The following is a 112,316-nucleotide window of genomic DNA, read 5'->3' as shown; positions in this document are numbered from 1 at the left end:
GCCAACCGGCGCGCCTTTTGGTCGTTGTGGCTGTTTCTGGCGCTGTTCGTGGCCTCGCTCTTTGCCGAGCTGATCGCGAACGACAAACCGATGCTGGTCAGCTATCGCGGCGAGTTGTTCGTGCCGGCATACAAGTTTTATCCCGAAACGGCCTTTGGTGGCGATTTCCGCACCGAGGCGATCTATCGCGACGAGGCGGTGCAATGCCTGATCGTCACGGGCGGGCGCGAGGAGTGCTGGGACGACCCCGAAACCTATATGACCGAGGCCCAGACCAAAGGCACGGTCGAGGGCGAGCCGATCGAGAAAGGCTGGATGATCTGGCCGCCGATCCCCTACCACTACCGCACGATCAACAACGTCGGCACTGCGCCCTCGGCGCCCGATGGCAAGCACTGGCTGGGCACGGACGATACCGCGCGCGATGTGACGGCGCGGGTGATCTATGGCTTCCGGACATCGATCCTGTTCACACTGATCGTGACGACGGTAGCTTCGCTCATTGGTGTCACAGCAGGTGCTGTGCAGGGCTATTTCGGGGGGCGCGTCGATATGATCTTCCAGCGCTTGCTGGAGATCTGGGGCTCGACCCCCTCGCTTTACGTCATCATCATCCTGTTTGCGATTTTGGGCCGCAGCTTCTGGTTGCTGGTGTTTGTGGCCATCCTTTTCGGCTGGCCTGCGCTGACAGGCGTCGTGCGGGCCGAGTTCCTGCGCGCGCGCAACTTCGAATATGTCCGGGCCGCGCGGGCGCTTGGCGTGTCGGACCGCGTGATCATGTTCCGCCATATCCTGCCCAACGCGATGGTGGCGACGCTGACGATGCTGCCCTTCGTGATTACCGGCACGATCTCGATGCTGGCCTCGCTTGATTACCTTGGCTACGGGCTGCCCTCGTCGGCGCCTTCGCTCGGCGAACTGGCGCTTCAGGGCAAGCAGCATCTGCAGGCGCCGTGGCTGGCGTTCACGGCATTCTTCACATTCGCGACGATGCTCTCGCTTCTGGTTTTTATCTTCGAGGGTGTCCGCGACGCCTTTGACCCGCGAAAGGTGTTCAAATGAGCGCGGTTCTCGAATTTGAAAACCTGTCCGTGTCGTTCCGTCAGGACGGCAAGACCCACAGGGCCGTGAAGGGCGTGTCCTTCGCTGTGGCTAAGGGCGAGACCGTCGCGCTGGTCGGCGAAAGCGGGTCGGGCAAATCGGTGACGGCGCTGTCGTCGGTGGCGTTGCTTGGGCCGAATGCGCGGATCGAAGGCTCGGTGCGCTATGAGGGCCGCGAGATGGTCGGTGCCCCCGAGGCGGACCTGCGCGCGGTGCGCGGCAATGACATCAGCTTCATCTTCCAAGAGCCGATGACATCGCTGAACCCTTTGCACACGATCGAACGCCAGATCGGTGAAAGCCTTGATCTGCACCAGGGCGTCAAAGGCCCAGAGGCCCGCGCGCGGATCATTGAATTGCTGGACAAGGTCGGCATCCAGAACCCCGAAACCCGCCTGGCCGACTATCCGCACCAGCTTTCGGGCGGGCAGCGCCAGCGGGTGATGATTGCGATGGCGCTGGCGAACGGGCCAGAGCTGCTGGTCGCGGATGAACCGACCACGGCGCTGGACGTGACAATTCAGGCGCAAATCCTTGATTTGCTGGCTGATCTAAAGCGCTCGGAAGGGATGTCGCTTTTGTTCATCAGTCACGATCTGGGGGTGGTGCGGCGCATCGCGGACCGGGTCTGTGTGATGCGGAACGGCGAGATTGTAGAACAAGGCCGGACCGAGGACATCTTCGCCAACCCGCAGCATGACTACACGAAAAAGCTGCTTGCAGCCGAGCCGACTGGGCAGGCTGACCCCGTGCCGGAAGGTGCCGAAACGCTGGTAGAAACCCGCGATCTGCGCGTCTGGTTCCCGATCCAGCGCGGGCTTTTGCGCCGCACGGTCGGGCATGTGAAGGCGGTGAATGGCGCGACGATTTCGGTGCGCGCGGGCGAGACGCTGGGGATCGTGGGCGAAAGCGGCTCGGGCAAGACGACGCTCGCGCTGGCGATCATGCGGCTGATCCAGAGCGAGGGGCCGATCAGCTATCAAGGCCAGGATATTTCCGGCTGGAAAGCGCGCGAGCTGCGCCGCCTGCGCCGCGATATGCAGATCGTCTTTCAGGATCCGTTCGGTTCTCTCAGCCCGCGGATGTCGGTTGAACAGATCATCGCCGAGGGGCTATCGGTGCATGGGGTCGAGCCGGGCCGCAACACGCGCGAGATGGTGGCCGAGATCATGACGGAGGTCGGCCTCGACCCTGCCACGATGGAGCGTTACCCGCACGAGTTTTCCGGCGGTCAGCGCCAGCGCATCGCCATTGCCCGCGCGATGATCCTGCGCCCCAAGGTCGTGGTTCTGGACGAACCGACCTCGGCCTTGGATATGACGGTGCAGGTGCAGATCGTCGACCTTCTGCGCACGCTCCAGCGGCGCTACGGGTTGGCCTATCTGTTCATCAGCCATGATTTGCGCGTGGTGCGCGCGCTGGCCCATAAGGTCATGGTGATGCAGCGCGGTGATGTGGTCGAGGCGGGGAGCGCCGCGCAGGTTTTTGATGCGCCCGCGACCGAGTATACCCGCACGCTGATCGCGGCGGCTTTGGGCAAGTAGCGTGGTTTGCGTATGAAAATCCTGTTCGTTCACCAGAATTTCCCCGGTCAGTTTCCGCATCTGGCCCCGGCGCTGGAGCGGCGCGGACATCAGGTTCTGGCGCTGACCGCAGAGACCAACAACCGCCCCTCGCCGGTCAAGGTGGTGAAATACCGCAAACCTGCCGAGGTAAAACTCAGCTCGCCCCTGACCCGTATGTATGCCGACATGTCCGAGCGGGGACTTAAGGCGGTGCTGGCGGCGCGGCAACTGCGGGAGACGCACGGGTTTGTGCCCGATGTGATCTTCGGTCATTCCGGCTGGGGCGAGACGCTGTTCCTGAAAGAGGTCTGGCCCGAGGCGCGGCTTTTGGTCTATGCGGAGCTGATGTATCAGACCTCGGGTCTTGATACCGATTTCGACCCCGAGTTCCAGCAGACCACGCTGGAGGGGCGCATTTCGACCACAGCGCGCTCTGCGCATCTGATCCAGTCGATGGTGCAGGCCGATGCGGCGCTGTCCCCGACCGAGTTTCAGGCAGCGACTTTCCAGCCCGAGCTGCGCGCCAAGATCACCGTCTGCCATGACGGGATCGACACCGAGCGCGTGCGCCCCGACCCGCAGGCGCGCCTTGAAATCCCCGAAACCGCGCTTGCGCTCCGTCCGGGCGATGAGGTGCTGACCTTCGTTAATCGCTCGCTTGAACCTTATCGTGGTTATCACAGCTTCATGCGCGCCTTGCCTGATGTGCTGGCGGCGCGCCCCAAAGCGCATGTGGTGATCGTGGGCGACGAGGGGCAAAGCTATGGCGCCGCTCCCAAAGACGGCAAAAGCTGGAAGCGCCGGTTCCTCGACGAGGTTTCGGACCGGCTGGACCTGAGCCGCGTGCATTTTCTGGGGCGCGTGCCCTACGCGACCTATCTGTCGCTGTTGCAGGTCTCGCGCTGTCATTGCTACCTGACCTATCCCTTTGTCCTGAGCTGGTCGCTGATGGAGTCGATGGCGGCGGGCTGTATGGTGGTGGCCTCGGATACCGCGCCGGTGCGCGAGGTGATCGAGAACGGCAAGAACGGGCGGCTGGTGGGGTTCTTCGACATCAAGGCGCTGTCAGGCGCGCTGATCGAGGCGTTGGCGAACCCTGCTGCGGGGGCGGAAATGCGCGCTGCCGCGCGGCGCACGATCGTCGATAAATACGACCTGCACGGCGTTTGCCTGCCGCGTCTGATCGAATTCGTGGAGCGGGCGGGGCGGGGGTAGGCACGTCCCGCCTTTTGGCAATCTGCGGATGCTCGCCCGAAACAGGCGGGAACAGGCCTTTGATCAGTAGCGGCGCGCGGATGCAGACGCGGTCCCGTCGGGGAGTTCCGCCCGCGCACGTCCGGCCCCTTCGATCAGCAGCGAGACATCGTTGATGCCGGCCACGATCCGGTAGCCAAGACGCTCCAGATCTGCCCAGTCTCGTCCCGCGCCGCGCACGGTAGCCAAAGGTTTGCCGTGGCGCGCGGCGGTCTCTTCGATGCGGGCGAGAAGGGCTTGCACCTCGGGGTGCTCCATGCGCTCCAGATGCCCCGCCGAGGCTGCAAGATCGTTCGGGCCAAGGAATATCATGTCGATCCCCTCGACTTCGGCGATGGCGTCAAGGTTTTCGACTGCCTCGACATGCTCGCATTGCACCATGATGCACAGCTCTTTATGGGCGTCTTCGCGGGCATAATCGGGCCGCGCGCCCCAGTCGGACGCGCGCACGATCGGCGCGGCATAGCCCCTGTGCCCGCGCGAGGGGTAGCGGAAGGCACTTGCCACGCGACGGGCCTGCTCGGGCGTGTTCACCATCGGCACGATGAACGAGCGGAAGCCCCGATCCAGCGCGCGTTTGATCATCGTGTCGGAATCGTCAGGCAGACGCAGGATCACCTCGCCGCCCGCGTGCTCGGCCGCGCGCAGGATAGCGACCCAGTCCTCCAGGTCACCTCGGCCATGCTCGCCATCGACGACAAGCACAGGCCAGCCGTGGCGCACAAGGATTTCCGCAATATCGGGGTTGCCCAGTTCGACCCATGCGGCGGGGATCATGCCCCCCTTCGCCAGACGGGATTTGATCGGGTTTGTCATACGTCACCTGTGGGAAAGCCGTTTGTCTTGCCAGAGCGTGAAGAGCACGATCTGCCCGTTCCTTTGGCGTGTACATATAGTCGAGAAAACGGGGCTTCAGAAGCCCGATTCCGTCCATGCCGCCAAAGTCGCGCGACGCAAAGGCAGGCGGGGCTATCCGTGTGAACCAAAGGCCGGACACGAAACCGCTTGTGGAAAATGGTTGCGGAGATCTGCACATGACCGCCATTTAGTTTTCGTCGGTTGTCAGTGTGCTTCGGCCCAGCTTGGGCCTGTTCCCGCGTCGACCGTCAGCGGCACCGAAAGCTTGAGCGCAGGCTCTGCGGCGCCTTCCATAACTTGCCTTGCGGCCGCGATCAGGGCGTCTTCGGCCCCTGCTTCAACCTCGAAAATCAGTTCGTCATGGACCTGCAAAAGCATCGTCGCGGGCAGATCGCGGATGGCGTCCGGCATCCGCACCATCGCGCGGCGGATGATGTCGGCGGCAGCGCCCTGAATCGGTGCGTTGATTGCCGCGCGTTTGGCAAAGCCCGCGCCCGGCCCCTTGGCGTTGATCTCGGGGGTGTGGATGCGGCGGCCAAAGATGGTTTCGACATAGCCGTGCTCTTTGGCGAAGGCGACAGTGTCGTCCATATAGGTTTTGATGCCGGGGAAGCGCTCGAAATAGCGGTCGATGAAGCCCTGCGCCTCGGCGCGCGGGATGCGCAGGTTGCGCGCAAGGCCGAAGCCCGAAATGCCGTAGATGACGCCGAAGTTGATCGCCTTGGCCTGCCGCCGGATCGAGGGGTCCATGCCTTCGACGGGAACGCCGAACATTTCGGAGGCGGTCATCGCGTGAATGTCGATGCCGTCGCGGAAGGCTTGTTTCAGCGCAGGAATATCCGCGACATGGGCGAGGATGCGCAGCTCGATCTGGCTATAGTCGAGCGAGACGATGGTCTTGCCTGCCTCGGCGACAAAGGCCTCGCGGATGCGGCGGCCTTCCTCGGACCGCACGGGGATATTTTGCAGGTTCGGATCGGTCGAGGCAAGCCGCCCGGTATTCGCCCCCGAGATGACATAGGACGTATGCACGCGGCCCGTTTCCGGGTTCACATGGGTCTGGAGCGCATCCGTATAGGTCGATTTCAGCTTGGCAATCTGGCGCCAGTCCAGCACCAGCCCCGCAAGGCGCGCGGCCGCCTCGTTTTCGGACGCCGAGACATCCTCAAGCACATCCGCGCCCGTGCCATAGGCGCCGGTCTTGCCCTTTTTGCCGCCTTCCGCGCCCATCACTTCGAACAGGATTTCGCCCAGTTGCTTGGGCGAGGCGACGTTGAAGGGCTGGCCCGCGACCTCTTGAATTTCGGCCTCCAGCCCCGCCATCTTTTGCGCAAAGCTGTTCGACATGCGCGACAGCACCGAGGCGTCGACCTTAACGCCCGCCATCTCCATATCGGCCAGCACCGGGACAAGCGGGCGTTCCTCGGTTTCATAGATCGTGGTGGCCTGCGCCTGATGAAGCTGCGGCTTGAAGATTTCCCACAATCTAAGCGTAATATCGGCGTCTTCGGCGGCATAAACCGAGGCTTTTTCAACATCGACCTTGTCAAAGGTAATTTGCGCCTTGCCCGAGCCGATCAGTTCTTTGATCGGGATCGGCTGGTGGTTGAGATAGCGATCCGACAGCGCGTCCATCCCGTGCCCGTGCAGCCCCGAATGCATCGCATAGGACAGTAGCATCGTGTCGTCGATGGGCGAAACGCGGATGCCGTGGCGGGCGAAAATCTTGAAGTCATACTTCATGTTCTGACCGATTTTCAGGATGCTGTCGTCTTCAAGCACGGGCTTGAGAAGGGCGAGCGCCTGATCCAGCGGCATCTGGTCCGGCTGGGGCGCCGAGCCGCCGAACAGGTCGTCGCCACCCGAGGTGTGGCCAAGCGGGAGATAGGCGGCGCGGCCCGCCGTGATACACAGCGAAACGCCGACCAGTTCGGCCCGCATTTCGTCAAGCGAAGTCGTTTCCGTGTCGACCGCCACGCGACCCTTGGCGCGGGCCTCGGCCAGCCATGCGGCCAGCGTTTCCGCGTCGCGGATGGTGACATAGCCATCGGTGCTGATTGCCGGTTGTTCGATCGCCGCGACAGGGGCAGCCTCTGGTGCGGCCTCGATCGCGGGGGCAGGGGGCATCTCGGCGCCGAACTTGTCGGCCACGCGCTTGGTCAGCGTGCGGAACTCCATCGCGTTCAGAAAGCCCATCAAGACCTGCGGGTCCGGCTCTTTGACCTCCAGATCATCGAGCGTAAAGCCCAAAGGCGTGTTCTGGTCGAGCGTGACCAGACGCTTCGACATGAGGATCTGCTCGGCATTGTCGATCAGCGTCTGGCGGCGCTTGGGCTGTTTGATCTCGTCGGCGCGGGCGAGCAGCGTTTCCAGATCGCCGAACTCGTTGATCAAGAGCGCCGCCGTCTTCACACCGATCCCGGGCGCGCCCGGAACGTTATCGACCGAGTCGCCCGCCAGCGCCTGCACGTCGATCACGCGCTCGGGCCGGACGCCGAATTTCTCTTCGACCTCGTCGGGACCGATCTGGCGGTTCTTCATCGCGTCGAACATCTCGACGCCGCCACCGACAAGCTGCATCAGGTCCTTGTCGGACGAGATGATCGTAACGCGCCCGCCTGCCTCGCGCGCCTGACGGGCAAGGGTGGCGATAATGTCGTCGGCCTCATAGCCCTCCAGCTCTTCGCAGGCGATGTTGAAGGCGCGCGTCGCCTCGCGGGTCAGGGGCATCTGCGGGCGCAGGTCTTCGGGCATGGCCTCGCGGTTGGCCTTGTAGAGATCGTAGATTTCATTGCGGAAGGTCATGCTGCCCTTGTCGAAAATCACCGCCGCGTGGGTCGGCGTGTCGGGGCCAGAGGCATCCTCGATATGCTTGAACAGCATGTTGCAAAAGCCCGACACAGCGCCAATCGGCAGCCCGTCGGATTTGCGCGTCAGCGGTGGCAGCGCGTGATAGGCGCGGAAAATATAGGCCGATCCGTCGATCAGATGCAGGTGACAGCCTTTTCCGAATGCCATGAGCGGCCCTCCTATACGCGCGTGTTCGCCCCGTTCTGCCACAGGGGGGCGGAAACGAAAAGGCGGCCCCGCAAGGCCGCCCTGTCAATCGCCGGTTTTACCCGCGATCAGTGGTCATCATGCGCATGTGCGCGGTCGATGATGAATTTCTTGTCGCAATACGAGCACTCAACCTCGCCCGAGTCTTTCGGGATCGACAGCCAGACGCGCGGATGGCCAAGCGCCCCTTCGCCGCCGTCACAGGCGACTTTCCATTTCGTGACGATTTCCGTTTCGGGGGCGGTGGCGGTCATTGCTGGCTCCGTTTATGGTCTGGGTGCGGGCGTGGCCCTTGTTAGCTGCGCATACTAGTCAAAGAACGGGGCTGGGCAAGATGGAACGGCAGGCAATAGAGATTGAAAATCTGCGCAAGACTTATGCGGCGCGGGGCCGGATGGGTCCGAAAGAGGCGCTCAAGGGGGTGGACCTGTCGATTCCGGCTGGCTCGATCTTTGGTCTTCTGGGGCCGAACGGGGCTGGGAAATCCACGCTGATTAATATTCTGGCGGGGTTGGTGCGCAAAACCGACGGCAAGGTGACGATCTGGGGCTTTGATCAGGATACGAACCCGCGCCATGCGCGCGCCTCGATTGGGGTGATGCCGCAAGAGCTGAACATGGACCCGTTTTTCAGCCCCCGGGCCGCGCTAGAGGTGCAGGCAGGGCTGTATGGTGTGCCTGCCTCCGAGCGCTGGACCGACGAGATTCTGGAACTGGTGGGCCTGACCGAGCAGGCCGAGGCCTATGCGCGCAACCTTTCGGGCGGGATGAAGCGGCGGCTTTTGCTGGCCAAGGCGCTGGTGCATCGCCCGCAGGTTCTGGTGCTGGACGAACCGACAGCCGGCGTCGATATCGAGCTGCGCAATATGCTGTGGGAAAATGTGCGGCGGCTGAACGAAGAGGGGATGACGATCATCCTGACGACGCATTACCTCGAAGAGGCCGAGGCGATGTGTGACGAGATCGCAATCATCAACCGTGGCGACCTGATCGTGCGCGATTCCACGCCCAACCTGCTGGCGCGGATGGATCGCAAGGCGCTGGTGGTCGAGCCCGAGGCGCCGCCGACAGACGCGATTGCGCTGCCCGAAGGGGTGGCGCTTGAAACCCGCGCCGACGGGCGGTTGGCGTTTACCTATTCGCGCGGGAAAACCTCGCCCGAGGCGGTGCTGGATGCGATCCGCGCGGGGGGCATACGCATTCGCGACGTGGCGACCGAGCAGCCGGGGCTGGAAGAGGTCTTCGTCGAACTGACCTCGGATCGGAAGCGGGCATAAGATGGGCGAGTATGATGACTGGATTGGCCGCGAGAGGGTTGTCGAAGACCGCCTGACGCCGCGCCTTGTCGAGGAGCTGCGCGTGACGCTTGGGCCGTTGGTCGCGCCGGGGGCCGTTCCGGTCGGTGCGCAGTGGTGCCTGGCGCCCGATATGCTACCCGCAAGCGAGCTGGGCCGCGATGGTCACCCGCGCCCCGGCATCTATACGCCGCAGCTTCCGTTGCCGCGCCGGATGTGGGCGGGGGGCTTGCTGGAGTTCGCGACGCCTTTTGAGGTGGATGATCTGGTGACGCGCCGCACGCGGATTGCGGATGTGCAGTTCAAGCAGGGGCGCTCGGGGCCCTTGGGGTTTGTCGCGGTCGAGCACCGCTACGAGGCGGGCGGCGTTTTGCGCCTGAGCGAGCGTCACGACATCGTTTATCGCGAAGATCCGGTGCCGGGGCAGGCGGCCTCCCCGCCGCAGGCTGCGCCGTGGGAGGTGCTGAAATCGTGGCGCGTGACGCCTGATCCGACGATGCTGTTTCGCTATTCCGCGATCAGTTTCAACGGCCACCGCATCCACTACGACCAGCCCTATGCGACGGGCGTCGAGGGGTATGACGGGCTGGTCGTGCATGGGCCGTTGCAATCGGTCTGGATGCAGAACCTTGCCGCCGATCTTATGGGCGCTTTGCCCGCGCGGTTCAGCTATCGCGGGCTGTCGCCGCTGACCGTCGGCCATGAGGTCGCCATCGAGGCGCGCGCGGCCGAGGCGGGGCTTGCGCTGCGTGTCCGGCGGCTCTCAGACAATGTTGTGACCATGCAGGCCGAGGCGGTTTAGTCGAACTCGACCACCTGCCGGATCGCTACCCCCTGATCAAGCCGGTGCATCGCGGCGTTGATCTCGGGCAGGCGCAGGCGGTGGGTCAGCATTTTCTCGACCGGCAGTTTTCCCTGAGCGTGCAGGGACAGCATCCGCGGCAAATCGCGCTGCGGCACGCATGAGCCGATATAGCTGCCCTTGAGCGAGCGCTCCTCGGCCACGAGTTTCAGCGCGTTCAACGGCAGGCGCTCGGTCGGGTGGGGCAGGCCCGCAGTTACGGTCATGCCGCCGCGGCATGTGACCTCGAAGGCGGTTTCCAGTGCACGGACCGAGCCCGCCAGCTCGATCGCGTAATCCACCCCGCCACCGGTTAGATCTCGCACGGCCTCGATGGTGTTGGCGTCCGCCTTGACACAGCAGGTCGCGCCCATGTCCAGCGCGGTTTGCATCTTGGCCTCGAACGGGTCGATGGCGATCACTTCGCCCGCGCCAGCCGCGATCGCGCCCAGAACCGCAGACAGGCCCACGCCGCCAAGCCCCACAACCGCGACTTTTGAACCGGGCCGGATTTGGGCTGTGTTGAACACGGCCCCCGCGCCGGTCAGCATCGCGCAGGAAAAGAGCGCCGAGATATGCGGCGGGATGTCAGCCTCGACCTTGACCAGTGTCGGGCGGGCAACAACCGCATGGGTCGCAAAGGCCGAAACGCCGATATGGTGGTGGACCGGCGCGCCATCCATCGAGAGGCGCCGATGCCCCGTCATCAACTCGCCTACGCCGTGATGCGCGGCTGCACGGGTGCAAAGCGCGGGGCGCCCCTCGGCGCAGGGCGTGCAGGTGCCGCAGCCGGGCGCAAAGATACAGATGACGTGATCGCCCACCGCCAGATCGGTGACACCCGCGCCCAAAGCCTCGACAAAGCCTGAGGCCTCGTGCCCCAGAACCATCGGCACGGGGCGGGGCCGCGTGCCATTGATCACCGACAGGTCCGAGTGGCACACGCCCGCGGCGGCGATGCGGATCAGCACCTCGCCCGGACCCGGGGGCGCAAGATCGACCTGCCGCACGGTCAGGGCTTGGGCTTTTTCGAAATCCTTTTCGATGCCGCCACGTTCCAGCACGGCTGCGGTGATTTTCATGGCTTTCTCCCCTTTGCTCCCTGCGTCAAGCTTACGCATGGGAAGTAGTCCGCGCCTAGCGGAGCCAAACCCCCGTGACGCAACGTAAAAGCCCGGCGCCTTGCGGGGCCGGGCTTTTGGGATAATCGGTGTGGCGCCAGATCAGATAGCCGAGCTATGCCCTGCTTTTGACAGGTCATAAGCGTCGAAATGACGCGCGATCATGCGGGTCAGCGGGCGGCCCTTTTCGGGGATTTCAAGGCCATCGGCGGTCACGCGCACGCAATCCTCGAACGCATCTGCGCAAGAGGTGAACATCTGCGCCAACTCAACCGGATCGGCGCCGAAATCACGCACGAGTTCATCCGTGCGGACCGCAAAATCGCACATCAATGCCTCGATCAGGCGCGAGCGCATCTTGTCATCTTCGCTGAACACATGGCCCTTCGAGGTCGAGAACTGCCCCTGACGAATGGCGCCGGTATGGGCGCCGGTCGAGGGGTTGTTCTGCGTATAGCCTTGCGGGAAGCGCGAGATGGAGCTTGCGCCCATCCCCACGAGCGCCTCGGCCAGATCGTCGGTGTAGCCTTGGAAGTTGCGCCGCAGCTTGCCCGCTTTTTGTGCGGTCGCCAGACCATCGGTCGGCAGGGCGAAGTGGTCGATGCCGATCTCGTCATAGCCATCCGCCACGAACAGCTTGCGCGCCGTGTCGAACAGTTCCAGCCGTTCTTGCGGGGTTGGCAGGTGGTCGGAGGGGATCAGCGTTTGCCGCCGCGCCATCCATGGCACATGCGCATATCCGTAAAGCGCCACGCGGTCGGGCGAGAGCGACAGAAGCTTCTGCACCGATTCCGAAATCCGGCGGTTGTCCTGATAGGGCAGGCCATAAAGAATATCGGCGTTCAGGCTTTGCACGCCGCGTTCGCGGATCATGTCGACGGCTTTTTTCGTGACCTCATAGCTTTGGTCGCGGCCGATGACCTCTTGGATCTGCGGGTCGAAATCCTGCACTCCGATAGAAGCACGGTTCAGCCCGGATTCCGCCAGCGCATCCATGCGCGCGTCGTCGATCTCGTTCGGGTCGATCTCGACCGAAAACTCGGCGCCTTCGCCCATCGGCACGGCCTCGAACACGGCGCCCGCCACACGGCGCATCATGTCGGCGGGCATCAGTGTTGGCGTGCCGCCGCCCCAGTGCAGCCGCGAGAGCGTTACCCCCGGCGCCAGACGCTTTTTCAGCATCTTGAGCTCCGCCAGAAGCGTCTCGGAGTAAGCGCGCACCGGATCGTCCGATTGCGTGCCCTGCGTGCGACATGCGCAGAACCAGCACAACCGGCGGCAGAAGGGCACATGCATGTAAAGGGAAATGCTTGCCCCGGCTGGAATCGCCTCGATCCATTGTTCGAAGTGCGATGCGCCCACTTCCGACGAGAAGTGGGGCGCGGTGGGGTAGCTCGTGTAGCGGGGGACCCGTGCGTCGAATAGACCGAGCCGAGTCAGTTGCGAATCCTGTTCCATGCGGGTATCTTTAGCGATAAGACGCGCAACAGCATTTGACTCATATCAAGAAAGCTCCGCATGGCATGTGAAGACATGGACATGGCGCCATTGCATTGCAATGACTGCCCTATCCGGCACCGTGCCGTCTGTGCACGGTGCGAAGGTGACGAGTTGGAGCGCCTTGAAGAGATCAAATACTATCGATCTTTTGAGGCAGGCCAGACGGTAATCTGGGCGGGGGACCGCATGGATTTCGTTGGCTCCGTCGTGACCGGGATCGCCACTTTGACGCAGACGCTGGAAGACGGGCGCACGCAGATGGTGGGGCTTTTGCTGCCCTCCGATTTCGTCGGGCGACCGGGGCGGATGACCGCTGCCTATAACGTCACTGCCACCACCGATATTCTGATGTGCTGCTTTCGCAAGAAGCCCTTCGAAGAGGTGATGTATAAAACGCCCCATATCGCGCAGCGCCTGTTGCAGATGACGCTGGACGAGCTGGACGCAGCGCGCGAATGGATGCTGCTTCTGGGGCGCAAGACAGCGCGGGAAAAGATCGCCTCGCTTCTGTCGATTGTTGCGCGCCGCGATGCTTCGATCAAGATGCTTGAGGCCACGGGCCAGATGGCTTTCGACCTGCCGCTGACGCGCGAGGCAATGGCCGATTATCTGGGGCTGACGCTGGAGACAGTGTCGCGGCAGATCTCGGCGCTCAAGCGCGACGGGGTGATCCGGCTGGAAGGCAAGCGCCATGTGACGGTGCCCGATATGGACCGGCTTCTGCTGGAGGCGGGCGACGACTCGGACGGCGGTTTCCTGGCCTGACACTGCCCAGACGCAAAGAAAACGGCGCTCGGATCGGGCGCCGTTTTGCATTTTGTCGAAGGGGTTAGTGCGCCATCAGCACCGGCACTTCGGCCTTTTCCAACATGCTGCGCGTCGCGCCCCCCAGAATGGCCTCGCGGAAGCGCGAGTGGCCATAGGCACCCATCACGACCATATCTGCCTTGGAATCGCGCACATGGCGGTTCAGCACATCGGACACGCGCGGCAGGGTTTTCGCCAGCACCGAAACCTCTGCATGAACGCCGTGGCGGGCAAGCATCTGGCTGAGCGCGCCACCCGGGTCCGAGCGTTCGGGGCCATGCGCAGGCGGGTCGATGATGGTGATGTCAACCGTTTCGGCGGCTTTCAGCTGCGGCAAGGCCTTGCGGATCGCGTTCATCGCTTCGGCGGACTGGTTCCAGGCGACGACAATGCGGCTGGCGACGGTGGGGGAGGTGTAGCCGTCGGGAACGATGAGAACCGGCACCTGACCCTCAAAGAGGGCGGCTTCGACCACGGCTTCGGCCTCGGGGCCGCGCCCTTCGCCGTAAGGAATGCCTGCGATCACGACATCGGCAAACCGCGCGCGCAGCCCGACCGCCGGTGCAATGGCGCCGATCTGCGCGACGATGGATTCAACGCTCCAGCGCACATCCTCGGGGGCGAGGCGGTCCTTTAGCGCCGCCTCCAGCTTTTGTGCATCTTCCTGCGCACGATCCATCGTCTCTTGCTGCACAAAGGCCGTGGCGCCAGCGTAATAATATCCGGTCTGCGTGCGATCCACGCCCATGCACAGAACGTCCAGATGCGCGTCCTCGCGCCGGGCCAGCGAAACCGCCGCCTCGATCTGGGATTGCGCGGCCTTCGCGTCCGTCACAATCGTTAGAATTGTCTTATAAGCCATAATGGCCTCCCTCCGCGTGTGGGTTTCCCCAATATCCTAGAGGCACATTATCTTAGGCAGAAGCGCGCCACTTTGACGCGGATCAAGCCGGAGCTTTATGATAAAATAACCGGCACAAGTGGTCAGATGCCTGTTTTACAATGGCGGTGCGACGAAAGAGCGCAGTCTGAACGCGAGGATTTGATGCAGATCAATGCGTAGGGCATACCCCCGGACCACAAGGGCTTTAGTCGAAAAACCCGGCTCGGATTCCGATTCTCCGGAATGCGGGAGGGGAAACAGACAAGACGAAGGGACGCACATTATGTGGGATTATTTCAAGTTGATCGCGCTCGCCGCGGTGGCGGTGCTGGCCGCTATCGCTGCTAGTTACGCGCGCGATCTTCCGTATGCGGTGAACGCCGTCGAGGTCATGCTGGCTGCGGCGATCGCGTTCATCTGGGTGCTGCGCACCATGGGGTCGGCTCCGGCTCCGCAAAACGAATATAACGACGGCGTCATCCGCGCCGGCGTGATTGCTACCACCCTGTGGGGCGTGGTCGGCTTTCTGGTTGCGGTTATCATCGCGTTCCAGCTTGCCTTCCCGGCGCTGAACCTCGAGTTCGCCCAAGGGTATCTGAACTTCGGCAAGCTGCGCCCGCTGCACACCTCGGCGGTTATCTTCGCCTTTGGTGGCAACGCGCTGATCGCTTCGTCGTTCTATGTTGTGCAGCGCACCTCGGCCGCGCGCCTCTTCGGTGGCACCGGGCTGCCGTGGTTCGTGTTCTGGGGCTATCAGCTGATGATCGTGCTTGCCGCGACCGGCTATATCCTTGGTGCGACCCAGTCGAAAGAATACGCAGAGCCGGAATGGTATGTCGACCTGTGGCTGACCATCGTCTGGGTTGCTTATCTGCTCGTGTTCCTCGGCACGGTGCTCAAGCGCAAAGAACCCCACATCTATGTGGCAAACTGGTTCTACCTGTCGTTCATCGTGACCATCGCGATGCTGCACCTTCTGAACAACCTCGCTATTCCGGTGTCGGTCTTCGGCTCGAAATCGGTTCAGGTGTTCGCGGGTGTGCAGGACGCAATGACCCAATGGTGGTATGGCCACAACGCTGTGGGCTTCTTCCTGACCTCGGGCTTCCTGGGCATGATGTATTACTTCGTTCCGAAGCAGGCAGAGCGCCCCGTCTACTCGTATAAGCTGTCGATCGTGCACTTCTGGGCGCTGATCTTCATCTACATCTGGGCAGGTCCGCACCACCTGCACTACACCGCCTTGCCGCAATGGGCTTCGACCCTTGGCATGGTGATGTCGATCATCCTGTGGATGCCGTCCTGGGGTGGCATGATCAACGGCCTGATGACGCTTTCGGGCGCATGGGACAAGCTGCGCACCGACCCGATCATCCGTATGATGGTGGTGTCGATCGGCTTCTACGGCATGTCGACCTTCGAAGGTCCGATGATGTCGATCCGCGCGGTGAACTCGCTGTCGCACTACACCGACTGGACCATTGGTCACGTCCACTCCGGCGCTCTTGGCTGGAACGGCATGATCACCTTCGGCGCGCTCTACTACCTTGTGCCGCGTCTGTGGGCGCGTGAGCGTCTCTACTCGCTCAAGCTGGTGAGCTGGCACTTCTGGCTCGCAACCATCGGTATCGTGCTCTACGCCGCCTCGATGTGGGTGACGGGGATCATGGAAGGCCTGATGTGGCGCGAAGTCGACAGCCAGGGCTTCCTTGTGAACGCCTTTGCCGACACCGTGGCCGCCAAGTTCCCGATGTATGTGGTCCGTGGTCTGGGTGGTGTGCTCTACCTCGGTGGCGCGATCATCATGACCTACAACCTCTGGGCAACGGTCGCCCGTCAGCCGCGCGTTGCGTCGGCGTCGGTTGCCGCTGTTCCGGCTGAATAAGGAGGGGCTGAAAGATGGCACTTATCGACAAACATGCCGTTCTTGAAAAGAACGCGACGCTCCTTCTGATCTTCTCCTTCCTCGTCGTCACCATCGGCGGCATCGTAGAGATCGCACCGCTCTTCTATCTCGACAACACGATCGAGAAAGTCGAAGGGATGCGCCCCTACACGCCGCTCGAACTGACGGGTCGGGACGTATACATCCGCGAGGGCTGCTATGTCTGCCACTCGCAGATGATCCGCCCGATGCGCGACGAGGTGGAACGCTATGGTCACTACTCGCTCGCAGCCGAGTCGATGTATGACCACCCGTTCCAGTGGGGCTCCAAGCGGACCGGGCCGGATCTGGCCCGCGTCGGCAACCGCTACTCGGATGCGTGGCACGTGGATCACCTGAACAACCCGCAATCGGTCGTGCCGGAATCGGTGATGCCGAAATACGGGTTCCTGCTGAACCGCGAAATCGACGCCAAGTATATCGAGGACCGGCTCAGCACCGACGCTTTGGTCGGTGTGCCCTACAGCTCGGAGATGATCGCAGCCGCTAAGGAAGACTTCTTCGCACAAGTCGATCCCGAAGCGGATACCGATGGGCTCTTCGAGCGCTATGACGAGAAGGTCAACGTCCGTAACTTTGACGGTCAGACGGCTGTCACCGAAATGGACGCCCTTGTCGCCTATCTCCAGGTTCTCGGGACGATGGTCGATTTCTCGACCTTCGCGACCGAGGAAGCCGTGGCAAGTCGCTAAGGAGGACAGGGGATGGACTATCATATCCTAAGGGAATTCGCGGATAGCTGGGCAATGCTTCTGATCTTCGCGCTGTTTATCGGCGTGGTGGCGTGGGCATTCCGTCCGGGGTCGCGCAAGACCCATGAAGATACGGCGAATATCCCCTTCCGTCACGATGACAAACCCGCCAGTCCCTTCGACGATCCTGCGGCAACGCAGGATCGCCAGGGATGACGGCGCCACGTTGTAAGGAGGCGTGGACGAAATGAGCAAAAAACCGATCCAAAAGCAGGAAGTCGATACCACCGGTCACGAGTGGGACGGCATTTCCGAATTCAACAACCCGCTGCCCAAGTGGTGGCTCTATACCTTCTATGTCTGCATCATCTGGGGCATCGGCTATTCGGTCGCCTATCCGGCATGGCCGCTGATCAACGGCAATACGGCAGGGATGCTGGGCGACAGCCAGCGCGGGAACGTGATGGCCGAAATCCAGCGCTTCGACGACATGAATAAGCCGATCGAAGAGAAGCTTGCCGCTGTTGAACTGACCGACATCGCGTCGGACCCGGAGCTGGCCAACTACACCCAGAACGCGGGTGCCGCAGTATTCCGCACCTGGTGTGCGCAGTGCCACGGTGCCGGTGCTGGCGGTCAGCAGAAGCTCGGTTATCCGAACCTGCTTGACCAGGACTGGCTCTGGGGCGGCTCGATCGAGGATATTCACACCACGGTTTCCCACGGGATCCGTAACGCGACTGACCCCGATGACGAAGCCCGCTACTCGCAGATGCCGGCCTTCGGCAAGGACGAGCTGCTTGAACCCGAGCAGATCGACCAGGTCGTGCAATTTGTCCGCAAGCTCTCGGGGCAAGAGGCTGATGCCGCTCTGTCCGGTGAAGGCGAAGTGGTTTTCGCAGACAACTGCGCAAGCTGCCACGCCGAGGATGGCACGGGTGACCGCGCACAGGGTGCGCCGAACCTGACCGACGCCATCTGGCTTTATGGTGGCGACGTTGCGACCCTCACCGAGACGGTGACGAATGCCCGCTTCGGCGAAATGCCGAACTGGAACACGCGTCTGTCCGAAGCTGAAATCCGCGCTGTGTCCGCTTATGTGCACGGCCTGGGTGGCGGCGAATAACCAGATATTCGGGGGGCTTCGGCCCCTCGGGTAGCACCGGCGCCCCGTCCTGTTCGCGCGTTTCCTGGGGGCGCCGGTGTCTTTTTGCCCGGGGCGAGCGGGCAAAACCGATAAAAGGCATATGTCTGCCGAATCTTTAACTGCGAATACGCGCCCCAGGCAATCCCCCAAGTTTTGCGCAGAGAGTTGGCTTGGTGTCGCAAACGCAGAAAAATCCAGATAAATCAGGATGCTGCGACTGGAATAAAATGTGCATTGGAAATCTGCCTTTTTGACGCATGTCAAAGTTATTTCCGCCAGTGCATATCAAAAGTGAGCCAAACCCTGATAACAGCCATACGGAGAGAGTCGTGAACTCCACCGAACAAGCCGATCCGCCCCCCCTTTATGTTGCCCGCGAGCCAGTCTTCCCGAAACGGGTGAAAGGTGAGTTCCGCACGCTGAAATGGGTGTTGATGGCGCTGATGCTGGGCATCTACTACCTGACCCCCATTCTTCGCTGGGATCGTGGCCCTGCGCTGCCCGATCAGGCCGTGCTGCTTGATCTGGCGAACCGCCGCTTCTTCTTTTTCATGATCGAGATATGGCCGCACGAATTCTATTTCGTTGCGGGGCTTCTGATTATGGCGGGGCTTGGCCTGTTCCTGTTCACCTCGGCTGCGGGGCGGGTGTGGTGCGGTTATGCCTGCCCGCAAACGGTCTGGACCGATCTTTTTATCCTTGTCGAGCGTTGGGTCGAGGGCGACCGCAACGCCCGCATCCGTCTGCTGCGGCAGAACTGGAACTTCGAGAAATTCCGCAAACGGATCACGAAATGGGTGCTGTGGCTGCTCATCGCGGTGGCGACGGGCGGTGCGTGGGTGTTCTACTTCACCGATGCGCCGACGCTGGCAAAGGCTCTGCTGACGGGCACGGCCCATCCGGTTGCTTATACCACGATCGCGGTGATGACGCTGACGACTTTTGGTTTCGGTGGCTTCGCACGCGAGCAGATCTGCATCTACGCTTGCCCGTGGCCGCGTATTCAGGCTGCGATGATCGACGAGGACACGCTGACCATCGTCTACCGCGAATGGCGGGGCGAGCCGCGCGGCAAGCTGAAAAAAGGTCAACCGATCACCGCCGATCAGGGGGATTGCATCGACTGTAACGCCTGTTTCGCGGTCTGCCCGATGGGGATCGACATCCGTGACGGCCAGCAACTTGAATGCATCACCTGCGGCCTGTGCATCGACGCCTGCAACGAGATGATGGACAAGGTCGGCAAGCCGCGTGGCCTGATCGGCTATATGGCGCTGAAGGACGAGAACGAAGAGCGCGCCGGAGGCCACCCGCGCAACGTCTGGAAACACATCTTCCGCCCGCGCACGCTGCTGTATTTCACGCTTTGGGCGGGGATCGGTGTCGGGCTTGTGGTCGCGCTGTTCATGCGCTCGCCCATCGACTTCAACGTGACGCCGAACCGCGATCCGCTTTATGTGATCCAGGGCGACGGCACGGTGCGCAACATCTATACGCTGCGGCTGCGCAACAAGGCGGGGGATGACACCACCTTCCGCGTGTCGATTGTCGGGGCAGATGGCAAGCCGGTTGACGGGTTGGGCGTGGTGCTGGAAGGGCAGGACGCGAATACCGTGACCGTGCAGCCCGATTTCACGCTCTCGCAGCGCCTTTATCTTGAGGCCGCGCCGGGGACGGATCTGGCAACCGGTGACCGGACCAACCTGACGCTCTGGATCGAGGATGTCGGCTCGACCGACCGCGCCTCGGCAGGGACCGTGTTCAACGGCACCAGTAACAACTAAGTCAGAATGCGTCCGGGGCTGCGTGAAGGCGTGGCCCCGGTCTTTTCCTGTTCCGCACGAAGGGCTATGAACAGGGCGGTTTCACGAAAGGGTGCTTTATGGCCAAGGAACTAACGGGCAAGCATGTGCTGATGATCACGGTTGGCGCGTTCAGCGTGATTATCGCGGTCAATATCTTTATGGCCTATAGCGCGATTGGCACGTTCCCGGGCCTTGAGGTCGAGAATTCCTACGTCGCCTCGCAGAGCTTCGACAAGGATCGCGCCGCGCAAGAGGCGCTTGGCTGGAGCGCCGAGCCGGTCTACGAAAACGGCACGCTCTCGCTGGTGATGCGCGACGCGGCGGGGCTGCCCGCGCCGGTGTCGGACCTGACCGCGCTTGTCGGGCGCACGACCTACGCGGGGGAAGATATTTCGCCCGAATTCCTGTATAAGGGCGGCGTCTTTGTGGCGCCGGTCGATCTTGCTCCGGGGGCGTGGCTGATCCATCTGGAGGCCAAGGCCGCCGATGGCACGGTGTTCCGCAAACGTATGGATCTGTTCATCGAGGGTTAACCGATGGCGCTAAGCTCGGAGATTGAGGGCACGACTGTGATCGCTGACGAGGAACACGTCAGCGCGTCTGCCTGTCCGGCCTGCCTTGCCGCTCCTTCGGCCGAGCAGATGGCGCGCTCGGGCGACATCAAGGGCGCGCGGGTGATGCTGTCGCTGCCCACGGCGCATTGCGCGGTTTGCATTTCCGATGTTGAACGCGAGTTGCACCGCCAGCCGGGTGTGCGGTCTGCGCGGGTGAACCTGACGCTAAAGCGGGTGTCTGTTGATGCCGATGCGGGTGTCGAGGCCGCGCCCCTGATCGCGGCGCTCGATCGCATCGGCTATGAGGCGCACGAGCTGGACCCGAGCCTTCTGTCCGCCACCGAGACCGACAAGCGCGGGCGCGATCTGTTAATGCGGATCGGCGTCGCGGGCTTTGCGATGATGAATATCATGCTCCTGTCGATCTCGGTCTGGTCGGGGGCCGAGGCGGCAACGCGCGATATGTTCCACTGGATTTCGGGCGCGATTGCAATTCCGACGGTGCTGTTTTCCGCGCAGCCGTTCTTTGCCAGCGCATGGACCTCGCTTCGGGCGCGGCGTCTTGGGATGGATGTGCCGATCTCTCTGGCGATCATTCTGGCGACCGGAATTTCGCTTTACGAGACCTCGCAATCGGGGCGTCACGCCTATTTCGATGCTGCCGTGATGCTGACTTTCTTTCTGCTGGTCGGGCGTTATCTGGACTACCGCACGCGCGCGACCGCGCGCTCCGCCGCCGAGGAACTGGCCGCGCTTGAGGTGCCGCGCGCGGCGCGTCTGGCGGTAGACGGGACCGAGGAAACCGTGCCTGTGGCAGAGCTTCGTGTGGGGGATCTGATCCGCGTGCGGCCGGGCGGGCGCGTTCCGGCAGATGGCGCGATTACCGAAGGCACCTCCGAGACGGATCGCTCTTTGCTGACGGGTGAAAGCCTGCCGGTTTTTGTTGGCCCCGGCGCGCTCCTGTCGGCGGGCGAAGTGAACCTGACGGGCCCGCTGGTTCTGCGTGTCAGCGCAGCTGGCAAGGATAGCTCGCTGCACCAGATGGCCGATCTGGTGGCGGCCGCCGAATCCGCGAAAACGAAATATACCTCTCTGGCCGAACGCGCCGCGCGCGCCTACGCGCCGGTGGTGCATATTCTGGCCTTTGCCTCCTTCGTGGGCTGGGTCTGGATCACGGGGGGCGATGTGCGCCACGCGGCCAATATCGCGGCGGCGGTGCTGATTATCACCTGCCCCTGTGCGCTTGGGCTGGCGGTGCCTGCGGTGGTGACGTCGGCCTCGGGGCGGCTGTTCCGCAAGGGGCTTTTGATCAAGGATGGCACCGCGCTGGAGCGTCTGGCCGAGGTGGATACGGTTGTATTCGACAAAACCGGCACGCTGACGATGGGCGCGCCCAAACCCGAAAATCTGGGCGACCTGAGCGCGGAGCAGCTTGTGATTGCCGCCGCTCTTGCGGGGGCTTCCGCGCATCCGCTGGCCAGGGCGCTGGCCGAGGGCGCGCAGGCGATGGGCGTGCAGCCCGCTCCGCTGGAGGCGCTGCGCGAGGTGCCGGGCTTCGGCGTCGAGGGGCTGGCCAACGGGCAGGTGGTGCGCCTTGGCCGCGCCGATTGGATCGGGGCCGAAGCTGGCGCGAGCACCGCAACCCATCTGCGTATCGGTGACGCCGCGCCGGTGTCGATTGTCTTTGCCGACAACCTGCGTCCGGGGGCCGAAGACATGGTCGCGGATCTGGCACGTCAGGGTGTCGCCCTCTGGCTGGTGTCTGGCGATGTGGAGCCTGTGGTCGCCGATCTGGCTGCGCGGCTTGGGATCGCGAAATTCAAGGCGGGTGTTCTGCCGCATGAAAAGGCCGCGCTGGTGCAAGAGCTGTCCGCCACTGGCAGCCGCGTTCTGATGGTGGGCGACGGGCTGAACGACACCGCAGCCCTTGCAGGCGCGCATGTGTCGATCTCTCCGGCCAGTGCGCTGGATGCGGCGCGCACGGCCTCGGATATTGTGCTTCTGGGGGCCGATCTGGCGCCCATTGCGGACGCCGCGCGCATCTCGCGTCAGGCACGCAAACGGATCAAAGAGAACTTTGCGATCTCGATCCTCTATAACTGCGTCGCGGTGCCGATCGCGCTGGTTGGGCTGGCAACACCCTTGGGGGCCGCGATTGCCATGTCGGCCTCTTCGATCACCGTTTCGCTCAACTCGCTGCGTTTGAAATAGGAGGCGCGCTTGGAGATTCTGACCATTCTCATTCCGGTGTCGCTGCTGCTTGGCGGGGTCGGGCTGGTCGCGTTTTTCTGGGCGGTGCGGAACCGCCAGTTCGACGATCCGAAGGGCGACGCCTCGCGGATTTTGTCCTCGGATTATGATGACCGCCCGAAAGCGGACTGACGCGGGCTTTCACAAATGCGACCCGACTAGCAAAAAGCCGCGCTGGATAGCGCGGCTTTCTTGCAGTTATCGAACCTTGAGGGAGGAGTCAGGGTCCGATCACTTCACATTTTTTCGACCGCGCCGAGAGGCGCGCGCAGGCCAGATCGGCCATATCGCGCGACATGCCGACGAAGGTCGCTTCAAATCCTGCCTTGCGTTTGGCGACCTTGCGAAGCGCCTCGCCCAGGGAGTCCGTTTCCATCAGGGCGATCGTCAGAAGCGCGCGCTCGGCCGCGAAATTCGAATTATAAAGCCCGAGGCTGACGCCAAAGCCGCGCCCGCCGGAACTGGATGCCCGTGCGACCACGGTGCCTTTGCGCTGCGGTGCGGGTGCGGGCGAGAGCGAGGCCAGAATGACCTTGTCGTTGCGCTGTGTGGCTTGCGTTGTCAGTGCCAGCGTTTCGGGTTGCGCCGTCGTTATCTGGGCAAATTCCGGCTCCAGATCGGCATCCCCCTCGGAGAGCATCTCGTCTTCGATCACCGCAGAGGCCAGCGTCAGCGTTTCGGGCTGCGGCGGGGTGGTTTGTTCAAAGGTATCCTTCGGCACTTCGGCGACCACAATCGTGGCGGGTTCGTCGGGCGCAGCCGCGACAATGCTGCCCGGGCGGGCCATCGGGAAGGGGCTTTGCGCCAACCCGCCGGCTGATGCGAGCACTACGGGTGGTGTGACAGTCACATCTTCAGCCACCGCCTGCGCGAGCTTTTGCGCCTGCGTGTCTGCCTGTGCGGCCGCCAGAGCCAGTGCAATTGCGTCCGCGTCATGCGACGGAACCGCGGGGCGGGGCATCGGGAAGGGCGAGGTCTTGACCAGCCCCGACACGCGGACAGTCTGGGGGGCGGCCGAGGCTTCGGCCAGCAGCATCGGAGCCTCCGCCGGACGGTTCACGGGTGCCTTTTTCGGCGCGCGCGAGAAGCCCATGTCCAGAAGCTCGGCCATCTTGGCGTTGCGCTGCGCGGTCGAGGTGCCACCGAAAACCGTGGCGATGATCCGCTTCTCTCCGCGCTTGGCCGAGGCCGTCAGGTTGAAGCCCGCCGCGACGGTATAGCCGGTCTTGATGCCATCCGCGCCTTCATAGGCGCTCAGGAAGCGACGGTTCGTATTGTACACTTTTGCCAGCCCTGCATCGGCGGTTTTGCGCGAGAAAATGTTGTAATACTGAGGGAAGTCGTAAAACAGGTGCCGCCCGAGAAGGGTCATGTCGCGCGCGGTCGACAGGTGCCCCGCACGGGTCAGGCCGTTTGCGTTGCGGAAGGTCGTGTTCTTCATACCAAGCGCTTTGGCCGTGCGGTTCATGCGCGCCGCAAACGAGGCTTCGTCGCCCGAGATCGCATCCCCTAGAGCCGCGGCAGCGTCATTGGCCGATTTGACTGCTGCTGCACGGATCAGGTAGCGGACGGCGATTTTCTGCCCCGGTTTCAGGCCAAGGCGCGAAGGCGGCTGACCGGCGGCGTTTTTCGACACGGTAACCATCTTGTCGAGGCTCAGTTCTCCGCGCTCGATCGCCTGAAACGCAATGTAGAGCGTCATCATCTTGGTCAGGGACGCCGGATGCAGGCGCGTATCCGCGTTCTTCGAATACAGGATTTCGCCCGATCGCATATCCATCACCAGCGCCGCATAGGGCGCTGCTTTCGCCGCGATGGGGGCGAAAATCAGGGATAGCGCAAAAAGCCCATAACGGACCCAGCTCCACAGCGTGGTCACGGTTCTTGCCATTGTAACTGCCTCTCGCCCCGATTGGTTTTTGAAGAGTATGGGGCTTATTAGAACCACGATAACACGCACGGGCCGTGGTGAAAATGGTTAAGTTTCAATGTTCTGTGGTGCGACTTTCGCGCATCGGATACGGGCGGGGCGCAAAATGTTGTGGGTGGAGAATCAGATGTATTCCATATCTATGACTTTTGATTCATCGCGCACCAAAGGGTTAGCGGATTTCCGCGATCAATGCGGTCAGGCCGGACAGGTCGGGAAGCCGCCGGAAGCGCGGGTTGTCTTCGGGCGCATCGGCATGTTCCAGCGCCCAAGTCAGGTCGTGGGGCACATGCACGCCCCAGCCTCCCGCGGCAATCATCGGGATCACATCGGATTTGAGCGAGTTCCCCACCATCAGCCCTTCGTCCGCGCCGGTTCCGTGGCGGGCAAAGATGCGCGCATAGACCTCTGGCGCCTTGTCCGAGACGATCTCGACCGCGTCGAACAGGTCGCCAAGACCCGATTGCGCCAGTTTGCGCTCTTGATCCAGCAAGTCCCCCTTTGTCACCAGCATGATACGGAAATCTCCAGACAAAGCCTGAACGGTGGCGCGGGCCTCGGGCAAGAGTTCGATCGGATGCGAGAGCATCTCGCGCCCGGCCTCCATGATCTCCGCGATGACGCTGCCGGGAACGCGGCCTTCGCTCACCTCGATCGCGGTTTCGATCATCGAGAGCGTGAAACCCTTCACGCCGAAACCGTAATGCCCGACATTGCGCCGCTCGGCGGCCAGAAGCCGCTCTGCCAGATGGTCCGAACCCGCATGAGCGCGCATCAGATTGGTAAAGCGCTCTTGCGTCAGGGCAAAGAACCGCTCGTTATGCCAAAGCGTGTCATCCGCATCGAAACCGATCGTCGTCAGTGCCATTTTGCGCCTCCGTTTGTGCCGGTAAAATGGACAATGCGCAGGGTCTTGGCAACGTCGCTTCGACGTCAGGGTTTTCATAGGGCGCGTAACTCTTATATTGCCTCTCTCAGGATGAACCGATTCCAAGGACTTCGCGTGACCGAGCCGCTTCGCATGATGGGGGATGACGGGGATGATGCCACTGGCGTCGCGACCAAGACCCGTGCCAGAACGCAGCGCCCGCCTATGTATAAGGTGATGCTGCTCAATGACGACTATACGCCGATGGAATTTGTCGTTCATGTGCTAGAGCGGTTTTTTGCGATGAACCATGCGCAAGCCTTCGAGATCATGCTGACCGTGCATAAAAAGGGGTTGGCCGTTGTGGGCGTGTTTTCCTACGAGATTGCCGAAACCAAGGTTGCTCAGGTGATGGATGCGGCGCGCCGCCAACAGCACCCGCTGCAATGCACGATGGAAAAGGAGTGAGGCGCAAGCGCCCGTCCCACCATGTCCCACCCGCGTTTGTCCCTTGTGCTTGATGCACCCGATGCGCTGCCGCCCGAGGGGCGGATTGCGTTGTTTCGTCCGCGTGCCGAGACCGATCTGAGCGATTTGCCGCGCGACCGCGTGCAGGCGGTGCAGGGCTTCAAGCCCGATCACGATGCTTTGGCAGCGCGCGGCCTGTCGGTGTCGCCCGCGCCCGAGGGCAGCTATGCGGCGGCAGTTGTTTTCGTGCCACGCGCCAAGGCAGAGGCCCGCGCGCTTCTGGCCGAGGCCTGCCGCCATGTGACCGCTGGCGGGGTGATCTGGGTCGATGGCGGGAAAACCGACGGGATCGACTCGCTCTATAAGGATCTGCGCAAGCTGGTTCCGGTCTCGGCGGCGACCGCCAAGGCGCATGGCAAGATTTTCTCGTTCCTGGCTGACCCCGAGGCGTTGACGCAATGGGAGGCCACGCCGATCACGCCTGCCGAGGGGTTCACGACCCTTCCCGGCGTATTCTCGGCCGAAGAGGTGGATGAAGGCTCGGCCCTTCTGGCGGCCTGTCTGCCAGCGCATTTGCCCGCCCGTATGGCCGATCTGGGCGCGGGGTGGGGCTGGTTGTCCGCGCAGGTTCTGGCGCGTGAGGGCGTCGAAAGCCTTGATCTGGTCGAGGCCGAGCATTCCGCGCTGGAATGTTCGAAAATGAACATTTCAGACCCGCGCGCCACCCATATCTGGGCCGATGCGACCGCGTTCATGCCTGAAAACCGATATTCTGGCATCGTGATGAACCCGCCGTTCCATACCTCGCGCGAAGCAACGCCGGGGCTGGGGCAGGCGTTTATCCGTGCCGCCGCGAAGATGTTGTCACTGTCAGGCACGCTCTGGCTCGTGTTCAATCGTCATCTCCCCTATGACGAGGTGTTGCAGGCGAGCTTTCACGAGGTCGAGGACATCGTGCCTCCTTCGGGGGTCTCGACGCGGTTTCGTATCGTGCGGGGGCATCGCCCCGTTGCCGGCGGGCAGAAATCCGCCACCAGTTCCGCACCGCGACGCGTTGTCGCGCGTAAACGCCGATAGGCGCAGCTAAGCTGTGCGTTCCCAACCGACCGGAGACTGCCCATGACGCTTTCGATTACCGGAAAAACCGCGATTGTGACGGGGGCCGCGCATGGCATCGGCCTTGCGATTGCGCGCCATTTCGTCGAGCGCGGCGCGCAGGTCATGTTCGCTGACATCGACGAGGCCCGCCTTGTGGATGAACTGGGCGAAGAGGCAAAATCGGATGGCCCCGTGCGCTATTTCGCGGGCGATCTGTGCCAGAAACTGACGGTGAAGAACCTGCTTTCGGCCACGGTCGATGCGTTTGAGCGGATCGACATTCTGGTGAATGCCGCGCGCTGCGTGCAGGTCTCGGACCCGCTGGACCCGTCGCAAACGGTGCTCGACGATATGTTGCAGATCAACATGAAAGGCGCGCTGCGCCTGTCGCAGATGACCGCGAACCGGATGATCAAACAGGCCGAGGACGAGGGCCGCGAAGAGGGCGAGATCGGCTGTATCGTCAATGTCGGCTCGTCGCCCGCGGCGGCCACACAGCCGGGCCTTCTGGCCTATTCCATTGCCTCGGCCGCACATGAACAGATGACGCGTGGCCTGGCTGTCGCGCTGGCGCCGCAGCGCATCCGCGTGAACGGGGTGGCTTTTGCCTCGGTCATGAGCGCGTCTTTGCAATCGCTTCTGCGCGAGAATGGCGACTGGCGCGAGGACATTCTCGCCGCGACGCCGATGGGCCGCATTGCACCCGCAATCGAGCTGGCCGAAACGGTGCAATATCTGGCTTCCTCCGGCGCCGGTTTCGTGACAGGGCAGATCATCGCGGTCGATGGTGGACGGAGCCTGCGCGGCCCGGTCAATCTGCCGCTTTTGTAACTACTCGGGGTAGGCGGTCTTGCAGACCTCGATCGCCCTTTCGGCCGCCGCCAGCAGCACTTTGCGCTTGGCGACCAACCCGTCGCGTTTGCGCTTTTCCGCCGCCGGATCAATGGCGACCTTACGCTCGTGCGTCACAACATGGTCCTGCCAGCACATGCGCGCCTTGCGCACCACATCACCGTTTTTGCGGGTAATCTCGTCATAGCCACAGACCTCCCATTGGGGGATCGTGGTCTCGTAGGTCTCGATGGCATAGCCCCGCGCGAGATTGGCCTCGACCTCGGACAAAAGCGACTGGACGGTGCGCAGCTCGCTGGTCTCGCGCCGGATACATTGCTCTTGCGGCGTGCCGCAGGCAGCGAGAAGGGCCAAAAGCCCGAGGCCGAAAATCCGTTGCATGGGAAACCCCTTACCGTTTGGCGCAGATATTAACCTGCGCCAGAGCAAAGGTAAATCGGGGCCAGCGCGCAAAACCTGTTCAGAACGGCGCGCCCGCCTGCTATCAAGCGCAAAAAGGGAGAGAGCGCATGACCACCACCGACCCGTTCGACGAACGTAAAGCCCGCGCCAGCCAATGGTTTTCCGATCTGCGCGACCGGATCGTCGCCAGTTTCGAGGCGCTGGAGGACAGCCAGACTACCGGCCCCCATGCGGGGCTTCCGGCGGGCCGGTTCGAGGTCACGCCGACGGTGCGCACAGGCCCGAATGGCGAAGATAACGGCGGCGGCAAGATGAGCGTGTTGCGCGGCGGGCGCGTGTTTGAAAAGGTCGGCGTGAATATCTCGACCGTCTGGGGCACCTTGGCCCCGCGGGCGCAGGCCGCGATGGCCGCGCGCGGCGTGCCGGGGATGGAGGATGACCCGCGCTTCTGGGCGAGCGGCATCAGCCTTGTCGCGCATATGCAAAACCCGCATACGCCCGCAGTTCACATGAATACGCGGATGTTCTGGACGCCGGGTGCGTGGTGGTTCGGGGGTGGTGCAGACCTTAATCCTTGCATCGAATATGCCGAGGATACCGCGCAGTTCCACGATGTGTTGCGCGGCGCCTGCGATGCCCATGACCCGACCTATTACCCGCGCTTCAAGGCGTGGGCGGACGAGTATTTCTTTGTCCCGCATCGGGGCCGCGCGCGCGGTGTCGGCGGGATTTTCTACGACGATCTGAACACCGACAACTGGGAGGCCGATTTCGCCTTCACCCGTTCGGTGGGCGAGGCGTTTCTGCCCGCCTTCGTCCCCGTGACCGAGCGTCGCCGCGATACCCCCTGGTCCGAGGCCGACCGCGAAACGCAGTTCATCCATCGCGGCCTCTATGCCGAATATAATCTGGTCTATGATCGCGGCACCAAGTTCGGGCTGGAGACCGGCCATAACGCGGATGCGGTGCTGATGAGCCTGCCGCCGATTGCAAAATGGCCGTAATATTCGGGGGTTAAGCTGGAAGAACGTCTGATCGCCTTTGCGCTTGCCTCGTTTCTGATCGAGCTGACGCCGGGGCCGAATATGGCCTATCTGGCCGTTGTCGCCGCGACCGAGGGGCGGCGGCGCGGGTTTTCCGCCGTGGCGGGCGTGGCGTTGGGGCTGTCGATTGTGGGGCTGCTGGCGGCGCTTGGGTTGACCGCTTTGGTGGCGGGGTCGGCGCTGGCCTATCAGGGGCTGCGCTGGCTCGGGGTCGGGTATCTGTTGTGGCTTGCCTATGACGGGTGGCGCGGTGCCGACGGGGTGGCCTCACTGGCGACGGACAGCGCTTCGAACTGGCGCCATTTCAAGCGCGGGCTGATCACCAACTTGCTGAACCCCAAAGCGGCGGCATTTTATATGGCGGTGCTGCCGACGTTCCTTGGTGCCACCGAAAGCTTGCGCGAAACGCTTTTGTTTTCCGCTGTTTATGTGGCGGTCGCGACCGGTATCCATGCCGCGATTGTGGCGATGGCGGGGGCGGCGCGGGCAATCTTTGAAAACCCGACGAGCGAGCGGATTTTGCGCCGCGTGCTGTCTGTCGGGCTGGCGGCAATCGCGGTTTGGTTCGCGGTGAAAACGGCGCAATGAAAAAGGGGCCGCGTGGCCCCTTTCCTTATCCCTTGCGGATCGTCTCCAGCATCAGATGCACATTTTCTGGATCAGCGTCGGGAGTGATCCCGTGCCCGAGGTTGAAGATATGCGGGCCGTTCCTGAACGCCTCGACGACGTGGCGGGTCGCGTCAATCAGCTCTTGCCCACCCGTCACCATATGGCGCGGGTCAAGGTTGCCCTGCACGCAGCCCGCGCTCTGCACATTCGTGGCCGCCCACTCGGGGCTGACCGAATTGTCGATCGCCACGCAATCGGCGCCGGTTTTCGCATGGAAGCCGATGTATTTGTCGCCAGCCTCACGCGGGAAGGCGATGACCGGCAGGCCGGGGAAGCGCGCTTTCATCTCCGAAATGATGCGCTTTGCAGGCGCAACGGCGAAATCCTCGAAATCCTGCTCTTTCAGGCTGCCGGCCCACGAGTCGAAAATCTTGACGACCTCGGCCCCGGCTTCGACCTGTTTCGACAGATATTCGATGGTCGATTCCGTCAGCAGGTCGATGATGCCCTGAAACGTCGCGCGGTCCGCAGACTTGAGCGCATGTGCCGGACCCTGGTCCTTGGTGCCGCGACCGGCGATCATATAGGTCGCAACCGTCCACGGCGCGCCCGCGAACCCGATCAGCGTGGTTTCCTTCGGCAACTCGCGCGAGAGGATGCGCATGGTCTCGTAAACCGGCGCAAGGTGGTCGTGGATGTCGTCCTTGCCCTTAAGCGCGCGCAACCCGTCGGGGCCGGAGATCGTGGACAGGCGCGGGCCTTCGCCCGTCTCAAACCACAGTTCCGCCCCAAGCGCTTGCGGCAGTAGCAGGATGTCGGCAAACAGAATCGCCGCATCGAACCCGTAGCGGCGGATCGGTTGCAACGTCACCTCGGCGGCGAGATCCGAATTATAGCACAGCGACAGAAAGTCGCCCGCCTCGGCGCGGGTCGCGCGGTATTCGGGCAGGTAACGCCCCGCCTGACGCATCATCCACACGGGCGGTGTGGGCAGAACTTCGCCTTTCAAGGCTCGCAGGATGGTCTTTTCGGTCATGGCGCTTCTCCTTGTTAGCCCCCTTGAATTTGTCCTGCGGCGCAATGTCAAGCGCGAGGGCGCTTGCGCGGGCCTTTTGACGCGGATACCAAGGCGACATGGAACAGATGCCCAACGCCCAATCGCCCCTGAAAATCGGAACGCGCGGTTCGCCGCTCGCGCTGGCTCAGGCTTACGAAACCCGCTCGCGCCTGATGGCGGCCCACGGCCTGCCCGAGGATGCCTTCGAGATCGTCGTCATCAAGACGACCGGAGATGACCGCGCGCTGATCGACGCGGACAAGCCGCTGAAAGAGCTTGGCGGCAAGGGGCTGTTCACCAAAGAGATCGAAGAGGCCATGCTGGATGGCCGGATCGACATCGCGGTGCACTCGATGAAGGATATGCCGGTCAAGCAACCCGAGGGGCTGCTCCTGGACTGCTATCTGCCGCGCGAAGATACCCGCGATGCATTCGTCAGCTTTGACTACGCCTCGATTTCCGATCTGCCCGAGGGCGCGGTGATCGGCTCGTCGTCCCTGCGGCGTCGCGCGCAGCTTGCCTATCGCCGCCCCGATCTGAAAATGGTCGAGTTCCGCGGCAATGTGCAGACGCGGATGAAAAAGCTGGAAGATAAGGTCGCGACCGCCACCTTCCTTGCGATGGCTGGCCTGAACCGTCTGGGCATGTCGCAGGTCGCGCGGTCCGCGATCGAGCCCGAGGAAATGCTGCCCGCCGTGGCGCAGGGCTGCATCGGGATCGAACGGCGCGCGGCTGATGCGCAGGCCGAGGCGCTGCTGGCCGCGATCCACAATGCCGACGCAGGCCACCGTCTGGCGGCCGAGCGCAGCTATCTGGCGACGCTGGATGGCTCGTGCGAAACGCCGATTGCGGGGCTGGCCGTGCTTGAGGGCGATCAGATCTGGCTGCGCGGCGAAGTGCTGCGGCCCGATGGGTCGGACGCGCTCTTCGAAGAGGGACGCGCGGCGATTTCGGATGCAGCCGAGCTTGGCGCCGATATTGCGCGTAAACTTCTGGCGCGCGCACCCAAGGACTTTTTCGACTGGCGCTAAGCCGTTGATTGAAAATGCTATGCGCCCTGCGAGCCTCGCGGGGCGCGCGCGCTTCGCTGCCTTTGGGGGGCATATGGAACTTCTGGACCGTCTGCGCGGGCTGATTGGCCCCGAGCATGTGTTGACCGGCGCCGATACGGCGGGGTTTGGGCAGGAATGGACGGGGCATTACCATTGGTCGCCTTTGGCGGTGTTGCGGCCCGCCTCGACGGCCGAGGTTTCGGCGGTTCTGGCGCTGGCGCATGAGACCGGAACGCCCGTGGTGCCCGTTGGCGGGAACACGGGGCTGAACGGCGGCACGATGGCGGAAGGCGCGCTGATGTTGTCGCTGTCGCGGCTGAACCGTCTGCGCAGTTTTAATGCCGAAACGCGGACGGTTGTCGCTGAGGCGGGCGTCATTCTGGAAACCCTGCACAGCCGCGCGGCCGAGGCGGGGTTGGCTTTTCCGCTGACCTTCGGGGCCAAAGGCTCTGCGATGGTCGGGGGCTTTTTGTCGACCAATGCAGGTGGCTCGAACGTGGTGCGCTATGGCTCGGCGCGGGCGCTGTGCCTTGGGCTCGAGGTCGTGCTGGCCGACGGGCGGGTGATGGACCTGATGACCGAGCTGCACAAGGACAACACCGGCTATGATCTGCGCGACCTGATGATCGGGGCCGAAGGAACCTTGGGCGTGATAACGGCGGCGGTGCTGCGCATGGTGCCTGCGCCCTCGGCCTATGCAACTGCGCTGGTCGGGATGCGTGACCTGCCTTCGGCGCTGGCGCTGTTGAACGCGGTGCAGGCGGGCACGGGTGGCATGGTCGAGGCGTTCGAATTCATGCCGGACCGCTATATGGAGCGGCTTGCGCGCTTGAAGCCCGAACTGACCTGTCCCTTTGATCCGGCGCCTGTGAATGTGCTGATCGAGACCGCGACAACCATCGCGGGTGAGGCGCCGCAAGAGCGGCTGGAGGCGCTTCTGGCGGACGCCTTCGAGGTGGGGCAAATCAGCGAGGCAATTGTTGCTAATTCGGAAACGCAGCGCCGCAAGCTGTGGGAGATGCGCGAATCTGCCGCCGAGATCACTTTTACCACGCCTGATCTGGTCGACACAGACATCGCCCTGCCGCTGGACCGGCTGGAGACCTTCCTGATGCGTATGAAAAAGCGCCTGCATGCGCTGGACCCGCAGGCGGAAGAGCTGGTCATCGCGCATCTGGGGGACGGCAATATCCATTATTGCGCTTACCCTTCGGATATGGCGCAAGCGGCGGCGATCCGCGCGGCGGTGGCCGAGGAAACGGTCGCGCTTGGCGGTTCGTTCTCGGCCGAGCATGGGGTTGGCGTTTCCAAGCGCGCAACAATGGCGCGGCATAAAGACCCCGTGGCGCTTGAGGTGATGCGCGCGATCAAATCCGCGCTTGATCCGAAGGGCATCCTGAACCCCGGCAAGGTCTTGCCCTGATGCGCGGGTTCGCCCTCTTGCGGCCTTTTGCCGAGGAACCCGCGCTTAGGCTGACCGTCGGCTTGATGCTGATCTTCGGCGCCTATGCCGCGACGATGGCGCCCTATCTTTCGGCACTGGCGGTGACGGTCTTCGGGCTGGGCGAACGTGCCTATTCGATGGTTCTGGTTGTGGCCTCGGTGGTGGCGGTGTCGGCCTCGGTCGGTTTTGGCATTCTGGCCGATCAGCGGGCAAACCGTCGTGCGATCGCGCTTTGGTCCGTGCTGATGCTGGTTCTGGGGATGGGGCTTGTGCTGGCGTTCCCTGTGCCTTGGGTGTTTGTTCTGACGCAGGCCGTGATTGTGCCGATGGCGGGGTCGCTGTTCGGGCAGTTGTTCGCGCTGGCCCGCCTTGCCGCCTCGACCCGCCCCGAGGCCGAGCGCCCCGCGATCCACGCGACGCTGCGGGCGGTTTTTGCCCTGCCTTGGGTGATCGTGCTGCCATTCTGGGCGGTGGTTTTTAGCTCGGGCGTGCCGCTGACGGTGCTGTATCCGGTGTCGACCATGCTGGCGCTGGCGCTTTTGGGGCTGACCTTCGCGGGCTGGCCGCGCGATGGGGCGACCCGCTGGCCCGACCCGAAATCGGGGCTGAGTTTTCGCCAGTCGCTGCACGAAATCGCCGCCTGGCCGATCCTTGCGCGCGTGTTGGCGCTTGGGCCGGTGCATGGCTCGGTGATGCTATATATGGTGGTGATGGGGCTTGTTTTTACCGCCACGCCGGAACGTGGTGCGGGGGATGTCGCGCTTTATGCGGGGCTTTTGGGCGGGCTGGAGGTGCCGTTTATGCTGGCGCTGCCGATGATCGTGGAGCGTGTCTCGCGCCCTGTGCTGATCGTCGCTGGCATGGTGCTTTATGCGGTGCATCTGGCGGGGATTCCGCTTTTGGCGGCCAGCGATCTGGTCTGGCTGCTCATTGTCCCCGGCGCGATGGGCGGCGCGATTATCCTGACGCAACCCATCGCCTATTTGCAGGATCTGATGGAGACGCGCCCCGGAGCGGGCGCCTCGCTTATGGCGCTGCAAAAGCTGGCGGGGGACGCGATTTGCGCGGCGACTTTCGCCATCGGCACCGCGCTTGCGGGCTATCAGGTGGCGGCTGTCGCGGGCGCGGTTCTGGCGATTGCGGGGGCGGTGGCGCTTTGGCGGATGGACCAGAGCGCCTAGCCCGCCTCGGCCCGCGCCAGCAGTTCGATCACCTTCGGGCCAAGCTGTTCCACGACCAAGGCAACCCCCGCAGGCGCGGGGTGAAGCCCGTCCGCCTGCATCAGCCCCTTGGCCTCGCGCGTCTCGAACGGTTCGGCCATGATCGGCGCGAGGAGGTTCTCCAGCAGCACCGCGTCATAGTTCGCGGCCAGCTCGGGCCAGAGCGCCGTGAAACCCGCCTGATACTCGGGGCCGAAATTCGCAGGCGCGGGGGTGCCGACCAGAAGCACGGGCAGGGCGCGCTTGGCCAGAGCCTGCATGATCGCCTCCAGATTGGCGCGGGCCTCTTGCGGCGATAGTCCGCGCAGCATGTCATTGCCGCCAAGTTCAACGATCACGGCGTCTGTTTCGGCGCTGAGCGACCACTCCAGCCGCTCGCGCCCGCCCGCCGTCGTGTCGCCCGAAACGCCTGCGTTAATCAGCCGCGCCTCGACGCCCTGCGCATCCAGCCAGCGTTGCAGCGCTGGCACCAGCCCCTCTTCGGGCGCCAACCCATAGCCCTGCGTCAGAGAATCCCCCAGCATCACGACCTCGGGTGGCTCTGCCGCCACCGGAGCCGCAAGCAGCATTATCAGCGCGCCAGCCTTGCCAATCGCGCGCAAGCCCCCATATGCAGGGGTAAGTTTTAAAAGGCAGGTTTTCATGTCAGTTCACAGTCTTACCCTTCGGGATGTCGGCCTTACCTTGGACGGAAATGCCGGCCCCGTCGAGATTTTACACGGCATTTCACTTGATATTGAGCGCGGCAGTTCGGTCGGGCTGACGGGGCCGTCGGGGTCGGGGAAATCCTCGCTTCTGATGCTGATGGGCGGGCTGGAGCGCGCGACGCATGGCTCGGTGCAGGTGCTTGGCCATGATCTGGGGGCGATGGACGAGGATGCGCTGGCGCGGTTCCGGCGCGGGCGGATGGGGATTGTGTTCCAGTCCTTCCACCTTGTCCCCACGATGACCGCGCTGGAAAACGTGGCGCTGCCTTTGGAAATTGCCGGTGAGCCGGATGCGTTTGCCCGTGCCGAGGCCGAGCTGGCCGCCGTTGGCCTTGGCCATCGTCTGGGGCATTACCCGTCTGAAATGTCGGGGGGCGAGCAGCAGCGTGTCGCGCTGGCCCGTGCGGTCGCCCCGCGTCCCGAGTTGTTGTTGGCGGATGAACCCACGGGCAACCTTGATGCGGCCAATGGTGCGGCGATCATGGATTTGCTCTTTGATCTGCAAGACCGCCACGGGGCGACGCTGGTCCTTGTGACCCACGCGCCCGAACTCGCCGCGCGCTGCGACCGTGTGGTGCAGCTTGCTGACGGGGCGCTGGCATGAGCCTGTCTTTGCGCATCGCCCTGCGCGAGTTGCGTGGCGGCATCCGAGGGTTTCGCGTGTTCCTTTTGTGCCTCGTTCTTGGGGTGGCGGCGATCGCCTCGGTCGGGTTGGTGCGCGGCGCGATCCGTGAGGCGCTGACCGATCAGGGCGCCGTGCTTTTGGGGGGCGACGCGCAATACGGGTTCACCTACCGCCGCCCGACGCCCGAGGAGCGCGACTGGATCGAAGGACATGCGGCCCGCGTCTCCGAGGTGGTCGAGTTCCGCTCGATGTTAAGCGTGGGCGAGGGCGACAGGTTCGAGACCGCGCTGACGCAGGTCAAGGCGGTCGATGGGGCGCACCCGTTGATGGGGGCGCTGGAGCTTTCGCCCGACGTGCCGGTGTCGGCGCTGCCAGAGGCTGGCACTCCGGGGATTTTTCTGGATACCATTCTGGCCGACCGCCTAGGGCTGGCCATTGGCGACAGCGTGACGCTTGCGGGGCTGCCGTTTCGCTATCTCGCCGCGATCACCCGCGAACCGGATTCGACGGGGGCAGGCATCGGGCTTGGTCCGCGTTCGATTGTGTCGCTGGCCGCGCTGGAGGGGACGCCGCTTCTGGCGCCGGGGTCTTTGTATGAAACCGAAGTCCGCGTGACCCTGCCAGAAGGCACAGATCTGGACGCGCTGAAATCCGCCGCCGAAGCGCGGTTCGAGGGGGCGGGGATGCGCTGGCGCGACCGCACGCGCGCAGCCCCCGGGGCCGACCGGTTTGTGACGCGGCTTGGCTCGTTTCTGGTGCTGGTGGGCCTTGCGGGGCTGGCCGTGGGCGGGGTCGGGATTTCGGCTTCGGTCTCGGCATGGCTGGAGCGCAAGGGCCAGACCATCGCCACGCTGCGCGCATTGGGCGCGGCCCCGTCCACGATCCGCAATGTGTTTTTGTGGCAGCTTGGGGTTTTGTCACTGATCGGGGTGGCGCTTGGGCTGGTGCTGGCTTTGGGCATGGTTTTCGCCGCTGCCGGAGCCATCAAGGCCGCGTTGCCAATCCCTGTAAGCCTGCGTGCCGCGCCCATGCCGCTGATCGAAGCGGCGGTTTACGGTGGGCTGGTTGCAGCGATTTTCGGGCTGTGGCCGCTGTCGCGGATGGCGGCGATGCGCTCGGCGGCGCTCTATCGCAACGGGCGGCGGGCGTTGCGCCCGTCATGGCCTGCGCTTGCCCTGATCGCGGCGCTGATCGGCGCGCTGGTGCTGGCCTCGATCTGGTTTTCGGGGCTGGCGGTGCTGTCCGCCAGCGCGCTTGGCGGCGTTGCCCTTGCATTGGTGATTTTGTGGGGCGCTGCATGGGGCGTGCGGCGGCTGGCACGCGCTTTGGCCCCGATTGCGCGCGGGCGTCCGGCCCTGCGCGCGGCGCTCTCTGCCATTGGCGCTCCGCGTTCCGAGGCGACCTCGGTGATCCTCTCGCTTGGGCTTGGGCTTTCGGTTCTGGCGGCGGTGGGGCAGGTGGATGCGGCCCTTCGCAGCACCATCGCGCAAGACCTGCCCGATGTGGCGCCTGCCTATTTCATGGTCGATATTCAGAACTCGCAACGCACTGATTTTCTTTCGCTTCTGGACGATGTTGGGACGGTCGACAAGATCGACACGGCTCCCATGCTGCGCGGTGTGATCACCGAAATCAACGGCCAGAACGCGCGGGACGTCGCGGGCGAGCATTGGGTTCTGCGCGGCGACCGTGGCGTGACCTATGCCGCCACCCCGCGCGAGGCGCTGACCGCAGGCACCTTCTGGCCCGAGGATTACACCGGCCCGCCGCAGGCCAGCTTTGCCGCGACCGAGGCGCAGGAACTGGGGCTGAAGCTGGGCGACAAGATCACCGTCAATATCCTCGGGCGCGACATCGAGGCCGAAATCACCTCGTTCCGCGATGTCGATTTTTCGACCGCCGGCATCGGCTTTGTGCTGACGCTGAACCCGTCGGCTCTACAAGGCGCGCCGCATACCCATATCGCGACGATCTATGCCGATCCCGCAGACGAGGCGGCGATTTTGCGCGCGGTAGCCAAGACCTTTCCGAATGTCACCGCGATCCGCGTGCGCGATGCGATTGCCCGCGTGACCGAGGCTTTGGGGACTATCGCGCAGGCGACCTCGCTGGCGGCGGGCGTAACCTTGCTCACCGGATTTGTCGTGCTGATCGGCGCGGCTGCGGCGGGCGAGGCAGGGCGCGTGTGGGAGGCGGCGATGCTGAAAACACTCGGCGCGACACGGCGCACGATTCTGGCGTCATTTGCAATCCGCGCGGCCCTGATGGGGGCGGCGGCGGGGCTGGTGGCGATCGGTTTTGGTGCGCTGGCCGGATGGGCGGTGCTCGATCTGGTGATGGAGGCGCGCTACCGCTTTGCGCCCGTGCCCGCGCTTGCCATCGTTCTGGGGGGCGCGGTGACGACGCTACTTGCGGGGCTGGTCTTTGCGCTGCGCCCTTTGGCGTCGCGGCCCGCACGGGTGCTGCGCTCGCGCGAGTAGATCAGCGCAGGCCGGTTTCCTTCAGGATGCCGCGCCGCTTGGCCTCGTAGTAGTAGCCCTTCGCATACCACATTACCGCGCGCTCTTCGGACCCGTCCGCGCACATCCATGCGCCGCGCAGGTATTTGACCGCGTATTTGAGGTTGGTTTCCGCGTCCAGCAGGTCTTGCGCCTGCCCCTTGAACCCCATCCCCCGCGCGGTTTGCGGCAAAATCTGCATCAGCCCGTAATAGGGGCCGTTGCGCGCGAGCGGGCGATAGTCGCTTTCGCGCTGGATCACGCGATGCACAAGGCTGCGCGGCACCTTGTAGTGATCGGCGGAGCGGTTGATCAGCTTGCGCAGCTCTGCCGTCTCATTGGGGTAGAGCGGCGGGTTATATCCTGCCCCCAACCGCGCCGACGATTTGCGCCCCTGCACATCCGGCCCGCTACAGGCAGCCAGCGCAAGCCCCGAGAGGCAGAAGAAACGGCGGGTAAAAACGGGCATGGGCGCTATCCGGCACTGGTTACTCTGCGCCCAGATAGCGCGATTGCGCCGTGGCGGGGAAGGGGCGCGCACTTGCCTCGGCGCGGTTTTGCCGATGGTGTGAAGACAGAATATTATATTCGCAATCTTGAATTTATAATGAGCGAGTGCTAACTGGACCCTAATCAACCCTGTCGAGGAGTCTCTCCCATGTCTATTGATCGCGCGATGTTTGCCTTTGCCGGCGTTATGGTTCTGTTGAGCGTCGTGCTCACCCATTTCGTCCATCCGGGTTTTGTCTGGTTCACCGTGTTTATCGGCGCGAACCTGCTGCAATCCTCGATCACCGGTTTCTGCCCGGCGGCAAAGGTTCTCTCCAAGCTCGGCCTGCCGGTCGGCTGCGCCTTCAAATAAGCCGTTCAGGCGCGGCGTTTGCGCGCTCTGCGGTTGTGGATGAGGGGCAAATTTGCTAGCCTTTCACCATATGTAACCCGTGGAGAGCCGATGGAACGCCGCGCCTTTTTAATGAGTCTTCCCGCCGTCGCCCTGATCGGCGCGCCCGCATGGGCCGAAACGGTGGAAACGGCCGAACAGCCACCGAAATGGCCGATTGCCAGCCAGTATTACCCGCGCGAGGTGCGGGTGAAGAAAGAGCTGGCGGTCGGGTCGATTATCGTGCTGTCGGACAAGTTCTATCTCTATCACATCACGGCTCCGGGGCGGGCGATGCGCTATGGCGTGGCGGTCGGCAAGGAAGAGCTGAAGTTTCGCGGCCAAGCGGTCGTCGGGCGCAAGGTCGAGTGGCCAAGCTGGAAACCCACGCCCGAAATGATCGCGCGCGATCCGAAATACGCAAAATACGCTGACGGGATGCCGGGCGGCCCCGAGAACCCCTTGGGCGCGCGGGCGATGTATCTGTATCAGAACGGGCATGACACCGCGATCCGCATTCATGGCACGACATCGCCCTCGTCGATCGGACATGCGGTGTCGAACGGGTGTCTGCGGATGGTCAATGACCATGTGATCGCGCTGTTCGAGAAAGTGCCGGTCGGGACGCCGGTGACCGTTTACTAGGTGCTGCGGGGAAGAATACGGGGGCTGTGCATTTTTTCCCGATTCGGTCCTTGACGCTCGCCGCGCACTGGCTTAATCCCCCGCGCAGTGGCTAGGTAGCTCAGCTGGTTAGAGCACACGACTCATAATCGTGGGGTCGGGGGTTCAAGTCCCCCCCTCGCCACCAACTCCCCCCTTATGCAAATACGACCGCGCGACTACCCATCGCGCGCGGGGTTTTGGTTTGCGTGCTGCAAGCCTTTGGCTCAGGCGCGGATGTCCCCCGAAGCAAGGCGCTTGAACTCGGACGGTGTCATCCCGAAGCGCGCTTTGAACAACCGCGAGAACTGCGCCTGATCGGCAAAGCAGAAGCGGTAGGAGACCTCGGCAATCGACAGATCGGGGGCGGCATGCAGACGGTCGCGCGCGGCAATCAGGCGCTGGTCGCGGACATATTGGTTCACCGTGCCGTTCTGGTCTTTGAACAGGTCATGCAGGTAGCGCTTGGAAATGCCGCAGCCGCCCGCGATCAGGTCGGGCGACAGATCGGGGTTTTTCAGGTTCAACCGGATGAAACGTTCGATCCGCACCAGATGCGCGGCCCGCACCGCCGAGATCGAACTGTCGCTGGCATCCGTCCCCTCATCCAGTGCAAGCCCAAGAAGTTCAAGCAGTTGCCGCCCGATGGTCTCGTTCGAGCCAGCCGACAGCCTGTCAGATTGCGCCTGCGCATGACCGACCATGGCAGCGAACAGCCCGGCCGTGCCGGTCGTCGCGTTGAAGGTTTGCGCACAGAACCGGTCGGGGTTGCGTGTGCGTTCGGCCAGCGCCTTGCGCCCGACCTTCAGCACGCACAGATCGTTCGCTTGTTCATAGGAAAACCGGTAGGGCTCGTCCCCGCGTTCGATGATAAACCCGCCCGGTTCGCAGCGCGCCTCGCGCCCCATCTGGCGGAACCTGACCGAGCTCGCGCAGGGCAGGGTGATCAGATATTCCTCCTCGCGGGTCTCGCGGATATGGGCGCGGCGGCGTTCATACAAGGCGGGGTCCGAGGTCAGCCGCGACAGCGCCACATGGCCCAGAGAGGTGCGCGAAAGTTGCCCGTTGAAATGCAGCGGATCGAGGAAATCCAGTTCGAGCGGAAAATAGCTTTCCGAGACAAATTTCGTCCATTCGCTTGAGCGTAGGCGTGGCTCTACGCCCGCTGTCGTGAAACGCAGCGTGCCCTTCATCTGATCGTCCTCCCTGCCGCCACGATAGCCGAAACCCGCCAATCTCCAAAGGGAATCACAGGGAGTGCGCGCAGAAGCAAGTTCTGGTTCACCCTGCGTCAAATCCTGCGTTCTGGCGTCAAATTCTGGTTCCTCCAGCGTCAAGACGAGAGGGGGTGAGTTTCGCAATCCTGATCCACGGAAGACGGCGTGCCGGAGGGGCGTGCTGTCCTGGGAGGATCAGAAATGACAAAAAGACATGTGGACCCGATCACGCTTTCCGTCGTGCGCGGCGTTCTGGAAACGACGCAGCGCGAAATGACGATGGCGCTGGAAAAGACCGCGCGCAGCTCGGTGTTCAACCTCGCGCATGACTATTCGACCGCGCTGTTCAACCACACGCCCGAGATGATCTTGCAAGGGCAGGATATCCCGATCCACCTTGGTTCGCTGATCCCCGCGATGAAATCGGTCGCGCGCTTTTTCGAGGGCGAGATCAACGAGGGCGACCTGATCCTCCATAACGACCCCGCTTACGGCGGCAGCCATATCATCGACACCTGCATGTATTATCCGGTGTTCTATCAGGGCGAGCTGGTGTTCTGGACGGTCTGCAAGGGCCACCTGACCGACATCGGTGGGCCGGTGCCTGCGGGCTATAACCCGGCTGCGAAAGAGATCTACGCCGAAGGCCTGCGCATCCCGCCGATCAAGATCTGGGATCAGGGCAAGCCACGCCATGACGTGCTGAACATGCTTCTGGTCAACATGCGCGCGCGCCGCGACCAGGAGGGGGATTTCAACGCGCTGATCGGGGCGTGTCAGGTCGGTGCGCGCAACCTGATCGCGCTGATGGACAAGTACGGCAAGGACGTGGTGCAGGACTGTATCGAGGAACTCCTCGGTATGGCCAACCGCCATATGAACAGCCTGATCGCCAAGGTTCCCGACGGCACCTATACCGGCACGGCTGTGCTGGAGGACGCAGGCCACGGCTTTGGCGACTTCGACATCACCGCCACCGTTACGATCAAGGGCGAGACCTGCCATATCGAGGTCTCCAGCCCGCCGCAGATCCCCTATTTCATCAACTCCTACGAGGGGAACAGCTATTCGGGCGTCTATCTTGGCCTGATGATGTTCGCGCAATTGCCGCCGCCCTATAACGAAGGGCTGTATCGCAATGTGACGGTGAACATGGGTCCGAAGGGGACGCTGTGTAACGCGCAATCCCCCGCGCCGCACATGAACTGCACCACCACGCCGATGGAAACGCTGACCGATGCGGTGCGTCTGGCGTTCGAACAGGCCGCGCCCGAGAAGGTCTCGGCCAGCTGGGGCCATGCGAACGGCTGCAACATCGCGGGCTGGGATACGCGCCACGACGAGGAATATGTGACGATGGTTCTGGCCTCGATCATCTCGGGGGCGGGGGCGACCGCAAGTCAGGATGGCTGGCACGCCTGCGGCCCCGAGTGCTGCTTTGGCGCGCTGACCTCGGGCGACATCGAGATGCTCGAGCACTCCTACCCGATCATCATTCACGAATACGGGCTGATGACGGACTCGGGCGGTGCGGGCAAGTTCCGTGGTGGCTCGGGCACGCGTTGGGAGGTCGAGCCGCTGGACCGCGACATGACGCTTGTCACCTTTGGCGAAGGTCGCCGCATCCCCGCGATGGGCGCGGCTGGCGCGAAATCCGCCATGGTCGAGAAAAAGGTCGGCCGGCTTGAGGTCACCCGCGATGGCGCGACCCAGATCATCACCGACAACGTGATCGAGACCATCCGTCCGGGCGAGCGCGCGGCCAACATCAACCCCGGCGGCGGTGGCTATGGCAACCCGTTCGAGCGCGATGTCCATAAGGTCGTTTCCGACATCCGCAATGGCCTCGTCTCGGTCGAAGGCGCGCGCCTCGATTACGGCGTCGTCATCTCGGATCCCGCAGCCCTCACCGTGGATGAAACCGCCACGGCCGCTGCCCGCAAAGCTGGCGCAAGCCTCTGATCGAAAGGACATTTTCAATGCGTAGCAAATATCGTCTGGGCATCGACGCCGGCGGCACCTTCACCGATTTCATCCTCGCCGACCGTGATGGCGCGGTGCAGATTTTCAAGGTGCTTTCCACCCCCACGCAGCCGACCAAGGCTATCGAGAACGGCCTGAAGCTGATCACCGAAGAAATCGGCCTTACCGCACAAGAGATCGTCTCGAACTCGGATCTGTGCATCAACGGCACGACGGTCGGCCTGAACGCGCTGATCACGCACACGGGCGCCAAAACCGGCCTGATCGCAACCAAAGGCCACGAGGATTCCATCGAGATCCGCCTTGGCCACAAGGAAGACGGCTATCGCTATGACCCCGACTATCCGCCCGCAACCATGCTGGTGCCGCGTCACCTGCGCAAAGGTGTGCGTGAGCGGGTGATCTCGGACGGGTCGGTCAAGACCTCGCTGAACGAGGACGACGTGCGCGAGGCCTGCCGCTACTTCCTGTCGGAAGGGGTTGAATCGGTTGCCGTGTCCTTCGTCTGGTCGGTGCTCCACCCCGAGCACGAGGCGCGCGCCGCCCGGATCGTGCGCGAGATGATGCCCGATGTGCGCCTGACCATCGGCAGCCAGCTGTATCCGCAGGTGCGCGAATATACCCGCACCTCGACGGCGGTGGTGAACGCCTATCTCGCGCCGATCCTGCAGCGCTATGTCGAGGCGATCGACGCCTATTTCCGTGAACTCGGCTCCAGGCATCCGGTGCGCTACTTCCAGTCGAACGGCGGTCTGGCGCTTGGCAAGGTCGTGACCGACCAGTCGGTCTATGCGATCAACTCGGGGCCGGCGTCGGCGCCGCAGGCCGCGCTGGATGTGGCGGCCCCGTGGGGGGATCAGAACATCATCACCTGCGATATGGGCGGCACGTCTTTCGACATCACGCTGACCAAAGACGGCAAGGCCAACGTCAACAAGAACATCGACTTCCTGCGCTACCGCATTGGTATTCCGATGATTCAGGTCGAAACGCTCGGTGCGGGCGGTGGCTCGATCGGCTGGATCGACGAGATGGGGCTGATGCAGATGGGTCCGCAATCGGCGGGCTCGGAACCCGGGCCGGCCTGCTATGGTCAGGGCGGCGAGCGCCCTACGACGACGGATGCGAACCTTGTTCTGGGCTACCTGAACGCCGATGGCCTTGTGGGCGGGCGCCTGCCGCTTGACCTGCAAAAGGCGCGCACCGCGATCCAGACACATCTGGCGGACCCGCTGGGGATCTCGGTCGAGAAGGCCGCCTACGGCATGTTCACCATCGTCAACAACAACATGGTCAATGCGATCCGGCGGGTGTCGGTCGAGCGTGGCTATGACCCGCGCGACTTTGTGCTGATGGGCGCGGGCGGTGCGACGGGGGCGCATATCACGGCGCTGGCGCGCGAGATGGGCATCGGCAAGGTGATGGTCAACAAGCTCGCCTCGGGGCTTTGCGCCTATGGGCAGATCATCTCGGACGTCAAATACAACTACATGGCACCCGCGCCCCTGCGCCTGCAAGGTGCCGAGGCCGCGAAGACGCTGGACGATCTGTTCAACGGGCTTGAGGCGCGCGGCAAGGGCGATCTGTCGGGCGACGGCTTTGCCGAGAGTGACATCTCGATCAGCCGCACGCTGGATATGCGCTATGTCGGGCAGGTCCATGAATGCACCGTCGAGGTTGGCCCGTTTGAGGTGACCGAGACCTCGATCGAGGACATCAAGGCCGCCTTCCACGCCCGCCACCGCGAGCTCTACACCTATGACGAGCCGCATAACGCGGTCGAGGTGGTGAACGTCGAAAGCGCGATCACCGGCCATGTGGACCGCCCCGCGCGGATGAAAATCGCGGCGGGCAAGGGCTCCAATTCGGCGCTGAAAGGGCACCGCGAGATGGTGTTCAACGCTGACGGCGTGGCGCAGAACACACCCGTCTACGATGGCTCGGCGCTTGGGGCGGGTGACACGCTGCATGGGCCTGCGGTGATCGAAGAGGTCACCACGACGCTGGTGATCGAGCCGGGCTGGACCGTCCATCTGCATGAAACCGGCACCTATTTGGTGACGGCGGATCTGGGCGGCGAGACGATCCTGCCCGAGCTTGAACTGGCCGAGGCCTGATCCATGGCTTTGGCGAGGACACAGGCCTCCTCCCTGGTGGCGTCCGGTGTGACCGTGGCTTTCGGCGGGTTCAAAGCCCTGACCGATATTACACTCACGATCACACCGGGCGCGGTCCACGGGCTGATCGGCCCCAATGGCGCGGGCAAGACCACGATGGTCAACGTGCTGACGGGGTTTCAGGCGCCGACCTCGGGGCGGGTCCTGCTCGGAGACCGGAGCGTCGGCGATCTGCCGGCGCACCAGATTCGCCGCGCGGGGGTCGCGCGCACCTTTCAGGCGGGGCGGTTGTTCAGCGGGCTGGATGTGCTGGATAACCTTGCGATTACCGGGGTGGGGCTGGGGCATTCGCGCCATGCCTCCGAGCTGGAGGCGCTGCGCGTTCTCGACTGGATGGGGGTGCGCGATCTGGCCGAACGGCCAGCGGCAGGCCTGCCCTATACCGACGAACGGCGGGTGGGGATTGCGCGGGCGCTGATGTTCTCGCCCAGGTTCCTTTTGCTTGATGAACCGGCCGCAGGCATGTCCGAGGCCGAGGCCGACGATCTGGCGCGCCTGATCCGCCGTGTGGCGGATGAGCTGGGCACCGGTGTCCTGCTGATCGAGCATAACGTCGGTCTCGTGCTGTCGGTCACCTCGCATGTCTATGTGCTGGATGCCGGTCAGTTGATCGAAGAGGGCGACCGCGCGCGCATCAGTTCCAGCCAGAAAGTCCATGACGCCTATTTCGGCGTGGAACAGGGGGCGGCGTAATGTCCAAACTTGGTGTGTTCGACCTGTCGGTGCGCTACGGGAAAATCCCGGCGCTGAACGATGTGTCCTTTCATGTGCAAGAAGGCGAGCGGGTCTTTATCTCGGGGCCGAACGGGGCGGGGAAGTCCTCGCTTCTCAAGGCGATCTGTGGCGCGGTGTCCACCAGTCACGGCCGGATCGAGATGGACGGCGACCTGCTGACCGGTCGCCCGCCCGAGGCCATCGCGCGGCTTGGCCTGTCGATGGTGCCCGAAGGGCGCGAGATTTTCGGCTCTCTCACGGTCGAGGAAAACCTGCGTATCGGCACTGGTATCCGCCGTGATCTTGAGGCGATCGAGACCGATATTGACGAGATTTACCAATCCTTCCCGATCCTGCGCGAGCGCCGTCATGCGGCTGCGGGGGCGCTTTCGGGCGGGCAGCAACAGATGCTGGCGATTGGCCGCGCGCTGATGACCAATCCGAAGCTGATGATGGTCGACGAGCCCTCGCTCGGCCTCGCCCCCAAAATCGTCGATCAGGTCTATGACACGCTGATCGCGCTGCAAGAGGAACGCGGTCTAACCCTTTTGATTGTCGAGCAAAGTTCGCTTCGGGCGGCGCGTGTGGGCGGCAAGATGTTCCTGATGCGCGGCGGGCGGATCGTGGGGGCTGGCAATGCGGCCGAGATGGCCGACGAAGACGCGCTGGCGCAGGCCTATTTCGGAACCCCGAGGGTGGAGGGCGCAGCATGAGCAATCTGGCGCAACTGTTTTTCGACGCGGCCTCGTTGGGCGGGATCTATGCGATGGCCGCGCTTGGGATCGCACTGATTTTCGGGGTGATGAACCTCGTGAATTTCGCGCATGGCGAATATATCGCGTTTTGTGTGTTCGCGCTGATCCTGCCCTCGACCGATGCGGTGGCGGTGATGTTTCTGGGGCAGGCGCCCGCGTTTTTGCTGGTGCCGATGGTGCTGGGGATCGGGGCGCTGATCGCGGTGGCGTCGGAATACGCGGTGTTCCGGCACCTGCGCCGCGCGACCCCTGTGGCGATGATGATTGCCTCCTTCGCGCTTGGCTTTGTGATCCGCAACAGCCTGCTGGCGGTCTATGGCGGGCGCCCCAAGGCGATCAGCCTTTGGCCCGATCTGAACACGCCGGTGTCTGTCGCCTCGGCCAGCGTGCCGCTTTTGCAAATCATCGTCATCATCACGACGCTTCTGGTCGTGGTCGGTCTGGCGACGTTGCTTAAAAAGACCCGTGTCGGGCTTGAGATGCGGGCGGCGGCCGAGAACTTCACCATGGCGCGGCTTTTGGGCGTGCGGGCAAACGTGGTGATCACGGCGGCCTTTGCGCTGTCGGGGGCGCTTGCGGCGGCGGTGGCGCTGATCATGGCCACGCAAACCGGCGTCGCGGATGTGCGCATGGGCGGGCAGATCATGCTTGTCGCCTTTATCGCAACGGTGATCGGCGGGCTTGGCTCACTGCCCGGCGCAGTGGCGGCGGGGTTCCTGATCGGCACCGTTTCCGTGGTGTTGCAGGCCTGGCTGCCGCTTGAGGCGCGGCCCTTCCGCGACGCCTTTCTCTACACGCTGGTGATCGTTTCGCTGCTCTTGCGTCCGCAGGGGCTGTTCGTGCCGGCCTCAGCCAAACCGAGGGTCTGACCGATGAAATCGCAACATGCACAAAAGCGGTTGGCCGCCTATGTCCCGCCGCTGATCCTGTCGGTGCTTTTGCTAGCGCTGGTCGTTCTGGTGACGGTTTTTGGCGACAAATCGCTGGGGCGCACGGCGGCGGAAACCCTGATCCGTGTGACGCTGGTTGTCGGGCTTTGGATATTCGTCGGCAACTCGGGGGTGATCAGCTTTGGCCACGCGGGCTATATGGCGGTGGGCGCCTATTGCTCGGCGTGGCTGACGCTGAAGCCCGCGACCAAGGCGCTGTTCCTGCCCGATCTGCCCGACTGGCTGATGCAGGCTGAGTGGCCGGTCTTGCCGGCGGCGATTGTCTCGGGCGGGCTGGCCGCGCTGGTTGCGCTGGTCTCGGGGGCGGCGATCTTGCGGCTTTCGGGGATTGCTGCCTCGATTGCGACCTTCGCCTTTCTGGCCATCGTCAACACCGTCTATTCCAACTGGGAGGGGGTGACGGGCGCGACGTCTTCGGTCGTGGGGCTGTCGCGCTATGTTGATCAGTGGGTGGCGCTGGCTTGGGCTGTGGCGGCGATTGTTGCGGCCAACCTTTATGCCAACTCGGCCTCGGGGCTTGCGCTGCGCGCCACCCGCGAGGACGAGGTCGCCGCGCGTGCGTCCGGCATCGATATGTATCGCCACCGGCTGATCTCGCTGACGATCTCGGGGTTCTTTACCGGCATCTCGGGGGCGCTTTTGGGGCATTCGATCGGCGTGCTGAATCCGGACAGCTTTTACCTTGGCATCACGTTCATCTCGCTCGCGATGCTTGTGGTGGGCGGTATCGGCTCGCTCTCGGGGGCGGTGATCGGGGTGCTGGCGCTGTCGGTGCTGATCGAGGCGCTGGTGCGTGCCGAACAAGGCTTTGCGATCGGGGCTGCCCATTTGTCGCTGCCCTCGGGCAGCCAGGAAATCATCATCGGCATCGTGATGATCGTCGTGCTGATCGTGCGCCCCGCAGGGCTGACCGGCGGGCGCGAACTGGGCTTGCGACTGTTTCGCAAACGGCGGGCCTCGCAGCCCGACCCAATAACCAACCAATAACCAACCAAAAACCAACAGAGGAGAAACCCAAATGCGCAAACTGGCATTTGCAACGATACTGACGGCGCTGGCCGTGCCTGCCATGGCCGAGGACATCACGGTGGGTTTTGCCATCGCGAAATCGGGCTGGATGGAGGCCTATGATACCCCCGCCGCGACGGCCGCGAAAATCCGCATCGACGAGATCAATGCGGCGGGCGGCCTGTTGGGGCGGCAGGTCAAATGGGTCGAGGCCGACACCAAGACCGACCGCCAGCAATCGGCGCGCGCGGGGCTTCAGGTGCTCGATGAGGGCGCCGATATGATGGTGGTGAGCTGCGACTATGACTTCGGCTCGCCCGCAGCCCTGTCGGCCGAGGTCGAGGGGAAAATCTCGTTCTTCCTGTGTGCCGAGGATGTGAAGGCGGGCGTGCAGGGCGTTGGGCCGCACGCGTTCTCGGGCTCGGTTCTGGCGCCGGTGCAGGGCGCGACGATGGCCGAATGGAGCCACGCCAAGCGTGACGCGCGCTCGGCCTATGTGCTCTTGGATACCACCATCGAGTATAACAAAGGCATTTGCAGCGGCTTCGACTGGATGTTCCCGCAGCTTGATGGCGCCGAGATCGTCGGGCGTGACACGTTCAAGAACGACGACGCCACGATTGCCAGCCAGATCACCCGCATCAAAAGCCTGCCGCAAGAGCCTGACGTGATCATGCTGTGCTCTTATATCCCCGGTGCGGCCTCGGCTGTGCGCCAGATCCGCGCGGCAGGGATCAACTCGCTGATCCTGAACGGCTCGGCGGTGGATGGGTCGTATTGGCTGGATGCGACGCCGGGGCTTTCCCGCTTTGTCGTGCCGGTGCAAGGCTCGATCTATGGTGACGATCCGCGCCCCGAGGTTGAGGCGTTCAACCAGTCCTACGCGGCTGCCACGGGCGCGCGTCCGGCCAGTTCATATGCCTATCCGGGCTATGTGCTGATGGATCTGTGGGCCAAGGCGGTGGAACGCGCGGGCACGCTCGATGGTGACGCGGTGACGGCCGAGCTGGAAAAGATGCGTGACGAGCCGACCGCCTTTGGCCCGCGCAGCTTTACCCCCGAACTGCACCACCAGAACTCGGCCCATATGCAGATCGTCGAGATCACCGATGCCATGCCCGGTGTCGTTGACGAATGGACGATCAGCACGCCGGTTCCGCTTGATGTCCTGCTGAACTGAGCTCTCTCCTCGGTTCCGCGACAGACCTCCCCCGATCCCGGTGTCGGGGGAGGTTTTCTTTGAAGCCCTCCTCGGGTGGAATATTGCTTTTTTCGCGCCGACCCCCTAGGGCATAGGCTATGAAGATCCTTTTTCTTGGCGATGTTATGGGGCGCGCAGGGCGCACGGCGGTGGCTGACCACCTGCCGCGATTGCGCGCGGAATGGAAACTCGATTTCGTCGTGGTCAACGGCGAGAACGCGTCGAATGGCATGGGGCTTACGGGCGACCATGCCAAGGGCATTCTGGACGCGGGCGCCGATGTGGTGACGCTTGGCGACCATGCCTTCGACCAAAAGGACATGCTGCGCTTTATCGACAGCGAAAAGCGGGTGATCCGCCCGATCAACTTTGCCAAGGACGCGCCGGGCAAGGGCGCGCGCCTGTTTGAAGACCGGCGCGGGCGCAAGGTTCTGGTGGCGCAGGTTCTAGGGCAGGTGTTCATGAAACGCGCCTTTGACGATCCGTTCTCGGCCATCGACGGGGTGCTGCGCGCCCATCCGCTTGGCGGGCTGGCGCAGGCGGTCATTGTGGATGTGCACTGCGAGGCCACCTCCGAGAAAATGGCGATGGGACATTGGTGCGACGGGCGCGCCTCGATGGTGGTGGGGACGCATACCCATGTGCCCACCGGCGACGCGATGATCCTTGAGGGCGGCACCGCCTACCTGACCGATGCTGGCATGTGCGGCGATTACAACTCGGTCATCGGGATGGATAAGGCCGAGCCGATGCGCCGCTTCATTACCGGCATGGCGCGCGACCGCTTTTCCCCCGCGGGCGGAGAGGCAACGCTGTCGGGCTTTTATATCGAGACCGACGACCGCACGGGCCGCGCCACGCGCGCGCTTCCGGTGCGTGTGTGCGGGCGCTTGCAGGCCTCGGGGCCGCTTTGACGCAGATGCCACCTCTTGCGCGGGCGCGGGCGCTGGCTAAACTCGCGCGACGGACAGCCAAAAGGGACGCGCTTCGTGATTGATCTGGGTCTAGGTGGAACGGCGCAGGCCTGGGTGACGATCGGCATCGTGCTGGCGATGCTCGTCCTGTTCGCCAAAGAGGTTTTCGCGACCGAAGTCGTGGCCATTGGCGGCGCGGCCTTGGTGCTGCTTTTGGGCATCGTGCCTTATGACGAGGCCGTAGGGGTTCTGTCGAACTCGGCACCCTGGACCATCGTGATGATGTTCCTGATTATGGGGGGGATGGTGCGCACCGGCGCGCTTGACTGGGTGACGCGCCACGCCGAGGCCCATGTCGACCACCGCCCCTTCGTCGTGCTGATCGGGATTTTCGCGCTGATCGCCGCCGCGTCCGCGTTTTTGAATAACACCCCCGTCGTCGTGATGATGATCCCGGTGATGATGACGGTGGCGCGCAAGCTGAAAATCGCGCCGTCCAAGCTGTTGATTCCCTTGTCCTATGCGGCGATTCTGGGTGGCACGCTGACGCTGATCGGCACCTCGACCAACCTTCTGGTCGATGGTGTGGCGCGCGCGCGCGGGCTTGAGGCCTTTTCGATGTTCGAGATCACGGGCTTTGGCCTGATCCAGCTTGCCGTGGGCGCTACCTATATGGTGCTTGTCGGGCGCAAACTGCTGCCCGAGCGCGTGTCGATGGGCGCGCTTTTGGGCGACAAGCGCAAGCTCAAATTCTTTACCGAGGTGGCACTGCCCGAGGACAGCAATCTGATCGGCCAGCCGGTGCTGGATGTCGATTTGTTCAAGCGCGAAGGCGTGCGGGTGATCGACGTGCTGCGGGGCGATGCCTCGCTCCGGCGCGATCTGTCGGCCGCTGTGCTTGAGGCGGGTGACCGCGTCGTGCTGCGCACCGAGATGAGCGAGCTTCTGGGGATGCAGCAAAACCCCGATCTGCGGATGGTCGATAAGCTGAGTTCCGTGCAGACCGAAACCGTCGAGGTGCTGATCTCGCCCGGCTGCCGGATGATCGGGCGGTCTTTGGGCGAGCTGCGCCTGCGTCGCCGCTATGGCGTTTACGTTCTGGCCGCGCATCGCCGGAACCAGAATATCGGTCGTCAGCTTGACGATCTGGTCGTCGTCGTGGGCGATACGCTTCTGCTGGAAGGCGCGCCCGAGGACATCGCGCGCCTTGCCGCCGATATGGACCTGGTGGATGTGTCCAAGCCCACCGTGCGCGCCTTCCGCCGCCGCCATGCGCCGGTTGTGGTGGTGTCTCTGGCTGCGGTTGTGGCGCTGACCGCGCTGGATGTGGCGCCGATCCTTCTGTTGGCGACGCTGGCGGTGGCGGTGATCCTGCTCAGCCGCGCGGTGGACCCTGACGAGGCGTTTTCCTTTGTCGAGGGGCGCTTGCTGGCGCTGATTTTCGCTATGCTGGTGGTCGGTGTGGCGCTGGATCGCTCGGGCGCGGTCAAGATGCTGGTCGAACCGATTGCGCCCCACCTGAAGGGGCTGCCGCCGTTCGCGACGATCCTTGCGGTTTATCTGATCGGCTCGGTCCTGACCGAGCTTGTCACCAACAACGCCATTGCCGTGATCATGACGCCGGTCGCGATCGAGCTTGGCCTTGCGCTTGGCATCGACCCGCGCCCCTTGGTCGTGGCGGTGATGTTCTCGGCCTCGGCGGCTTTTGCGACGCCCATCGGCTACCAGACCAATACGCTGGTTTTCGGTCCGGGCGGCTATCGCTTTGCCGATTACCTGCGCGTGGGCGTGCCGCTGAACCTTCTGCTGGCCCTGACCGCAAGCACCGTTATCCCGCTTTTGTGGCCGTTCTGACGCGGTGACTTGCCCACCAAGGGGCTGGTGGCATATAGAGACCCCAATTCAAGGAATATCCGACGGAGATACCATGGCAGGCCATTCCAAATGGGCCAACATCCAGCACCGCAAAGGTCGCCAGGATGCTGCGCGTTCGAAACTGTTCTCGAAGTTCTCGAAAGAGATCACGGTTGCGGCGAAGATGGGCGACCCCGACCCCGAGAAAAACCCGCGTCTGCGTCTGGCGGTGAAGGCGGCAAAGTCGCAATCCATGCCGAAGGACGTGATCGACCGCGCGATCAAGAAATCGCAGGCGGGCGAAGGGGATGAGTATACCGAGATCCGTTATGAAGGCTACGGCCCGAACGGTATCGCGGTGATTGTCGAGGCGCTGACCGACAACCTGAACCGCACCGCCTCGAACGTGCGGTCGTATTTCACCAAATGCGGTGGCAACCTTGGCCAGACCGGCTCGGTCAGCCACGGCTTCGACCGCTTGGGCGAGATTTCCTATCCGGCCGAAGTCGGAGACGAAGACACCATCATGATGGCCGCGCTCGAAGCCGGTGCCGAGGATGTGGAATCGGACGAAGAGGGGCATTTCATCTATTGTGCGATGGAAGGCCTGGCCGAGGTCTCGGATACGCTGGAAAAAGAACTGGGTGAATCGACCGAGTCGAAGCTCGTCTGGCGCCCGCAGTCGCGCACCGAGGTTGATCTTGAAACCGCGCAGAAGCTGATGAAGCTGATCGACATGCTCGAAGAAGACGACGACGTGCAGACGGTGACGCATAACTTCGACGTCCCCGACGACATCGCCGCACAGCTTTGATCTGCGGATCATACCGGATCGGAAAGCGCCCCTCGGGGCGCTTTTCTTTTGCCTGTCTCAGATCGGTTTGAGCGGGGCTTATGTGGCGTGCTCTGCCTTGTCCCCGCCGAGGCGCGCTTGCCCAAGCTGAGCAGGCAAAAGGCACCAATCAGCGCGCCGGTGAGAAATCCGTTTTGGCCGGATCGAATGGTCACCAGTATCGCAGGGAACACGAAGACAAACACCGCGAAAACCTGCTCTCCCGCCAGTTTGCGCAAAACCAGCGCATAGGCTGCAAAACTTGCGCTGATGAACAATAGATAGGCCAGCCAGACCTCCAGATAGCCCAACGGCGCCAGTAAAAGGTTGAACTGTGCCGGGTAGGTCCAAGGCATAAAAATGCCTTCACCGGCGAGTTCCGCCTGACGGGCATGAAAGCCGGAAAAATCGTAAACGCCGGCCGGATTTCCTTCGCGGATATAGTCGCCGACAAGATGGAAGTCGTTGAAATCCACGAAAAGAGGTTTGTCCTGCCTACTGCCGGGGGCCGCCAATTCGAAGGCGGTGATCAGGATCAGAGCCACCACAAACAGCAGTAGCAGGGCTTTGGAGCTTGGGCGTAGCGGAATGGGGGCGCTGGCTTTATCGGGGTGAGGTATCGGGGGCAGTGTCTTTGTAAACATATAAAAAACAATCACTAACGATCCTGCAGAGCAGGAACCTTTACAAATATCAGATGCCACAATGGCCCGTGTTGTGGTGCGATGCCAGACAAATGTGCGAGTGTCGGGCTGCCTTTAAAGCAGAACCGTGCGGGCGGCGTCTTTGATCGCGCGGCCAAGGGGGGCAAGCTGCACCTTGAGGCGGCGCTGGCTTTGCCAATGAAGCGGCACGTCGATAGGCGCGGGGCCAAGCGCCACCAGCGCGCCCGAAGCCAGATGCCCGCGCACCAAAGCTTCGGGGTTCATCCCCCAGCCGATCCCCAAAAGCGCGGCCGCGACAAAGCCTTCGCTTGATGCGATCCGGTGGCTGCGCAGCGCAATCTGCCCGCCGCAAATCATCGACGCCCACTGGTCTTGCAGGCGGTCTTTCAGGTTGAACTGGATCGCAGGCGCCTTGGCCAGCGCGTGCCGGTTCACGCCGTCCGGAAACCAGCGCGCGACGAACGCGGGGCTGGCGGTCGCGATATAGCGCAACCGCCCGAGGGGCACGCTATCGCAGCCCGCCACAGGGCCGGGATCGGCGGTGATCGCGGCCACCACCGCGCCGCTGCGCAGCCAGTTGGCCGAATGTTCCTGATCGTCGATCACCAGATCGAACAGCCGCTCGTCGATCTGCGCCAGTGCGGGCAGAACCCAGGTTGCAAGGCTGTCGGCATTGACGGCGAGGGGCAGAACAGGTGGCGCCTCGGGCGGATGGAGCCGCGCCTCCAGAAGCGCCACCTCACGCAGATGGCGCACGAGGTCCGCGCCTTCCTCGGTCGCGCGGCAGGGCTGCGCCCGGATCACCAGAACCGCGCCGATCCGCGCCTCCAGCGCCTTGACCCGCTGCGAGACCGCCGACGGAGTAACATGCAACCGCACCGCCGCCCCCTCGAACGAGCCGGTTTCGACAACGGCGGCCAAAGCCTCGAGCGCGGTATAGTCCAGCATTAGCATTCCTTAATTCAATCCAGATTAATTAATTTGAACTTATATCATGTGGGCGCTATCGCAAACCGAGGAGGTGGCCCATGCTCGCATTTCTGTCCGGCTATAAATTGGCGATCGGGTTGATCGTCGCCATCGGCGCGCAGAACGCGTTTGTGCTGCGTCAGGGGTTGCGGCGCGAACATGTGTTCGCGGTCGCGCTGTTCTGCGCGCTCTCGGACGCGGTGCTGATCGCGCTTGGCGTGTCGGGCTTTGCGGTGGCAACCAAGGCGCTGCCGTGGCTTGATCCGGCGCTGCGGTGGGGGGGCGTTGCGTTCCTGAGCTATTACGCCCTGCGCGCGGCCATGGCTGCGTGGCGCGGCGGCGAGGTGCTGATCGCGGGCGAGGGGGCAGCGGCCAGCCTGCGCTCGGTCATGGTGGCGGTGGCGCTGTTCACATGGGCGAATCCCCATGTCTGGCTGGATACGGTTGTGCTTTTGGGGGCGGTCTCGGCGCAGTTTCCGGGGCAGGGGCTTGCCTTTGCGACGGGGGCGGCGCTGGCCTCGTTCAGCTTTTTCTTCGCGCTGGCCTATGGTGCGCGCTTCCTTGCGCCGGTGTTTGCGCGGCCTCTTGCGTGGCGGCTTTTGGATGGGGGCATCGCGGTGCTGATGGCCTCGATCGCGTGGCGGCTGGCGCAGGGCGCGTAACCCTTACAATTTCGCGCTTGCGGGGCAGGGGCGTTTTCGGCTTGGTGGCGGGATGAGCGCGCAACCGACCCAAGACAAACCGCTGATCGGCATTTTGTGGATGCTGGCGACAACCGCCAGCTTTACGGCGGTCAATGTGATCGTGCATTACCTTGGATCGGGGCTGCCTGCCGCGCAGACCTCGTTCATCCGGTTTGCCTGGGGCGTGCTGTTTGTGATGCCGGCGCTGTGGTCTTTTGGCAAGACGCGCTATCCCAGGCAGATCTGGGGGCTGTTTGCGCTGCGCGGTGTGTTTCAGGCGGTTGCGGTCTTGCTGTGGTTCTTTGCGATGGCGCGCATCCCGATCGCGGATGTGACGGCGATTGGATACCTCAACCCGATCGTGGTGACGCTGGGGGGTGCCTTGTTGCTGGGCGAGGGGTTCGCTTGGCGGCGCGGAGTGGCGGTGCTGGTCGCGCTGCTCGGCGCGCTGATTATCCTGCGTCCCGGCCTGCGAGAGGTTCTGCCGGGCCATGTGGCGCAACTGGGGGCGGCGGTGTTTTTCGGCGCGGCCTATCTGGTGGCGAAGCGGCTGACGAGCTTTGCGCCTGCGGCTGTGATTGTGGCGAATATGACGCTGGTGGTGACGCTTTGTCTGGCACCGTTTGCGATTGCCGTGTGGCAGCCGATTTCAATGACAGAGGTGCTCTGGCTGGGGCTGGTCGCGGCGTTCGGGACATTCGCGCATTACTGCATGACGCGCGCGTTTCAGGCGGCGCCCGTGACGGTGACGCAGCCGGTGGTGTTCTTGCAGCTTGTCTTCGCCAGCACAGCGGGCTGGGTGTTTTTCCGCGAGGCGGTAGACCCCTACGTCATTCTGGGCGGCGCGATCATCATTGCCTCGGTGTCCTATATCAGTTGGCGTGAGGCGCAGATAAAGCGCCGGGCCGCGCGCCTTTGACTATCCTTTCGGCTATGAGGCTGGCCCATTGGGTCGCGCCATCATCCCCATGCGCCATCGCGCCAGACGCCCGAAGGTATTAACCAGATGGAAGGGTTAATGCCCGTATGGATATCTGGTGTGAGTAGAGCAATGGCACAACGATCTGTTGTCGAGCTGGCCCTCGGGGCCACCATGAGTCTGGCCCTGCTGGCCGTCATGTCGCCAGCTTTCGGCTATACCGAGACCTTCCCGCCGATTGCGAGCACGCTGTCCGATCTGTCGTCCGCGCAGGCAGAACTGAGCGCGAGCATCCAGTTCGCCCCGCCGATTTTGCAAGAGGCCGCCCGTCTGGCCGAGGAAGACAGCGTCCGCGAGGCTCGTCTGGGCGATCCGGGCGCACCCGAACTTGCGCAGGATGTCGCCCCGATCCTTGCGGTGATCGAGCAGAATAACGATCTGTTCGACAGCGAGTTGTCGCAGGCGATCATTCGTGAGCTTATCACTACGCTGCCCGCTGAACTGGCCGCCGGGCAGGCGCGCTAAGGTTTAGCCGCGCGGGTCGATCAGCTTGGCGATCACCCCTTCGCGGGTGATCCGACGCCCGTCGCTCAGCGCCACCTGCGGCATCTCGCGCAGCATCTCCATCACGGTTTTGACCGGCGTGTCGGGTGCGAGCGTCGGGCCGTCGGCGGAGCCGTCTTCGGCCAAATCTTCGGCAGTCAGCACGCCAAGCGGGTTCATATGGGCCACGAAATCGGCGACATAATCATCGACCGGATTGGCGATAATCTCGCGCGCGGTGCCTAGCTGCACGATGCGCCCGCCCTCCATCAGCGCGATCCGGTTGCCCAGTTTGAACGCCTCGTCCAGATCGTGACTGACGAAGATGATCGTGCGTCTAAGCTTTTGCTGAAGCTCCAGAAGTTCGTCTTGCAGCTTGGCGCGGATCAGCGGGTCAAGCGCCGAGAAAGGCTCGTCCATCAGAAGGATCGGCGCATCGGTGGCAAAGGCGCGGGCAAGGCCGACGCGCTGCTGCATACCGCCCGAAAGCTCACCGACCTTGCGCTCGGCCCAGTCCGACAGGCCGACAAGCTCCAGCTGCTGATCGACACGCGCGCGCCGCTCGGGTTTGGTCATGCCGCCCAGTTCCAGCCCAAGCCCGACGTTTTCGCGCACAGAGCGCCAGGGCAGCAGGCCGAATTGCTGGAACACCATCGCGACGCGGGTCAGGCGGACGTGGCGCAGAGTGGCGGGCGAGGCATGGGTCACATCGACCAGACCATCACCATCCCAGACATGCACGGCACCGCGACAGACGGGATTCAGCCCGTTGACTGCGCGCAGAAGCGTGGATTTGCCGGACCCCGACAGCCCCATCAGCACAAGGATTTCGCCCTCGGCCACCTCAAGCGAGCAATCATGCACGCCGAGGATCTGGCCGGTCTTTTCCTGCACCTCGGCGCGGGTAAGGTTTTCGTCCATCAAAGGCAGGGCGCGGTCGGGGCGATCCCCGAAGACGATGGAAACATTGTCGAATTTAACAGCGGTGCGGGTCATTTCTTGTCTCCCACGCGGAGCATACGGTCAAGGATGATCGCGACGACGACGATGATGATGCCGGATTCAAAGCCGAGCGCGGTGTTGACGGAATTGAGCGCGCGCACAACCGGCACACCCAGGCCGTTCGCGCCGACCATCGCGGCGATGACCACCATCGAGAGCGACAGCATGATTGCCTGATTGAGGCCCGCCATGATCTGGGGCAGGGCATAGGGCAGTTCGACCTTCCAAAGCACCTGTCGCGAGGTGGCGCCGAAAGCGCGGGCGGCCTCAAGCAGTGCTTGCGGCGTGGACGAAACACCCAGATGGGTCAGGCGGATCGGCGCGGGCAGCACGAAAATCACCGTCGCAATCAGGCCCGGCACCATGCCAAGGCCGAAGAACACAATCGCGGGGATCAGGTAGACGAAGGTCGGTAGGGTTTGCATCAGGTCAAGGACCGGCTGCATCGTGGTATACAGGCGCGGGCGGTGGGCCGCAGCGATGCCGATCGGCACGCCGATCGCCATGCAGATCGCGCAGGCCGAGAGCACCAGCGTCAGGCTTTCGGTGGTGTTTTTCCAATAGCCCTGATTGAGGATGAACAGAAACCCAAGCGCGACCAGCAACGCGGTTTTCCAGTTGCGCTGCAAGCCCCAGGTGATTGCGACGAAGACAGCAATCACGGCCAGCGGAGGCGGCGTTTGCAAAACCCAGAGGATCGCCTGGATCAGGCTCTCCATCGCGGCGGCGATGCCATCGAAAAAGGCGCTGCCGTGGAACTGAAGCCAGTCAAAGACGATTTTAGCGGTTTTACCCACGGGGATCTTGGTGGTGAGCCAATCCATGCACGTTGTCCTGTTCTTGCCGGGGAAGGCGCGTTTCAAAGGTTAACAGTGGCGCGATACCGGCGCCTCGGCCCCAAGGGCGCGACCTGCGAAACGTGAAAAACGACAGGCCCCGGAGCAGCACACTCCGGGGCCTGCGAACTTAGAGACCGAGGCCCGATTTAACCGCGGCCAGACCGTCCTTGCCGTCAACGGTGGTCACACCGTCAAGCCAGGGCGTGATCGCATCGGGGTTGGCCTTGATCCAGTCGAGAACCGCCGTATCCGGCTCGACGCCATTGTCGAGGATCTCGCCCATGATCTGGTTTTCCATCGCGAGGCTGAACTTCTGGTTGGTCAACATCTTGGCGACGTTCGGGCAAGCATCTGCAAAGCCCTGACGCGCGACGGTGTAGACCTGACCTTCGCCGCCGAAGAAATCCTCGCCGCCCGGCAGGTATTTCAGTTCATAGTTCGAGTTCATCGGGTGCGGTTCCCAGCCAAGGAAGACCACGCCGCCCTGGTTCGGGTAGACCCGGCCAACCTGTGCCAGCATCCCTTGTTCCGAGCTTTCGACAACCTCGAAGCCCTCGAACAGGCCGCCCGCTTCGGTCAGCGAGATCAGATAGCCGTTGCCTTCGTTGCCCGGCTCGATGCCGTAGATCTTGCCGCCCAGTTCATCCTTGAACTTGGCCACATCGGCGTAGCTTTGCAGCCCCTTGTCCCAAAGGTATTTCGGAACGGCGAGCGTGTATTTCGTGCCGACAAGGTTCTCGTTCAGCGTAACGATGGTGCCCTTGTCCAGATAGGGGCCGATGGCACCGGCCTGCGCGGGCATCCAGTTGCCGAGGAACACGTCGATGTCGCCCGAATCAATCGAGGCGAAGGTCACCGGCACCGAGACGATCTTGACGTCCACCTCGTAGCCAAGCGCCTGAAGCACCTGCTTGGTTGCCGAAGTGGTGGTGGTGATGTCGGTCCAGCCCACGTCCGAGAAAGTAACTTTGGAACATTCGGCCTGTGCCATGCCAGCGGCGGCAATAAGGGCCAAAGTGGAAAGAGCGGTCTTGTGCGTCATGTTTGCACTCCCTGTGTGCGTTGTCATGCCTTGGCGCGTCCTGCGAATCCTGCGCTGTCGGCCTTTTTGTTGATTGACGAGTCAATAAACTCATCCCAGAATGATCTTTGCAACAGTTTTTTTGGGAAAACCGATGGCGAAGGTCAGCGCAGAACCTAAACGACGAGCCGATATCGTCAAGGCAACCATCCATGAGATCGGCGTGCGGGGGTCCCTTGAGGTCACCGTCGCGCAGATCGCCCGTAGGGCGGGGGTGTCCTCGGCATTGGCGCACCATTATTTCGGGTCGAAAGAGCAAATCTTTCTGGCGACGATGCGCCATGTGCTGACGATCTTCGGCGCCGAGGTGCGCGGCGCGCTGGCTGCGGCCACGACGAATCGCGAGCGGGTCGAGGCCATCGTCCATGCGTCGTTCGCGGCGGGGTCGTTCCGGCGCGAGGTGGTGAGCGCGTGGCTGAATTTTTACGTTCTGGCCCAGACCGAACCCGAGGCGCGGCGGCTTTTGGGGGTCTATCACCGACGGCTTTCCTCGAACCTGATCTACGATCTGCGCCCGCTGGTGGGCGCGCGCGCGCCGCGCGTCGCCGAGGCGCTTGGCGCGCAGATCGACGGGCTTTACCTGCGCGCCGCCCTTGCGCCCGCGCGCAACCGACTGGACCGGACGGCGGCGATTTCGCTTGTCCTTGATACCCTTATGCATGAGCTGGAGGACTGAATGACCCGCCCGAATATCCTGATCCTGATGGTCGATCAGCTGAACGGGACGCTGTTTCCCGACGGGCCGGCAGAGTGGCTCCATGCGCCGAACCTGAAAAAGCTGGCAAAGCGGTCCGCGCGGTTTCGCAACGCCTATACCGCCAGCCCGCTGTGCGCACCGGCGCGGGCGTCCTTTATGTCGGGGCAATTGCCGCGCCGCACGCGGGTCTATGACAACGCGGCCGAGTTTTGCTCGGACATCCCGACCTATGCCCACCATCTGCGCCGCGCGGGCTATCAGACCACGCTGTCGGGCAAGATGCATTTCGTCGGTCCCGACCAGATGCACGGGTTCGAGGAACGCCTGACGACCGACATCTACCCCGCCGATTTCGGCTGGACGCCGGATTACCGCAAGCCCGGTGAGCGGATCGACTGGTGGTATCACAACATGGGCTCGGTGACGGGTGCGGGCGTGGCCGAGATCACCAACCAGCTCGAATATGACGACGAGGTCGCCTATGAGGCGTGCCGCAAGCTCTATGATCTGGCGCGTGGCCATGACGAACGCCCGTGGTGCCTGACGGTCAGCTTTACCCACCCGCACGACCCCTATGTCGCGCGCAAGAAATACTGGGATCTCTACGAGGATTGCGCGCATCTGCACCCCGAGGTCGCGCCGATCCCCTTTGACGAGATGGACCCGCATAGCCAGCGGCTTTACCACGCCTCGGATATGGCGAATTTCGAGATTACGGACACCGATGTCGAACGCTCGCGCCGCGCCTATTTCGCGAATATTTCCTATATCGACGACAAGATCGGTGAAATCCTCGAGGTGCTGGAAACCACGCGGCAAGAGGCGATCATCGTCTTTGTCTCGGATCACGGCGATATGCTGGGCGAGCGCGGCGCATGGTTCAAGATGAGCTTCTTTGAAGGCTCGTCGCGCGTGCCGCTGATGGTGGCCGCCGAAGGTGTGCAGGCGGGGCTTTACGAAGAGCCGGTCTCGACGCTGGATGTGTTGCCGACCGTTTGCGATCTGGCGCAGATCGACCTGTCCGAAGTGATGCCGTGGACCGACGGGATTTCGCTGGTGCCTTTGGCGAACGGGCAGGGGCGCGAGGCGCCGGTGCGCGTCGAATATGCTGCCGAAGGCTCTTATGCGCCGCTCGTCAGCCTGCGGCGGGGCAAATACAAGGCGAATTTCTGTGCGCTTGACCCCGATCAGCTGTTCGACCTCGAGGCCGATCCGCATGAGATGAATAACCTTGCGACCGAACCGGCCTCGGCTGAAACGCTTGCCACGTTGAAAGCCGAGGCCGAAGGGATGTGGGATCTGGCCGCCTATGACGCCGAGGTGCGCCAGTCGCAGGCGCGCCGCTGGGTCGTCTACGAGGCGCTGCGCAATGGCGCCTATTTCCCGTGGGACTATCAGCCCCTCAAGAAAGCGTCCGAGCGTTACATGCGCAACCACATGGACCTGAACGTTCTGGAGGAAGGCCAGCGCTTCCCGCGCGGCGAATAATCCAGCCAAATGAATAACCTACCGGAGACGCCCATGCTTAGCGCGCAACCCAAAGCCAGCCATTTCATCGACGGCGCGTATGTTGAATCGGATGGTGACGAAATTGTCGTGACCTATCCCTACACGGGCGAGGTGATCGCGCGCCTTCACGCCGCCACGCCCGAGGTGATCGACCGCGCGATAGCCTCGGCCGGGCGCGCGCAAAAGGACTGGGCTGCGCTGGCCCCGGTGGACCGCGCGCGGGTGTTGCAGCGTGCCGCCATGATTATCCGCGAACGGGGGCCAGAGCTTGCGCGCCTTGAAACGCTTGATACCGGCAAGCCGATTCAGGAAACCGAGGTCGCGGACTGGCCTTCGGGCGCGGACAGCCTTGAATATTTCGCGGGGCTGGCGCCGACGCTGACAGGCGAAACGATCCCCTTGGGCGGTGATTTCGCCTATACCATCCGCGAGCCTTTGGGGGTTTGCGTCGGCATCGGCGCGTGGAACTATCCCAGCCAGATCGCCTGCTGGAAGGCCGCGCCTTCGCTTTCGACCGGCAACGCGATGGTGTTCAAGCCATCCGAGGTCACGCCCCTCGGCGCGCTGAAACTGGCCGAGATTTTCATCGAAGCCGGTATGCCTGCGGGGGTGTTCAACGTGGTGCAGGGCTTCGGCGCGGTGGGAGCCGCACTGGCGACCGATCCGCGCGTGGCGAAGGTATCGTTGACGGGGTCCGTGCCCACTGGCGCGCGGGTCTATGCGGCGGCTGCGGCGGGCATGAAGCATGTCACGATGGAGCTGGGCGGCAAGTCGCCGCTGATTATCTTTGATGACGCCTCGATCGAGGATGCCATCGGGGCGGCGATGCTGGCGAATTTCTATTCGTCCGGGCAGATCTGCTCGAACGGGACGCGGGTCTTCGTGCAAAAGGGCATCAAGGAGACGTTCCTCAAGCGTCTGGCCGAGCGCACGGGCGCGATTGTCGCGGGCGATCCGTTGGTGGCAGAGACGCAATTCGGGCCGCTGGTGAATCGCACGCAATTCGACAAGGTTCTGGGCTATATCGAGACCGCCAAGGCCGAGGGCGCGCGGCTGGTCTGCGGTGGTGCTGCGGGCAATGAGGGCGCGCTTTTCGTGCAGCCGACCGTTTTTGCCGATGTCACCGACGAGATGACCATCGCCCGCGAAGAGATTTTCGGCCCCGTCATGTCGGTTCTCGATTTCGAGACCGAAGAGGAGGTGATCGCGCGGGCAAACGGCACCGAGTTCGGGCTGGCGGCGGGGGTGTTCACGGGCGATCTTGCGCGCGGGCATCGGGTGATCGGGCAGTTGCAGGCGGGCACCTGCTGGATCAACGCCTATAACCTGACGCCGGTGCAGATGCCGTTCGGGGCGGTCAAAGCCTCGGGGCTTGGGCGCGAAAACTCGCGCGCGGCTATCGAGCATTACACACAGGTCAAGGCGGTCTATGTCGGGCTGAACCCCGTCGATAGCCCCTATTAAGCGGGCGCCAAGCCCCTTTTGGAAACCACAAGTCGAAAGCGGAACGTCATGGAAGCGGAATATGTGATTGTCGGGGCAGGCTCTGGCGGATCGGCTTTGGCCTATCGGCTGGCGGAAGCCGGCAAGCAGGTCTTGATTATCGAGCATGGCGGCACGGACGCGGGGCCGTTTATCCAGATGCCGGCGGCGCTGTCTTACCCGATGAACATGGGCGTTTACGACTGGGGCTATCAGTCGGAACCGGAGCCGGGCCTTGGCGGGCGCCGTCTGGTCACGCCGAGGGGCAAGGTGATTGGCGGGTCGTCCTCGATCAACGGGATGGTGTTTGTGCGCGGACATGCGCGCGACTTCGACCACTGGGCCGAAAGTGGCGCGCGCGGCTGGGGCTATGCCGATGTGCTGCCCTATTTCAAGCGGATGGAGCATTGGCACGGCGGCGCGGACGGGGGCGACCCTGCGTTCCGTGGCGACAAGGGGCCGCTGCATATCACGCGCGGGCCGCGCAAGAACCCGCTGTTCAAGGCCTTTATCGAGGCCGGTCAGCAGGCGGGCTATGGCTATACCGCCGATTATAACGGCTACCGGCAAGAGGGCTTTGGCCCGATGGAAGCGACGATCTGGAAGGGGCGGCGCTGGTCCACGGCCAACGCCTATCTGCGGCCAGCGATGAAGTCGGGGCGTGTGCAGATCGTGCGCGCACTGGCCCGCAAGGTTGTGTTTGACGGCACCCGCGCCATCGGTGTCGAGGTCGAGCAGGGCGGCGCGGTCAAGGTGATCCGCGCGCGTGCCGAGGTCGTTCTGGCGGCAAGCTCGATCAACACGCCGAAGCTGTTGATGCTGTCGGGCGTCGGCCCTGCCGCGCATCTGGCCGAGCATGGTATCAACGTGATCGCAGATCGCGCAGGCGTGGGTGGCAATCTGCAAGACCACCTTGAGGTCTATATGCAATTCGCCGCCAAGCAGCCGATCACGCTGTTCCGCTATTGGAACCTGTGGGGCAAGGCGCTGATCGGGGCGCAATGGCTGTTCACGAAAAAGGGGCTTGGCGCGTCGAACCAGTTTGAGGCCTGCGGCTTTATCCGTTCGGACAAGGGGGTCGAATACCCTGACATTCAGTATCATTTTCTGCCGATCGCCGTGCGCTATGACGGCAAAGCATCGGCAGAGGGGCACGGGTTTCAGGTCCACACTGGCCCGATGCGGTCGAAATCGCGCGGGCGGGTGTCGCTGCGTTCGGGCGACCCGAAGGATGCGCCCTCGATCCGCTTCAACTATATGTCGCATCCCGACGACTGGGACGAGTTCCGCAAAGTGGTGCGCCTGACCCGCGAAATTTTCGCGCAAGAGGCGATGACCGCGCATGTGAAGCACGAAATCCAGCCCGGGGCGCGCGTGCAAAGCGATGCCGGGATCGACGCCTTCATCCGCGAGCACGCCGAAAGCGCCTATCACCCCTGCGGCACGGCGCGCATGGGGGCGGCGGATGATCCGGGCGCGGTGGTCGACCCCGAGGGGCGCGTCATCGGCGTGCAGGGCTTGCGTGTCGCTGATAGCTCGGTCTTCCCGCGGATCACCAATGGCAACCTGAATGGTCCCTCGATCATGGTGGGCGAGAAGATGGCGGACCATATCCTGGGCCGCTCGCTGTCTGCGGTGAATAACGAGCCTTGGGTGCATGGAGACTGGCAGGCCGCGCAGCGATAGCGGGGCGTGATGGCCCCGCTTTCGTCCGTCCTCATTGGTTCTGATTGGCTGGCATATGCCTCATCGGGGGTCAACACGCGCTAGTCGAATGGGGCGTATGCTTCGCAAAAAGTGGCGAACCGCTACGGCGTGGGCGAGCGTCATCGCCTGCACTGTGGCGAGACCATCCCGCGCGACGTGACGCTGAAAAGCTCTTCTGCCACAAGAAATGCAGGCGCGACTATTACAACGGGCTGCGGGCCGAGAGGGGCGGCAAATCAGTGCGAGATATCCACACGAAAATCTTGGAACAGTTCAGGCTGAGCCGTCGTGAGTTTGAAGCATCACCCGACTCCCCGCCGCGCCACATAGATAGCGGGTTGGCCGGTCCGCTCTGGGTGCTCCAAAAGTTGCGCGCTGAGGGTATGGCGAAGCCTATCTTGAAATACGAGGCCTTTCGGCGATTGGTGAAGCCCGCGCGGCGATAATTCTCTTGTCTGTCAATTGCTCGTTTCAAAAACGAGCAATTTTTTCCGGCGGGCATTGCTGGCAGCTTCCAAGCGATAGGAGGCCAACGCCATGCAGTTTGATACCCGAGAAAGACTTGCTCATCTTGCTTCGATAAATGAAGAAAGGCGTCAGGCACTGCGCATTGCTGCGCGGCGCCGGAACGATATCGCGAATGTTTTGGCTTCGACCAAAGCAGACCTTGCGGCGACGCTTGGCGAGCGTCGCGACCATTCAAACCGTGATTTCATCGACGCCCGGGTTCAAGAAGCGAGGGCGCTTATCACCGAGCTTGAGGGCAAACTCGATTTGCCTCGGCGCAGGTTGAAACAGCCAAAGGAGACGCGGCCGAGGCCGAGTGCCTCAATGCGGCATGCGTGGAATTTGCCGAAGTGAACTTGCTTCCGATGCCTCTCGCGGCTGTTAGCCCGCAGCAGCACCATGACAGGAGCTTGTAATCATGGCCCTCAGGCGTGCAAGATGCGTTCAGCGACGCCGTTCGTTCGCATTTTGCGACGCGCTACAACGGCCGTTATTGCGATGTGCGGTGGTTCGAGGAAGAGGACCTGCTTCGGGTGTTGATCCTGCACGGTTCCATGACGCCAAATCGCGTGCACGATGATTTAAGGCGGAAAGCGATCCCTAACTTTCGATGGCCTTCCGAACGACACCATGCTCTGCGCAAAGCTCGGCCAGAACGGCATGCAGACGCGAGATGATCTCTCCGCGTGGCGAGACAGTGCGTTCGACGATCCCGATCTGGCGGTTGATCTGAGGCTGCCCGAAGGGAATGCGGAGAAGGCGGGAGTCTTCAGGTTCTTGCAGGGCCACATGCGGCACGACCGAAATCCCAAGCCCTTGCCGGACGCATGTCACGATAGATCCGATCGTGTCGATCTCGGCCACATCGTTCGTCACGACACCAAGTCTGGAAATTTCGGTGTCGATCAGATTGGCCAGCGGGACGGCGCTGCGAAACCGGATATAGGGGCGGGTGTTCAAAAGCTCGATCGGGTCGCGCAACTCGGTCCCTTCCGGCGCAATCAGCCAAAGCGGTTCGCGCAGGAACGGGCTCCATCGTAGCGCGCTTGGAAACCCGACATGCTCTGCCACAATCGCCGCATCAAGCCGACCGGCGGCGACATCGGCAATCAATGTGGATGACAGCGATACCCGCAGGCTGGTTTTCAGCGCCGGATAACGGCTGCGCATCTGCACAACAGCGCGGGGCAGCAGGTTCAGCGCACTGGAGCGAACAGAGCCCAGCATTAGCGTTCCGGCAATCAGGTCGCCCCGCAGGCTTGCCTTGGTGTCCTCTTCGCGGCGCAGGATGTCTCGCGCCATTTCTATCACTTGGGTGCCTTGTGGCGTCAGCTTCGGCGGACGCGAGCTGCGGTCAAAGATAGAAATCCGCAATTCGGTCTCAAGCGCCTGAATTTGCTGACTAACGGCGGATGCCGTCAGCCCGACGATGTCTGCCGCCTGTGCAAAGGTGCCGTGCGATTCAATCGCCAGCAAGGTTTTAAGCTGTCTGGTATCCATCCTTAAATCCAGTTTTGCTTAATTTGATAACCAGAATTACGCGTTTTTGAAAAGCATTTCTTTTTATTAACGTGCCTTTCCAACGAGGAGAGTCGCCGCCGGTCGAGGAGCCGGATGCGACCTTTGCACAAATGAATGAAGCGCGGCGCCCCGACGACAGAGGGGCCAAGGAGATATGCACGATGAGCAAGACCATTCTTGTAACCGGTCCTGATCTTGATCCGTCGGCGGCCAAGCTGGTGGCAGAGCACGGTTATGAGACGGTACACACGCCGCCTTACGCTGACAGCGAGGTGATTTCGGAATTCCTGAAAAAGACAGGGGCGGTCGGGATCGTGTCGCGGATGGGGCGTCTGGACGCCAATGTCATGGACGCGGCACCGCAGCTGCGGGTGATCTCCAAGCACGGCGTCGGCGTGGATAATATCGACATCGCCGCGGCCGCCGAGCGTGGCATTCCGGTGCTGGTCGCAACCGGCGCGAACGCGGTATCGGTGGCCGAGCACGCGATTGCGCTCTTGCTGAACTGTGCCAAACGCATACTGCCGCTGGACGCCGGGCTGCGCGCGGGCCGTTGGGAAAAGCCGGGGTTCTCGGGGCGAGAAATCGCAGGCGAGACATTGGGCCTGATGGGTATGGGCGCGATTGCGCAGGCCACGGGGCGGATTGCCCAAGGGCTTGGTCTTCGGCTGATCGGCTATGATCCCTACGCCCCTGACAGCGCGTTCGAGGCGCTTGGCGTTACCCGCTGCGCAAGCTTCGAGGACTTGCTTACGCAGTCGAATATCCTCAGCCTGCACTGCCCGCTGACCGAACAGACGCGCCAGATCCTGAACGCCGAGGCCATCGCCCGGATGCCCGAAGGCGCCTTTGTCATCAATACCGCGCGCGGCGGCCTGATCGACGAAGCGGCGCTTCTGGCTGCGGTGCAAGGCGGCCATCTGGCGGGGGCAGGGCTTGATACGTTCGCAATCGAGCCTCCTGCCGCAGATCACCCGTTTTTTGCCGAGCCGCGCATCGTGGTGACGCCGCATATCGGCGGGGTCACGCGTCAGGCAGGCGCGCGCGTCGGTGTCGATGCCGTGCGCGGGATTTTCCAGATCCTGGAAGGCAAGCCCGTTCCGCCCGAGCGCATCATCAATCGCAAGCTTCTGGATGCCGCGAAGGCACCGCTTGAAAACGTGGAGAAATAACCATGCCTATCGGCTTCCGTATCCTGACCCGCGAGCGTGTCGCATCGAAAGAACTGGTCGCGGCCTACGCTAAGCTGCCCGTCGCGAATGTGTCGGATTGCATGTCGCGCATGACTGCCGCCGGTCCGACGCTTCGCCCGATGCACACCAAGGGTGGCATGGCCGGGGTTGCTTTGACGGTCAAGGCGCGTCCGGGCGATAACCTGATGCTGCACAAGGCCATTGATATGGCCGTGCCGGGCGATGTGATTGTCGTGGACGCGGGCGGTGACCTTTCCAACGCGCTGATGGGCGAGCTGATGCTGGCTTATGCCATCAAGAAAGGCGTTGTCGGCTTCGTGCTGAACGGTGCGATCCGCGATGTGGACAATTTCCGCGAGACCAACCTGCCGACCTATGCCGCAGGCGTCACGCATCGCGGCCCCTACAAGGATGGCCCCGGCGAGATCAACGTGCCCATTGCCATCGACGGCATGGTGATCAACCCCGGCGACATCGTGATCGGTGACAGCGACGGGGTGCTGGCGGTGTCCATCGACGAGGCCGAAGACATCCTGAAGAAAACCCAAGCCAAATCCGAAGCCGAGATCAAGCAGATGGCTGCGATCGAAGCCGGAACCAACGACCGGAGCTGGGTGGACCGCGCCTTGAAAGAGCGCGGCTGCATCCTGCCCGAAGCCTGAAAATCCCGCATGCAAAGGAGGAGTAACATGCTTACCATTTTCAAGAAGACCGCGCTTGTTGGCGCGATGGTTCTGTCCGCAGGGGCCGCTGTGGCCGAGTATCCGGAAAAGCCGATCGAGGTGATCGTCGGCTATTCCGCAGGTGGCGGCACCGATGTGATGGCGCGCACCGCGGCCCCGTTCATCGAGAAATATCTTGGTGAGGGCGCAAGCCTTGTGGTCAAGAACATGCCGGGCGCCTCGGGCCAGATCGGCGTGACCGAGGCCGCGCATTCCAACCCCGACGGCTATACGCTTGGCACGTTCAACCTGCCGGGCATGATGGCGCGCACCATCGACCGCGAGGCCGAATACGACCGTGACAGCTTTACCTACCTTGCGAACGTGGTGAACGATCCCAACGTGATCGTGACCGCCAAGAACAGCGGGCTGGACACGCTGGACAAGCTGCTGGCTGACGCCAAGGCAAATCCGGGCGCAATTACCGTCGCCATGTCGAGCCTCGGGGGTGACGACCACTTCGCGCTGATCAAGCTGCAAAACGCGACCGAGACCGAGTTCACCATCGTCCCCTTCAAAGGTTCGGCGCCTGCGCGCACCGCGCTTCTGGGTGGCCACGTAGCGATGGGCATCCTGAACATTTCGGAAGTGGCAGAGTTTCAGGACCAGTTGAATGTTCTGGGCGTGGCTACCAAAGAGCGCTCGCCCTTCGCCCCTGACCTGCCGACCTTCAAAGAGCAGGGTCTTGATCTGGTGAACGGCTCGATGCGTGGCTTCATCGCGCCTGCGGGTCTTCCCGACGACGCCAAAGCCAAGCTGATGGACGCGTTCAGCAAGCTTGCGGGCGATCAGGAATTCCTTGCTGCGATGGCAGCTACGGCCAACCCCGTGGAAGTCGTGACCGGCGACGATTTCAAGACGCTGACCTCTGACCTTTATGACCTTGCAAAAGGTGTGTGGGAAACCACGCCCTGGAACTAAGGCAATAATCTGCGCGAGGGGCGGTAAGTCCCTCGCGCATCCCAAACCCGCTTTGGAGCCACCCCCATGCCCGAGAATCGCACAAACCGCCTGCTCAGGCCCGAAACCCTGACCGCGCTTGGTATCATTCTGGTCGCCGCCGGTTTCCTGATCCCCTCATTCGAGTTGCGGGCCATCTCGGCATTGCTGCCTGCGGCTATGCTGCTTGGGTTGATCGTGCTGTCGCTTGCCCTGCTGCTGAGCGACCAACGCAAGGCAGGCGCGGGTGAACATGCGACCCCGATGACACAATCCCCCAAGCGCGTGATCGGTGCCTTTGCTCTTGTCGTCGCCTATGCGCTTTCGACCGATTTCATTGGCTTCTATGCCAGCACCGCCGTCACTATCCCCCTTGTTGCCTGGGTCTTTGGCTACCGCAGCGCGGTGGGCCTTGCTGTCGCGACCTGCATCGTGGTGGGGACGATCTGGCTGATCTTCGATTTCGGGATGTCGCAAGACTTCCCCACTGGCCGCCTGTGGCAGAACTGAGGTTCCCATGTATTCCGATCTGTTTCATGCTCTGCCTGACGTCTTTGCCCTGACGAATTTTGTCGCCGTCGTGATCGGCGTGATTGCAGGTATCGTAGTGGGCGCCATGCCGGGGCTGTCCGCGACGATGGCAATCTCGGTTCTTGTGCCCTTCACCTTCGGACTGGAGCCGCTGGTGGCGCTTGGCCTGATGGCAGGCATCTATAACGGTGCCATGTATGGCGGGGCTATTCCTGCCGTTCTGCTGCGCATACCGGGCACGCCTGCGGCGGTTGCCACAACCTTTGACGGCTATCCGATGGCCCAGAAGGGCGAGGGCGGTTACGCGCTTCAGGTTGCGGTTGTTTCCTCGGCCTTTGGCGGCATCGCCTCTGCGTTTGCGCTAATGCTGCTGGCGCCGCCCTTGTCCAAGGTCACGCTGCTGTTCGGCCCGTCCGAGGTGTTCTGGGTCGCGGTGTTCGGCCTTGCCTCGATCATTTTCCTGCTCGGCGGCAACCCGATCAAAGGGCTGATCTCGGCCTGTTTCGGGGTGTTTGTCTCGGTCATCGGGTCGGACCCGATCTATGGCAATGACCGCTTCACCTTTGGTCAGCTCGAAATGCTTGATGGGATCAATATCGTGATCCTGCTGGTTGGCCTTTACGCGCTGCCGCCGGTGATCGACCTGCTGGAAACCCCGCTGAAAACCGGTGTGAACAGCTCAAAACTGGGCACCGAGTCCATGTGGAAGGCTTTGCCGCGCATGAAGGGTTACTGGAAAACATGGCTGCGCGGCTCGCTGATTGGCATCTGGATTGGTATTCTGCCCGGTGCTGGTGGCTCGATGGCGGCGTTCATGTCCTACAACGAGGCGCGCCGGACCTCGAAAACCCCCGAAACATGGGGTGAGGGCGAACCCGAGGGCGTTGCCGCCGCCGAAGTGGCCAATAACGCCGACACCGCATCGGCCCTGATCCCTGCGCTGACCCTTGGTATTCCGGGCACGGCTGTTGCGGCGGTGATGCTGGGTGGTTTGCTGGTGCATGGGCTGCAACCCGGTCCGATGCTGTTCCGCGACAACCCCGACATCGTGTTCGGCTTCATGTGGCAGTTCCTGTTCGGTGCGATCCTTCTGATCCTGCTGGGTGGTTCGCTGGCGACCAATAGCTTTGCGCGTCTGCTGAACCTGCCGCGCCCGCTGCTGGGATCGGTCATCATCGTGCTGATGCTGATCGGCGTCTATTCGATCCACGGGCGCATGTTCGATGTCTATCTGATGCTTGGCTTCGGGGCTGTGGGCTGGGTGATGGACAAACTGAAGTTTCCGCTGCCGCCGGTTGTGCTGGGGCTGATCCTTGGGGGCTTCGCCGAAGAGAACCTGCGCCTAGCCCTGCGGATTGGCCGTGGCGATTGGCTCGTGCTGTTCCAGAATACAACAAGCCTCATTCTGGTCGCCCTGACGGTCGCTGTTGTCGTCGGGCCGACTCTGAAAAAGCGCTTCATCGCACGCCGCAAGGCAGGATGAACTGTTGAAAAAAACGGGGGTGGGCGAAACCACCCACCTCCCGATATAACTGAAAACCCGGAGGAAAACCTATGACCCTTAAGACCCTCGGCGCGGCAGCGCTCATTGCTCTGTCGACCACTGTTGCCCACGCGGACAACTGGACCGCTTACACCTACTCGTCGGTGTCCTCGACCTCGGCGGTGAAGGGCATGAACCGCATCACCGAGCGCGCTGCGGCAGAGACCAATGGCGATCTGACGATCGACCTGCACCTTGGCAAAACCCTGCAAATCGCATCGGCTGACATCACGCAGGCTGTAGGCGACGGGGTTGTCGATATGGCGGCCGACTTCTTCTTCTCGGGCAACGTTCCGCTGGCACGCGTGCTTAACCTGCCGATGCTGATCGAGAACGACGACGAATGGGCCAAAGCCTATGCCGCGATGGAGCCGGCGCTGGTCGACGCATTCGCCGCACAAGGCGTTGTGTTGCTGGGCGGCTATCGCTACCCCGAGCAGACGATCTTTACCACTTTCGAGATCAACAGCCTTGCTGATCTGAACGGCCACAAAATCCGCGTGACCTCGCCCGAGCAGGGCAAGTTCATCGAGGAATTCGGCGGCGCGCCGATCACCCTGTCGGGGTCGGAAGTGCCGACCTCGCTGGAACGTGGCGTGATCGAGGGTGTCGTGACCGCAAGTGCGGGTGGCGCCAAGAACTGGCACGAGTTCCTGCCGTATAACTACCGTTTCGCGGTGAACTACGGCAACTCGATGATCATTGCGAACGCTGACAGCTTTGCGGCCCTTTCGCCGGAAACGCAGCAGACCCTGCGCGCGATCGTTGCCGAAGAAGGCCCGAAAACCACTGCTGAATTCCTTGTGGATGAAGACGTCCAGAAGAAATCGCAAGCCGAGGCTGGCATGACGCTTGTCGCCATGGCTGACGGCGATGCAGCGGCAGCCAATGCCAAGCTGGCTCCGTTCTGGGAAGCATGGGCAAAGGAAAACGGCCCCGAGTATGAGACCGCGCTGGCAACCGTCCGCGCCGCCATCGGCAAGTAAAATGCAACCTGATACAAACAAGGGACCGGCTTCGGCCGGTCCACTCTTCGATGTGGTCGCCAAAGGGGCTAGCTTGCTGACCGGCGCGGTTCTGGTCTCGCTGGTGGTCCTTGTCTGTGTCGAAGCCTTCTTGCGCGGTGCCTTCAACTACTCTTTGGGGTTTGCCGAAGAGCTGACGGGCTACTGCGTCGTCTTCATAACCTTTTTCGGTGCCGCTCTGGCGCTGCGCGGGTCGGCCATGTTTCAGGTGCATTTCCTGATGGACAGATGGTCGGCACCGACGCGCCGTTGGGCAACACGTATCTTTGTGATTATTGCTTTGGTGATCTGCGTGATCCTTGCGTGGAAGGCCAAAGACCTGACGCTCAGCTCGTTCGCGCGCGGTAAATTCGCGCCCACCGTTTTGCGCACGCCGCTTTGGGTGCCGCAACTTATTCCGCCTCTGGGCTTTGCTGTCCTTGGCTTCTTTCTGGTCGAGCAGTTCCTGCTGACCTTCCGCAAATCCGGGGACAAAAGCTGATGGAAGCGATTTTGGCCTTCGGCCTTCTGATCGGGCTGATCCTCGGCGGCATGTGGGTGCAGTTTGCAGTCGCAGGCGCGGGTCTGACCTATATCTGGCTGCTCAAAGGATTTGGCGGCTGGAAAGCGCTTGGCATCGTCAGCTGGGGTGCGGCGAACAGCTTTACCCTTGCGGCGATCCCGCTGTTTGTCCTGATGGCCGAAATCCTGCTTGGCTCGGGGCTGTCCACGCGCCTTTATAATGGCGTTGCGCCCTTTATGCGGCGGCTGCCGGGCGGATTGCTGCACACCAACATCGCAGGCAGCGGCATTTTTGCGGCAATCTCGGGCGGTTCGGCCCCGACGGCGGCAGCGATGTCCACCGTTGCCCTGCCAGAGCTTTCCGCGCGCGGCTATAACCGCCGGTTGGTCGCGGGATCGCTGGCGGCGGGCGGCACGCTTGGTATTCTGATCCCGCCCTCGATCACCATGATCATCTACGCCACCTTTACCGAAACCTCTATCGCGCGGCTGTTCGCGGCGGGGCTTGTTCCGGGGATATTGCTGGCGCTGTGCTACATGGGCTTCATCATCGCGCGCGTTCTGATTAATCCGTCGCTGGCCCCCAAGCTTGAGACCCGCGCATCCGCAGGTGATCTGGGCCGCGCCCTTCTGGATATTGTGCCTTTCCTGATGCTGATTACCATCGTTCTGGGCAGCATCTATGGCGGGTTTGCAACGCCCACCGAGGCAGGGGCTGTTGGCACAGTTGGCGCCATTCTGATCGCCGCGATCTATCGCAAGCTCAGCCTCAAGCTGATCAAGGATGCGCTCGCGCGCACGGCTTCGATGAGCGGCAACATCCTGTTTGTCGTCTTCACCTCGATGATCTTTGCCTATGCGACGGCGCTGTCGGGGATTGGCGAGGAACTGGTCGGCACGCTTGAGAATGCGCAGGTGTCGCGCCTCACCTTCTTGCTGATTATCATGGTGGTCTTTGCGATCCTTGGCTGCTTCATGGAAGGGCTGGGGATGATCGCCATCATCGTTCCGGTGATCTTTCCGGCACTGGTGGCCCTTGGCGTCGACCCGATCTGGTTTGGCGTCTTCGTCGTGATCTTGGTCGAGCTTGGCCAGCTTACCCCGCCGCTTGGCGTGATCCTGTTTGTTGTGGCCAGCTCGTCCAGCGAGGTGAATGTTGAGGATGTGATCATGGGCACTTTGCCGTTTTTCATCATCATCGTCGCCTTTATGCTACTGCTGATCGCGGTCCCGCAAATCGCGCTATTCCTGCCGGAGTTCACATTCGGATGACCCATACCTACCCTTTCCCGGAACCCGTCATCATCGACGCCGAGGTTTTCACCGAACTGCCTGCCGAATTGCGGCGCACCGGCCAGCCCTCGTACTGGGCCGAAAAAAACCGGCGTGGGCAGGCGGCGGACAGCTTTCTGGAAGGCCCGTCCTTTGATCGGCAGGGGAACCTGTATTTCGTCGATATCCCCTTTGGGCGGGTTTTCCGGGCGACGCCTTCGGGCCACATCTCGCAGATCGCGGAATATGAGGGGCAGCCGAACGGTCTGAAAATCCATTCGGACGGGCGCATCTTTCTGGCTGATTTCCAAAACGGGATCATGCAGCTTGATCCGGAAACGGGGGCGGTGACGCCCGCGCTGGCCGATGCCGACACCGAAGGCTTCAAGGGCTGCAATGACCTGCATTTCGGCCGCGATGGCGCGCTTTATTTCACCGATCAGGGCCAAACCGGCCTGCAAGATCCAAGCGGTCGGGTCTGGCGCTGGCAACCCGAAACCGGAGCGCTGTCGTGCCTGATCGACAAGGTTCCAAGCCCGAACGGGCTGGTGCTGGATCTGGCCGAGCATGTGCTGTTTCTGGCTGTGACCCGCGCCAATGCGGTCTGGCGTTTGCCCTTGTCGCCCTCGGGGCGGGTGAACAAGGCGGGGCTGTTCTTGCAGTTTTCGGGCGGGCGCGCGGGGCCGGATGGTCTGGCGCTGACCTCGGCTGGGGGCGTGGTCGTGTGCCAGACGGGCATGGGCCTTGTCTGGGTGCATGATGTGCTTGGCCGCCCCATTGCGGTGGTGCGCTCGCCGCGCGGACTTGGCACCACAAACTGTGCCTTCGGTGGCCCCGATGGCCGCACCCTGTTCATCACCGAGTCCGACAGCGGAAGCATCCTGAAAGCAGAGTTCCCCGCGGAACTGGGCATTTCCGGCGCGCCGATGTTTTCGCAAACCGCGCAGTGATGCTTGGCGCGCTGCGGCATCCGCAGTCGCTGGCCTATCTGGCCGGAAGCCTGTTCTCGATCATCGGGACATGGGGGCAGCATGTCACGGTGTTCTGGCTGGCTTGGGAGTTGACAGGCTCGACATCGGTTCTGGGTCTGCTTGCCACGCTGGAGCTGTTGCCCTCTGTGCTGGCGGCCCCGATTGCCGGAGCCATGGCTGACAGCCGGGTCGTGTCGCGAATGCTGTGGAAAATCTTTGGCGGCGCACTTTAGGCATGTGATGGATTGCTGTTTCCGGCAGCGAGGACAAGGGGCATGGGTTCAAGCGGCTGAGAGAGGGGTTCCCATCCGTCGACCTTGCGCATCTGAATTTGACCAGAGGCGAGCAGCGCCCAAAGCAGCATCGGCACGGTTTCAGCACAGGGCAGCACGGTCTGGGTCTTGATGCGGCGGCGGAACTCCTTGTTCAGTCGCTCGATGGCGTTGGTGGTCCGGGCGGATTTCCATTGCGAGGGATCGAGGCGGGTGAAAGTGAAAAGCCGGTCGCCAGCTTCCTCCAGACTATCGGCAACGGCCCGGCACTTCAGCCGCCACTTGCGCAGGAACGCCTTGCGCCGCTTTTCGATCTCGGCCGCGGTTTCTGCGTAGATCATGTCGCGGTAGACCTCAGCTCGCGATAGATCCCGTGCATCGGATTCCTGTGCTCCCATTGCGCAGACGGCTTTCCGGCGGGATGGTTTGCCGTTCGGTGAGGGTGTTAACCGTTGACCCGTGCTTGAGATAGACCACCAGGGGGCCGCAAAGGGCGTCCTTGTGGGCCTCCTGTAAGGCCAGTGCCGCCTTCATCTCCCCCGCTATGAGCGCGGATGTGTTTCGGCGTTTTGCGCCGGATCGCCTCTTGCGCAGGGGCGGGCGGGCGGCTAATCAGGGGGACGAGCGGCGGGTATGGTGTAGTGGTAGCGCCTCAGCCTTCCAAGCTGATGGGGCGGGTTCGATTCCCGCTACCCGCTCCAGATTTTCCCGATATGCGCCAGATAGCTCGCCTCAGCGATTATTTCGTCAAGATAAGCTTGCCCTGCCGAGTGATGCGCAGGGTGTAGATCTGGCCGTTATGCACGATATTCGCCAGATTCCCGCCCGCGCACAGGCGTTCGGCCTCATGGGCGGGCAGGGCGTTGGTAAAGCTTTGCGTGATGGTCATTTCTGCCGCTCCAGCCTGTCCAGGAAATACTCGATCCCCGAATTCGCGGGCGGCATCGAGGCGCACAGAGCCTCGACAATGTCGCCAAGCGTCAGCGGCGGATCGGTGGGGTGTTCGGCCCGACGCGATGTCAGGCGCGGCAATGCGCTGCGTTTCATGGTGCTCTCCTGTCTGTCCGGCGCGGGCCAGGTTCCCTGAGTGACTCGCGATGAAAATAACCTGACAAAAATTATCAGAATTGTAAAGAGGATAAAAATACTAAGGATAATCTCACAGCTTGGTGTGCGGAGCTTCGTGTCGCGTTGACAGGGCGGCTGCTTGGCGCGATGAAAGGGAACGCAATCTGAAAGGTCGGCCCCTTGCGCCTGCTCAAAGCCCTGCTTGTTCTGTGCCTGATCGCCCTGATGTGGGGCGCGCCCGGCATTGACGGGGCACATGCGATGGGGATGGATTGCGCCGATTGTGAACATTCAGACCAGATGCCGATGCCGGAAGACTCCGGTTGCGCGGCCTGCATTGTCTGCGCCGCTGCCGGGGTGCCGCTGCGCGTGGCGCCGGTCTTTCGCCCGATGGGACAGTCCATAGTTTTCGTTCCGGTCGAGGCAACCGTGCCTGTAGGGGCGGTTCTGCCGCCCGATCCGCCTCCGCCACGGGGCTGAGTTTGTCGCGCTGACCGGATGGTCGGCTTGTCGATAAACTGCGGCTGCACAACGCCGCACATCCCTTATGAGCAAAACATGAAACGTTATCTTCTTCCCCTGGCCGGGGTCGCGGCGCTTGCCGTTGGCGCGGCTTTCTTTCTGAACCAACCCACCGAGACCGTGGCCTCGGAGCCTGCCAAGGGCGATCCGATCGTCGCTGTCGCCCAGCCCAAGGCGTTCTCGGCGCAAGCGCAGGCGGGCAAACAGGCTTTTGACGCGGTTTGCGCGGCCTGCCACGGTGAAAGCGGCACGGGGCGGATGGGCATGGGGCCGCCGCTGATCCACAAAATCTATGAGCCCTCGCATCACGGCGATATGGCGTTCGAGCGCGCGGTGAAAATGGGAGTGCAGTCGCACCACTGGCCTTTTGGCAATATGCCGCCGCAAAACGGGCTGACGGGGGGCGATGTGAAGAACATCACCCGCTATGTGCGCGAAATCCAGTCCGCGAACGGGATTTACTAGGATGGGCGGCTATACCCGATCAGGCGGGCTGGCGCTGGCGATAGCGCTGGCCTCGCCCGCCCATGCCAGTCACCTGTTCGAAGGGCGCGATCTGGCAGCAGGGCAGGCGCTTTATGCCGAGGCCTGCGCAAGCTGTCATGGCGCCGATCTGGAAGGGCAGCCGAATTGGCAAGAAGCGGGGGAGGACGGAGTGTTCCCCGCGCCGCCCCATTCGGTCGAGGGGCACACATGGCACCACGATACCGACATGCTGTTCGACTATGTCAAGCTGGGCGGCACGGCGGCGCTGGACCGGCGCGGGCTGAAGGATTTTGCCAGCGGGATGCCTGCTTTCGCGGATACTCTTAGCGACGCGCAGATCTACGACGTTCTGGCCTATATCCGTTCGACCTGGGGGCCGCGTCAGCAGGCGTTTCAGGCCGAGCGCACGCCCCACTAACGAAAAACCCCGCCGGAGGGCTGCTCCGGCGGGGTTTTATTTTGCTATTCTCTGCGCGTCACTCGCGGTTTCCGAGGAATTGCAGCAGGAACATGAACATGTTCAGGAAGTCGAGGTAGAGGCTCAGCGCCCCAAGGATCGCCGATTTGCCCAGAAACTCGCTGTCCGATTGTGCCAGTTGCAGATAGGTGGTCTTAAGCTTCTGCGTATCATAAGCGGTCAGGCCCGCGAAGATCAGCAGACCGATCACCGAGATCGCGAATTGCAGCGCCGATGACGCCATGAAGATGTTGACGATCGAGGCGACGATCAGGCCAACAAGGCCCATCATCAGGAACGACCCCATCCCCGACAGGTTGCGCTTGGTCGTGTAGCCGTAAAGCGAGAGCGAGGCGAATGCGATGGCCGTCACAAGGAAGGTCTGCGCGATCGAAACACCGGTATAGACGACGAAGATCGACGAGAGCGACGCCCCCATCAGCGCCGAGTAGAACCAGAACACGCCCTGCGCGCCCTGTTCGCTCAGGCGGTTGATCGCCGCGCCAAAGCCGAAGACCACCAGAAGCGGCGCGAACATGATGACCCATTTCAGCGGCGAGGTATAAAGCAACACGCCAAAGCTGGTCAGGTATTTGCTGGCACCGATTTGCGCGGCGGCCGCGTTGGGGTCGGTGGTCATCGCCATATTGGCGAGAACCCAGGCGACGGCGCCGGTAATCAGCATCGCAACCGACATCAGCCCGTAGACCTTGTTCATATAGGCGCGCAGGCCTTCGTCGATGGCGGCACCCCGTGCGCCGACATGCGTCCGGTGAAGGGTGTCGAATTCAGCCATTGGTCACTCCATGTATCCCTGTTGCGGCCCATTCGCCGCAGTCTTTGACATATTGGCGCAGGCGGGGGGGATTTCAAGCGCCTGCGCGGCGAATTTCGCGCGAATTCAGCGCATCGTTATCACCAGCTTGCCGGTCGAGCGGCGGGCGCGCAGATCCTCCAGCGCCTCTGCGACGCGTTCCAGCGGATAGCGGCCCGAGATATGGGGCTTTAGCCCGCCTTGCGAGAACCATTTGAACAGTTCGGCCATCGAACCGGTCAATTGCTCGGGCGCAAAATCAAGGTAGCCGCCCCAATACAACCCGTGAATTTCGAGGTTTTTCACCAGCGCGTGGTTCAGTTTCAGCTTGGGCTGGCTGCCCGAGGCAAAGCCGATCACCAGATAGCGCCCGCCGCGTTTGAGCGCGCCGAAGGCGGCCTCGCCCGCTGGCCCGCCAATCGCATCATAAACCACATCCGCGCCGCCTGCCGCCCTGAGCGCGGCTTTCAGTTCGGGGGTTTCGCTGTCGATCAGCACATCGGCCCCGGCAGCGCGGGCGATCTCTAGTTTGGCCTCGCCACGGGCGCAGGCGATGACCCGCGCGCCCATCCGCTTGCCGATCTCGACCGCCGTCAGGCCAACGCCCCCCGCAGCCCCCAGCACGACCAGTGTTTCGCCCGCGCGCAACCTCCCGCGCAGGCCAAGCGCCATATGCGAGGTGCCATAGGCGATCTGGAATGCTGCGGCCTCGTCGAAACCCATCGTGTCGGGCATCGGGGTGCAGCGATGCTCGGGGAAGATGCCTTGCTCGGCCAGCCCGCCTTGCCCGCCGAAGATCGCGACGCGTGTCCCGGGGGTAAGCGCGCACTCCGGCCCCGCCTCGATCACCGTGCCTGCAAGCTCCATCCCCATGGTAAAGGGCGGTGTGGGGGTGTCCTGATACTTGCCCTCGATCATCAGAAGATCGGCGAAGTTCAGCCCGCAGGCGGCGATCTCTACCTTCACCTCGCCCGTGCCGGGCGTGCCGGGGGCGGGGCAATCCATCAGTTGCGGCGCTTGCCCGCGTTCGGTGATCCGGTAACTCTGCATCTGCCCCTCGTTCTGTTGCACCGCAGCACGATAGCCGAGAGCGCACGGCTGTAAAGCGGCCTTGTAGACGGGGCGCGAATCAACCCCTTGGGGAAAAGCACATTTGACAGTTCTGTTTTGCGTTTGATTCGCAAATTGCATTGCATTTTGCGAAACACGTTTGGCGCGAACTATACGAAAGGTCTATTCGCCCCATGCTTGTGGTTTCCATTTTGCGGAATTCGACCCGAAGGAGAAGAGATTGACCTGTCTTTTTGGACAGGTTCGCGAAAATACCTGTCTGTCGCATAGGTTTAGGCTGCTAACGTCAAGGACAGCATAGATCGAGGTATATAATATGAAACACCCTGTGGATGTGCATGTTGGCAAGCGGATCCGTCATCGTCGTTGGATGATCGGTATGACCCAGCAGCAACTCGCCGATAAGGTTGGCATTAAATTTCAGCAAATTCAGAAATATGAAACCGGCATGAACCGGGTTTCCGCGTCGCGGCTTTGGGATATTTCCGATGCGCTCGGCGTGTCGATTTCGTTCTTCTTCGAAGGGCTGGCCGGCGAAAGCAAGGCAACCAACGAAGTTGCGGGCGATATTATGTCGGACAAAGAGGCACTGGCGCTTCTGCGGTCCTACTACGCGATCCCAGAGGCTCAGCGTCGCCGCCTGTTCGAACTGGCTAAGGTGCTGTCGGACGCGGCCTGATCCGCGCTTGCGATATGGTCGCTTGACCAGAGGAAAGGGGGCGTTTACCGCTCCCTTTATCTTTTCAGGAGGCCGGAATGCAGGATTTCCCCCCCCAGATCCGTGATGCTGCCGAAGCGGCAGAGATTTTGGCGCTTGCCGGTCGGCTGGCCGATGTGGCCCGCGCCGAGACACTGGCGCAGTTCCGGCCCATGGGCGGGATCGCCGCCGAGACCAAGCTGTCGGAAGGGTTCGATCCGGTGACAGCGGCGGATCGCGCGGCCGAGGCGGCGATGCGCGCGATGATTGAAAAGGCGCGTCCGCAAGATGGCATCTACGGCGAGGAATACGGCGTCAAAACCGGCACCAGCGGGCTGACTTGGGTGCTGGACCCGATCGATGGCACACGCGGCTATATGTCGGGCACGCCGACCTGGGGGGTGCTGATCGCGCTGTCTGCCGAAGGTTCCGTGCCGGGGCAGCCCTACCTTGGCGTCATCGACCAGCCCTATATTGGCGAGCGGTTCATCGGCGGCTTCGGGCTTGCGCAGCTTTCCGGCCCGCAGGGGCAGGGCGCTTTGGCGACGCGCGCCACGCGCGAACTGTCTCAGGCGACGATATTCACCACCTTCCCCGAGGTTGGCACTGCCGATGAGGGTGCGGCCTTCGCGCGCCTGTCCGGCCAGTGCCGCCTGACGCGCTATGGCATGGATTGCTACGCCTATGCGCTTTTGGCGGCGGGACAGATTGATCTTGTTGTCGAAGCGGGGCTGCAACCCTATGATATTGCAGCCCCTATTGCCGTGATCGAGGCGGCAGGCGGTATCGTGACCGACTGGCAGGGCAATCCGGCCAGCGCGGGCGGGCAGGTTTTGGCAGCGGCCAATCCGGTGCTGCACCGCGCGGCGATGGATGTTCTGAACGGCTAGGGGCGGGTCTGCGTGCCCCCTTGCCCCGTGCCATCGGGAAGGCTACGGTTTCGCTACCACCTACCAACGAGCGTTCTATGCTGATCGGCATTCTCCAGACCGGCCAGATGGCCGAAAGCCTCCGCGACAGCCTTGGCGATTACCCCGATATGTTCCGCGCGCTTTTGGCCAGGCGCGGGCTGGAGTTTCGCACCTATCACGTCGAGGCAATGGAATTTCCCGCTGATATTCATGACTGCGAGGGCTGGCTGATTACCGGCTCGCGCCACGGCGCCTATGAGGACCACCCGTTCATCGCGCCGCTGGAAGAGTTCATCCGGGCGGCCTATGCGGCCGATGTGCCGCTTGTGGGGATCTGCTTTGGCCACCAGATCATCGCGCAGGCGCTTGGCGGAAAGGTCGAAAAGTTCCATGGTGGCTGGGCGGTTGGCCCGCAAAGCTATGATTTCAAGGGCCAGGAAATCCGTCTGAACGCCTGGCATCAGGATCAGGTGACGGTGCGCCCGCCCGAGGCCGAAGCGGTTGGCTGCAACGACTTTTGTGAAAATGCCGCCCTCGTCTATGGTGACCGAGCCTTCACCGTTCAGGCACATCCCGAGTTTTCGGATGCAGTTATCGAAGGCCTGATCCGTGAGCGCGGTAAGGGCGTCGTGCCCGAATCCCTGATGCAGGCTGCGACCGCGAACCTTGGCCATCCAACTTCGGCCGCGCGTTTGGCCGAGCGTATCGCAGAGTTCTTTTTACAACCCCGGGACGCGGTGACGTCCCCGAAAAGGTGACCCATGTCCGACTGGAAAGACCAGATCCCCGAAGCCGCGCGCGACTACCTTGTGGGCCGCCGCCTTGACGAAGTTGAATGTATCGTCGCTGACATTGCGGGCGTTGCGCGGGGCAAGGCGATGCCTGCCTCGAAGTTCCAGTTCCAGGACAGGTTTTTCCTGCCGAACTCGATCTTTTTGCAAACCATCACCGGCGAATGGGCCGATAACCCGATGGGCGCGTTCACCGAGCCGGATATGATCCTTGTGCCGGATTTCTCGACTGCGACGGCGGCACCGTGGACGGCGGACTGGACGCTTCAGGTGATCCATGACGTGCAGGACCAGCAGGGCAACCCCGTGCCAATCGCGCCGCGCAACGTGTTGAAAAGGGTGCTCTCGCTGTATGAGGCCGAAGGCTGGCGCCCGATCGTCGCCCCCGAGATGGAGTTCTTTCTGGTCGCGCGCAACATCGACCCGAACCAGCCGATCATTCCGCCGATGGGACGCTCGGGGCGGCGCGCTGCGGCCAAGCAGGCCTATTCGATGTCGGCGGTCGATGAATACGGCAAGGTGATCGACGATATTTACGACTTCGCCGAGCTTCAGGGCTTTGAGATCGACGGCATCTTGCAAGAAGGCGGGGCGGGGCAGATCGAGATCAACCTCGCGCATGGCGATCCGATTGCGCTGGCTGACCAGATTTTCTACTTCAAACGCCTGATCCGCGAGGCCGCGCTGCGTCACGATTGCTTTGCAACTTTCATGGCCAAACCGATTGAGGGCGAGCCTGGCTCTGCGATGCATATCCACCAGTCGGTGATCGACATCAAAACCGGCCAGAATATCTTTTCCGATGCCGAGGGCGGCGAGACCGAAGCCTTCATGCACGCCATTGCGGGGCTACAAAACCACCTGCCGGCGGTGATCGCGCTGCTCGCCCCCTATGTGAACAGCTATCGCCGCTATGTCCCTGATTTTGCTGCACCAATCAATCTGGAATGGGGCCGCGACAACCGCACTACGGGGCTGCGCGTGCCGATCTCGGGGCCGGAAGCGCGCCGGATCGAGAACCGCTTGGCGGGCATGGATTGCAACCCCTATCTCGGGCTCGCGGCCTCGCTGGCCTGCGCCTATATCGGGCTGAAAGAACAGAAGATGCCCAAGGCCGAATGCCTTGGCGACGCTTATCGCAGTGCCGAGGATGTGCCGAATACCCTTGGCGATGCGCTGGATCTTTTGTCCGACAGCGCGCCCGTGCGCGAGGTTCTGGGCGTCGAGTTCTGCACCGTTTACGAGGCTGTAAAGCGCAACGAATACAAAGAGTTCCTGCAAGTCATCAGCCCGTGGGAGCGTGAGCATCTGCTGCTGAACGTGTAACCCTATGAACCTGCTTTTCGCCAATGACCAGCGCGGCGAACATGCGCCAAGCTATTACGCCGCGACAGCCGCCAGCGACCGACGCTGGCCCGCGTTGAAAGGGCGTCACCGCGTTGATCTGTGTATCATCGGCGGGGGCTTTACCGGCCTGTCGGCGGCGCTTCATGCGGCGGAAAAGGGGCTGTCGGTGATCCTGCTCGAGGCGCACCGCGTGGGCTTTGGCGCCTCGGGGCGCAATGGCGGGCAGGTCGGTTCGGGGCAGCGGCTGGAGCAAGACGAGCTTGAGCGCCATTACGGGCCAGAGACCGCGCGCAGGTTGTGGGATTTTGGCGAAGAGGCCAAATCGCTGGTGCGCGGGCTGATCGACGCCCACGCGATGCCCGTTACCTTCTACCCCGGCATTGCGCATGCCTGCCGGACCGAGGCCGAGGTGAACCATTCCCACCACTACGCCGAAAAACTTGCGCGGGATTACGGCTACACGCAGGTCACGCCGCTCTCGCGTGAGGCCTTGGCCGAGATCCTCCCGTCCCCCGTCTATAAGGGCGGCGATATTGACCGTGGCGCGGGGCATCTGCACCCGCTGAACTTCGCGCAGGGGCTGGCTTTGGCGGCGGAGGCTGCGGGGGCCACGATCTGCGAAGGATCGGTCGTGCATCACATCCATTCCGGCGCGCCTGCGAAGGTGCAAACGGCGCAAGGCCATGTTGAGGCTGACCACGTTCTTCTGGCGGCCAACGGCTATCTGGGCGGGCTGAATACCCGCGTTGCGGCCCGCGTTATGCCGATCAACAACTTCATCGTCGCGACCGAGCCGTTGGGCGCGCGCGTGGCAGGGGTGCTGCGCGAGAATATTGCCGTGGCGGACACGAAATTCGTGGTGAACTACTGGCGCCTGTCCGAGGATAACCGGCTTTTGTTCGGGGGCGGCGAAAGCTATGGCTACCGCTTCCCCGACATCCGCAAGACGGTGACAAAGCCGATGCTGGAGGTCTATCCGCATCTGCGCGATGCCCGCATCGACTATACCTGGGGCGGGACGCTGGCGATCACTATGAACCGGATGCCCGCGTTTTTGCGCGTCGGGCCGAATATCCTGTCGGCCTCGGGGTTCTCGGGGCATGGGGTGGCGATGGGGACGCTGGCGGGCAAGATCATGGCCGAGGCAGTCGCGGGGCAGGCGGGGCGCTTTGACGTGTTCGCAGGGCTGAACGTGCCTGCGTTCCCGGGTGGCGCGATGCTGCGCTGGCCGCTGTTAGTCGCAGCGATGAGCTGGTTTTCGCTGCGCGACCGGCTGGGGGTCTAGCCGCTAGACAGTATCGAGATACAGCTCGACCTGCTCGGCCTCGGAGAGTTCCGCCATATAGTGCAGCTCTTGCCGCTTGGTCATCAGGAAGGTGCGGATCAGTTCCTCGGGGAAGATGCGCTTGGTAATCTCGCAATTGGCAAACGCCTCGATCGCGTCGCCCCAATTGGCGGGAAGCTGCGGCAGGTTTTGCTGATAGGCGTTGCCGTGGAAGGGCGCGGGCGCGGGCGTCTGATCCTCCAACCCGATCAGCGCGGCCCCAAGAATGGCCGAGATCATCAGATAGGGGTTCACATCGCCCCCCGCGACGCGATGCTCGATCCGCCGCGCGGCCGGACCCGAGGCCGGAATGCGGATCGCGGCGGTGCGGTTTTCATAGGCCCAACCGATGCCCGTGGGCGCGTGCGCATCCGGCACAAGGCGATCGTAGCTGTTGGCGTGGGGCGCGAAGACAAGGGTTGATCCCGGCATCGCCTTAAGGATGCCGCCGACCGCGTGGCGCAGCCTGTCCGAGCCTTTATCGGACCCATCGTTGAAGATATTGGCCCCGTTTTTGTCCAAAATCGAGAAATGCGTGTGCATCCCGTTTCCGGGCCAGGCGCCATAGGGTTTTGCCATGAAAGAGGCCGCAAACCCGTGCGCGCGCGCCAGCCCTTTGACCAGCATCTTGAAGAGCCACGTATCATCCGCGGCCTTCAGCGGGTCGGCCTGATGCATGAGGTTGATCTCGAACTGGCCCGGCCCCGCCTCGGAAATCGCGGTATCGGCGGGAATGTCCATCGCCTCGCAGGCGTCATAAAGCGCGGTGAAGAACCGATCGAACGCGTCCAGCGCCCGCAGGCTGAGAACTTCGCCCCCTGTGCGCCGCTTGCCCGAACGGGGCGAGGGCGGCACGCGCAAGGTCTTGCCCGAGTCGTCGATCAGAAAGAACTCCAGCTCGGTCGCGACGACGGGGGTCAGGCCAGCAGCCTTATAACGGTCAACCACCGCCGCGAGCGCCTGACGCGGGTCGCCCAGATAGGGGCGGCCATCAAGGTGGAACATCCAGATCGGCAGCAAAGCGGTCGGCGCATCAAGCCACGGCATCGGCAGGAAACCGCGATCTGTGGGCAGCAACAGCCCGTCCGGATCGCCGCTTTCAAAGACCAGCGGGCTGTCCTCGACATCCTCGCCCCAGATGTCGAGGTTCATCACCGAAAACGGAAACCGCGTGCCCTCGGACATCAGTTTTTGCGTGAACCGCGCCGGAATACGCTTGCCCCGCGCCACCCCGTTCAGATCAGCCGCAGCAACGCGGAAGGTTTTGACCTCGGGGTGTTCTCTGAGCCAGTCCATAGCTTACCTGACGATCTGCGGCCTGACCCTGAGCTTCGGGCGATCGGCCCCCGGAAGGTGGCGGTTCAGGCGGCGGTTGATGATCCCGAACAGGCCGATAACGGTGAGCGTCAACAAGATGAAATAGAAGGCCGTGATAGGATAGGGGATGAAGGGGTTGAAGGTCTTGTCGGCGAAATACGACGCGTAATAAAGCGCGTCGCCCTCTTGCCGGAAGGCCGGAAAGCCCGAGAAAAACACCAGCGTGGTGGCGTGGAACAGGAAGATCGCCTCGTTCGTATAGGCGGGCCACGCAAGGCGCAGCATGGTGGGCCAGACGACGCGGCGGAACTTTTTCCAGCCGGTGAGGCCATAGGCATCCGCCGCCTCAAGATCGCCCTTGGGGACAGAGCGCAGCGCGCCGTAGAAAATCTCGGCGGCATAGGCCGATGTGTTGAGGAACATCACGAACAGCGCGCCCGCCCAGGCTTTGGTGGTCCAGGCGGTCTCGACGGTGATGCCGAACACCTCGATCCCCGAGCGCGGCAGCATCACCAGCGCCTCATAGGCCAGAAAGAACTGGATAAAGAGGGGCGAGCCGCGGAACACAAAGATGAACCACTCGGCCGGTTTGCGCACAAACGCGCTTTCCGAGGTTTTCGCAAGCGCCGTCGCAGTCGCGAGGAAAAATCCCGCAAACAGCGCCAGCGCGCCGAAGTAGATATTCCACAGCATCCCCGAGCCGATCAGCGTGAACTGGTGGCAAAGGGTGATGTCGGTGCGCGGCAAGGCGCGCTCGCCGATGCCGATAGAGCGCAGCGCGTAATCGGCGATGATCTCGGTGCAGCTGCTCATGCGCCAGCCTTTCGCATCGCTTCGCCCGCCATTGTTGCCTGCCCGCGCGACAGGCGGGTGGTCAGGCGGCCAAGGACCACCTCGGAGACGCGGGTGATGCCCAGATAGAAGGCCAGAAGCACAAGGAAGTAATAGAGCCGCCAGTCAGGGTGCGGATAGGCGTAGACGTTCGATTTCGTCGAGCCAAGCTCGCGCGCCCAATAGACGATGTCTTCAACGCCCAGAAGGAACAGCAAGGGCGTAGCTTTGATCAGGATCATCCACAGGTTCGACAGGCCGGGCAGGGCATAGGTCCACATCTGCGGGATCAGGATGCGCCGGTTCACCTGCGCGCGGTTCATGCCATAGGCCTCGGCGGTCTCAAGCTGGGCGCGTGGCACCGCCTGCATCGCCCCATAAAGAACATTGGCCGCAAAGGCGCCGAACACGACCGCAAACGCCAGTGTCGCCAGCGAAAAGCCGTAAATCTCGTGCCAGATCTGGGGCGAGGACGACAGCGGCAGCTTTGCCTCGGCGCAGACCAGAAAGTCGTTGCCCTGCCGGATCGGCTGATCCCAGTCGGGGCATTTGATCTTGTGGCGGATGTATTCCAGCCCCTGGTCCATCGCGATGGGCACAAAGAGGAAGAACACGATGTCAGGCACACCGCGCACCATCGAGGTATAGCCCTTGCCCAGCATCCGCACCGGCCAGACGGGCGAGCGCGCGGCCATTGCGCCGCCAAAACCAAGCAGCAGCGCAAGCGGCGCGGTGATCACCATCAGCAACAGCACGACAAGGAAGGACCAATAGAACAGCATGTGCTTGCCCGAGGTCAGGTAGCACATCAGCCATGACAGGCCGTCAAGTTGGGAAGGGTCGGCGCAGCTTGCAAACATCGGTCAAAGCGGGCGGGCACCACTGGCACCCGCCCGTCATATCTTAGAACGTGGTCGCTTCGGCGCCGAAGTATTCGGTCAGAAGGGCGTTCAGCGAGCCGTCAGCCTTCATCGAGTCGATTGCAGCGTTCAGCTTTTCTTTCAGCTCGGTGTCGGATTTGCGAACGCCGATGCCGATACCTTCGTCAAGGAAGACCTCTTCGCCAGCCCAGACAAGGCCTTGGCCATCCGCGAAGGGACGCAGCACTTCCTTGTCACCGAAGACGGCATCCGCTTCGCCGTTCTTGGCGGCAGCAACGGCGTCGTCGATGGTGGCGAACTCGACAAGCGTGCCGCCCGATTGCGCAACGTGGTCAGCCTGGATCGTGCCGGTTTGCGCCGCGATCACCGCGCCATCTGCCACATCCGCGCCCATCGCCAGATAGGCCGAAGCCGCCGGCGGGAAATAGGGGGTGGTGAAGTCGATGCTCTGGCGACGCTCGTCGTTGATGCTCATCGCGGCAATGATGGTGTCATAGTTGCCCGAGACGAGGTTCGGGATGATCGAATCCCACTCGTTCGTGACCCACTCGCAGGTGAGTTCGGCGCGCTTGCACAGCTCGTCACCCACAATGCGCTCGAAACCGGCAACCTGACCGTTGTCGTCGATGAAGTTGTAGGGAGGGTAGGCGCCCTCGGTGCCCATGCGCACAGTGTCAGCCAGTGCGAAACCGGAGGTCAGCGCCAGTGCGGCGGCGCTCAGGATCAGTTGTTTCATCTTGTTATCCCCTGTTGTTGGTTGGGTTCTTCAGGTTCAAGCCGGCATCGTGGCCGACAGGAATTGTTGCAGGCGTTCCGATTTCGGAGCGCCGAAAAGGGCGTCCGGCGGGCCTTCCTCTTCGATCCGGCCCTGATGCAGAAACACGACGTGATCCGACACATCGGCCGCAAGGCGCATGTCATGGGTCACGATAATCATCGTGCGGTGCTCGGCGGCGAGGTCCTTGATGACCTTGACCACCTCTTGCTGAAGCTCGGGGTCCAGAGCCGAAGTCGGCTCGTCGAACAAAAGCGCGCGCGGCTCCATGCACAGCGCCCGCGCAATCGCGGCGCGCTGCTGCTGGCCGCCCGAAAGCTGTGCGGGCCAGGCGTCGCATTTGTCGCCAATGCCGACCTTTTCCAGCAGCTTGCGGGCAAGCGGCGCCACCTCTTTCGGATCGCGACCCAGAACGGTGACAGGCGCCTCCATCACGTTTTGCAAGATCGTCATATGGGCCCAGAGGTTGAACTGCTGGAACACCATCGACAGATTGGTGCGAAACCGCGTGACCTGCGCGCGGTCGGCGGGGCGGCGGGAATGGCCTGCGCCCTTCCATTGCACCGGTTCGCCGTCAAAGATCACCTCGCCTTGCTGGCTGTCCTCAAGCAGGTTGCAGCAGCGCAAAAGCGTGGATTTGCCAGAGCCGGACGAGCCGATAAGCGAGATGACATGCCCGCGCTCGGCCCGGATCGAGACGCCCTTGAGCACCTCCAGATCGCCGTAACTCTTGTGCAGGTCGCGGATTTCGATGACTGGGGTCGAGGTGCTCACGCTTTCTCCGAAATAGACGCCGGGAATTGTCCGGTTGGTCAGTCTGGCTCGAAACCGGGGGGGAATGCAACGTCCCGATGACGATTGACGCAAGGGAAGCGACAAAAAGACAGCCCTGAGCCTGCCTTTTGAGGGCGCTTAGTCGCGTTCCGCGAGAACCCGCTGGCGTGCCAGAGCCGAATCGCGGTCGTTCACCCCCAGCAGGTTTGAGGCCAGCCGGATCAGCGCATCCTCGGGGGCGGCGCGTTCGTCGTCGGCAAGGGCGACCTCCCACATCGCCTCGATCACGCCGATGCGGTCCTCGTAGGCGATCTTGTCCTTCAGCGCGCGGGTAAAGCGCACGGTATCGGGGGCTTCGGCCTCGATCGCCTCGGCCTCGATGCGCCGCGCGCGGGCCTCGTCGTGGCTAAGCCCCCGGCGCGTGGCCAGAACATGTTCGATCCGCAGCTTCTCGCCCGCGTCATAGTCATCATCCGCACGCGCCAGCCGCACCAGAAGAGCCGCAAGTGCCAGTTCGGCATCGGGCGCGGAAACGGGGGCAGGGTGCGGGGCCGTCAGCAGGGAAAGAAGCGATTTGAACATGGGCTAATCATAGGGGCAGGGAAGAGGGCGGCAAGTCACTCTGGCGTGTAGCCTTCGACGATGCAGATGTCGGCCTGAGAGACCGGCGTGCGCAGCGCCATCGCGGCCTGATATTCGGGGCTGGTGTAACATTCGCGCGCGGCTTCGATGGTCGGGAACTCGATCACGACCGCGCGCGGGCGCAGATCGCCCTCGACCACCTCTTGCGGCCCGCCCCGCACAAGGAACCGCGCGCCATATTTGGCGAAAGCTGCGGCATTGGCGGCGCGGTAGGCCTCGTAGGCGTGCGGGTCGTCAACGGTGACGTGGCCAATCCAGTAACCTTTGGGCATCGGTTCCTCCTAGCGGTTTGCGCCAGCTTGGCCGGAACCGGAGGTGATGGCAAGGTCAGCCGCGCGAGGCTTTTTCCGCTATGCCCGAGGTGCCCTCGCGCCGTTCCAGCTCGGCCAGAACATCGGCCAGAGGCACATCGCGCGCGGCCAGCATCACCAGCAGGTGATAAATCACATCCGCCGCCTCGTAGGTCAGGTTCTCACGGTCGTTCTTGGCGGCGGCGATGATCGCCTCGATCGCCTCTTCCCCGAATTTCTCGGCGCATTTTTCCGGGCCTTTGGCCAGGAGTTTCGCCGTCCACGAGCTATCGGGATCGGCGGATTTGCGCGCTTCGATGGTTGCGGCCAGTTTGTCGAGAACGGTCATGTCAAAGCCTTACCGGAATGCCCGCGGCGGCCATGTATTCCTTGGCCTCGCGGATCGTGAATTCGCCGAAATGGAAGATGGATGCGGCCAGAACCGCGCTTGCGTGGCCCTCGGTCACGCCGGCGACGAGGTGGTCCAGCGTGCCAACGCCGCCCGAGGCGATCACCGGCACATCCACCGCATCCGCAATCGCGCGCGTCAGCGGCAGGTTGAAGCCCGCGCGGGTGCCATCGCGGTCCATCGAGGTCAGCAAAATCTCGCCCGCGCCTTTGGCGACGACCGTGCGGGCAAACTCGACCGCGTCGATGCCCGTCGGCTTGCGCCCGCCGTGGGTGAAAATCTCCCAACGGCCCGGCTCGACGGTTTTCGCGTCGATGGCGCAGACGATGCACTGGCTGCCGAAGCGGTCGGCGGCCTCGGCAATCACATCGGGGTTGGCCACGGCAGCCGAGTTGAACGAGACCTTGTCGGCGCCCGCCAGCAACAGCGCGCGCACGTCCTGATGGGTGCGCACGCCGCCCCCAACGGTCAGCGGCATGAAGCATTGCTCGGCCGTGCGCGACACCAGATCGAACATCGTGCCGCGGTTTTCATGCGTCGCGTGGATGTCGAGAAAGCACAGCTCGTCCGCGCCCGCCGCATCATAGGCCTTGGCCGCCTCGACCGGATCGCCCGCGTCGATCAGATTGACGAAGTTCACGCCTTTCACGACGCGCCCGTCGGCAACATCGAGGCAGGGGATGATCCGGGTTTTCAGCATGGGGCGCGGCTCCTTTGGGCCTAGATACTACTGCGCGGGCGGGTTGGCAAAGGCTCAGGAGCCAAGCGCCGCCAGAGCCGCTTGCAGGTCCAGCGCGCCATCATAAATCGCGCGGCCCGAAATCGCGCCCGAAATCACGCCGGTGTCGCGCAAGGCGATCAGGTCGGGCAGCGAGGACACCCCGCCCGAGGCAATCACCGGAATTTCGACCGCGCGGGCCAAAGCCTCGGTCGCCTCGATATTCGGGCCGGTCATTGCACCATCGCGCATGATGTCGGTGTAGATAATCGCGCTGACGCCCGCGTCTTCAAAGGATTTCGCGAGGTCGGTGACAAGGACATCGGTTTCCTCGGCCCAGCCTTTGGTCGCCACACGCCCGCCGCGCGCGTCGATGCCGACGGCGACCTTGCCGGGGAATTCGCGCGCGGCCTCGCGCACGAGATCGGGGTTTTCAACGGCCACGGTGCCAAGAATGACCCGCGACAGACCCTTCGAGATCCAGCGCTCGATCGTGTCCATGTTGCGGATGCCGCCACCAAGCTGCGCAGGCACCTTGATGCGCGCGAGGATTGCCTCGACGGCCGCGGCATTCACCGGCTCGCCCGCAAAGGCGCCGTTCAGGTCGACCAGATGGACCCATTCGCAGCCTGCGGCCTCGAATTTTGCGGCCTGCGCGGCGGGGTCGTCACCAAAGACGGTCGCCTTGTCCATTTCGCCGTGCAAAAGGCGCACGCACTGCCCGTCTTTCAGGTCGATCGCGGGGTAGAGGATCATCGCTTGTCACTCCGGAAGGCTGTCATGTTGGCCGCCTTATGCCGCGCGCACGAAGGCAGGGCAAGGAAAACGCCATGACGTGAGGTTAGTCTTAACCAGAATCAGTTCATGTGCCCTTATGACCCGCAGGGAGTAGGAGGAGAATATCCCATGAAGACAAGTATTTTTGCTGCCCTGTTCGCGGTTGTGGCAGGCGCTGCGATGGCTGACCCGATTGAGGGAATGTGGCAGACGCAAGAGGATGACGGTGCCTATGCGCATGTGAAAATCGTGCCCTGCGGTCCGAATTTTTGCGGCAAGATCATCGAGAGCTTTCAGGGCGGCAAGCATTACGACTCGCCCAATGTTGGCAAGATGATCGTGATCGACATGGCCGCGCAGGGGGATGGTAAATACAAGGGGCAGGTGTTCCGCCCCTCGAACGGCAAGACCTATCTGGGGAAAATCACCCTGAACGGCAATGCGATGAAACTGGCGGGCTGTGTGGCTGGCGGGCTGTTCTGCGCCAAGCAGAACTGGACCAAGATCAAATAGGAATGCAGGCGGGGCAGGCTTGCGCCGGGCCGTCCCTGAAAGGGGGCGGCCTTTACCGTTTCTGGCTCAGGGCGTCCAGTTCAGGAAGTTCGAGATGATCCGAAGGCCGGTGGCCTGACTCTTTTCGGGGTGGAACTGTGTGCCGACCATATTGTCCCGCCCGACAATCGCGGTGATCGGTCCGGCGTAATCGACATGCGCCAGAAGATGAGCCGGATTAGCGACCTTGAAGTGATAGGAGTGCACGAAATAGGCGTGATCGCCCGTTGTGACGCCCTCCAGAACCGGGTGCGCATTGTCGATCACCAGATCGTTCCAGCCCATATGCGGCACTTTCAGAGAGGCGTCGGCGGGGTCGATCTTGACCACCTCGCCAGGGATCCAGCCAAAACCCTCGGTCGGCTCGAACTCAAGCCCGCGCGTCGCCATCATCTGCATACCGATACAGATGCCCATAAAGGGCACAGCGCGGGTCGTCACCGCGTCCTCGATCGCCTCGAACAGGCCATCAAAGCGCAACAGCGCGGCCTTGCACGACGGATAGGCCCCGTCGCCCGGCAGGACAATGCGGTCGGCCTTGGCCACGACATCGGGTTCGGCGGTCACGACAATCGTGCCGTGGCCCGCCTCATGCGCCATACGCTCGAACGCCTTTTGCGCCGAGTGGAGATTGCCCGAGTCATAGTCGACAAGTGCGGTCAGTGACATATTCTTCGTCCGGTCAGGGGGCCGCGTGCGCAGCTATCAGAGTTTGCCTTTGGTCGAAGGCAGCTGGTCGGCGACGCGCGGGTCCACCTCGACCGCCATGCGCAGCGCGCGGGCCACCGCCTTGAAAGCGGCTTCGGCGATGTGGTGGCTGTTGATCCCGTGGATGCGGTCGATGTGCAGCGTGATGCCGCCATGCGTGGAAAGCGCCTGAAAGAACTCGCGCACCAGCTCGGTGTCAAAGGTGCCGATCTTCTGCGTCGGGAAATCGACGTTCCACACAAGGAAGGGCCGCGCCGACAAATCAAGCGCGGATTGCACCTGCGTGTCATCCATCGCCAGCGCGAAGTGGCCATACCGGCGGATGCCTTTCTTGTCGCCAAGCGCGGCAACCAGCGCCTGCCCAAGGGCAATGCCGGTATCCTCGACGGTGTGGTGATCGTCGATATGCAGATCGCCATCCGCGCGCACCGTCATGTCAATCAGCGAGTGGCGCGACAACTGATCAAGCATGTGGTCGAAAAAGCCGACCCCGGTCTGGTTGTCGTATGCCCCCGTGCCATCGAGATTTATCTCGACGGAGATTTTGGTTTCGGCCGTGTTGCGCGTGATCGAGGCGGTCCGCATGGGCGTATCCTTCAACTGCTGTTCAGCGCCTTATAGGCTGCGGTTGCGCTCTTGTTAAGCGCCACTGGCCGCTTTGTCGCGGGGCTGTTGTCCGGAAAAGACAAAACCCTCCCCGAAGGGAGGGTTTTTGTTTGGAGCGGGCGATGAGATTCGAACTCACGACCCTTACCTTGGCAAGGTAATGCTCTACCCCTGAGCTACGCCCGCATCCTGAGCTTTGGCCTTGCGGCCTGGGTCCGAACTGGAGCGGGCGATGAGATTCGAACTCACGACCCTTACCTTGGCAAGGTAATGCTCTACCCCTGAGCTACGCCCGCGCTACCGGTTCGGTGGAGGCGGATTTAGGGGATCGTGCGGGGGGCCGCAAGAGGAAAAATCGTAGTTGGGCGGAAAAATCTGCTCGGGGCGATCCGCGCCAGTCGGTCCCGCGTGCGCGGGCTTTATAAAGGGTGTGTCCGCTTTTCGGGGGGCGGGGTGTGCCTGTGATAGGGTGGGCAGGGCGAATCTGGCTGCGATGAGTTCGTTTTTCGCCCGATGGGCAGAGGCGCGCGCCCGTATCTTCGCGCAAGAATATGCCTGCGGGCGGTAGCCGGATGCGAAAGATTTGCAAACTTCTTCGAATTGGTAAGAAAATTTGCTTAATTTTGCAGTTTCACTCTTGCGCTGCACTGCAGCAACGCTAGGGTTCCGTCGCTCGGACATTCGAAGGGAGGGCTCGACATGTTCAATAAGATTCTGATCGCCAACCGCGGTGAGATCGCGATCCGCGTGATGCGGGCAGCAAACGAGATGGGCAAGAAGACGGTTGCCGTCTATGCCGAAGAGGACAAGCTGAGCTTGCACCGCTTCAAGGCGGACGAGGCCTACCGGATCGGCGAAGGGCTTTCGCCGGTGGGTGCCTATCTCGCGATTGACGAGATTATCCGCGTGGCCAAGGAATCAGGGGCGGATGCGATCCACCCGGGCTATGGCCTTCTCTCCGAGAACCCGGACTTCGTCGAGGCCTGTGCCGCGAACGGCATCACCTTCATCGGCCCCAAGGCGGAAACCATGCGCGCGCTTGGCGACAAGGCCTCGGCGCGCCGCGTGGCGATCAAGGCCGATGTGCCGGTGATCCCTGCGACCGAAGTTCTGGGCGACGATTTCGACGCGATCAAAAAGGAAGCCGCCGAGATCGGCTATCCGCTGATGCTCAAGGCGAGCTGGGGTGGCGGTGGCCGCGGTATGCGCCCGATCCTGTCCGAAGACGAGCTGGTCGAGAAAGTCCGCGAAGGCCGCCGCGAGGCCGAGGCCGCCTTTGGTAACGGCGAAGGTTATCTGGAAAAGATGATCATCCGCGCGCGTCACGTCGAGGTGCAGCTTCTGGGCGATACCCACGGCGGGCTTTACCATCTGTTCGAGCGCGACTGTTCGGTTCAGCGCCGCAACCAGAAGGTTGTCGAGCGCGCGCCCGCCCCCTATCTGAGCGCCGAACAACGCGCCGAGGTCTGCGCGCTGGCGCTGAAGATTGGTCAGGCGGTTGGCTATCAGAACGCGGGCACCGTTGAATTCCTGATGGATATGGAATCGGGCGCGTTCTATTTCATCGAGGTAAACCCGCGCGTGCAGGTCGAACATACCGTCACCGAACAGGTGACCGGCATCGACATCGTGCAATCGCAAATCCGTATTGCCGAAGGCGCGACGCTGGCCGAGGCGACGGGGGTCGCGCGGCAAGAGGATGTCACTCTGTCGGGTCACGCGCTCCAGTGCCGCGTGACGACCGAAGACCCGCAGAACAACTTCATCCCCGACTATGGCCGGATCGCGGCCTACCGTTCGGCCACTGGTATGGGCATTCGCCTTGATGGTGGCACGGCTTATGCGGGTGGTGTGATCACGCGCTATTACGACTCGCTTCTGGTCAAGGTGACTGCTTGGGCGCAGACGCCCGATGCCGCGATCCACCGGATGGACCGTGCCCTGCGCGAGTTCCGTATTCGCGGTGTCAGCACGAATATCGACTTCGTTATCAACCTGCTCAAGCATCCGACCTTCCTGGATATGAGCTATTCGACGAAGTTCATCGACACCACTCCCGACCTGTTCCAGTTCAAAAAGCGCCGCGACCGTGGCACCAAGATCCTGACCTATATCGCGGACATCACCGTGAACGGGCACCCCGAGACGGCGGGCCGCGCCAAGCCGCATGCCGAGGCGCGCGCGCCCAAGGCTCCCGCCGCAAAGGGCACAGTTCTGCCCGGCACGCGCAACCTGCTGGAGGAAAAGGGTCCGCAGGCGGTTGCCGACTGGATGAAGGCGCAGAAGAAGCTGCTGCTGACCGACACCACGATGCGCGATGGCCACCAGTCGCTTCTGGCGACGCGGATGCGTTCGATCGACATGATCAAGGCCGCGCCCGCCTATGCGTCGCAGTTGGGCGATCTGTTCTCGGTTGAATGCTGGGGCGGGGCGACCTTCGACGTGGCCTACCGCTTCTTGCAGGAATGCCCGTGGCAGCGCCTGCGCGACATCCGCGCGGCGATGCCGAATGTGATGACGCAGATGCTGCTGCGCGCCTCGAACGGGGTGGGCTATACGAACTACCCCGACAATGTGGTGCAGTTCTTTGTGCGTCAGGCTGCAAGTTCGGGCGTTGATGTGTTCCGCGTGTTCGACAGCCTCAACTGGGTCGAGAACATGCGTGTCGCGATGGATGCCGTGGTCGAGGCGGGCAAGGTTTGCGAAGGCACGATCTGCTACACGGGCGATATTCTGGACCCGAACCGGGCCAAATATGACCTGAAATACTATGTCGGCATGGCCAAGGAACTGGAGGCCGCTGGCGCCCATGTTCTGGGCCTGAAGGACATGGCGGGCTTGTTGAAACCGGCGGCCGCGCGGGTTCTGGTCAAGGCGCTGAAGGAAGAGGTCGGCCTGCCGATCCACTTCCACACCCATGACACCAGCGGCATCGCGGGCGCAACCGTTCTGGCGGCTGCCGATGCGGGCGTCGACGCGGTCGATGCGGCGATGGACGCGTTCTCGGGCGGCACCTCGCAGCCCTGCCTTGGCTCGATCGTCGAGGCGCTTGCCAATACCGAGCGTGACACCGGTCTCGACATCGGCGCGATCCGCCGCCTGTCGAACTACTGGGAGGCCGTGCGCGGGCAGTATACCGCCTTTGAAAGCGGCCTCGCGGCCCCTGCCTCCGAGGTCTATCTGCACGAAATGCCCGGCGGCCAGTTCACCAACCTCAAGGCGCAGGCGCGCTCGATGGGGCTGGAGGAGCGCTGGCACGAGGTGGCGCAATCCTATGCCGATGCGAACCAGATTTTCGGGGACATCGTCAAGGTGACGCCGTCGTCGAAGGTCGTGGGCGACATGGCGCTGATGATGGTGGCGCAGGGCATCACCAAGGCGCAGGTCGAAGACCCGAAAACCGAAGTGGCCTTCCCCGATAGTGTGATCGACATGATGCGCGGCAATCTGGGCCAGCCTCCTGGCGGGTTCCCGGCAGGGATCGTGAAGAAGGTGCTCAAAGACGAGGCGCCCAACACGGAACGCCCCGGCAAGCATCTGGCGGCCATCGACCTTGAGGAAACCCGCGCCAAACTCTCGGCGGAGCTTAACGGCTTTAGCGTCGATGACGAGGATCTGGCGGGCTATCTGATGTATCCCAAGGTCTTCCTTGATTACATGGGGCGTCACCGCAGCTATGGTCCGGTGCGCACGCTGCCGACCAGGATGTTCTTCTACGGGATGGAGCCTGGCCAGCAGATCTCGGCCGAGATCGACCCCGGCAAGACGCTGGAAATCCGCTTTGTGGCGCAGGGTGAAACCGACGAGGCGGGCGATGTGAAGGTGTTCTTCGAACTCAACGGTCAGCCGCGTGCCGTGCGTGTGCCAAACCGTGCGGTCAAGGCCAACACCAAAGCGCAGCCCAAGGCCGATCAGGGCAATCCGAACCACATCGGCGCGCCGATGCCCGGCGCAGTTGCGGCTGTAACGGTCAGTGCGGGCCAGAAGGTCAATGCGGGCGATATGCTGCTGACGATCGAGGCGATGAAGATGGAAACCGGCATCCATGCCGACCGCGCCGCGACCGTGAAGGCGGTCCACGTCACCGCCGGTCAGCAGATCGACGCGAAAGACCTGTTGATCGAGCTGGAATAAGCGCGCGGAGCGATAGAACGAAGAAGGGGGGCTTCGCGGCCCCCCTTTTTATTGGTCAGTTCCAGCAGGCGACCTGAACGACCATACCATCGGCAAGCTCTGCCAGATCCTCGGCGGCCAGCGCGCCCGAGCGATCCGAGGCCACGGGCGCCAGGCCGTTCTCGGCCAGCACCGGAACAACCGACATTGCCTGAACCGCCAGCGAGAGGTCATCGGGCAGGAGTTTGCTGCCATCCTCGGGGCGCGCCATCAGCACGCCGATGACCGAGCCTGTCGCATCCAGAACCGGCCCGCCAACGTCGCCGTCAAGCGTGGCAACCGCCAGTCGTGCCTGATCTGCCTCGCCCGCCAGCCCCGACAGGTCGGAAAGCGTGCCGAAGCTTAAAACCGGGGCCGAAAGCGCCTCGGGGTAAGAGAACCCCGCCACCGCAACCGCCGATCCGGCGACGGGTTGGTCGATCCCGAAGGCCGCCACACTGACCGGAGCAAGCGGGGTGTCGGGTTTCAGAACCGCGATCCCAAGAGCTGCATCACGCAGCGCGACCGTCGCGTCGTGGTCTTCGATAGTGACGCGCCCGCAGGTCTCAAACCCTGAACGTGCTGTCAGCACCGTGCCTTGCGCATCGGTGTAGAACCCCGAATGCGAGGCCACGGGCTTGCGCACGTTCAGCCCGGCCATCAGCGCCTCGGGCGAGACCGCAAGCGGTTGGCCAAGCGTGTCGTCCAGCGCGGTCGATCCGATGGGGGCGTAACTTTGCTGCATCGCTTGCAGGACACGGGCCATTTCGGCCTGTTTTTCTGTCGGATAGACCAGCGTAAAACCTTTGATCAGACCGTTTTTCAGGCTGGCCTCGGTATGCGAGCGGATGCGCGCGTTCTCGCCCGTCAGGGTAAAGCCCGCGCGGTCGCGGCTGCGCGGTCCGTCCATCGGCACGATTTCAAGCGTCTGCATCGCATCATACAGCCCCGACAGATGCGCCTGATCGCCCTGTTGCGAGATCAGCAGGATGCGCAGCCCCGAGCCGTTCTTCTCGCGGAAATGGACGAAGGGCGGGTCGTAATGGTCGAACTCGACCAGCGCGGTCGGCAGCGTGATGCGAATACCGGATTCCGTTTCGTCAACGGTTTCAAACCCATAGGCGGCTTTGGCGGCGGCAACCTTGTCCATCAGCGCGTAATACTGGCTGGTCGCCAGAACGCCGGTCTGTTCAAACCCGCTCTTGCCCTGCCAATCCGCGATAGAGGCCCGCGTGCCGCGCCCGAACAGCCCGTCGATGGCGCCCGAATAGCTGCCTTCCCATTCCAGCGCCGACTGGATGTCGCGCAGCTCATCGCGAGAAAGCCCGGCCTCGAAGCGGCGCGACTCGGCCAGCGTTTCGACAGGTTCTTCGGACGGGGAAGGCTCTGCGGTCGCAATAAGCTCCGGTGCCTCGGGCTGGGTGGGTTCGGCCTCTGGGGATTCCGGCGTCGCGAGCGTCAGATTCGCCCCCACCGGCCAGAATTGCTGCCGGAAGCGCCCGCCGTCGGTGACATAGGCGTCGGCCGGAATTTGCCCGTTCCGGCGCATCTCGCGGCGGGCCTCGTCGGCCTCGGCTTCGGTATCAAAGGGGCCAAGCGCGATCGCATACCAGCCGGTTGACATCTGGAAGCCCGCGACATTCGCGACCTCGCCCGCCCATTCGCTTGCGCGTTGTTGCGCATCCGCGAGCGAGGATTTCGCCTCGACCTGCACCCAGACCGGCTCGGCCCATGCCGCCCCCGTCCAGATCATCCCTGTCAGACATGCCCCGACCACTGCGGACACCGCCCGAGCCTGCACCTTCATACCAATCACCCATATCGTGTTTTTCATTTCGCCCGAACCTAATGATTTGCGCGCCCGCGTCACCCTAAAAATGCGAAATCTGCGTGATCGGGGCTTTCGGGCGCCTCGGGGGCGTTGACCCTTGCGCGCCCCTTGCCTAGAGAAGAGGCGCTTTCAGCCAGAGGTGAGAGATGTCGAAACCTGCCGCCCCCCGTTCGTTCCAGGAGATCATCCTGCGCCTTCAGGCCTATTGGGCCTCGAAAGGGTGCGCAGTGCTCCAGCCCTATGACATGGAGGTCGGCGCAGGCACCTTCCACCCCGCGACCACCTTGCGCGCGCTTGGGTGGAAGCCTTGGGCGGCCGCCTATGTGCAGCCCTCGCGCCGCCCGACGGATGGTCGCTACGGCGAAAACCCGAACCGTTTGCAGCACTATTACCAGTATCAGGTGCTGATCAAACCGTCCCCGCCCGATCTTCAGGCGCTATATCTTGGCTCGCTGGCGGCGATCGGGATCGACCTTGATCTGCACGACATCCGCTTTGTCGAGGATGACTGGGAAAGCCCGACGCTTGGCGCGTGGGGGCTTGGCTGGGAGGTCTGGTGCGACGGGATGGAAGTCTCGCAGTTCACCTATTTCCAGCAGGTCGGTGGCCATGATTGCGAACCGGTCGCGGGTGAGCTGACCTATGGCCTTGAACGTCTGGCGATGTATGTGCTTGGCGTCGATCACGTTATGGATATGCCCTACAACGACCCGTCCGCCCCGATCGCGCTGAAATACGGTGACGTATTCCGCCAGACCGAGCAGGAATATTCGCGCTGGAACTTCGATCAGGCCGATACCGACATGCTGCTCAAGCATTTCGAGGATGCCGAGGCCGAGTGCGGGCGTATTCTGGCGGCGGATGAATGCGATAGCGCGGGCCGGCGCATCGTCATGGCGCACCCGGCCTATGACCAGTGCATCAAGGCTTCGCATCTGTTCAACCTGCTCGATGCGCGCGGCGTGATCTCGGTCACCGAGCGTCAGGCCTATATCGGGCGCGTCCGTGCGCTGGCCAAGAAATGCGCAGATGCCTTCGTCACCACCGAAGCCGGGGGTGCGCAGTGAATGGCAAGTTCGTCGGAGGGTTCCTCGTGCTGACGGCGCTCCTGACCGGCGCGGCTGTCTGGTATGCGCAGGAATACGGCTATTATCAGGAACTGCCCGTATCGGCGCCCGCCGCTGAAATCCGGCTGACCTCGATTGATAGCGGTCAGCCCGAGGCGATCCTTGCCGACAGCTTTTCGGGGATTGATGCCGACAGCTCGCCCCTGCGGTTTCGCGGCTGCTTTCACACGCCGCTCTCGCTGGCCATGCTGACCGAGACCTTCGCGATTTACGATGCCGCCACGCCCCTGCACGGGCCGGGCTGGTTTGAGTGTTTCGATGCCGCGCGGATCGGTGCGGACCTTGAGGCAGGCGCTGCTGTCGCCTTTCTCTCTGAACAAGATATCAAGCCCGGCGTTGACCGGGTCGTCGCAATTTACCCTGATGGCCGCGCCTTTGCGTGGCACCAGCTGAACGAGAAGGCGGAGAAGTGACATGCCGGATCTGTTGATTGAGCTTTTCTCCGAGGAGATGCCCGCCCGTATGCAGGGCCGCGCCCGCGAGGATCTGAAGAAACTTGTGACCGATGGTCTGGTCGAGGCGGGGCTGACCTATGCCCATGCGCAAGCGCTTTCGACGCCGCGCCGTCTGGTGCTGGCGCTGGAGGGGCTGACCAAGGAAAGCCCGAACCTGCGCGAAGAGCGCAAGGGTCCGAAAACCGACGCGCCGCAGCCCGCGATTGACGGTTTCCTGCGCTCGACCGGCCTTTCGATGGACCAGCTTGAGGTTCGCGACGACAAAAAAGGGCAGGTCTATTTTGCCGTGACCGAGAAACCCGGTCGCCCTGCCGCCGAGATCGTGGCTGATGTGCTGGAGCGCACGATCCGCAATTTCCCCTGGCCCAAGTCGATGCGTTGGGGCTCTGGCTCGCTACGGTGGGTGCGCCCGCTGCACTCGATCCTGTGCATCCTGACCGACGAGGCCGGCGCCGAGGTTGTGCCGATGTCGGTGGATGGGATCGAGGCGGGCAACATCACGCGCGGGCACCGCTTTATGGCGCCCGATGCGTTTGCCGTGACGGGGTTCGATGATTACGCCGCCAAGCTGAAGGCCGCCAAGGTGGTTCTGGATAGCGAGGAACGCGCCGCAACCATCTGGCACGACGCGCAGAACATGGCTTTCGCGCGCGGGCTGGAGCTGGTCGAGGACAAGGGGCTTCTGACCGAGGTCGCGGGGCTGGTCGAATGGCCGGTCGCGCTTCTGGGCGATATTGCCGACGATTTTCTGGGCCTGCCGCCCGAGGTGCTGCAAACCTCGATGAAAGAGCACCAGAAGTTTTTCTCGGTGAAGAACCCGAAAACCGGCCGGATCGAGGGATTTGTGACGGTCGCGAACCGCGAGACCGCCGACAATGGCGAGACGATCCTGAAGGGCAACCTCAAGGTGCTGTCGGCGCGTCTGTCGGATGCTAAATTCTTCTGGGAGAACGACCTGCGCACGGTCAAGTCCGAGGGGCTTGAGGGCATGGGCGCGGGGCTGGCGAATGTGACCTTCCACAACAAGCTGGGCAGTCAGGGCGCGCGCGTTGAGCGGATCGAGGCTTTGGCGCGCGAGATCGCGCCCGTGGTCGGTGCCTCGCCCGATCTGGCCGCCGAGGCCGCGCGGGTGGCCAAATCGGACCTTAGGTCGGAAATGGTCTATGAATTCCCCGAATTGCAGGGGATCATGGGGCGATATTATGCGAAAAGTGCAAATCTGCCCGAGGCCGTGGCCGATGCATGCCGCGACCACTACGCGCCGCTGGGGCCGTCGGACGATGTGCCGACCGAACCCGTTTCGGTCGCCGTGGCGCTGGCCGACAAGATCGACACGCTGACCGGCTTCTGGGCAATTGATGAAAAGCCCACGGGCTCGAAAGACCCCTTTGCACTGCGCCGCGCCGCCCTTGGCGTGATCCGGCTGGTGCTGGTGAACGGGCTGCGGGCGAACCTTGCGAACTGGTTTGGCAAGGCAAATGCCGAAGTGGATGCATCCGATCTCCTTGCCTTCTTCCATGATCGCCTCAAGGTGTTCCTGCGCGATCAGGGTGTGCGCCATGATGTGATCGACGCGGTTCTCGCGATGGAGGGCGCGGACGACCTGACGCTGGTCGTGAAACGGGCCGAGGCACTGGGCGCTTTCCTGAAAACCGACGACGGTGAAAACCTGATCCAGGGCTTCAAGCGCGCGAATAACATTCTGACGCAGGCCGAGGAAAAGGACGGCGTGGAATACTCCTTCGGCGCCGACCCGAAATTCGCCGAGGATGACAGCGAAAAGGCGCTGTTCGCCGCGCTGGACGCTGCCGAGGCCGCCATCGGCCCCGCGCTCAAGGCCGAGGATTTCGCCGCCGTCATGGCCGAGATGGCCACGCTGCGCGCCCCGATTGACGCCTTCTTCACGGCTGTTCAGGTGAACTCGGACAACGCGATCGTGCGCCGCAACCGCCTGAACCTGCTCTCGCGTATCCGGCAGATTTGCCTGTCGGTTGCGGACCTGACCAAACTCGAAGGCTAAGGCTTTCGGCATCTTTCGGCGGGCGCGGGGGAAACTTCGCGCCCGTCATGCATTTGTTACGCTTGCGTATGGCCGGTTTCTGCCTATCCTGCGGTCATCAAAGAAGGATGCTGCGATGCAGAAAGCCCCGGAACAGATGGAATTTGTCGAACTGACGCCCTCGGCGCCGATCAAGACGACAACCCACGGCTGGCGCGCGAAATGCCTGCAGCGCCTGATCCGGCTGGAGCTGCCCGTGCCGCGCACGGTGGCGCTGCCGTGTGAAACGGTGCGGGCAATCGCGGCGGGGCAATATATTGATACGGCTATTCTGACGAAACTGCTGGGGCAGGAATTCCTTGTTTCGGTGCGAGGCTCGCCGGAGAACCCTGAATGGGGCGGGCCGGGCACGGTGCTGAATGTCGGCATGAATGCGACCATGCTGGCGCGCCTGACAGAAACGCACGGCGCCGAGGCGGCCGAGGCGCTGTATCTGCGCTTTGTGCAGAATTACGCGACCCACGTGGCGCGGCTTGACCCGGATATGTTTGCCGACGAACCGGGGCCGGGGGTGCTGCGCCGCACGCTGGACGTCTATTTCTCCGAGATGGACGAGCCGTTCCCGCAAGATGCCGCCACGCAGCTGGCTCATGTGCTGCGCTCGATGGCGCGCGCGTGGGAGGGGACGACCGCGCGGCTTTTGCGTCAGGCCAAGGGTGCGCCGATTGATGCGGTGCTGGGGCTGGTGGTGCAGGATATGGCGCTTGGTATCGGGCCAGGGCTGTCCGGTTCGGGGACGATCCAGTTTGTCGATAGCGTGACCGGAAGCGGGCAGGTGACGGGGCGCTTTCGTGGCCAAAGTCAGGGGCGCAAAGAGGTGATCGAGGCGCTGTATCTGACGCGCGACCCGCGTGGTGCCTCGCTCGAAGAGGCCTCACCCGAGATTTTTGCCGAGCTGATCAAGCATGGCGCGGGCGCGCGGCAGAAACTGCGCGAGGAAATGCAGCTCGAATTTGCCATCGCAAGCGGTAATCTGGCGATTATCGACGCGGTGCGGGTGGTGCGGTCGTCCCGCGCGGCGGTGCGGATTGCGGTCGATCTGGCGGAGGCGGGGGTGATCCCGCGCGAGGATGCGTTGCTGCGGGTCGAACCGCGCGCGCTGTCCGAGCTGTTGCACTATCAGGTTGATCCGCGCGCGCCGCGCGATGTGCTGGCGCGCGGCATTGCGGCCTCGCCGGGGGCTGCGACGGGCAAGATCGTCTTTACGGCCTCGGCGGCGCAGGCGATGGCCGCGCGCGATGAACCCTGCATTCTGGTGCGCCGCGAAACCGCGCCCGAGGATATTCGCGGTATGCACGCCGCTGTTGCGGTGCTGACCGAGCGCGGCGGCATGACCAGCCACGCGGCGGTGATTGCGCGCGGCCTTGGCCTGCCGTGCATCGTGGGGTGCTCGGAAATCCAGATCAACTTCCGTGACCGCTATTTCACCGGCCCCAAGGGGCGCATCTTCCGCGAAGGCGATGTGGTGACGCTGGACGGCAGCAACGGCGAGGTGCTTGTGGGGGCTGCCGCGATGCTGGAGCCTGCGCTGGATGACGGGTTCCGCACGCTTCTGCACTGGGCCGACAATGTGCGCGACATCGGTATTCGCGCCAATGCCGACACGCCCGACGACGCGCGCACCGCGCGGATGTTCGAGGCGGACGGGATCGGGCTGTGCCGGACCGAGCATATGTTCTTCGACGAAGACCGCCTGACCGTGATGCGCGAGATGATCTTTGCCGACACGCCGAATGACCGGCGCATTGCGCTGGAGCGTCTGCTGCCGATGCAGCGCGAGGACTTCCGCGCGCTCTTTGACATCATGGCGGGCCAGCCGGTCTGTATTCGCCTGTTCGACCCGCCGCTACACGAGTTCCTGCCGCACGACCGCGAAGGGATGCGCGAGCTGGCCGAGGCGCTGGACCGTCCGCTGTCCGAGGTGACACGCCGCGTGGATGCGCTGTCCGAGTTCAACCCGATGCTCGGGATGCGCGGCGTGCGCCTTGGCGTGACGGTCCCCGAGATCTACGACATGCAGGCGCGTGCGATTTTCGAGGCGACGATCGAGGCAAGCCAGAACGGCGCCCCTATCGTGCCCGAGATCATGATTCCACTGGTGTCGGCGCAGCGCGAGGTGGAGATCGTGAAAACCCGCATCGACGCGGTGGCCGTTGCCGTCAAGAACGAGCGTAAGGCCGATTTCACCTATCGCCTTGGCGTGATGGTCGAGACCCCGCGCGCGGCGCTGCGCGCGGGCGAGATTGCCGAACATGCGGCGTTTTTGTCCTTCGGCACGAACGACCTGACGCAGATGACCTACGGCCTGTCGCGCGATGACGCGGGGCGGTTTATGGGCACCTATGTCAATCAGGGCGTCTATGATGAGGATCCGTTCCATATCCTCGATGTCGAGGGCGTGGGCGAGTTGTTGCTGATCGGCGCAGGGCGGGGGCGCAATATGCGGCCGGATGTGACAATCTCGGTGTGTGGCGAACATGGTGGCAACCCCGAATCAATCGCGTTTTGCCGCGCGGCGGGGTTCGATTATGTGTCGTGCTCGCCCTTCCGTGTGCCCGTCGCGCGCCTTGCGGCCGCACATTTTGCACTGCTCGCGCCGCGCAAGGGTGTGCCGATCTGATCTATTGCTGCGGCGCAGAATATATGCGCTAAATCAATGGTTTGGGAAAAGTGATCTGGCGTGAGCCATTTTCCGCTTCGGCTGGAAATGGCTCGTCGACCTGAGTCGCTCTTTTTTGAAAAAGCACAATTTGTAGACATCAAGTGCTTTTATGGGTATCAGCCCCCCCGATCCTGCTTGCGGGAAGAAGATTAACTTATCGGAAGTAGACCATGTCTATGCTGAAAAGCTTGGCTGGGGGAGCGGTGCTCTTTCTGGCCCTTGCCGGAGGCTTGCGTGCCGAAGTAACGGTAAGCCACTCCAACAACCCGGCGGCCGCGGCGGAGCAAGGGCTCCTGTCGCTGATGTTCAATGAGAAGAACGCCCTGAGCGGCGTGACCTCGTCGCGCGTGGCGGCATTGACCAAGGCGCCGAAGTCGAAATCGAAGAAGGTGAACTCGGACCAGCTCGCCTGTCTGAGCCAGGTTTTGTATCACGAGGCGCGCGGCGAAGGCCGTAAGGGCCAGAAGGCTGTGGCCGAGGTGGTGCTGAACCGCGTCGATGATCCGGCCTTCCCCGATACCGTCTGTGGTGTCGTCTACCAGTCGAACCGGCGTGGCTGCCAGTTCAGCTGGACCTGTGACGGCAAGTCCGACAAAATCCGCGAAGAGGGCGCCTATGCGCGCGTCTCCGAAGTGGCGCGCAACATGCTTTTGGGCGAGGAACGCTCGCTGACCGATGGCGCGACCTATTTCCATACGCCTGCGGTCAAGCCGTCGTGGTCGCGCAAGTTTACGCGCACCGCCAAGATCGGCGCCCATATTTTCTACTCCGCGCCGTCGCGCCGCACGGCGACGAAATAGTCGCACCCGCACCGCGAGGTGACGTTTCGGGGTGGGCCTTGGCCCGCCCTTTTTCTATGATCGCTCTGCAACCGCCCGGAAAGACCTATGACCAGCGACATCTCTCTTGCCTTCGCGCACCCCGAGGAGCGCGCGCTTGCCTCTGCGCCAGCGGACCCGCGTGACCGGATTTCCCTGCGCGATCATATCGTCGAGGCGGATATTGGCGCGTTTCAGCAAGAGCGCGGCACCACGCAGCGGTTGCAATTCAATGTTGTCGTCGAGGTGCGCCCGATCCCCGAGCCGCTGGAAGATGATGTCGACCGGATACTGTCCTACGACCGGATCACCGAGGCGATTGCCGCCGAACTGGCCGAGGAACGCCTGAATCTTCTGGAAACGCTGGCCGCGCGCGTGGCGGAACGCATCCTGAACGAGCCGCAGGCGATGCGGGTTTTCGTGCGGATCGAAAAGCTGGATCGTGGCCCGGGCGCGCTTGGGGTTGAAATCGTGCGCTCGCGTGCGTCCGATCCCGTGCAGACGCAGGCCGAGGACGGCTCGCAAGAGGCGCTGCATCCGGTCGTGGCCTATCTGACGAATGAGGCGATTACGGCGGGTGATCTGGCCGCGCGCCTCGATGCGTTGCAGGCCACTGGGCTTCCGGTGATCCTGAGCGTGGGCATGCCCGAAGGGGCGGTGCCTGCGACTGGCCACAAGCCGACGCAGCGCCGCATCGACCTTCTGGCGATTGAGCAAAACGCATGGGTGCTGGCCGCGCGCGATCCGCGCTGTGTGGTTGTGGCCACGCGGACCGAGATCGACTGGGCGATGAAGCACGGGCAGATGGTCGTCTGGGCGCCGTCGAAAATCGTGCTCGACGCGGTGGACGGGCCGAAAGCGGCCGCGCGTGACGCCGTTGCACTGGCGCTTTGGCTGGCCGAACAGATGGCGGCCACCCGGCTGGAGCTTCACGGCGATGTTTCAGTGCCGGCAGGAAGCCGCGTGTCGGTGCAGGCGATCACCATCTGAACACTTGCCAAGCCGCGCCCGATGGGGTGAAAGCGAAGCATGGATAAGGTTTACTATCGCCCGATTACGCATACTGATGCGTCCCGCCCCGAAACCGCGCTGACGCTTGCGGGCGGTTGGTGTTGGTTCGACGAGGTGGAGAAAATCACCCGTGGTGGCTTGCGCGAGCTGATGCCCGCCGCCCATCTGCCCGAGGACATCCGCTATCGCCTGACCGCGCGCCGCGCGCCGGTTGCCGGGCTTGGCATGGAGCAGCCTCGGCTCATGGGGATTCTGAACGTAACCCCCGACAGTTTTTCGGATGGCGGGCTGTTCGACGACCCGGACATTGCGCTGGAACATGCGCAGGCGATGGTCGAGGCAGGCGCGGAAATCATTGATATTGGCGGGGAATCCACGCGTCCCGGCGCGCAAGAGGTGGATGAGGACGAAGAGATCGACCGCACTGCCCCCGTGATTGCAGCGCTGCGCGACATGGGGTTTGACGCGCCGATCTCGATTGATACGCGCAAGGCTATGGTGGGCGATGCCGCGGTCGAGGCGGGCGCGGATATGATTAACGATGTCTCCGCGATGGAGTTTGATCCCGCGATGGCGGAACTGGCAGCGATCACGGGGCTGCCGATCTGCCTGATGCACGCGCAGGGCTTGCCCGACACGATGCAGGACGACCCGCGCTATACGGACGTTTTGCTGGATGTTTATGACTATCTGGAGGCGCGGATCGAGCTGGCCGAGGCGAACGGCGTTGATCGCGAAAAGATCATTGTCGATCCGGGCATTGGCTTTGGCAAGACCTTGCAACACAACCTTGCGTTGGTGCGCGGGCTGTCGCTGTTCCACGGGCTTGGCTGCCCGATCCTTTTGGGGGTGTCGCGCAAGCGCTTTATCGGTGAAATCGGGCTTGCGCCGGATGCGCGCGCGCGGGTGCCGGGGACGCTGGCGGTGACGCTGGCTGGACTGGGGCAGGGCGCACAGATCCACCGCGTCCACGATATTGCAGAGGTCGCGCAGGGGCTTCGGCTCTGGCAGGCGGTAAATTTCGGGTATGAGAAGGCGGACGAGCAATGAGCCGGAAACTCTTTGGCACCGACGGGGTGCGTGGCGAGGCCAACAGCGGCAACATGACAGCAGAGCTGGCTTTGCGTCTGGGGGCGGCGGCGGGGCGCTATTTCCGGCGGGATAGCTCGAACGGGCATCGCGTGGTGATCGGCAAGGATACGCGGCTGTCCGGCTATATGTTCGAGAACGCGCTGACGGCGGGGCTGACCTCGACGGGGATGAACGTGCTGCTGCTGGGGCCGGTGCCGACGCCTGCGGTGGGGTATCTGACGCGCTCGATGCGGGCCGATCTGGGGATTATGATTTCCGCCTCGCATAACGCGGCCAAGGATAACGGGATCAAGTTTTTCGGCCCCGATGGCTTCAAGCTGTCAGACGAGGCCGAGGCCGAGATCGAGGCGCTTGTCGCAGGCGAAATCCGACTGGCTCAGCCGATGAACATTGGTCGCGCCAAGCGGATCGACGATGGCCTCGGACGCTATGTCGAATATGCGAAAACCACCATCCCCGCGCGGGATCGCCTGTCGGGGCTGAAGGTGGTTGTCGATTGCGCGAATGGCGCCGCCTACAAGGCTGCTCCGCAGGTTTTGTGGGAGTTGGGCTGTGAGGTTGTTCCGATAGGGGTTGCCCCGAACGGTCTGAATATCAACGACAAATGCGGATCGACCTATACGCAGACCTGCGCCGAGGCCGTGGTCGCACATGGCGCCGATCTGGGAATTTCGCTGGATGGCGACGCGGATCGCGTGATGATCATCGACGAAAAAGGACAAGTCGCGGATGGCGATCAGATCATGGCGCTTTTTGCCAAGCGGTGGGCCGATGCCGGAACGCTGCGCGGCGGCGCTCTGGTCGCGACGGTGATGTCGAACCTTGGGTTGGAAAACTTCCTGAGTGGTAACGGTCTGCGGCTTGAGCGGACCGCCGTTGGCGACCGCTATGTGGTTGAGCGGATGCGCGCGGGCGGGTTCAACCTTGGTGGCGAACAGTCAGGCCATATCGTGATGACCGATTACGCAACGACGGGCGATGGCTTGATGGCGGGGCTGCAATTTTTGGCGGCGATGGCCGAGACGGGGCGGCGCGCATCGGAACTGACCAAGCAATTCGACACCGTGCCGCAGATGTTGAAAAATGTGCGCTATCAGGCCGGTCAGGCGCCTCTTGAGGCTGCAAATGTTCGAAAAGTGATGGAGGCTGCCGAGGCAGGTATCGCCGGAAAGGGTCGTATCCTGATCCGAAAATCGGGCACCGAGCCGTTGATCCGGGTGATGGCGGAATGCGTCGATGAGGGGCTTTTGGCGCAGACCGTTGACGGGATCGTCGCCGCGATCGAAGCCGAAACCCTGTAACGGCTGGCGGCGTCAGCCGCCAATCCGGCCCAATGCCACCATGACTTCAGCGACGGTCCAAAGGGCCGTCAGCGCAATCCCTGCGGTGCGCCAGCCAAGCGGGGCAGGCGAGCGCATCCCTGTGCGCAGCACCGCCTGAAATACGCCGATCCGGTAAATCGCCAAGGTGCCCGCGACGGATTTGAACAGCAATTCAAGTGCGCGTGGCGAGACATAGGCCATCATCAGGCTGGCGAAAATTGCCAGCGGAAC

The 112,316-nt window shown here is 62.9% G+C and carries 109 protein-coding genes, 4 tRNA genes and 1 pseudogene (2 of these 114 only partly in view); 74 read left to right on the top strand and 40 right to left on the bottom strand.

All coding sequences use genetic code 11. The features are described 5' to 3' along the window. The 3 genes in view from RYZ20_RS05365 to RYZ20_RS05355 are tightly spaced (at most 12 nt apart) and all read left to right on the top strand, a layout consistent with a single transcriptional unit that may run on beyond the window. On the top strand, positions 1 to 1,062 hold the 3' portion of the coding sequence (locus RYZ20_RS05365; RefSeq protein ID WP_317671078.1) for an ABC transporter permease. 45 nt of this gene lie to the left of the window's left edge; the window shows 1,062 of its 1,107 coding nt (coding positions 46-1,107); the start codon falls outside the window, past its left edge; the stop codon is at positions 1,060 to 1,062. Beyond that, a complete protein-coding gene (locus RYZ20_RS05360; protein ID WP_317671076.1) occupies positions 1,059 to 2,645 on the top strand; it encodes an ABC transporter ATP-binding protein in 1,587 nt (528 codons plus the stop codon). The genes RYZ20_RS05365 and RYZ20_RS05360 overlap by 4 nt, the downstream gene beginning before the upstream one ends. Positions 2,646 to 2,657: 12 nt before the next feature. Then, positions 2,658 to 3,881: a glycosyltransferase gene (locus tag RYZ20_RS05355; protein ID WP_317671074.1), complete on the top strand. Its 1,224-nt coding sequence runs from the start codon at positions 2,658 to 2,660 to the stop codon at positions 3,879 to 3,881. Positions 3,882 to 3,944: 63 nt separating this feature from the next. On the opposite strand, the gene RYZ20_RS05350 is transcribed toward RYZ20_RS05355, so the two are convergent. The 3 genes from RYZ20_RS05350 to RYZ20_RS05340 form a co-directional block, all read right to left on the bottom strand. Then, entirely contained in the window at positions 3,945 to 4,736 is a 792-nt protein-coding gene (locus tag RYZ20_RS05350; protein ID WP_317671072.1) for an HpcH/HpaI aldolase family protein, read from the bottom strand. 246 nt (positions 4,737 to 4,982) lie between these two features. Then, positions 4,983 to 7,796, bottom strand: a complete 2,814-nt coding sequence (gene polA / locus RYZ20_RS05345) for a DNA polymerase I (RefSeq protein WP_317671070.1) — start codon at positions 7,794 to 7,796, stop codon at positions 4,983 to 4,985. 107 nt (positions 7,797 to 7,903) lie between these two features. Continuing rightward, positions 7,904 to 8,089, bottom strand: a complete 186-nt coding sequence (locus RYZ20_RS05340) for a zinc-finger domain-containing protein (protein WP_317671068.1) — start codon at positions 8,087 to 8,089, stop codon at positions 7,904 to 7,906. Between the two features lie 80 nt (positions 8,090 to 8,169). Here RYZ20_RS05340 and RYZ20_RS05335 point away from each other — a divergent pair, with 80 nt between their 5' ends. After that, on the top strand, positions 8,170 to 9,111 hold the full coding sequence (locus RYZ20_RS05335) for an ABC transporter ATP-binding protein (protein ID WP_317671066.1): 942 nt from the start codon (positions 8,170 to 8,172) through the stop codon (positions 9,109 to 9,111). Position 9,112: 1 nt separating this feature from the next. Next, the gene (locus RYZ20_RS05330; protein ID WP_317671064.1) at positions 9,113 to 9,931 is read left to right on the top strand and encodes an HTD2 family dehydratase; all 819 of its coding nucleotides are present in this window, start codon (positions 9,113 to 9,115) and stop codon (positions 9,929 to 9,931) included. On the opposite strand, the gene RYZ20_RS05325 is transcribed toward RYZ20_RS05330, so the two are convergent. Beyond that, on the bottom strand, positions 9,928 to 11,052 hold the full coding sequence (locus tag RYZ20_RS05325) for a zinc-binding dehydrogenase (protein ID WP_317671062.1): 1,125 nt from the start codon (positions 11,050 to 11,052) through the stop codon (positions 9,928 to 9,930). The two genes, RYZ20_RS05330 and RYZ20_RS05325, sit on opposite strands and share 4 nt — an antisense overlap. 141 nt (positions 11,053 to 11,193) lie before the next feature. Next, positions 11,194 to 12,549, bottom strand: coding sequence for an oxygen-independent coproporphyrinogen III oxidase (hemN, locus tag RYZ20_RS05320; protein WP_317671060.1), 1,356 nt, complete (start codon positions 12,547 to 12,549; stop codon positions 11,194 to 11,196). Between the two features lie 60 nt (positions 12,550 to 12,609). Between hemN and fnrL the strand changes: the two genes are divergently transcribed. Continuing rightward, complete coding sequence (gene fnrL, locus RYZ20_RS05315) at positions 12,610 to 13,356, top strand: transcriptional regulator FnrL (RefSeq protein ID WP_317671058.1); 747 nt, start codon at positions 12,610 to 12,612, stop codon at positions 13,354 to 13,356. Positions 13,357 to 13,420: 64 nt separating this feature from the next. Here fnrL and RYZ20_RS05310 read toward each other — a convergent pair whose 3' ends face one another. Next, positions 13,421 to 14,260 carry a universal stress protein gene (locus RYZ20_RS05310; protein ID WP_317671056.1) on the bottom strand — a complete coding sequence of 280 codons (840 nt, stop codon included), beginning with the start codon at positions 14,258 to 14,260 and terminating at the stop codon, positions 13,421 to 13,423. Positions 14,261 to 14,564: 304 nt separating this feature from the next. Between RYZ20_RS05310 and ccoN the strand changes: the two genes are divergently transcribed. From ccoN to ccoS, 8 genes are all read left to right on the top strand, one after another. After that, entirely contained in the window at positions 14,565 to 16,166 is a 1,602-nt protein-coding gene (ccoN, locus tag RYZ20_RS05305; RefSeq protein WP_317671054.1) for a cytochrome-c oxidase, cbb3-type subunit I, read from the top strand. Positions 16,167 to 16,180: 14 nt separating this feature from the next. Continuing rightward, entirely contained in the window at positions 16,181 to 16,918 is a 738-nt protein-coding gene (ccoO, locus tag RYZ20_RS05300; RefSeq protein ID WP_317671052.1) for a cytochrome-c oxidase, cbb3-type subunit II, read from the top strand. Positions 16,919 to 16,930: 12 nt separating this feature from the next. Then, positions 16,931 to 17,134, top strand: coding sequence for a cbb3-type cytochrome oxidase subunit 3 (locus RYZ20_RS05295; protein ID WP_317671050.1), 204 nt, complete (start codon positions 16,931 to 16,933; stop codon positions 17,132 to 17,134). A 31-nt stretch (positions 17,135 to 17,165) separates the two neighbouring features. Next, complete coding sequence (ccoP, locus tag RYZ20_RS05290) at positions 17,166 to 18,044, top strand: cytochrome-c oxidase, cbb3-type subunit III (RefSeq protein ID WP_317671048.1); 879 nt, start codon at positions 17,166 to 17,168, stop codon at positions 18,042 to 18,044. Positions 18,045 to 18,394: 350 nt separating this feature from the next. After that, positions 18,395 to 19,849 carry a cytochrome c oxidase accessory protein CcoG gene (gene ccoG, locus RYZ20_RS05285; RefSeq protein ID WP_317671046.1) on the top strand — a complete coding sequence of 485 codons (1,455 nt, stop codon included), beginning with the start codon at positions 18,395 to 18,397 and terminating at the stop codon, positions 19,847 to 19,849. Between the two features lie 98 nt (positions 19,850 to 19,947). Then, the gene (locus tag RYZ20_RS05280) at positions 19,948 to 20,403 is read left to right on the top strand and encodes a FixH family protein (protein WP_317671044.1); all 456 of its coding nucleotides are present in this window, start codon (positions 19,948 to 19,950) and stop codon (positions 20,401 to 20,403) included. Positions 20,404 to 20,406: 3 nt separating this feature from the next. Continuing rightward, positions 20,407 to 22,635, top strand: coding sequence for a heavy metal translocating P-type ATPase (locus tag RYZ20_RS05275; protein ID WP_317671042.1), 2,229 nt, complete (start codon positions 20,407 to 20,409; stop codon positions 22,633 to 22,635). Between the two features lie 9 nt (positions 22,636 to 22,644). Beyond that, entirely contained in the window at positions 22,645 to 22,806 is a 162-nt protein-coding gene (ccoS, locus tag RYZ20_RS05270) for a cbb3-type cytochrome oxidase assembly protein CcoS (RefSeq protein WP_317671040.1), read from the top strand. A gap of 88 nt (positions 22,807 to 22,894) precedes the next feature. Here ccoS and RYZ20_RS05265 read toward each other — a convergent pair whose 3' ends face one another. Then, on the bottom strand, positions 22,895 to 24,565 hold the full coding sequence (locus tag RYZ20_RS05265; protein WP_317671039.1) for a D-alanyl-D-alanine carboxypeptidase family protein: 1,671 nt from the start codon (positions 24,563 to 24,565) through the stop codon (positions 22,895 to 22,897). 211 nt (positions 24,566 to 24,776) lie between these two features. Next, positions 24,777 to 25,472, bottom strand: coding sequence for an HAD family hydrolase (locus tag RYZ20_RS05260; RefSeq protein WP_317671037.1), 696 nt, complete (start codon positions 25,470 to 25,472; stop codon positions 24,777 to 24,779). A 153-nt stretch (positions 25,473 to 25,625) separates the two neighbouring features. Between RYZ20_RS05260 and clpS the strand changes: the two genes are divergently transcribed. From clpS to RYZ20_RS05245, 3 genes are read left to right on the top strand one after another with little or no spacing between them, the layout of a single operon-like run. Beyond that, positions 25,626 to 25,940 (top strand): ATP-dependent Clp protease adapter ClpS, encoded by a 315-nt coding sequence (gene clpS / locus RYZ20_RS05255; RefSeq protein WP_317671350.1) that lies wholly within the window; start codon positions 25,626 to 25,628, stop codon positions 25,938 to 25,940. Positions 25,941 to 25,961: 21 nt separating this feature from the next. After that, positions 25,962 to 27,017: a class I SAM-dependent methyltransferase gene (locus RYZ20_RS05250; RefSeq protein WP_317671035.1), complete on the top strand. Its 1,056-nt coding sequence runs from the start codon at positions 25,962 to 25,964 to the stop codon at positions 27,015 to 27,017. 42 nt (positions 27,018 to 27,059) lie between these two features. Then, positions 27,060 to 27,869: an SDR family NAD(P)-dependent oxidoreductase gene (locus tag RYZ20_RS05245; RefSeq protein WP_317671033.1), complete on the top strand. Its 810-nt coding sequence runs from the start codon at positions 27,060 to 27,062 to the stop codon at positions 27,867 to 27,869. Here the strand turns inward: RYZ20_RS05245 and RYZ20_RS05240 are convergent, their stop codons facing one another. Then, positions 27,870 to 28,271: a hypothetical protein gene (locus RYZ20_RS05240; RefSeq protein ID WP_317671031.1), complete on the bottom strand. Its 402-nt coding sequence runs from the start codon at positions 28,269 to 28,271 to the stop codon at positions 27,870 to 27,872. 128 nt (positions 28,272 to 28,399) lie between these two features. On the opposite strand from RYZ20_RS05240, the gene hemF reads away from it, so the two are divergent. Both hemF and RYZ20_RS05230 read left to right on the top strand, forming a co-directional pair. Beyond that, complete coding sequence (gene hemF / locus RYZ20_RS05235; RefSeq protein WP_317671029.1) at positions 28,400 to 29,296, top strand: oxygen-dependent coproporphyrinogen oxidase; 897 nt, start codon at positions 28,400 to 28,402, stop codon at positions 29,294 to 29,296. A gap of 15 nt (positions 29,297 to 29,311) precedes the next feature. Next, a complete protein-coding gene (locus tag RYZ20_RS05230) occupies positions 29,312 to 29,923 on the top strand; it encodes a LysE family translocator (RefSeq protein WP_317671348.1) in 612 nt (203 codons plus the stop codon). Between the two features lie 25 nt (positions 29,924 to 29,948). Here RYZ20_RS05230 and hemE read toward each other — a convergent pair whose 3' ends face one another. Continuing rightward, entirely contained in the window at positions 29,949 to 30,980 is a 1,032-nt protein-coding gene (gene hemE / locus RYZ20_RS05225; RefSeq protein WP_317671027.1) for a uroporphyrinogen decarboxylase, read from the bottom strand. Positions 30,981 to 31,087: 107 nt separating this feature from the next. Between hemE and hemC the strand changes: the two genes are divergently transcribed. From hemC to RYZ20_RS05210, 3 genes are all read left to right on the top strand, one after another. After that, positions 31,088 to 32,032: a hydroxymethylbilane synthase gene (gene hemC / locus RYZ20_RS05220; protein WP_411572325.1), complete on the top strand. Its 945-nt coding sequence runs from the start codon at positions 31,088 to 31,090 to the stop codon at positions 32,030 to 32,032. Between the two features lie 73 nt (positions 32,033 to 32,105). Continuing rightward, positions 32,106 to 33,476, top strand: a complete 1,371-nt coding sequence (locus RYZ20_RS05215) for an FAD-binding oxidoreductase (protein WP_317671346.1) — start codon at positions 32,106 to 32,108, stop codon at positions 33,474 to 33,476. Continuing rightward, complete coding sequence (locus RYZ20_RS05210; RefSeq protein ID WP_317671023.1) at positions 33,476 to 34,678, top strand: MFS transporter; 1,203 nt, start codon at positions 33,476 to 33,478, stop codon at positions 34,676 to 34,678. Before RYZ20_RS05215 ends, RYZ20_RS05210 begins: the two co-directional genes overlap by 1 nt. Here the strand turns inward: RYZ20_RS05210 and RYZ20_RS05205 are convergent. Continuing rightward, complete coding sequence (locus RYZ20_RS05205; protein ID WP_317671021.1) at positions 34,675 to 35,319, bottom strand: arylesterase; 645 nt, start codon at positions 35,317 to 35,319, stop codon at positions 34,675 to 34,677. The two genes, RYZ20_RS05210 and RYZ20_RS05205, sit on opposite strands and share 4 nt — an antisense overlap. Positions 35,320 to 35,359: 40 nt before the next feature. Here RYZ20_RS05205 and RYZ20_RS05200 point away from each other — a divergent pair, with 40 nt between their 5' ends. Continuing rightward, a complete protein-coding gene (locus RYZ20_RS05200) occupies positions 35,360 to 36,028 on the top strand; it encodes an ABC transporter ATP-binding protein (protein WP_317671019.1) in 669 nt (222 codons plus the stop codon). Beyond that, on the top strand, positions 36,025 to 38,529 hold the full coding sequence (locus RYZ20_RS05195; protein WP_317671017.1) for an ABC transporter permease: 2,505 nt from the start codon (positions 36,025 to 36,027) through the stop codon (positions 38,527 to 38,529). The genes RYZ20_RS05200 and RYZ20_RS05195 overlap by 4 nt, the downstream gene beginning before the upstream one ends. 1 nt (position 38,530) lies before the next feature. On the opposite strand, the gene RYZ20_RS05190 is transcribed toward RYZ20_RS05195, so the two are convergent. Further along, a complete protein-coding gene (locus RYZ20_RS05190) occupies positions 38,531 to 39,016 on the bottom strand; it encodes a transglycosylase SLT domain-containing protein (protein ID WP_317671015.1) in 486 nt (161 codons plus the stop codon). Between the two features lie 189 nt (positions 39,017 to 39,205). On the opposite strand from RYZ20_RS05190, the gene RYZ20_RS05185 reads away from it, so the two are divergent. The 3 genes from RYZ20_RS05185 (at position 39,206) to RYZ20_RS05175 (ending at position 40,238) form a co-directional block, all read left to right on the top strand. Beyond that, complete coding sequence (locus RYZ20_RS05185) at positions 39,206 to 39,409, top strand: YgaP family membrane protein (RefSeq protein ID WP_317671013.1); 204 nt, start codon at positions 39,206 to 39,208, stop codon at positions 39,407 to 39,409. 111 nt (positions 39,410 to 39,520) lie between these two features. Next, complete coding sequence (locus RYZ20_RS05180) at positions 39,521 to 40,072, top strand: L,D-transpeptidase (RefSeq protein ID WP_317671011.1); 552 nt, start codon at positions 39,521 to 39,523, stop codon at positions 40,070 to 40,072. A gap of 89 nt (positions 40,073 to 40,161) precedes the next feature. Beyond that, positions 40,162 to 40,238 (top strand) — tRNA-Met (locus RYZ20_RS05175). Positions 40,239 to 40,317: 79 nt separating this feature from the next. Here the strand turns inward: RYZ20_RS05175 and RYZ20_RS05170 are convergent. Next, a complete protein-coding gene (locus tag RYZ20_RS05170; RefSeq protein WP_317671009.1) occupies positions 40,318 to 41,283 on the bottom strand; it encodes an AraC-like ligand-binding domain-containing protein in 966 nt (321 codons plus the stop codon). 225 nt (positions 41,284 to 41,508) lie between these two features. On the opposite strand from RYZ20_RS05170, the gene capB reads away from it, so the two are divergent. The 10 genes from capB to RYZ20_RS05120 all read left to right on the top strand — a co-directional run bounded on the left by capB (position 41,509) and on the right by RYZ20_RS05120 (position 53,677). After that, positions 41,509 to 43,269, top strand: a complete 1,761-nt coding sequence (gene capB / locus RYZ20_RS05165; protein ID WP_317671007.1) for a caprolactamase subunit beta — start codon at positions 41,509 to 41,511, stop codon at positions 43,267 to 43,269. A 17-nt stretch (positions 43,270 to 43,286) separates the two neighbouring features. Next, positions 43,287 to 45,407: a caprolactamase subunit alpha gene (gene capA / locus RYZ20_RS05160; RefSeq protein WP_317671005.1), complete on the top strand. Its 2,121-nt coding sequence runs from the start codon at positions 43,287 to 43,289 to the stop codon at positions 45,405 to 45,407. Positions 45,408 to 45,443: 36 nt separating this feature from the next. After that, on the top strand, positions 45,444 to 46,160 hold the full coding sequence (locus RYZ20_RS05155) for an ABC transporter ATP-binding protein (protein ID WP_317671003.1): 717 nt from the start codon (positions 45,444 to 45,446) through the stop codon (positions 46,158 to 46,160). Continuing rightward, entirely contained in the window at positions 46,160 to 46,894 is a 735-nt protein-coding gene (locus RYZ20_RS05150; RefSeq protein WP_317671001.1) for an ABC transporter ATP-binding protein, read from the top strand. Before RYZ20_RS05155 ends, RYZ20_RS05150 begins: the two co-directional genes overlap by 1 nt. Next, the gene (locus RYZ20_RS05145) at positions 46,891 to 47,805 is read left to right on the top strand and encodes a branched-chain amino acid ABC transporter permease (RefSeq protein ID WP_317670999.1); all 915 of its coding nucleotides are present in this window, start codon (positions 46,891 to 46,893) and stop codon (positions 47,803 to 47,805) included. The genes RYZ20_RS05150 and RYZ20_RS05145 overlap by 4 nt, the downstream gene beginning before the upstream one ends. Positions 47,806 to 47,808: 3 nt before the next feature. After that, positions 47,809 to 48,873, top strand: coding sequence for a branched-chain amino acid ABC transporter permease (locus tag RYZ20_RS05140; protein ID WP_317670997.1), 1,065 nt, complete (start codon positions 47,809 to 47,811; stop codon positions 48,871 to 48,873). Positions 48,874 to 48,904: 31 nt separating this feature from the next. After that, entirely contained in the window at positions 48,905 to 50,074 is a 1,170-nt protein-coding gene (locus tag RYZ20_RS05135; RefSeq protein ID WP_317670995.1) for an ABC transporter substrate-binding protein, read from the top strand. A gap of 119 nt (positions 50,075 to 50,193) precedes the next feature. Continuing rightward, on the top strand, positions 50,194 to 51,009 hold the full coding sequence (locus tag RYZ20_RS05130) for a TIGR00282 family metallophosphoesterase (RefSeq protein WP_317670993.1): 816 nt from the start codon (positions 50,194 to 50,196) through the stop codon (positions 51,007 to 51,009). A 75-nt stretch (positions 51,010 to 51,084) separates the two neighbouring features. Then, positions 51,085 to 52,863, top strand: a complete 1,779-nt coding sequence (locus RYZ20_RS05125) for an SLC13 family permease (protein ID WP_317670991.1) — start codon at positions 51,085 to 51,087, stop codon at positions 52,861 to 52,863. A 73-nt stretch (positions 52,864 to 52,936) separates the two neighbouring features. Then, positions 52,937 to 53,677: a YebC/PmpR family DNA-binding transcriptional regulator gene (locus RYZ20_RS05120; RefSeq protein WP_317670989.1), complete on the top strand. Its 741-nt coding sequence runs from the start codon at positions 52,937 to 52,939 to the stop codon at positions 53,675 to 53,677. An 8-nt stretch (positions 53,678 to 53,685) separates the two neighbouring features. On the opposite strand, the gene RYZ20_RS05115 is transcribed toward RYZ20_RS05120, so the two are convergent. Further along, a complete protein-coding gene (locus RYZ20_RS05115) occupies positions 53,686 to 54,339 on the bottom strand; it encodes a glycosyltransferase family 87 protein (RefSeq protein ID WP_317670987.1) in 654 nt (217 codons plus the stop codon). Positions 54,340 to 54,453: 114 nt separating this feature from the next. Then, positions 54,454 to 55,308, bottom strand: coding sequence for a LysR family transcriptional regulator ArgP (locus RYZ20_RS05110; protein WP_317670985.1), 855 nt, complete (start codon positions 55,306 to 55,308; stop codon positions 54,454 to 54,456). A gap of 80 nt (positions 55,309 to 55,388) precedes the next feature. On the opposite strand from RYZ20_RS05110, the gene RYZ20_RS05105 reads away from it, so the two are divergent. The 3 genes from RYZ20_RS05105 to RYZ20_RS05095 all read left to right on the top strand — a co-directional run bounded on the left by RYZ20_RS05105 (position 55,389) and on the right by RYZ20_RS05095 (position 57,456). Continuing rightward, positions 55,389 to 55,991, top strand: a complete 603-nt coding sequence (locus RYZ20_RS05105) for a LysE/ArgO family amino acid transporter (protein ID WP_317670983.1) — start codon at positions 55,389 to 55,391, stop codon at positions 55,989 to 55,991. A gap of 52 nt (positions 55,992 to 56,043) precedes the next feature. Beyond that, positions 56,044 to 56,931 (top strand): DMT family transporter, encoded by an 888-nt coding sequence (locus RYZ20_RS05100; protein WP_317670981.1) that lies wholly within the window; start codon positions 56,044 to 56,046, stop codon positions 56,929 to 56,931. A 132-nt stretch (positions 56,932 to 57,063) separates the two neighbouring features. Further along, positions 57,064 to 57,456 carry a hypothetical protein gene (locus tag RYZ20_RS05095; RefSeq protein WP_317670979.1) on the top strand — a complete coding sequence of 131 codons (393 nt, stop codon included), beginning with the start codon at positions 57,064 to 57,066 and terminating at the stop codon, positions 57,454 to 57,456. 3 nt (positions 57,457 to 57,459) lie between these two features. On the opposite strand, the gene choV is transcribed toward RYZ20_RS05095, so the two are convergent. The 3 genes from choV to choX form a co-directional block, all read right to left on the bottom strand. Beyond that, positions 57,460 to 58,470, bottom strand: a complete 1,011-nt coding sequence (gene choV / locus RYZ20_RS05090; RefSeq protein WP_317670977.1) for a choline ABC transporter ATP-binding protein — start codon at positions 58,468 to 58,470, stop codon at positions 57,460 to 57,462. Beyond that, a complete protein-coding gene (gene choW, locus RYZ20_RS05085; RefSeq protein ID WP_317670975.1) occupies positions 58,467 to 59,300 on the bottom strand; it encodes a choline ABC transporter permease subunit in 834 nt (277 codons plus the stop codon). The genes choV and choW overlap by 4 nt, the downstream gene beginning before the upstream one ends. A 142-nt stretch (positions 59,301 to 59,442) precedes the next feature. Beyond that, a complete protein-coding gene (gene choX / locus RYZ20_RS05080; RefSeq protein ID WP_317670973.1) occupies positions 59,443 to 60,357 on the bottom strand; it encodes a choline ABC transporter substrate-binding protein in 915 nt (304 codons plus the stop codon). A gap of 133 nt (positions 60,358 to 60,490) precedes the next feature. Between choX and betI the strand changes: the two genes are divergently transcribed. From betI to RYZ20_RS05055, 5 genes are all read left to right on the top strand, one after another. Further along, positions 60,491 to 61,072, top strand: a complete 582-nt coding sequence (betI, locus tag RYZ20_RS05075; protein ID WP_317670971.1) for a choline-binding transcriptional repressor BetI — start codon at positions 60,491 to 60,493, stop codon at positions 61,070 to 61,072. Then, positions 61,073 to 62,581 (top strand): choline-sulfatase, encoded by a 1,509-nt coding sequence (betC, locus tag RYZ20_RS05070; RefSeq protein ID WP_317670969.1) that lies wholly within the window; start codon positions 61,073 to 61,075, stop codon positions 62,579 to 62,581. 33 nt (positions 62,582 to 62,614) lie between these two features. Continuing rightward, the gene (betB, locus tag RYZ20_RS05065; protein WP_317670967.1) at positions 62,615 to 64,066 is read left to right on the top strand and encodes a betaine-aldehyde dehydrogenase; all 1,452 of its coding nucleotides are present in this window, start codon (positions 62,615 to 62,617) and stop codon (positions 64,064 to 64,066) included. 48 nt (positions 64,067 to 64,114) lie between these two features. Then, on the top strand, positions 64,115 to 65,770 hold the full coding sequence (gene betA / locus RYZ20_RS05060; RefSeq protein WP_317670965.1) for a choline dehydrogenase: 1,656 nt from the start codon (positions 64,115 to 64,117) through the stop codon (positions 65,768 to 65,770). Between the two features lie 558 nt (positions 65,771 to 66,328). Beyond that, entirely contained in the window at positions 66,329 to 66,652 is a 324-nt protein-coding gene (locus tag RYZ20_RS05055) for a hypothetical protein (RefSeq protein WP_317670963.1), read from the top strand. Between the two features lie 246 nt (positions 66,653 to 66,898). On the opposite strand, the gene RYZ20_RS05050 is transcribed toward RYZ20_RS05055, so the two are convergent. After that, positions 66,899 to 67,798, bottom strand: a complete 900-nt coding sequence (locus RYZ20_RS05050; RefSeq protein ID WP_317670961.1) for a LysR family transcriptional regulator — start codon at positions 67,796 to 67,798, stop codon at positions 66,899 to 66,901. Between the two features lie 182 nt (positions 67,799 to 67,980). Between RYZ20_RS05050 and RYZ20_RS05045 the strand changes: the two genes are divergently transcribed. The 10 genes from RYZ20_RS05045 (at position 67,981) to RYZ20_RS05000 (ending at position 76,749) form a co-directional block, all read left to right on the top strand. Beyond that, positions 67,981 to 68,991 carry a hydroxyacid dehydrogenase gene (locus RYZ20_RS05045; protein WP_317670959.1) on the top strand — a complete coding sequence of 337 codons (1,011 nt, stop codon included), beginning with the start codon at positions 67,981 to 67,983 and terminating at the stop codon, positions 68,989 to 68,991. Between the two features lie 2 nt (positions 68,992 to 68,993). Continuing rightward, positions 68,994 to 69,674 (top strand): RraA family protein, encoded by a 681-nt coding sequence (locus tag RYZ20_RS05040; RefSeq protein WP_317670957.1) that lies wholly within the window; start codon positions 68,994 to 68,996, stop codon positions 69,672 to 69,674. A 27-nt stretch (positions 69,675 to 69,701) separates the two neighbouring features. After that, positions 69,702 to 70,655, top strand: a complete 954-nt coding sequence (locus RYZ20_RS05035) for a Bug family tripartite tricarboxylate transporter substrate binding protein (RefSeq protein ID WP_317670955.1) — start codon at positions 69,702 to 69,704, stop codon at positions 70,653 to 70,655. 66 nt (positions 70,656 to 70,721) lie between these two features. After that, entirely contained in the window at positions 70,722 to 71,183 is a 462-nt protein-coding gene (locus tag RYZ20_RS05030; protein WP_317670953.1) for a tripartite tricarboxylate transporter TctB family protein, read from the top strand. Positions 71,184 to 71,190: 7 nt separating this feature from the next. Continuing rightward, positions 71,191 to 72,687 (top strand): tripartite tricarboxylate transporter permease, encoded by a 1,497-nt coding sequence (locus RYZ20_RS05025; RefSeq protein ID WP_317670951.1) that lies wholly within the window; start codon positions 71,191 to 71,193, stop codon positions 72,685 to 72,687. Between the two features lie 71 nt (positions 72,688 to 72,758). After that, positions 72,759 to 73,733: a TRAP transporter substrate-binding protein DctP gene (dctP, locus tag RYZ20_RS05020; protein WP_317670949.1), complete on the top strand. Its 975-nt coding sequence runs from the start codon at positions 72,759 to 72,761 to the stop codon at positions 73,731 to 73,733. Between the two features lies 1 nt (position 73,734). Further along, positions 73,735 to 74,253, top strand: coding sequence for a TRAP transporter small permease (locus RYZ20_RS05015; RefSeq protein WP_317670947.1), 519 nt, complete (start codon positions 73,735 to 73,737; stop codon positions 74,251 to 74,253). Continuing rightward, the gene (locus tag RYZ20_RS05010; protein WP_317670945.1) at positions 74,253 to 75,545 is read left to right on the top strand and encodes a TRAP transporter large permease; all 1,293 of its coding nucleotides are present in this window, start codon (positions 74,253 to 74,255) and stop codon (positions 75,543 to 75,545) included. Before RYZ20_RS05015 ends, RYZ20_RS05010 begins: the two co-directional genes overlap by 1 nt. Then, on the top strand, positions 75,542 to 76,495 hold the full coding sequence (locus RYZ20_RS05005; RefSeq protein ID WP_317670943.1) for an SMP-30/gluconolactonase/LRE family protein: 954 nt from the start codon (positions 75,542 to 75,544) through the stop codon (positions 76,493 to 76,495). The genes RYZ20_RS05010 and RYZ20_RS05005 overlap by 4 nt, the downstream gene beginning before the upstream one ends. Further along, entirely contained in the window at positions 76,495 to 76,749 is a 255-nt protein-coding gene (locus RYZ20_RS05000) for a hypothetical protein (RefSeq protein ID WP_317670941.1), read from the top strand. Before RYZ20_RS05005 ends, RYZ20_RS05000 begins: the two co-directional genes overlap by 1 nt. Here the strand turns inward: RYZ20_RS05000 and RYZ20_RS04995 are convergent. Next, a pseudogene (locus RYZ20_RS04995) lies at positions 76,746 to 77,144 on the bottom strand (transposase); the annotation flags it as partial. The gene RYZ20_RS05000 and the pseudogene RYZ20_RS04995 sit on opposite strands and share 4 nt — an antisense overlap. Before the next feature lie 271 nt (positions 77,145 to 77,415). Here RYZ20_RS04995 and RYZ20_RS04990 point away from each other — a divergent pair. Then, a tRNA-Gly gene (locus tag RYZ20_RS04990) sits at positions 77,416 to 77,489 on the top strand. Between the two features lie 38 nt (positions 77,490 to 77,527). Here RYZ20_RS04990 and hemP read toward each other — a convergent pair. Further along, on the bottom strand, positions 77,528 to 77,677 hold the full coding sequence (hemP, locus tag RYZ20_RS04985; protein ID WP_317670939.1) for a hemin uptake protein HemP: 150 nt from the start codon (positions 77,675 to 77,677) through the stop codon (positions 77,528 to 77,530). After that, positions 77,674 to 77,835: a hypothetical protein gene (locus RYZ20_RS04980; protein WP_317670937.1), complete on the bottom strand. Its 162-nt coding sequence runs from the start codon at positions 77,833 to 77,835 to the stop codon at positions 77,674 to 77,676. Before RYZ20_RS04980 ends, hemP begins: the two co-directional genes overlap by 4 nt. Before the next feature lie 201 nt (positions 77,836 to 78,036). Here RYZ20_RS04980 and RYZ20_RS04975 point away from each other — a divergent pair, with 201 nt between their 5' ends. The 3 genes from RYZ20_RS04975 to RYZ20_RS04965 all read left to right on the top strand — a co-directional run bounded on the left by RYZ20_RS04975 (position 78,037) and on the right by RYZ20_RS04965 (position 79,282). After that, positions 78,037 to 78,336 (top strand): hypothetical protein, encoded by a 300-nt coding sequence (locus RYZ20_RS04975; RefSeq protein WP_317670935.1) that lies wholly within the window; start codon positions 78,037 to 78,039, stop codon positions 78,334 to 78,336. Positions 78,337 to 78,414: 78 nt separating this feature from the next. Then, entirely contained in the window at positions 78,415 to 78,843 is a 429-nt protein-coding gene (locus tag RYZ20_RS04970) for a c-type cytochrome (RefSeq protein ID WP_317670933.1), read from the top strand. 1 nt (position 78,844) lies between these two features. After that, entirely contained in the window at positions 78,845 to 79,282 is a 438-nt protein-coding gene (locus RYZ20_RS04965; protein WP_317670931.1) for a c-type cytochrome, read from the top strand. 58 nt (positions 79,283 to 79,340) lie between these two features. Here the strand turns inward: RYZ20_RS04965 and RYZ20_RS04960 are convergent, their stop codons facing one another. Then, positions 79,341 to 80,117, bottom strand: coding sequence for a Bax inhibitor-1/YccA family protein (locus tag RYZ20_RS04960; protein ID WP_317670929.1), 777 nt, complete (start codon positions 80,115 to 80,117; stop codon positions 79,341 to 79,343). 105 nt (positions 80,118 to 80,222) lie between these two features. After that, positions 80,223 to 81,185, bottom strand: coding sequence for an NADPH:quinone oxidoreductase family protein (locus RYZ20_RS04955; protein ID WP_317670927.1), 963 nt, complete (start codon positions 81,183 to 81,185; stop codon positions 80,223 to 80,225). 337 nt (positions 81,186 to 81,522) lie between these two features. On the opposite strand from RYZ20_RS04955, the gene RYZ20_RS04950 reads away from it, so the two are divergent. From RYZ20_RS04950 to RYZ20_RS04930, 5 genes are all read left to right on the top strand, one after another. After that, complete coding sequence (locus RYZ20_RS04950) at positions 81,523 to 81,885, top strand: helix-turn-helix domain-containing protein (protein ID WP_317670925.1); 363 nt, start codon at positions 81,523 to 81,525, stop codon at positions 81,883 to 81,885. A 77-nt stretch (positions 81,886 to 81,962) separates the two neighbouring features. Further along, positions 81,963 to 82,793 (top strand): histidinol-phosphatase, encoded by an 831-nt coding sequence (gene hisN, locus RYZ20_RS04945; protein WP_317670923.1) that lies wholly within the window; start codon positions 81,963 to 81,965, stop codon positions 82,791 to 82,793. A 77-nt stretch (positions 82,794 to 82,870) separates the two neighbouring features. Next, on the top strand, positions 82,871 to 83,572 hold the full coding sequence (locus RYZ20_RS04940) for a type 1 glutamine amidotransferase (protein WP_317670921.1): 702 nt from the start codon (positions 82,871 to 82,873) through the stop codon (positions 83,570 to 83,572). 3 nt (positions 83,573 to 83,575) lie between these two features. Beyond that, entirely contained in the window at positions 83,576 to 84,931 is a 1,356-nt protein-coding gene (locus tag RYZ20_RS04935) for a glutamine synthetase family protein (protein WP_317670919.1), read from the top strand. 4 nt (positions 84,932 to 84,935) lie between these two features. Next, positions 84,936 to 86,237: an NAD(P)/FAD-dependent oxidoreductase gene (locus tag RYZ20_RS04930; RefSeq protein ID WP_317670917.1), complete on the top strand. Its 1,302-nt coding sequence runs from the start codon at positions 84,936 to 84,938 to the stop codon at positions 86,235 to 86,237. A gap of 3 nt (positions 86,238 to 86,240) precedes the next feature. Here RYZ20_RS04930 and RYZ20_RS04925 read toward each other — a convergent pair whose 3' ends face one another. The 10 genes from RYZ20_RS04925 to hisA form a co-directional block, all read right to left on the bottom strand. Further along, complete coding sequence (locus RYZ20_RS04925) at positions 86,241 to 87,572, bottom strand: glutamine synthetase family protein (protein WP_317670915.1); 1,332 nt, start codon at positions 87,570 to 87,572, stop codon at positions 86,241 to 86,243. A gap of 3 nt (positions 87,573 to 87,575) precedes the next feature. Then, a complete protein-coding gene (locus RYZ20_RS04920) occupies positions 87,576 to 88,406 on the bottom strand; it encodes an ABC transporter permease (RefSeq protein WP_317670913.1) in 831 nt (276 codons plus the stop codon). Beyond that, the gene (locus RYZ20_RS04915) at positions 88,403 to 89,284 is read right to left on the bottom strand and encodes an ABC transporter permease (RefSeq protein WP_317670911.1); all 882 of its coding nucleotides are present in this window, start codon (positions 89,282 to 89,284) and stop codon (positions 88,403 to 88,405) included. The genes RYZ20_RS04920 and RYZ20_RS04915 overlap by 4 nt, the downstream gene beginning before the upstream one ends. Before the next feature lie 43 nt (positions 89,285 to 89,327). Continuing rightward, positions 89,328 to 90,041, bottom strand: coding sequence for a transporter substrate-binding domain-containing protein (locus tag RYZ20_RS04910; protein WP_317670909.1), 714 nt, complete (start codon positions 90,039 to 90,041; stop codon positions 89,328 to 89,330). A gap of 36 nt (positions 90,042 to 90,077) precedes the next feature. Further along, a complete protein-coding gene (locus RYZ20_RS04905) occupies positions 90,078 to 90,854 on the bottom strand; it encodes an ABC transporter ATP-binding protein (RefSeq protein ID WP_317670907.1) in 777 nt (258 codons plus the stop codon). A 138-nt stretch (positions 90,855 to 90,992) separates the two neighbouring features. Next, entirely contained in the window at positions 90,993 to 91,436 is a 444-nt protein-coding gene (locus RYZ20_RS04900; protein WP_317670905.1) for a tellurite resistance TerB family protein, read from the bottom strand. 35 nt (positions 91,437 to 91,471) lie between these two features. Then, positions 91,472 to 91,768: a DUF1330 domain-containing protein gene (locus tag RYZ20_RS04895; RefSeq protein WP_317670903.1), complete on the bottom strand. Its 297-nt coding sequence runs from the start codon at positions 91,766 to 91,768 to the stop codon at positions 91,472 to 91,474. 55 nt (positions 91,769 to 91,823) lie between these two features. After that, positions 91,824 to 92,135 (bottom strand): phosphoribosyl-ATP diphosphatase, encoded by a 312-nt coding sequence (locus tag RYZ20_RS04890; RefSeq protein WP_317670901.1) that lies wholly within the window; start codon positions 92,133 to 92,135, stop codon positions 91,824 to 91,826. 1 nt (position 92,136) lies between these two features. Then, the gene (gene hisF / locus RYZ20_RS04885; RefSeq protein WP_317670899.1) at positions 92,137 to 92,895 is read right to left on the bottom strand and encodes an imidazole glycerol phosphate synthase subunit HisF; all 759 of its coding nucleotides are present in this window, start codon (positions 92,893 to 92,895) and stop codon (positions 92,137 to 92,139) included. A gap of 54 nt (positions 92,896 to 92,949) precedes the next feature. Further along, positions 92,950 to 93,669, bottom strand: a complete 720-nt coding sequence (gene hisA, locus RYZ20_RS04880; protein ID WP_317670897.1) for a 1-(5-phosphoribosyl)-5-[(5-phosphoribosylamino)methylideneamino]imidazole-4-carboxamide isomerase — start codon at positions 93,667 to 93,669, stop codon at positions 92,950 to 92,952. A gap of 150 nt (positions 93,670 to 93,819) precedes the next feature. Here hisA and RYZ20_RS04875 point away from each other — a divergent pair, with 150 nt between their 5' ends. After that, positions 93,820 to 94,203 carry a DUF2147 domain-containing protein gene (locus tag RYZ20_RS04875; protein WP_317670895.1) on the top strand — a complete coding sequence of 128 codons (384 nt, stop codon included), beginning with the start codon at positions 93,820 to 93,822 and terminating at the stop codon, positions 94,201 to 94,203. A 66-nt stretch (positions 94,204 to 94,269) separates the two neighbouring features. Here RYZ20_RS04875 and hisH read toward each other — a convergent pair whose 3' ends face one another. The 4 genes from hisH to RYZ20_RS04855 all read right to left on the bottom strand — a co-directional run bounded on the left by hisH (position 94,270) and on the right by RYZ20_RS04855 (position 95,852). Continuing rightward, positions 94,270 to 94,911 (bottom strand): imidazole glycerol phosphate synthase subunit HisH, encoded by a 642-nt coding sequence (hisH, locus tag RYZ20_RS04870; RefSeq protein ID WP_317670893.1) that lies wholly within the window; start codon positions 94,909 to 94,911, stop codon positions 94,270 to 94,272. Positions 94,912 to 94,947: 36 nt separating this feature from the next. Next, entirely contained in the window at positions 94,948 to 95,535 is a 588-nt protein-coding gene (gene hisB, locus RYZ20_RS04865) for an imidazoleglycerol-phosphate dehydratase HisB (protein ID WP_317670891.1), read from the bottom strand. A gap of 132 nt (positions 95,536 to 95,667) precedes the next feature. Further along, positions 95,668 to 95,742: transfer RNA gene (locus tag RYZ20_RS04860), tRNA-Gly, on the bottom strand. A 35-nt stretch (positions 95,743 to 95,777) separates the two neighbouring features. Continuing rightward, positions 95,778 to 95,852, bottom strand: a tRNA-Gly gene (locus RYZ20_RS04855). 403 nt (positions 95,853 to 96,255) lie between these two features. Here RYZ20_RS04855 and RYZ20_RS04850 point away from each other — a divergent pair. Next, positions 96,256 to 99,690, top strand: coding sequence for a pyruvate carboxylase (locus tag RYZ20_RS04850; protein WP_317670889.1), 3,435 nt, complete (start codon positions 96,256 to 96,258; stop codon positions 99,688 to 99,690). A gap of 55 nt (positions 99,691 to 99,745) precedes the next feature. On the opposite strand, the gene RYZ20_RS04845 is transcribed toward RYZ20_RS04850, so the two are convergent. Beyond that, positions 99,746 to 101,542 carry a trypsin-like peptidase domain-containing protein gene (locus RYZ20_RS04845; RefSeq protein WP_317670887.1) on the bottom strand — a complete coding sequence of 599 codons (1,797 nt, stop codon included), beginning with the start codon at positions 101,540 to 101,542 and terminating at the stop codon, positions 99,746 to 99,748. Positions 101,543 to 101,685: 143 nt separating this feature from the next. Between RYZ20_RS04845 and RYZ20_RS04840 the strand changes: the two genes are divergently transcribed. From RYZ20_RS04840 to glmM, 8 genes are all read left to right on the top strand, one after another. After that, entirely contained in the window at positions 101,686 to 102,606 is a 921-nt protein-coding gene (locus RYZ20_RS04840; RefSeq protein WP_317670885.1) for a glycine--tRNA ligase subunit alpha, read from the top strand. Beyond that, positions 102,603 to 103,079, top strand: coding sequence for a DUF6446 family protein (locus tag RYZ20_RS04835; RefSeq protein WP_317670883.1), 477 nt, complete (start codon positions 102,603 to 102,605; stop codon positions 103,077 to 103,079). Before RYZ20_RS04840 ends, RYZ20_RS04835 begins: the two co-directional genes overlap by 4 nt. Position 103,080: 1 nt before the next feature. Continuing rightward, positions 103,081 to 105,141, top strand: coding sequence for a glycine--tRNA ligase subunit beta (glyS, locus tag RYZ20_RS04830; RefSeq protein WP_317670881.1), 2,061 nt, complete (start codon positions 103,081 to 103,083; stop codon positions 105,139 to 105,141). A 115-nt stretch (positions 105,142 to 105,256) separates the two neighbouring features. Beyond that, entirely contained in the window at positions 105,257 to 107,800 is a 2,544-nt protein-coding gene (locus RYZ20_RS04825; protein WP_317670879.1) for a putative PEP-binding protein, read from the top strand. 212 nt (positions 107,801 to 108,012) lie between these two features. After that, positions 108,013 to 108,642: a cell wall hydrolase gene (locus RYZ20_RS04820; protein ID WP_317670877.1), complete on the top strand. Its 630-nt coding sequence runs from the start codon at positions 108,013 to 108,015 to the stop codon at positions 108,640 to 108,642. A gap of 87 nt (positions 108,643 to 108,729) precedes the next feature. Then, on the top strand, positions 108,730 to 109,650 hold the full coding sequence (locus RYZ20_RS04815; RefSeq protein ID WP_317670875.1) for a dihydroneopterin aldolase: 921 nt from the start codon (positions 108,730 to 108,732) through the stop codon (positions 109,648 to 109,650). Positions 109,651 to 109,689: 39 nt separating this feature from the next. Then, positions 109,690 to 110,721 (top strand): dihydropteroate synthase, encoded by a 1,032-nt coding sequence (folP, locus tag RYZ20_RS04810; RefSeq protein ID WP_317670873.1) that lies wholly within the window; start codon positions 109,690 to 109,692, stop codon positions 110,719 to 110,721. After that, positions 110,718 to 112,064 (top strand): phosphoglucosamine mutase, encoded by a 1,347-nt coding sequence (glmM, locus tag RYZ20_RS04805; protein WP_317670871.1) that lies wholly within the window; start codon positions 110,718 to 110,720, stop codon positions 112,062 to 112,064. The genes folP and glmM overlap by 4 nt, the downstream gene beginning before the upstream one ends. 12 nt (positions 112,065 to 112,076) lie before the next feature. Here glmM and RYZ20_RS04800 read toward each other — a convergent pair whose 3' ends face one another. After that, positions 112,077 to 112,316, bottom strand: partial view of a hypothetical protein gene (locus RYZ20_RS04800; protein WP_317670869.1) — the 3' portion only. The gene runs 150 nt beyond the window's last position; 240 of the gene's 390 nt are visible here — the last part of the coding sequence; the start codon falls outside the window, past its right edge; it ends in the stop codon at positions 112,077 to 112,079.

The sequence above is a fragment of the Pseudothioclava alba genome (assembly GCF_033100795.1).
GTDB lineage: Bacteria > Pseudomonadota > Alphaproteobacteria > Rhodobacterales > Rhodobacteraceae > Pseudothioclava.
This window is presented reverse-complemented; position numbering and strand designations above follow the sequence as displayed.

Coding starts and splice junctions, on each gene's coding strand:
- RYZ20_RS05360 (WP_317671076.1), top strand. CDS start 1,059: ATGAGCGCGGTTCTCGAATTTGAAAACCTGTCCGTGTCGTTCCGTCAG.
- RYZ20_RS05355 (WP_317671074.1), top strand. CDS start 2,658: ATGAAAATCCTGTTCGTTCACCAGAATTTCCCCGGTCAGTTTCCGCAT.
- RYZ20_RS05350 (WP_317671072.1), bottom strand. CDS start 4,736: ATGACAAACCCGATCAAATCCCGTCTGGCGAAGGGGGGCATGATCCCC.
- polA (WP_317671070.1), bottom strand. CDS start 7,796: ATGGCATTCGGAAAAGGCTGTCACCTGCATCTGATCGACGGATCGGCC.
- RYZ20_RS05340 (WP_317671068.1), bottom strand. CDS start 8,089: ATGACCGCCACCGCCCCCGAAACGGAAATCGTCACGAAATGGAAAGTC.
- RYZ20_RS05335 (WP_317671066.1), top strand. CDS start 8,170: ATGGAACGGCAGGCAATAGAGATTGAAAATCTGCGCAAGACTTATGCG.
- RYZ20_RS05330 (WP_317671064.1), top strand. CDS start 9,113: ATGGGCGAGTATGATGACTGGATTGGCCGCGAGAGGGTTGTCGAAGAC.
- RYZ20_RS05325 (WP_317671062.1), bottom strand. CDS start 11,052: ATGAAAATCACCGCAGCCGTGCTGGAACGTGGCGGCATCGAAAAGGAT.
- hemN (WP_317671060.1), bottom strand. CDS start 12,549: ATGGAACAGGATTCGCAACTGACTCGGCTCGGTCTATTCGACGCACGG.
- fnrL (WP_317671058.1), top strand. CDS start 12,610: ATGGCATGTGAAGACATGGACATGGCGCCATTGCATTGCAATGACTGC.
- RYZ20_RS05310 (WP_317671056.1), bottom strand. CDS start 14,260: ATGGCTTATAAGACAATTCTAACGATTGTGACGGACGCGAAGGCCGCG.
- ccoN (WP_317671054.1), top strand. CDS start 14,565: ATGTGGGATTATTTCAAGTTGATCGCGCTCGCCGCGGTGGCGGTGCTG.
- ccoO (WP_317671052.1), top strand. CDS start 16,181: ATGGCACTTATCGACAAACATGCCGTTCTTGAAAAGAACGCGACGCTC.
- RYZ20_RS05295 (WP_317671050.1), top strand. CDS start 16,931: ATGGACTATCATATCCTAAGGGAATTCGCGGATAGCTGGGCAATGCTT.
- ccoP (WP_317671048.1), top strand. CDS start 17,166: ATGAGCAAAAAACCGATCCAAAAGCAGGAAGTCGATACCACCGGTCAC.
- RYZ20_RS05280 (WP_317671044.1), top strand. CDS start 19,948: ATGGCCAAGGAACTAACGGGCAAGCATGTGCTGATGATCACGGTTGGC.
- RYZ20_RS05275 (WP_317671042.1), top strand. CDS start 20,407: ATGGCGCTAAGCTCGGAGATTGAGGGCACGACTGTGATCGCTGACGAG.
- RYZ20_RS05265 (WP_317671039.1), bottom strand. CDS start 24,565: ATGGCAAGAACCGTGACCACGCTGTGGAGCTGGGTCCGTTATGGGCTT.
- RYZ20_RS05260 (WP_317671037.1), bottom strand. CDS start 25,472: ATGGCACTGACGACGATCGGTTTCGATGCGGATGACACGCTTTGGCAT.
- clpS (WP_317671350.1), top strand. CDS start 25,626: ATGATGGGGGATGACGGGGATGATGCCACTGGCGTCGCGACCAAGACC.
- RYZ20_RS05250 (WP_317671035.1), top strand. CDS start 25,962: ATGTCCCACCCGCGTTTGTCCCTTGTGCTTGATGCACCCGATGCGCTG.
- RYZ20_RS05245 (WP_317671033.1), top strand. CDS start 27,060: ATGACGCTTTCGATTACCGGAAAAACCGCGATTGTGACGGGGGCCGCG.
- RYZ20_RS05240 (WP_317671031.1), bottom strand. CDS start 28,271: ATGCAACGGATTTTCGGCCTCGGGCTTTTGGCCCTTCTCGCTGCCTGC.
- hemF (WP_317671029.1), top strand. CDS start 28,400: ATGACCACCACCGACCCGTTCGACGAACGTAAAGCCCGCGCCAGCCAA.
- hemE (WP_317671027.1), bottom strand. CDS start 30,980: ATGACCGAAAAGACCATCCTGCGAGCCTTGAAAGGCGAAGTTCTGCCC.
- hemC (WP_411572325.1), top strand. CDS start 31,088: ATGCCCAACGCCCAATCGCCCCTGAAAATCGGAACGCGCGGTTCGCCG.
- RYZ20_RS05215 (WP_317671346.1), top strand. CDS start 32,106: ATGGAACTTCTGGACCGTCTGCGCGGGCTGATTGGCCCCGAGCATGTG.
- RYZ20_RS05210 (WP_317671023.1), top strand. CDS start 33,476: ATGCGCGGGTTCGCCCTCTTGCGGCCTTTTGCCGAGGAACCCGCGCTT.
- RYZ20_RS05200 (WP_317671019.1), top strand. CDS start 35,360: ATGTCAGTTCACAGTCTTACCCTTCGGGATGTCGGCCTTACCTTGGAC.
- RYZ20_RS05195 (WP_317671017.1), top strand. CDS start 36,025: ATGAGCCTGTCTTTGCGCATCGCCCTGCGCGAGTTGCGTGGCGGCATC.
- RYZ20_RS05190 (WP_317671015.1), bottom strand. CDS start 39,016: ATGCCCGTTTTTACCCGCCGTTTCTTCTGCCTCTCGGGGCTTGCGCTG.
- RYZ20_RS05185 (WP_317671013.1), top strand. CDS start 39,206: ATGTCTATTGATCGCGCGATGTTTGCCTTTGCCGGCGTTATGGTTCTG.
- RYZ20_RS05180 (WP_317671011.1), top strand. CDS start 39,521: ATGAGTCTTCCCGCCGTCGCCCTGATCGGCGCGCCCGCATGGGCCGAA.
- RYZ20_RS05170 (WP_317671009.1), bottom strand. CDS start 41,283: ATGAAGGGCACGCTGCGTTTCACGACAGCGGGCGTAGAGCCACGCCTA.
- capB (WP_317671007.1), top strand. CDS start 41,509: ATGACAAAAAGACATGTGGACCCGATCACGCTTTCCGTCGTGCGCGGC.
- capA (WP_317671005.1), top strand. CDS start 43,287: ATGCGTAGCAAATATCGTCTGGGCATCGACGCCGGCGGCACCTTCACC.
- RYZ20_RS05150 (WP_317671001.1), top strand. CDS start 46,160: ATGTCCAAACTTGGTGTGTTCGACCTGTCGGTGCGCTACGGGAAAATC.
- RYZ20_RS05145 (WP_317670999.1), top strand. CDS start 46,891: ATGAGCAATCTGGCGCAACTGTTTTTCGACGCGGCCTCGTTGGGCGGG.
- RYZ20_RS05140 (WP_317670997.1), top strand. CDS start 47,809: ATGAAATCGCAACATGCACAAAAGCGGTTGGCCGCCTATGTCCCGCCG.
- RYZ20_RS05135 (WP_317670995.1), top strand. CDS start 48,905: ATGCGCAAACTGGCATTTGCAACGATACTGACGGCGCTGGCCGTGCCT.
- RYZ20_RS05130 (WP_317670993.1), top strand. CDS start 50,194: ATGAAGATCCTTTTTCTTGGCGATGTTATGGGGCGCGCAGGGCGCACG.
- RYZ20_RS05120 (WP_317670989.1), top strand. CDS start 52,937: ATGGCAGGCCATTCCAAATGGGCCAACATCCAGCACCGCAAAGGTCGC.
- RYZ20_RS05115 (WP_317670987.1), bottom strand. CDS start 54,339: ATGTTTACAAAGACACTGCCCCCGATACCTCACCCCGATAAAGCCAGC.
- RYZ20_RS05110 (WP_317670985.1), bottom strand. CDS start 55,308: ATGCTGGACTATACCGCGCTCGAGGCTTTGGCCGCCGTTGTCGAAACC.
- RYZ20_RS05105 (WP_317670983.1), top strand. CDS start 55,389: ATGCTCGCATTTCTGTCCGGCTATAAATTGGCGATCGGGTTGATCGTC.
- RYZ20_RS05100 (WP_317670981.1), top strand. CDS start 56,044: ATGAGCGCGCAACCGACCCAAGACAAACCGCTGATCGGCATTTTGTGG.
- RYZ20_RS05095 (WP_317670979.1), top strand. CDS start 57,064: ATGGCACAACGATCTGTTGTCGAGCTGGCCCTCGGGGCCACCATGAGT.
- choV (WP_317670977.1), bottom strand. CDS start 58,470: ATGACCCGCACCGCTGTTAAATTCGACAATGTTTCCATCGTCTTCGGG.
- choW (WP_317670975.1), bottom strand. CDS start 59,300: ATGGATTGGCTCACCACCAAGATCCCCGTGGGTAAAACCGCTAAAATC.
- choX (WP_317670973.1), bottom strand. CDS start 60,357: ATGACGCACAAGACCGCTCTTTCCACTTTGGCCCTTATTGCCGCCGCT.
- betI (WP_317670971.1), top strand. CDS start 60,491: ATGGCGAAGGTCAGCGCAGAACCTAAACGACGAGCCGATATCGTCAAG.
- betC (WP_317670969.1), top strand. CDS start 61,073: ATGACCCGCCCGAATATCCTGATCCTGATGGTCGATCAGCTGAACGGG.
- betB (WP_317670967.1), top strand. CDS start 62,615: ATGCTTAGCGCGCAACCCAAAGCCAGCCATTTCATCGACGGCGCGTAT.
- betA (WP_317670965.1), top strand. CDS start 64,115: ATGGAAGCGGAATATGTGATTGTCGGGGCAGGCTCTGGCGGATCGGCT.
- RYZ20_RS05055 (WP_317670963.1), top strand. CDS start 66,329: ATGCAGTTTGATACCCGAGAAAGACTTGCTCATCTTGCTTCGATAAAT.
- RYZ20_RS05050 (WP_317670961.1), bottom strand. CDS start 67,798: ATGGATACCAGACAGCTTAAAACCTTGCTGGCGATTGAATCGCACGGC.
- RYZ20_RS05045 (WP_317670959.1), top strand. CDS start 67,981: ATGAGCAAGACCATTCTTGTAACCGGTCCTGATCTTGATCCGTCGGCG.
- RYZ20_RS05040 (WP_317670957.1), top strand. CDS start 68,994: ATGCCTATCGGCTTCCGTATCCTGACCCGCGAGCGTGTCGCATCGAAA.
- RYZ20_RS05035 (WP_317670955.1), top strand. CDS start 69,702: ATGCTTACCATTTTCAAGAAGACCGCGCTTGTTGGCGCGATGGTTCTG.
- RYZ20_RS05030 (WP_317670953.1), top strand. CDS start 70,722: ATGCCCGAGAATCGCACAAACCGCCTGCTCAGGCCCGAAACCCTGACC.
- RYZ20_RS05025 (WP_317670951.1), top strand. CDS start 71,191: ATGTATTCCGATCTGTTTCATGCTCTGCCTGACGTCTTTGCCCTGACG.
- dctP (WP_317670949.1), top strand. CDS start 72,759: ATGACCCTTAAGACCCTCGGCGCGGCAGCGCTCATTGCTCTGTCGACC.
- RYZ20_RS05015 (WP_317670947.1), top strand. CDS start 73,735: ATGCAACCTGATACAAACAAGGGACCGGCTTCGGCCGGTCCACTCTTC.
- RYZ20_RS05010 (WP_317670945.1), top strand. CDS start 74,253: ATGGAAGCGATTTTGGCCTTCGGCCTTCTGATCGGGCTGATCCTCGGC.
- RYZ20_RS05005 (WP_317670943.1), top strand. CDS start 75,542: ATGACCCATACCTACCCTTTCCCGGAACCCGTCATCATCGACGCCGAG.
- RYZ20_RS05000 (WP_317670941.1), top strand. CDS start 76,495: ATGCTTGGCGCGCTGCGGCATCCGCAGTCGCTGGCCTATCTGGCCGGA.
- hemP (WP_317670939.1), bottom strand. CDS start 77,677: ATGACCATCACGCAAAGCTTTACCAACGCCCTGCCCGCCCATGAGGCC.
- RYZ20_RS04980 (WP_317670937.1), bottom strand. CDS start 77,835: ATGAAACGCAGCGCATTGCCGCGCCTGACATCGCGTCGGGCCGAACAC.
- RYZ20_RS04970 (WP_317670933.1), top strand. CDS start 78,415: ATGAAACGTTATCTTCTTCCCCTGGCCGGGGTCGCGGCGCTTGCCGTT.
- RYZ20_RS04965 (WP_317670931.1), top strand. CDS start 78,845: ATGGGCGGCTATACCCGATCAGGCGGGCTGGCGCTGGCGATAGCGCTG.
- RYZ20_RS04960 (WP_317670929.1), bottom strand. CDS start 80,117: ATGGCTGAATTCGACACCCTTCACCGGACGCATGTCGGCGCACGGGGT.
- RYZ20_RS04955 (WP_317670927.1), bottom strand. CDS start 81,185: ATGCAGAGTTACCGGATCACCGAACGCGGGCAAGCGCCGCAACTGATG.
- RYZ20_RS04950 (WP_317670925.1), top strand. CDS start 81,523: ATGAAACACCCTGTGGATGTGCATGTTGGCAAGCGGATCCGTCATCGT.
- hisN (WP_317670923.1), top strand. CDS start 81,963: ATGCAGGATTTCCCCCCCCAGATCCGTGATGCTGCCGAAGCGGCAGAG.
- RYZ20_RS04940 (WP_317670921.1), top strand. CDS start 82,871: ATGCTGATCGGCATTCTCCAGACCGGCCAGATGGCCGAAAGCCTCCGC.
- RYZ20_RS04935 (WP_317670919.1), top strand. CDS start 83,576: ATGTCCGACTGGAAAGACCAGATCCCCGAAGCCGCGCGCGACTACCTT.
- RYZ20_RS04930 (WP_317670917.1), top strand. CDS start 84,936: ATGAACCTGCTTTTCGCCAATGACCAGCGCGGCGAACATGCGCCAAGC.
- RYZ20_RS04925 (WP_317670915.1), bottom strand. CDS start 87,572: ATGGACTGGCTCAGAGAACACCCCGAGGTCAAAACCTTCCGCGTTGCT.
- RYZ20_RS04920 (WP_317670913.1), bottom strand. CDS start 88,406: ATGAGCAGCTGCACCGAGATCATCGCCGATTACGCGCTGCGCTCTATC.
- RYZ20_RS04915 (WP_317670911.1), bottom strand. CDS start 89,284: ATGTTTGCAAGCTGCGCCGACCCTTCCCAACTTGACGGCCTGTCATGG.
- RYZ20_RS04910 (WP_317670909.1), bottom strand. CDS start 90,041: ATGAAACAACTGATCCTGAGCGCCGCCGCACTGGCGCTGACCTCCGGT.
- RYZ20_RS04900 (WP_317670905.1), bottom strand. CDS start 91,436: ATGTTCAAATCGCTTCTTTCCCTGCTGACGGCCCCGCACCCTGCCCCC.
- RYZ20_RS04895 (WP_317670903.1), bottom strand. CDS start 91,768: ATGCCCAAAGGTTACTGGATTGGCCACGTCACCGTTGACGACCCGCAC.
- RYZ20_RS04890 (WP_317670901.1), bottom strand. CDS start 92,135: ATGACCGTTCTCGACAAACTGGCCGCAACCATCGAAGCGCGCAAATCC.
- hisF (WP_317670899.1), bottom strand. CDS start 92,895: ATGCTGAAAACCCGGATCATCCCCTGCCTCGATGTTGCCGACGGGCGC.
- hisA (WP_317670897.1), bottom strand. CDS start 93,669: ATGATCCTCTACCCCGCGATCGACCTGAAAGACGGGCAGTGCGTGCGC.
- RYZ20_RS04875 (WP_317670895.1), top strand. CDS start 93,820: ATGAAGACAAGTATTTTTGCTGCCCTGTTCGCGGTTGTGGCAGGCGCT.
- hisH (WP_317670893.1), bottom strand. CDS start 94,911: ATGTCACTGACCGCACTTGTCGACTATGACTCGGGCAATCTCCACTCG.
- hisB (WP_317670891.1), bottom strand. CDS start 95,535: ATGCGGACCGCCTCGATCACGCGCAACACGGCCGAAACCAAAATCTCC.
- RYZ20_RS04850 (WP_317670889.1), top strand. CDS start 96,256: ATGTTCAATAAGATTCTGATCGCCAACCGCGGTGAGATCGCGATCCGC.
- RYZ20_RS04845 (WP_317670887.1), bottom strand. CDS start 101,542: ATGAAAAACACGATATGGGTGATTGGTATGAAGGTGCAGGCTCGGGCG.
- RYZ20_RS04840 (WP_317670885.1), top strand. CDS start 101,686: ATGTCGAAACCTGCCGCCCCCCGTTCGTTCCAGGAGATCATCCTGCGC.
- glyS (WP_317670881.1), top strand. CDS start 103,081: ATGCCGGATCTGTTGATTGAGCTTTTCTCCGAGGAGATGCCCGCCCGT.
- RYZ20_RS04825 (WP_317670879.1), top strand. CDS start 105,257: ATGCAGAAAGCCCCGGAACAGATGGAATTTGTCGAACTGACGCCCTCG.
- RYZ20_RS04820 (WP_317670877.1), top strand. CDS start 108,013: ATGTCTATGCTGAAAAGCTTGGCTGGGGGAGCGGTGCTCTTTCTGGCC.
- RYZ20_RS04815 (WP_317670875.1), top strand. CDS start 108,730: ATGACCAGCGACATCTCTCTTGCCTTCGCGCACCCCGAGGAGCGCGCG.
- folP (WP_317670873.1), top strand. CDS start 109,690: ATGGATAAGGTTTACTATCGCCCGATTACGCATACTGATGCGTCCCGC.
- glmM (WP_317670871.1), top strand. CDS start 110,718: ATGAGCCGGAAACTCTTTGGCACCGACGGGGTGCGTGGCGAGGCCAAC.